The organism is Pararhizobium sp. LjRoot235 (genome assembly GCF_964254145.1).
Classification (GTDB): Bacteria; Pseudomonadota; Alphaproteobacteria; order Rhizobiales; family Rhizobiaceae; genus Pararhizobium.
The window spans coordinates 705001-817004 of record NZ_CAXUSP020000001.1; the positions used below are offsets into that span (position 1 = coordinate 705001).

At 61.3% G+C, this 112004-nt stretch carries 107 protein-coding genes, 1 tRNA gene, 2 rRNA genes and 1 pseudogene (2 of these 111 only partly in view); 71 read left to right on the plus strand and 40 right to left on the minus strand.

Annotated elements, in window-relative coordinates; translation table 11 throughout:
* From ACSQ2Z_RS03275 to ACSQ2Z_RS03285, 3 genes are all read left to right on the plus strand, one after another.
* Positions 1 to 1576 (plus strand): 23S ribosomal RNA (locus tag ACSQ2Z_RS03275); it begins 1221 nt to the left of the window's first position.
* 296 nt (positions 1577 to 1872) lie between these two features.
* Positions 1873 to 1987 (plus strand): 5S ribosomal RNA (rrf, locus tag ACSQ2Z_RS03280).
* Positions 1988 to 2283: 296 nt separating this feature from the next.
* A tRNA-Met gene (locus ACSQ2Z_RS03285) sits at positions 2284 to 2360 on the plus strand.
* Positions 2361 to 2445: 85 nt separating this feature from the next.
* On the opposite strand, the gene ACSQ2Z_RS03290 is transcribed toward ACSQ2Z_RS03285, so the two are convergent.
* On the minus strand, positions 2446 to 2955 hold the full coding sequence (locus ACSQ2Z_RS03290) for a prepilin peptidase (protein ID WP_436079892.1): 510 nt from the start codon (positions 2953 to 2955) through the stop codon (positions 2446 to 2448).
* Between the two features lie 321 nt (positions 2956 to 3276).
* Between ACSQ2Z_RS03290 and ACSQ2Z_RS03295 the strand changes: the two genes are divergently transcribed.
* The 14 genes from ACSQ2Z_RS03295 (at position 3277) to ACSQ2Z_RS03360 (ending at position 16356) form a co-directional block, all read left to right on the plus strand.
* Positions 3277 to 3465: a Flp family type IVb pilin gene (locus ACSQ2Z_RS03295; RefSeq protein WP_436079893.1), complete on the plus strand. Its 189-nt coding sequence runs from the start codon at positions 3277 to 3279 to the stop codon at positions 3463 to 3465.
* 92 nt (positions 3466 to 3557) lie between these two features.
* Entirely contained in the window at positions 3558 to 4547 is a 990-nt protein-coding gene (gene cpaB / locus ACSQ2Z_RS03300) for a Flp pilus assembly protein CpaB (protein ID WP_436079894.1), read from the plus strand.
* 59 nt (positions 4548 to 4606) lie between these two features.
* A complete protein-coding gene (locus tag ACSQ2Z_RS03305) occupies positions 4607 to 6097 on the plus strand; it encodes a type II and III secretion system protein family protein (RefSeq protein ID WP_436079895.1) in 1491 nt (496 codons plus the stop codon).
* A complete protein-coding gene (locus ACSQ2Z_RS03310; protein WP_436082960.1) occupies positions 6081 to 6380 on the plus strand; it encodes a pilus assembly protein in 300 nt (99 codons plus the stop codon). The genes ACSQ2Z_RS03305 and ACSQ2Z_RS03310 overlap by 17 nt, the downstream gene beginning before the upstream one ends.
* A gap of 117 nt (positions 6381 to 6497) precedes the next feature.
* Positions 6498 to 8096, plus strand: coding sequence for a TadE/TadG family type IV pilus assembly protein (locus ACSQ2Z_RS03315; protein WP_436079896.1), 1599 nt, complete (start codon positions 6498 to 6500; stop codon positions 8094 to 8096).
* The gene (locus tag ACSQ2Z_RS03320; protein WP_436079897.1) at positions 8093 to 8575 is read left to right on the plus strand and encodes a TadE/TadG family type IV pilus assembly protein; all 483 of its coding nucleotides are present in this window, start codon (positions 8093 to 8095) and stop codon (positions 8573 to 8575) included. The genes ACSQ2Z_RS03315 and ACSQ2Z_RS03320 overlap by 4 nt, the downstream gene beginning before the upstream one ends.
* Complete coding sequence (locus ACSQ2Z_RS03325) at positions 8569 to 9198, plus strand: TadE/TadG family type IV pilus assembly protein (protein ID WP_436079898.1); 630 nt, start codon at positions 8569 to 8571, stop codon at positions 9196 to 9198. The genes ACSQ2Z_RS03320 and ACSQ2Z_RS03325 overlap by 7 nt, the downstream gene beginning before the upstream one ends.
* Before the next feature lie 27 nt (positions 9199 to 9225).
* Entirely contained in the window at positions 9226 to 10368 is a 1143-nt protein-coding gene (locus tag ACSQ2Z_RS03330; protein ID WP_436079899.1) for a pilus assembly protein, read from the plus strand.
* 65 nt (positions 10369 to 10433) lie between these two features.
* Positions 10434 to 10973 (plus strand): L,D-transpeptidase, encoded by a 540-nt coding sequence (locus ACSQ2Z_RS03335; RefSeq protein WP_436079900.1) that lies wholly within the window; start codon positions 10434 to 10436, stop codon positions 10971 to 10973.
* Positions 10974 to 10992: 19 nt separating this feature from the next.
* Positions 10993 to 12435: a CpaF family protein gene (locus tag ACSQ2Z_RS03340; RefSeq protein ID WP_436079901.1), complete on the plus strand. Its 1443-nt coding sequence runs from the start codon at positions 10993 to 10995 to the stop codon at positions 12433 to 12435.
* A 5-nt stretch (positions 12436 to 12440) separates the two neighbouring features.
* Positions 12441 to 13394, plus strand: coding sequence for a type II secretion system F family protein (locus tag ACSQ2Z_RS03345; protein ID WP_436082961.1), 954 nt, complete (start codon positions 12441 to 12443; stop codon positions 13392 to 13394).
* Between the two features lie 7 nt (positions 13395 to 13401).
* Positions 13402 to 14349 carry a type II secretion system F family protein gene (locus tag ACSQ2Z_RS03350; RefSeq protein WP_436079902.1) on the plus strand — a complete coding sequence of 316 codons (948 nt, stop codon included), beginning with the start codon at positions 13402 to 13404 and terminating at the stop codon, positions 14347 to 14349.
* 16 nt (positions 14350 to 14365) lie between these two features.
* A complete protein-coding gene (locus tag ACSQ2Z_RS03355; RefSeq protein WP_436079903.1) occupies positions 14366 to 15670 on the plus strand; it encodes an AAA family ATPase in 1305 nt (434 codons plus the stop codon).
* 116 nt (positions 15671 to 15786) lie between these two features.
* Positions 15787 to 16356, plus strand: coding sequence for a hypothetical protein (locus tag ACSQ2Z_RS03360; RefSeq protein ID WP_436079904.1), 570 nt, complete (start codon positions 15787 to 15789; stop codon positions 16354 to 16356).
* Positions 16357 to 16542: 186 nt separating this feature from the next.
* Here the strand turns inward: ACSQ2Z_RS03360 and ACSQ2Z_RS03365 are convergent, their stop codons facing one another.
* Positions 16543 to 17064: a tetratricopeptide repeat protein gene (locus ACSQ2Z_RS03365; RefSeq protein ID WP_436079905.1), complete on the minus strand. Its 522-nt coding sequence runs from the start codon at positions 17062 to 17064 to the stop codon at positions 16543 to 16545.
* A gap of 338 nt (positions 17065 to 17402) precedes the next feature.
* Between ACSQ2Z_RS03365 and ACSQ2Z_RS03370 the strand changes: the two genes are divergently transcribed.
* On the plus strand, positions 17403 to 17903 hold the full coding sequence (locus ACSQ2Z_RS03370; protein WP_436079906.1) for a hypothetical protein: 501 nt from the start codon (positions 17403 to 17405) through the stop codon (positions 17901 to 17903).
* Between the two features lie 102 nt (positions 17904 to 18005).
* Here ACSQ2Z_RS03370 and ACSQ2Z_RS03375 read toward each other — a convergent pair whose 3' ends face one another.
* Positions 18006 to 18812 (minus strand): class I SAM-dependent methyltransferase, encoded by an 807-nt coding sequence (locus ACSQ2Z_RS03375; RefSeq protein ID WP_436079907.1) that lies wholly within the window; start codon positions 18810 to 18812, stop codon positions 18006 to 18008.
* Between the two features lie 125 nt (positions 18813 to 18937).
* Here ACSQ2Z_RS03375 and ACSQ2Z_RS03380 point away from each other — a divergent pair, with 125 nt between their 5' ends.
* From ACSQ2Z_RS03380 to ACSQ2Z_RS03395, 4 genes are all read left to right on the plus strand, one after another.
* Positions 18938 to 20074: an ABC transporter substrate-binding protein gene (locus ACSQ2Z_RS03380; RefSeq protein WP_436079908.1), complete on the plus strand. Its 1137-nt coding sequence runs from the start codon at positions 18938 to 18940 to the stop codon at positions 20072 to 20074.
* 78 nt (positions 20075 to 20152) lie between these two features.
* Positions 20153 to 21295 carry an ABC transporter substrate-binding protein gene (locus ACSQ2Z_RS03385; protein ID WP_436079909.1) on the plus strand — a complete coding sequence of 381 codons (1143 nt, stop codon included), beginning with the start codon at positions 20153 to 20155 and terminating at the stop codon, positions 21293 to 21295.
* Complete coding sequence (locus tag ACSQ2Z_RS03390) at positions 21295 to 22362, plus strand: FecCD family ABC transporter permease (protein WP_436079910.1); 1068 nt, start codon at positions 21295 to 21297, stop codon at positions 22360 to 22362. The genes ACSQ2Z_RS03385 and ACSQ2Z_RS03390 overlap by 1 nt, the downstream gene beginning before the upstream one ends.
* Positions 22356 to 23111, plus strand: a complete 756-nt coding sequence (locus tag ACSQ2Z_RS03395) for an ABC transporter ATP-binding protein (protein WP_436079911.1) — start codon at positions 22356 to 22358, stop codon at positions 23109 to 23111. The genes ACSQ2Z_RS03390 and ACSQ2Z_RS03395 overlap by 7 nt, the downstream gene beginning before the upstream one ends.
* Before the next feature lie 187 nt (positions 23112 to 23298).
* On the opposite strand, the gene ACSQ2Z_RS03400 is transcribed toward ACSQ2Z_RS03395, so the two are convergent.
* Positions 23299 to 26532: an efflux RND transporter permease subunit gene (locus ACSQ2Z_RS03400; RefSeq protein WP_436079912.1), complete on the minus strand. Its 3234-nt coding sequence runs from the start codon at positions 26530 to 26532 to the stop codon at positions 23299 to 23301.
* 37 nt (positions 26533 to 26569) lie between these two features.
* Positions 26570 to 27790 carry an efflux RND transporter periplasmic adaptor subunit gene (locus ACSQ2Z_RS03405; protein WP_436079913.1) on the minus strand — a complete coding sequence of 407 codons (1221 nt, stop codon included), beginning with the start codon at positions 27788 to 27790 and terminating at the stop codon, positions 26570 to 26572.
* 183 nt (positions 27791 to 27973) lie between these two features.
* Here ACSQ2Z_RS03405 and ACSQ2Z_RS03410 point away from each other — a divergent pair, with 183 nt between their 5' ends.
* Complete coding sequence (locus ACSQ2Z_RS03410; RefSeq protein ID WP_436079914.1) at positions 27974 to 28573, plus strand: TetR/AcrR family transcriptional regulator; 600 nt, start codon at positions 27974 to 27976, stop codon at positions 28571 to 28573.
* Positions 28574 to 28627: 54 nt separating this feature from the next.
* Here the strand turns inward: ACSQ2Z_RS03410 and hutC (ACSQ2Z_RS03415) are convergent, their stop codons facing one another.
* Entirely contained in the window at positions 28628 to 29395 is a 768-nt protein-coding gene (gene hutC / locus ACSQ2Z_RS03415; RefSeq protein WP_436079915.1) for a histidine utilization repressor, read from the minus strand.
* Between the two features lie 199 nt (positions 29396 to 29594).
* Here hutC (ACSQ2Z_RS03415) and ACSQ2Z_RS03420 point away from each other — a divergent pair, with 199 nt between their 5' ends.
* From ACSQ2Z_RS03420 to ACSQ2Z_RS03440, 5 genes are all read left to right on the plus strand, one after another.
* On the plus strand, positions 29595 to 30434 hold the full coding sequence (locus ACSQ2Z_RS03420) for a transporter substrate-binding domain-containing protein (protein WP_436079916.1): 840 nt from the start codon (positions 29595 to 29597) through the stop codon (positions 30432 to 30434).
* A gap of 143 nt (positions 30435 to 30577) precedes the next feature.
* Positions 30578 to 31300 carry an ABC transporter permease gene (locus tag ACSQ2Z_RS03425; protein WP_436079917.1) on the plus strand — a complete coding sequence of 241 codons (723 nt, stop codon included), beginning with the start codon at positions 30578 to 30580 and terminating at the stop codon, positions 31298 to 31300.
* A 15-nt stretch (positions 31301 to 31315) separates the two neighbouring features.
* The gene (locus ACSQ2Z_RS03430; protein WP_436079918.1) at positions 31316 to 32026 is read left to right on the plus strand and encodes an ABC transporter permease; all 711 of its coding nucleotides are present in this window, start codon (positions 31316 to 31318) and stop codon (positions 32024 to 32026) included.
* 32 nt (positions 32027 to 32058) lie between these two features.
* Complete coding sequence (locus ACSQ2Z_RS03435) at positions 32059 to 32829, plus strand: ABC transporter ATP-binding protein (protein ID WP_436082962.1); 771 nt, start codon at positions 32059 to 32061, stop codon at positions 32827 to 32829.
* Positions 32830 to 32831: 2 nt separating this feature from the next.
* The gene (locus ACSQ2Z_RS03440) at positions 32832 to 34328 is read left to right on the plus strand and encodes an HAL/PAL/TAL family ammonia-lyase (RefSeq protein WP_436079919.1); all 1497 of its coding nucleotides are present in this window, start codon (positions 32832 to 32834) and stop codon (positions 34326 to 34328) included.
* Positions 34329 to 34437: 109 nt separating this feature from the next.
* Here ACSQ2Z_RS03440 and ACSQ2Z_RS03445 read toward each other — a convergent pair whose 3' ends face one another.
* Complete coding sequence (locus tag ACSQ2Z_RS03445; RefSeq protein WP_436079920.1) at positions 34438 to 35040, minus strand: HutD/Ves family protein; 603 nt, start codon at positions 35038 to 35040, stop codon at positions 34438 to 34440.
* Positions 35041 to 35097: 57 nt separating this feature from the next.
* On the opposite strand from ACSQ2Z_RS03445, the gene ACSQ2Z_RS03450 reads away from it, so the two are divergent.
* Both ACSQ2Z_RS03450 and ACSQ2Z_RS03455 read left to right on the plus strand, forming a co-directional pair.
* Positions 35098 to 35355, plus strand: coding sequence for a type II toxin-antitoxin system Phd/YefM family antitoxin (locus tag ACSQ2Z_RS03450; RefSeq protein ID WP_436079921.1), 258 nt, complete (start codon positions 35098 to 35100; stop codon positions 35353 to 35355).
* The gene (locus tag ACSQ2Z_RS03455) at positions 35352 to 35816 is read left to right on the plus strand and encodes a type II toxin-antitoxin system VapC family toxin (RefSeq protein WP_436079922.1); all 465 of its coding nucleotides are present in this window, start codon (positions 35352 to 35354) and stop codon (positions 35814 to 35816) included. Before ACSQ2Z_RS03450 ends, ACSQ2Z_RS03455 begins: the two co-directional genes overlap by 4 nt.
* On the opposite strand, the gene hutU is transcribed toward ACSQ2Z_RS03455, so the two are convergent.
* The 4 genes from hutU to hutI are packed head-to-tail and all read right to left on the minus strand — an operon-like array spanning position 35750 to position 41074.
* Positions 35750 to 37423 carry a urocanate hydratase gene (gene hutU, locus ACSQ2Z_RS03460; RefSeq protein WP_436079923.1) on the minus strand — a complete coding sequence of 558 codons (1674 nt, stop codon included), beginning with the start codon at positions 37421 to 37423 and terminating at the stop codon, positions 35750 to 35752. The two genes, ACSQ2Z_RS03455 and hutU, sit on opposite strands and share 67 nt — an antisense overlap.
* The gene (gene hutG, locus ACSQ2Z_RS03465) at positions 37420 to 38238 is read right to left on the minus strand and encodes an N-formylglutamate deformylase (protein ID WP_436079924.1); all 819 of its coding nucleotides are present in this window, start codon (positions 38236 to 38238) and stop codon (positions 37420 to 37422) included. The genes hutU and hutG overlap by 4 nt, the downstream gene beginning before the upstream one ends.
* Before the next feature lie 2 nt (positions 38239 to 38240).
* The gene (gene hutH / locus ACSQ2Z_RS03470; RefSeq protein WP_436079925.1) at positions 38241 to 39776 is read right to left on the minus strand and encodes a histidine ammonia-lyase; all 1536 of its coding nucleotides are present in this window, start codon (positions 39774 to 39776) and stop codon (positions 38241 to 38243) included.
* Between the two features lie 47 nt (positions 39777 to 39823).
* On the minus strand, positions 39824 to 41074 hold the full coding sequence (gene hutI, locus ACSQ2Z_RS03475) for an imidazolonepropionase (protein ID WP_436079926.1): 1251 nt from the start codon (positions 41072 to 41074) through the stop codon (positions 39824 to 39826).
* Positions 41075 to 41173: 99 nt separating this feature from the next.
* Between hutI and ACSQ2Z_RS03480 the strand changes: the two genes are divergently transcribed.
* Positions 41174 to 42529, plus strand: coding sequence for a formimidoylglutamate deiminase (locus tag ACSQ2Z_RS03480; protein WP_436079927.1), 1356 nt, complete (start codon positions 41174 to 41176; stop codon positions 42527 to 42529).
* 112 nt (positions 42530 to 42641) lie between these two features.
* A complete protein-coding gene (hutC, locus tag ACSQ2Z_RS03485) occupies positions 42642 to 43388 on the plus strand; it encodes a histidine utilization repressor (RefSeq protein ID WP_436082963.1) in 747 nt (248 codons plus the stop codon).
* A 14-nt stretch (positions 43389 to 43402) separates the two neighbouring features.
* Here hutC (ACSQ2Z_RS03485) and ACSQ2Z_RS03490 read toward each other — a convergent pair whose 3' ends face one another.
* The 5 genes from ACSQ2Z_RS03490 to ACSQ2Z_RS03510 form a co-directional block, all read right to left on the minus strand.
* Positions 43403 to 43543, minus strand: coding sequence for a hypothetical protein (locus tag ACSQ2Z_RS03490; protein WP_436079928.1), 141 nt, complete (start codon positions 43541 to 43543; stop codon positions 43403 to 43405).
* A 152-nt stretch (positions 43544 to 43695) separates the two neighbouring features.
* On the minus strand, positions 43696 to 44268 hold the full coding sequence (locus ACSQ2Z_RS03495; RefSeq protein WP_436079929.1) for a sarcosine oxidase subunit gamma family protein: 573 nt from the start codon (positions 44266 to 44268) through the stop codon (positions 43696 to 43698).
* Positions 44261 to 47218 carry a sarcosine oxidase subunit alpha family protein gene (locus ACSQ2Z_RS03500; RefSeq protein ID WP_436079930.1) on the minus strand — a complete coding sequence of 986 codons (2958 nt, stop codon included), beginning with the start codon at positions 47216 to 47218 and terminating at the stop codon, positions 44261 to 44263. The genes ACSQ2Z_RS03495 and ACSQ2Z_RS03500 overlap by 8 nt, the downstream gene beginning before the upstream one ends.
* A complete protein-coding gene (locus ACSQ2Z_RS03505) occupies positions 47215 to 47487 on the minus strand; it encodes a sarcosine oxidase subunit delta (protein ID WP_436079931.1) in 273 nt (90 codons plus the stop codon). The genes ACSQ2Z_RS03500 and ACSQ2Z_RS03505 overlap by 4 nt, the downstream gene beginning before the upstream one ends.
* A gap of 9 nt (positions 47488 to 47496) precedes the next feature.
* Complete coding sequence (locus tag ACSQ2Z_RS03510) at positions 47497 to 48747, minus strand: sarcosine oxidase subunit beta family protein (protein ID WP_436079932.1); 1251 nt, start codon at positions 48745 to 48747, stop codon at positions 47497 to 47499.
* Between the two features lie 90 nt (positions 48748 to 48837).
* Here ACSQ2Z_RS03510 and ACSQ2Z_RS03515 point away from each other — a divergent pair, with 90 nt between their 5' ends.
* Positions 48838 to 49818: a GlxA family transcriptional regulator gene (locus tag ACSQ2Z_RS03515; RefSeq protein WP_436079933.1), complete on the plus strand. Its 981-nt coding sequence runs from the start codon at positions 48838 to 48840 to the stop codon at positions 49816 to 49818.
* Positions 49819 to 49892: 74 nt separating this feature from the next.
* Complete coding sequence (locus ACSQ2Z_RS03520; RefSeq protein WP_436079934.1) at positions 49893 to 50588, plus strand: helix-turn-helix domain-containing protein; 696 nt, start codon at positions 49893 to 49895, stop codon at positions 50586 to 50588.
* Between the two features lie 19 nt (positions 50589 to 50607).
* Here the strand turns inward: ACSQ2Z_RS03520 and ACSQ2Z_RS03525 are convergent, their stop codons facing one another.
* Both ACSQ2Z_RS03525 and ACSQ2Z_RS03530 read right to left on the minus strand, forming a co-directional pair.
* The gene (locus ACSQ2Z_RS03525) at positions 50608 to 51030 is read right to left on the minus strand and encodes a type II toxin-antitoxin system VapC family toxin (protein WP_436079935.1); all 423 of its coding nucleotides are present in this window, start codon (positions 51028 to 51030) and stop codon (positions 50608 to 50610) included.
* Between the two features lie 22 nt (positions 51031 to 51052).
* Positions 51053 to 51295, minus strand: coding sequence for a type II toxin-antitoxin system prevent-host-death family antitoxin (locus ACSQ2Z_RS03530; RefSeq protein WP_037121116.1), 243 nt, complete (start codon positions 51293 to 51295; stop codon positions 51053 to 51055).
* Between the two features lie 189 nt (positions 51296 to 51484).
* Here ACSQ2Z_RS03530 and ACSQ2Z_RS03535 point away from each other — a divergent pair, with 189 nt between their 5' ends.
* The 18 genes from ACSQ2Z_RS03535 to dhaK all read left to right on the plus strand — a co-directional run bounded on the left by ACSQ2Z_RS03535 (position 51485) and on the right by dhaK (position 69105).
* Positions 51485 to 52390 (plus strand): class II glutamine amidotransferase, encoded by a 906-nt coding sequence (locus ACSQ2Z_RS03535; protein WP_436079936.1) that lies wholly within the window; start codon positions 51485 to 51487, stop codon positions 52388 to 52390.
* A 38-nt stretch (positions 52391 to 52428) separates the two neighbouring features.
* Positions 52429 to 53115, plus strand: coding sequence for a protein GlxC (locus tag ACSQ2Z_RS03540; protein ID WP_436082964.1), 687 nt, complete (start codon positions 52429 to 52431; stop codon positions 53113 to 53115).
* Between the two features lie 15 nt (positions 53116 to 53130).
* Positions 53131 to 54459 (plus strand): FMN-binding glutamate synthase family protein, encoded by a 1329-nt coding sequence (locus tag ACSQ2Z_RS03545; RefSeq protein ID WP_436079937.1) that lies wholly within the window; start codon positions 53131 to 53133, stop codon positions 54457 to 54459.
* 109 nt (positions 54460 to 54568) lie between these two features.
* On the plus strand, positions 54569 to 55876 hold the full coding sequence (gene glnT / locus ACSQ2Z_RS03550) for a type III glutamate--ammonia ligase (RefSeq protein ID WP_436079938.1): 1308 nt from the start codon (positions 54569 to 54571) through the stop codon (positions 55874 to 55876).
* A gap of 160 nt (positions 55877 to 56036) precedes the next feature.
* Positions 56037 to 56921: a formyltetrahydrofolate deformylase gene (gene purU, locus ACSQ2Z_RS03555; RefSeq protein WP_436079939.1), complete on the plus strand. Its 885-nt coding sequence runs from the start codon at positions 56037 to 56039 to the stop codon at positions 56919 to 56921.
* Positions 56922 to 57308: 387 nt separating this feature from the next.
* Positions 57309 to 58634 (plus strand): ABC transporter substrate-binding protein, encoded by a 1326-nt coding sequence (locus tag ACSQ2Z_RS03560; protein WP_436079940.1) that lies wholly within the window; start codon positions 57309 to 57311, stop codon positions 58632 to 58634.
* A 122-nt stretch (positions 58635 to 58756) separates the two neighbouring features.
* Positions 58757 to 59680, plus strand: coding sequence for a carbohydrate ABC transporter permease (locus tag ACSQ2Z_RS03565; protein ID WP_436082965.1), 924 nt, complete (start codon positions 58757 to 58759; stop codon positions 59678 to 59680).
* Positions 59677 to 60630, plus strand: coding sequence for a carbohydrate ABC transporter permease (locus ACSQ2Z_RS03570; RefSeq protein ID WP_436079941.1), 954 nt, complete (start codon positions 59677 to 59679; stop codon positions 60628 to 60630). The genes ACSQ2Z_RS03565 and ACSQ2Z_RS03570 overlap by 4 nt, the downstream gene beginning before the upstream one ends.
* Complete coding sequence (locus ACSQ2Z_RS03575; RefSeq protein WP_436079942.1) at positions 60627 to 60830, plus strand: hypothetical protein; 204 nt, start codon at positions 60627 to 60629, stop codon at positions 60828 to 60830. Before ACSQ2Z_RS03570 ends, ACSQ2Z_RS03575 begins: the two co-directional genes overlap by 4 nt.
* A 3-nt stretch (positions 60831 to 60833) precedes the next feature.
* Positions 60834 to 61931: an ABC transporter ATP-binding protein gene (locus ACSQ2Z_RS03580; RefSeq protein WP_436079943.1), complete on the plus strand. Its 1098-nt coding sequence runs from the start codon at positions 60834 to 60836 to the stop codon at positions 61929 to 61931.
* Positions 61924 to 62934: an ABC transporter ATP-binding protein gene (locus ACSQ2Z_RS03585; RefSeq protein ID WP_436079944.1), complete on the plus strand. Its 1011-nt coding sequence runs from the start codon at positions 61924 to 61926 to the stop codon at positions 62932 to 62934. Before ACSQ2Z_RS03580 ends, ACSQ2Z_RS03585 begins: the two co-directional genes overlap by 8 nt.
* Positions 62935 to 63007: 73 nt before the next feature.
* Positions 63008 to 64654: a dihydroxyacetone kinase subunit DhaK gene (locus ACSQ2Z_RS03590; protein ID WP_436079945.1), complete on the plus strand. Its 1647-nt coding sequence runs from the start codon at positions 63008 to 63010 to the stop codon at positions 64652 to 64654.
* Positions 64651 to 65292, plus strand: coding sequence for a dihydroxyacetone kinase subunit DhaL (gene dhaL, locus ACSQ2Z_RS03595; RefSeq protein ID WP_436079946.1), 642 nt, complete (start codon positions 64651 to 64653; stop codon positions 65290 to 65292). The genes ACSQ2Z_RS03590 and dhaL overlap by 4 nt, the downstream gene beginning before the upstream one ends.
* Positions 65289 to 65690: a dihydroxyacetone kinase phosphoryl donor subunit DhaM gene (gene dhaM, locus ACSQ2Z_RS03600; protein WP_436079947.1), complete on the plus strand. Its 402-nt coding sequence runs from the start codon at positions 65289 to 65291 to the stop codon at positions 65688 to 65690. The genes dhaL and dhaM overlap by 4 nt, the downstream gene beginning before the upstream one ends.
* Positions 65690 to 66031 (plus strand): HPr family phosphocarrier protein, encoded by a 342-nt coding sequence (locus ACSQ2Z_RS03605; RefSeq protein WP_436082966.1) that lies wholly within the window; start codon positions 65690 to 65692, stop codon positions 66029 to 66031. The genes dhaM and ACSQ2Z_RS03605 overlap by 1 nt, the downstream gene beginning before the upstream one ends.
* A complete protein-coding gene (locus tag ACSQ2Z_RS03610; protein WP_436079948.1) occupies positions 66015 to 67604 on the plus strand; it encodes a putative PEP-binding protein in 1590 nt (529 codons plus the stop codon). The genes ACSQ2Z_RS03605 and ACSQ2Z_RS03610 overlap by 17 nt, the downstream gene beginning before the upstream one ends.
* A 1-nt stretch (position 67605) precedes the next feature.
* The gene (locus ACSQ2Z_RS03615; protein ID WP_436079949.1) at positions 67606 to 68016 is read left to right on the plus strand and encodes a hypothetical protein; all 411 of its coding nucleotides are present in this window, start codon (positions 67606 to 67608) and stop codon (positions 68014 to 68016) included.
* Between the two features lie 93 nt (positions 68017 to 68109).
* Complete coding sequence (dhaK, locus tag ACSQ2Z_RS03620) at positions 68110 to 69105, plus strand: dihydroxyacetone kinase subunit DhaK (RefSeq protein WP_436079950.1); 996 nt, start codon at positions 68110 to 68112, stop codon at positions 69103 to 69105.
* Here the strand turns inward: dhaK and ACSQ2Z_RS03625 are convergent, their stop codons facing one another.
* The gene (locus tag ACSQ2Z_RS03625) at positions 69106 to 70437 is read right to left on the minus strand and encodes an NAD(P)/FAD-dependent oxidoreductase (protein WP_436079951.1); all 1332 of its coding nucleotides are present in this window, start codon (positions 70435 to 70437) and stop codon (positions 69106 to 69108) included.
* 104 nt (positions 70438 to 70541) lie between these two features.
* A complete protein-coding gene (locus ACSQ2Z_RS03630) occupies positions 70542 to 71579 on the minus strand; it encodes a LacI family DNA-binding transcriptional regulator (RefSeq protein ID WP_436079952.1) in 1038 nt (345 codons plus the stop codon).
* A 138-nt stretch (positions 71580 to 71717) separates the two neighbouring features.
* Between ACSQ2Z_RS03630 and ACSQ2Z_RS03635 the strand changes: the two genes are divergently transcribed.
* From ACSQ2Z_RS03635 to ACSQ2Z_RS03670, 8 genes are all read left to right on the plus strand, one after another.
* Entirely contained in the window at positions 71718 to 72743 is a 1026-nt protein-coding gene (locus ACSQ2Z_RS03635; RefSeq protein WP_436082967.1) for a Gfo/Idh/MocA family protein, read from the plus strand.
* A gap of 13 nt (positions 72744 to 72756) precedes the next feature.
* On the plus strand, positions 72757 to 73659 hold the full coding sequence (locus ACSQ2Z_RS03640; RefSeq protein ID WP_436079953.1) for a sugar phosphate isomerase/epimerase family protein: 903 nt from the start codon (positions 72757 to 72759) through the stop codon (positions 73657 to 73659).
* Positions 73660 to 73722: 63 nt separating this feature from the next.
* Positions 73723 to 74955 (plus strand): ABC transporter substrate-binding protein, encoded by a 1233-nt coding sequence (locus ACSQ2Z_RS03645; protein ID WP_436079954.1) that lies wholly within the window; start codon positions 73723 to 73725, stop codon positions 74953 to 74955.
* Positions 74956 to 75240: 285 nt separating this feature from the next.
* On the plus strand, positions 75241 to 76143 hold the full coding sequence (locus tag ACSQ2Z_RS03650; protein WP_436079955.1) for a carbohydrate ABC transporter permease: 903 nt from the start codon (positions 75241 to 75243) through the stop codon (positions 76141 to 76143).
* Positions 76140 to 76967, plus strand: a complete 828-nt coding sequence (locus ACSQ2Z_RS03655) for a carbohydrate ABC transporter permease (protein WP_436079956.1) — start codon at positions 76140 to 76142, stop codon at positions 76965 to 76967. The genes ACSQ2Z_RS03650 and ACSQ2Z_RS03655 overlap by 4 nt, the downstream gene beginning before the upstream one ends.
* A complete protein-coding gene (locus ACSQ2Z_RS03660) occupies positions 76964 to 78031 on the plus strand; it encodes an ABC transporter ATP-binding protein (protein ID WP_436079957.1) in 1068 nt (355 codons plus the stop codon). Before ACSQ2Z_RS03655 ends, ACSQ2Z_RS03660 begins: the two co-directional genes overlap by 4 nt.
* Positions 78032 to 78154: 123 nt before the next feature.
* Complete coding sequence (locus ACSQ2Z_RS03665; protein ID WP_436079958.1) at positions 78155 to 78892, plus strand: SDR family oxidoreductase; 738 nt, start codon at positions 78155 to 78157, stop codon at positions 78890 to 78892.
* A gap of 198 nt (positions 78893 to 79090) precedes the next feature.
* Complete coding sequence (locus ACSQ2Z_RS03670; RefSeq protein WP_436079959.1) at positions 79091 to 79498, plus strand: winged helix-turn-helix domain-containing protein; 408 nt, start codon at positions 79091 to 79093, stop codon at positions 79496 to 79498.
* Here ACSQ2Z_RS03670 and modC read toward each other — a convergent pair.
* The 3 genes from modC to modA all read right to left on the minus strand — a co-directional run bounded on the left by modC (position 79473) and on the right by modA (position 82101).
* Complete coding sequence (gene modC / locus ACSQ2Z_RS03675; RefSeq protein WP_436079960.1) at positions 79473 to 80540, minus strand: molybdenum ABC transporter ATP-binding protein; 1068 nt, start codon at positions 80538 to 80540, stop codon at positions 79473 to 79475. The genes ACSQ2Z_RS03670 and modC overlap by 26 nt on opposite strands.
* Positions 80537 to 81238 carry a molybdate ABC transporter permease subunit gene (gene modB / locus ACSQ2Z_RS03680; protein WP_436079961.1) on the minus strand — a complete coding sequence of 234 codons (702 nt, stop codon included), beginning with the start codon at positions 81236 to 81238 and terminating at the stop codon, positions 80537 to 80539. Before modB ends, modC begins: the two co-directional genes overlap by 4 nt.
* A gap of 68 nt (positions 81239 to 81306) precedes the next feature.
* Positions 81307 to 82101, minus strand: a complete 795-nt coding sequence (modA, locus tag ACSQ2Z_RS03685; protein WP_436079962.1) for a molybdate ABC transporter substrate-binding protein — start codon at positions 82099 to 82101, stop codon at positions 81307 to 81309.
* Positions 82102 to 82282: 181 nt separating this feature from the next.
* Between modA and ung the strand changes: the two genes are divergently transcribed.
* Entirely contained in the window at positions 82283 to 82990 is a 708-nt protein-coding gene (ung, locus tag ACSQ2Z_RS03690; protein WP_436079963.1) for a uracil-DNA glycosylase, read from the plus strand.
* Here ung and ACSQ2Z_RS03695 read toward each other — a convergent pair.
* The 3 genes from ACSQ2Z_RS03695 to ACSQ2Z_RS03705 form a co-directional block, all read right to left on the minus strand.
* Positions 82975 to 83883 carry a DMT family transporter gene (locus tag ACSQ2Z_RS03695; RefSeq protein ID WP_436079964.1) on the minus strand — a complete coding sequence of 303 codons (909 nt, stop codon included), beginning with the start codon at positions 83881 to 83883 and terminating at the stop codon, positions 82975 to 82977. The two genes, ung and ACSQ2Z_RS03695, sit on opposite strands and share 16 nt — an antisense overlap.
* Before the next feature lie 125 nt (positions 83884 to 84008).
* Positions 84009 to 85307 carry an HlyD family type I secretion periplasmic adaptor subunit gene (locus tag ACSQ2Z_RS03700; protein ID WP_436082968.1) on the minus strand — a complete coding sequence of 433 codons (1299 nt, stop codon included), beginning with the start codon at positions 85305 to 85307 and terminating at the stop codon, positions 84009 to 84011.
* A 26-nt stretch (positions 85308 to 85333) separates the two neighbouring features.
* Positions 85334 to 87100 carry a type I secretion system permease/ATPase gene (locus tag ACSQ2Z_RS03705; protein ID WP_436079965.1) on the minus strand — a complete coding sequence of 589 codons (1767 nt, stop codon included), beginning with the start codon at positions 87098 to 87100 and terminating at the stop codon, positions 85334 to 85336.
* Positions 87101 to 87453: 353 nt separating this feature from the next.
* On the opposite strand from ACSQ2Z_RS03705, the gene cobF reads away from it, so the two are divergent.
* The 5 genes from cobF (at position 87454) to ACSQ2Z_RS03730 (ending at position 91875) form a co-directional block, all read left to right on the plus strand.
* On the plus strand, positions 87454 to 88224 hold the full coding sequence (gene cobF, locus ACSQ2Z_RS03710) for a precorrin-6A synthase (deacetylating) (protein ID WP_436079966.1): 771 nt from the start codon (positions 87454 to 87456) through the stop codon (positions 88222 to 88224).
* 150 nt (positions 88225 to 88374) lie between these two features.
* Positions 88375 to 89745, plus strand: coding sequence for a precorrin-3B synthase (gene cobG, locus ACSQ2Z_RS03715; protein WP_436082969.1), 1371 nt, complete (start codon positions 88375 to 88377; stop codon positions 89743 to 89745).
* 2 nt (positions 89746 to 89747) lie between these two features.
* A complete protein-coding gene (locus ACSQ2Z_RS03720; protein ID WP_113004303.1) occupies positions 89748 to 90380 on the plus strand; it encodes a precorrin-8X methylmutase in 633 nt (210 codons plus the stop codon).
* On the plus strand, positions 90377 to 91114 hold the full coding sequence (locus ACSQ2Z_RS03725; RefSeq protein ID WP_436079967.1) for a precorrin-2 C(20)-methyltransferase: 738 nt from the start codon (positions 90377 to 90379) through the stop codon (positions 91112 to 91114). The genes ACSQ2Z_RS03720 and ACSQ2Z_RS03725 overlap by 4 nt, the downstream gene beginning before the upstream one ends.
* The gene (locus tag ACSQ2Z_RS03730; RefSeq protein WP_436079968.1) at positions 91111 to 91875 is read left to right on the plus strand and encodes a precorrin-3B C(17)-methyltransferase; all 765 of its coding nucleotides are present in this window, start codon (positions 91111 to 91113) and stop codon (positions 91873 to 91875) included. The genes ACSQ2Z_RS03725 and ACSQ2Z_RS03730 overlap by 4 nt, the downstream gene beginning before the upstream one ends.
* Here ACSQ2Z_RS03730 and ACSQ2Z_RS03735 read toward each other — a convergent pair.
* Complete coding sequence (locus ACSQ2Z_RS03735; protein ID WP_436079969.1) at positions 91839 to 92609, minus strand: cobalt-precorrin-6A reductase; 771 nt, start codon at positions 92607 to 92609, stop codon at positions 91839 to 91841. The two genes, ACSQ2Z_RS03730 and ACSQ2Z_RS03735, sit on opposite strands and share 37 nt — an antisense overlap.
* On the opposite strand from ACSQ2Z_RS03735, the gene cbiE reads away from it, so the two are divergent.
* A complete protein-coding gene (cbiE, locus tag ACSQ2Z_RS03740) occupies positions 92608 to 93870 on the plus strand; it encodes a precorrin-6y C5,15-methyltransferase (decarboxylating) subunit CbiE (RefSeq protein ID WP_436079970.1) in 1263 nt (420 codons plus the stop codon). The two genes, ACSQ2Z_RS03735 and cbiE, sit on opposite strands and share 2 nt — an antisense overlap.
* Positions 93867 to 94625 carry a precorrin-4 C(11)-methyltransferase gene (gene cobM, locus ACSQ2Z_RS03745; protein ID WP_436079971.1) on the plus strand — a complete coding sequence of 253 codons (759 nt, stop codon included), beginning with the start codon at positions 93867 to 93869 and terminating at the stop codon, positions 94623 to 94625. The genes cbiE and cobM overlap by 4 nt, the downstream gene beginning before the upstream one ends.
* A 12-nt stretch (positions 94626 to 94637) precedes the next feature.
* Here the strand turns inward: cobM and mnhG are convergent, their stop codons facing one another.
* From mnhG to ACSQ2Z_RS03775, 6 genes are read right to left on the minus strand one after another with little or no spacing between them, the layout of a single operon-like run.
* On the minus strand, positions 94638 to 95018 hold the full coding sequence (gene mnhG / locus ACSQ2Z_RS03750) for a monovalent cation/H(+) antiporter subunit G (RefSeq protein ID WP_436079972.1): 381 nt from the start codon (positions 95016 to 95018) through the stop codon (positions 94638 to 94640).
* Positions 95015 to 95296 (minus strand): K+/H+ antiporter subunit F, encoded by a 282-nt coding sequence (locus ACSQ2Z_RS03755; protein ID WP_436079973.1) that lies wholly within the window; start codon positions 95294 to 95296, stop codon positions 95015 to 95017. The genes mnhG and ACSQ2Z_RS03755 overlap by 4 nt, the downstream gene beginning before the upstream one ends.
* Positions 95293 to 95781, minus strand: coding sequence for a Na+/H+ antiporter subunit E (locus tag ACSQ2Z_RS03760; RefSeq protein ID WP_436079974.1), 489 nt, complete (start codon positions 95779 to 95781; stop codon positions 95293 to 95295). The genes ACSQ2Z_RS03755 and ACSQ2Z_RS03760 overlap by 4 nt, the downstream gene beginning before the upstream one ends.
* 3 nt (positions 95782 to 95784) lie before the next feature.
* Positions 95785 to 97401 carry a monovalent cation/H+ antiporter subunit D gene (locus ACSQ2Z_RS03765; protein ID WP_436079975.1) on the minus strand — a complete coding sequence of 539 codons (1617 nt, stop codon included), beginning with the start codon at positions 97399 to 97401 and terminating at the stop codon, positions 95785 to 95787.
* A gap of 6 nt (positions 97402 to 97407) precedes the next feature.
* Positions 97408 to 97743 carry a Na+/H+ antiporter subunit C gene (locus ACSQ2Z_RS03770; RefSeq protein ID WP_436079976.1) on the minus strand — a complete coding sequence of 112 codons (336 nt, stop codon included), beginning with the start codon at positions 97741 to 97743 and terminating at the stop codon, positions 97408 to 97410.
* Positions 97743 to 100655, minus strand: coding sequence for a monovalent cation/H+ antiporter subunit A (locus ACSQ2Z_RS03775; RefSeq protein WP_436082970.1), 2913 nt, complete (start codon positions 100653 to 100655; stop codon positions 97743 to 97745). The genes ACSQ2Z_RS03770 and ACSQ2Z_RS03775 overlap by 1 nt, the downstream gene beginning before the upstream one ends.
* Positions 100656 to 100868: 213 nt before the next feature.
* Here ACSQ2Z_RS03775 and ACSQ2Z_RS03780 point away from each other — a divergent pair.
* Positions 100869 to 100997: pseudogene (locus ACSQ2Z_RS03780) on the plus strand (ATP-binding protein); the annotation flags it as partial.
* 178 nt (positions 100998 to 101175) lie between these two features.
* Here ACSQ2Z_RS03780 and ACSQ2Z_RS03785 read toward each other — a convergent pair.
* From ACSQ2Z_RS03785 to ACSQ2Z_RS03815, 7 genes are all read right to left on the minus strand, one after another.
* Positions 101176 to 102621: an efflux transporter outer membrane subunit gene (locus tag ACSQ2Z_RS03785; protein WP_436079977.1), complete on the minus strand. Its 1446-nt coding sequence runs from the start codon at positions 102619 to 102621 to the stop codon at positions 101176 to 101178.
* 519 nt (positions 102622 to 103140) lie between these two features.
* Positions 103141 to 105726 carry a bifunctional diguanylate cyclase/phosphodiesterase gene (locus tag ACSQ2Z_RS03790; RefSeq protein ID WP_436082971.1) on the minus strand — a complete coding sequence of 862 codons (2586 nt, stop codon included), beginning with the start codon at positions 105724 to 105726 and terminating at the stop codon, positions 103141 to 103143.
* A gap of 189 nt (positions 105727 to 105915) precedes the next feature.
* The gene (locus ACSQ2Z_RS03795; protein WP_436079978.1) at positions 105916 to 106104 is read right to left on the minus strand and encodes a DUF3008 family protein; all 189 of its coding nucleotides are present in this window, start codon (positions 106102 to 106104) and stop codon (positions 105916 to 105918) included.
* A 45-nt stretch (positions 106105 to 106149) separates the two neighbouring features.
* Entirely contained in the window at positions 106150 to 107799 is a 1650-nt protein-coding gene (locus tag ACSQ2Z_RS03800) for a cisplatin damage response ATP-dependent DNA ligase (RefSeq protein WP_436079979.1), read from the minus strand.
* A 3-nt stretch (positions 107800 to 107802) separates the two neighbouring features.
* Positions 107803 to 108813, minus strand: a complete 1011-nt coding sequence (locus tag ACSQ2Z_RS03805; RefSeq protein ID WP_436082972.1) for a ligase-associated DNA damage response exonuclease — start codon at positions 108811 to 108813, stop codon at positions 107803 to 107805.
* A gap of 60 nt (positions 108814 to 108873) precedes the next feature.
* Positions 108874 to 109833, minus strand: coding sequence for a nucleoside hydrolase (locus tag ACSQ2Z_RS03810; RefSeq protein ID WP_436079980.1), 960 nt, complete (start codon positions 109831 to 109833; stop codon positions 108874 to 108876).
* Between the two features lie 148 nt (positions 109834 to 109981).
* Positions 109982 to 111217 (minus strand): NAD(P)/FAD-dependent oxidoreductase, encoded by a 1236-nt coding sequence (locus tag ACSQ2Z_RS03815; protein WP_436079981.1) that lies wholly within the window; start codon positions 111215 to 111217, stop codon positions 109982 to 109984.
* A gap of 189 nt (positions 111218 to 111406) precedes the next feature.
* Here ACSQ2Z_RS03815 and ACSQ2Z_RS03820 point away from each other — a divergent pair, with 189 nt between their 5' ends.
* Together ACSQ2Z_RS03820 and ACSQ2Z_RS03825 are read left to right on the plus strand one after the other, a co-directional pair.
* A complete protein-coding gene (locus tag ACSQ2Z_RS03820; RefSeq protein WP_436079982.1) occupies positions 111407 to 111688 on the plus strand; it encodes a hypothetical protein in 282 nt (93 codons plus the stop codon).
* A gap of 180 nt (positions 111689 to 111868) precedes the next feature.
* Positions 111869 to 112004, plus strand: partial view of a hypothetical protein gene (locus ACSQ2Z_RS03825; RefSeq protein ID WP_436079983.1) — the 5' end (the start) only. It continues 701 nt past the right edge of the window; only the first 136 of its 837 coding nucleotides appear in the window; it begins with the start codon at positions 111869 to 111871; its stop codon lies off the right edge, out of view.

Below are 112004 nucleotides of genomic sequence, written 5' to 3' on the forward strand. Positions count from 1 at the left end.
GTGGTAGCGGAGCGTTCCGTAAGCCTGTGAAGGGAGACCCGTGAGGGCTCCTGGAGGTATCGGAAGTGCGAATGTTGACATGAGTAACGATAAAGGGAGTGAGAGACTCCCTCGCCGAAAGACCAAGGGTTCCTGCTTAAAGTTAATCTGAGCAGGGTTAGCCGGCCCCTAAGATGAGGCAGAAATGCGTAGTCGATGGGAACCACGTTAATATTCGTGGGCCTGGTGGTAGTGACGGATTGCACAAGTTGTTCTGGTTTATTGGATTATCAGGGCAGCGGAGCGGTTCCAGGAAATAGCTCCACCGTATAGACCGTACCCGAAACCGACACAGGTGGTCAGGTAGAGTATACCAAGGCGCTTGAGAGAACTATGCTGAAGGAACTCGGCAAATTGCACGCGTAACTTCGGAAGAAGCGTGACCCCACCGCACGCAAGTGTGTTGGGGTGGCACAGACCAGGGGGTAGCGACTGTTTATCAAAAACACAGGGCTCTGCGAAGTTGCAAAACGACGTATAGGGTCTGACGCCTGCCCGGTGCTGGAAGGTTAAGAGGAGAGGTGCAAGCTTTGAATCGAAGCCCCAGTAAACGGCGGCCGTAACTATAACGGTCCTAAGGTAGCGAAATTCCTTGTCGGGTAAGTTCCGACCTGCACGAATGGCGTAACGACTTCCCCGCTGTCTCCAGCATAGACTCAGTGAAATTGAATTCCCCGTGAAGATGCGGGGTTCCTGCGGTCAGACGGAAAGACCCCGTGCACCTTTACTATAGCTTTACACTGGCATTCGTGTCGGCATGTGTAGGATAGGTGGTAGGCTTTGAAGCGGGGACGCCAGTTCTCGTGGAGCCATCCTTGAAATACCACCCTTATCGTCATGGATGTCTAACCGCGGTCCGTTATCCGGATCCGGGACAGTGTATGGTGGGTAGTTTGACTGGGGCGGTCGCCTCCGAAAGAGTAACGGAGGCGCGCGATGGTGGGCTCAGACCGGTCGGAAATCGGTCGTCGAGTGCAATGGCATAAGCCCGCCTGACTGCGAGACTGACAAGTCGAGCAGAGACGAAAGTCGGTCATAGTGATCCGGTGGTCCCGTGTGGAAGGGCCATCGCTCAACGGATAAAAGGTACGCCGGGGATAACAGGCTGATGACCCCCAAGAGTCCATATCGACGGGGTTGTTTGGCACCTCGATGTCGGCTCATCGCATCCTGGGGCTGGAGCAGGTCCCAAGGGTTTGGCTGTTCGCCAATTAAAGCGGTACGTGAGCTGGGTTCAGAACGTCGTGAGACAGTTCGGTCCCTATCTGCCGTGGGTGTAGGAATATTGACAGGATCTGTCCCTAGTACGAGAGGACCGGGATGGACATATCTCTGGTGGACCTGTTGTGGCGCCAGCCGCATAGCAGGGTAGCTATATATGGAATGGATAACCGCTGAAGGCATCTAAGCGGGAAACCAACCTGAAAACGAGTATTCCCTTGAGAACCGTGGAAGACTACCACGTTGATAGGCCGGGTGTGGAAGCGCAGCAATGTGTGAAGCTTACCGGTACTAATCGTTCGATTGGCTTGATTGTTCTCATTGCTAGTGCTCATCGAAGCGCCTAAGGCGCTTCAATGATCCCAAGCAGTTTTGTTTTGTCCTGACGCTGTCGGCCCTGTAGGCCTGCGCTCCGGACGGGCCGGGCAACGTTGCCCGACGGCCCTTGGCCTTGCGGAGCTTTCGCTCCGGATGTGCCCAAAACAGTTCTGAAAAGACGTGTTCAAAAGATAAAAGAGGGTAACGCGATAAACCGCGAGCGGTTTACGCTGGCCTCGCCAGCTTCTCATTTGGTTTTGCGCTGTCGCCAGCGCAATTCTTGCCCTTAGTTGACCTGGTGGTTATTGCGGGGTGGCTGCACCCGTTCCCATGCCGAACACGGCCGTGAAACGCCCCAGCGCCGATGGTACTCCGTCTCAAGACGCGGGAGAGTAGGTCGCTGCCAGGTCTACTAAAGGCAAGAAAAAATACCAGATCATCCGCCGCAAGCGTCAAGGCTTCGCGGCAGGATCGACAAAACCTATCTTCTCGACACTGCTTCCGGCTCAGCCGAAACACGGGCCGCCCTCAAGCGGCCTTTTTGCTTCGCTAAAATACACGCCGGAAAAAAACACGGAAAGGCTGCCCTAACGCTCAAAGGGCAGCCCAAATTCGACATTTTGCCAACGCAAAATGCCAGGATGCGACAAATCCCTCCGGGATTTGCACAGATGCGACAAATCCCTCCGGGATTTGCACAGATAACGCGGGGTGGAGCAGCCCGGTAGCTCGTCAGGCTCATAACCTGAAGGCCGCAGGTTCAAATCCTGCCCCCGCAACCAAACCAATCAAAAAAACCCTTGTGCCCAAAGACACAAGGGTTTTTGCGTTTCGGCGCCGCGCAACACCAAGGCGCAAGCCACCGGATCAGTGCAGGGCGAGCACCGGGAGTGCTGCGATGACCATGATGACGCCGTAGGGAACCTTGCGCGTTGCGCGGATTTCCTCGATGCGCATGAAGATGGAAATGTGCGCCAGTTGCAACGGCATCGGCAATCGCAGTGCCAGCAAGGCGAGGACACCGCCAATCAGGAGAAAGATGGCGAAGGGCAGCATGCCGTGCCAGCCGATGAACAGACCGATCGGCAGGAAGAGCTTGGCATCGCCGGCGCCGAAGAGGCCGAACGCCCAAAGGGCCACGCCAAGCACGAAAAGGAGGAGGCCGGCGGCGACATCGCCGCCGATGCCGGTGGAGGAGAAGAGTGCCGCGCCGACATCATCAGTGGTCAGCAATGCCGCCACGGCACGCAGGCAATAGAGGGCGAGAAGGGCGAGAATGGCGCCATTCGGTATTTTCCAGCTGCGGAAATCGCTCCAGGCCGCATAGAGGAAAAGTAATACTGATGCGGCAGTAACAATGTTGATGGTTTGCGTCATATTTCCCCTCCGTCTGTTCAAAATGACAGATTTTCACGAAAAGCGAAGATACCGGATCGAGGCTAAGTCTTTAGAGGTAGATGAAAGCCGATAAATACTACCACTAGTCACGGTTGTACAGCATATTGACCGGTCCGGGCCACCTTTCTCTCCGAATGGAATTTAACTATAAATATAGGTGTCAAGGAATTAGGCATTTTAGCAGTTGACGATGTAATAATTAAGTGACTATTAATATTAACAGTCGGCGGGGTGGTCTCGACGACATGGCGGGCCGGAGGACATTTGCGGGCGCGCCGAATATCCTGGAGGTAATTCTCGATGAAAGCACTTTTGTCTGCAGTACGCGCTTTCGCGCGGGAAGAAGATGGCGTGGCGCTGACGGAATATCTGATTCTTCTTGCCTTGCTGGTCGGCGGCGTGATTGCGACTGTTGTTATCGCTGGCACCAACCTCAATGCCGCTTGGGTAACCTGGGCGGCATTCTTCACCGAGCTCGAACGCGCGTAGCGAAATGACGATGAGAGGGGTTTGTTAACCCCTCTCATCTAAATTTAAATTAAGAAACGGACGTATTTCTGTCCATGTTGCGAGTACCGGCGATGCGTTTTTCAACGATCTTCAGTCTTGTTGTTTCAATTTTACTTGCCGGCACTGCGGTGTTTGCGATGCGGAATTATCTCGCCGACCAGCAGGCGCGGCTTGCGGCCGAAGGCGATACGAAGGGGCAGGAGCAAATTCTCGTTGTCGCCGCCAAGGAGATGCGCTTCGGCGACGTGGTGCGCCCGGAAAGTCTAAAAGCCGTTCCCTGGCCCGCGGGGGAGCGGCCGGACGGCTCGTTCGACAGCATCGAGGCGGTGGTCGGCGACGCCGACAAGCCACGCTACGCCATGGCCGCGATCGATCCCGGCGAGCCGGTGCTTGCCTCGAAGATCACGGGTGCCGGCGAGCGGGCGACATTGTCGGCGGCGCTTGACCAGGGCATGAAGGCCGTGTCCATCCGCGTCAACGACGTTCTCGGTGTTGCCGGCTTCGTGCGCCCCTCGGACCGGGTCGATGTGCTGCTCACCCGTGTCATCCAGAATCGTGAGAACAACAGCGAGCAGACCTATGTCGATGTGCTTCTCCAGGGCGTGAAGGTGCTGGCGGTGGACCAGACCGCAGATGAGCGCAAGGACGAACCCTCCGTCGTCAAGACGGTGACGTTCGAGGTCACGACCGAGGAGGCGCAGCGCCTGACGCTCGGCGCCAATATCGGCACGCTGTCGCTTACCCTGCGCAATGTCGCGTCCGCTTCGGCCGAACAGACGCGACCGATCACCGTCGCGGATCTCGGCGGGGGGCCGATCGCGACCGAACTCAGCGAGGGGCTTTTGAAAAAGACGGACGACGGGCGATTCGACATCCTCGAGCGACTTGTGCGCAAGGTTGGGGACGACCTTGGCAAGATAAAGATGCCCGAGCGCGAAAAACAAGTACAGATTGTTGAACGTAAAGTGGAACCGGTCTTGCCGATTGAGCTAAAGTGGGCGACGGTAGGCGTCTGGAACACGACGAAGCGCGAGGAGCACCGAGTCGGCCTGATCCAATGACTTCGAAATGCGGCATGCCCGCATGCGCAGTAGCCAAGCGAGAGAGGGGCTTAAGCGGAATGACAAGGGGAAGCATGAAGGGGGTGGCGCGAGCCAAGACCCTTGCGGCGGTGACCGCGATAATTTTTGCCTATAGCTGCTGGGGCCCTGGCCTTGCCGGCCGGGCCGAGGCCCAGGAGAAATTCATCAGCCTGACCGGCTCCGTGCAGCAGGTGACGATCCCTCCGAACGACACGATGACGATCACGACCGGCAAACCCTTTGGCGATCTGGTGATCGGCAGCGCCGAGATGATCGATGTGGTGCCGCTGTCCGACAAGTCGCTGTTCATTCGCGGCAAGAAGAATGGCGCGACCAATATTTCGGTCTATGCCGATGACAAGTCGCTTCTCGGCGTCATCGATATCCGTGTCGCCAGCGATTTCACCGAAGTCGCTTCCGCCATCCGCTCCACCGCGCCGTCTTCGCAGGTCAGGGTGTTCAATTCCAACGACCGCATTCGCCTCACAGGCATGGTGCGCGATGCGGTCGAACTGCAGCGGGTGATGGAGATCGCCCAGTCCTATTCCGAACTGCCCGTGCTCAATCAGCTTCGGGTTGCCGATTCGCAGCAGGTCATGCTGGAGGTTCGGGTGATCGAGGCCTCGCGATCGACCGGCCGCGACCTCGGCATCGGTTGGTCCGGGCAGGGCAGGAACGGCATCGGCAAGGCGACGACGAGCCAGGGGATCGGGGTCGATGATGACGACAAGCTCGTGCGTACGCTCGGAGACGCCTCGGGTGTTGCAACAGGCCTGCAGCCCTTCGGCCAACTGATTGCCAAGGTGCTGGAAATTTCCGGCGGCCAAATCGACATCGTCATCAATGCGCTGGAACAGAAGGGGCTGGTGCGCCGACTGGCGCAGCCGAACCTGATTGCCATGAGCGGCGAAACCGCGAGTTTCCACGCCGGCGGCGAGGTGCCGATCCAGACGACGGTGGCCAATGGCGCAACGGTCGCAACACAGACCGATTATCGGCCCTATGGTGTGCGGCTCACCTTCACGCCGGTGGTCCTCGACGGCGGGCTGATCAACCTGAAGATCGAACCGGAAGTCTCCGAACTCGATACCTCGGTAGATGTCAACGGCAATCCTGGCTTCATTTCCCGCGCGGCAAAGACCACGGTCGCGCTGCGTGACGGCCAGAGCTTTGCCATGGCCGGTTTGCTGCAGTCGATCAACTCCAAGGACATCCAGCAATTGCCGGGACTGGGCAAGCTCCCGATTATCGGTGCGCTGTTCCGCTCGACCAGCTTCGCGAAAAGAGAATCCGATCTCGTCATCGTCGTCACGCCGCATATCGTGCGGCCTGCGGCACCGGGCGAAGATCTCTACAGCCCGCTCGACCAGACGCGTTCGTCGAACGATGTTGAACTCTTCGCCCTTGGCATGCTGGAGGTCGACAAGGACATGCTGCGCCGCTTTCGCAATGGCGAAGGCGTGAAAGGCCCCTATGGCCACCGTCTCGATCTCGAAGTGGGAGGCACCCTTGCTGTTGTCAAGAAATAAGCGCGTCCTGCTGGTCCTTGCTGCCGTGAGCCTTGTCTCGGGCTGTGCCGACTACATGAATCATCGTGATTCGATCACGTTTGGGTTGGGCAATGCGGTGGAGGCCAACAAGGGCATCCACATCCAGGATCCTTTCCCGCAGGTGGCTGAGAACACCCGCATCACCAGTGACGGCAAGACTATCTATAAGGTGATGCGCAACTATAACGGCGCCAGCCAGCCCGCCGCGACGCCGCAAACGGCGGCAACACCAGGGACGAACGGAGCGTCGTACGGGCAGTAACGGGGAGCCGGCGACGGGCGGAAATTGACGGGCGGAATGAAGAAGCAGCGGCGGAAAGGAATGCAGTAAACGCAACACGTCACGGCGAAAGAGGCGCCGCGATGGGGGGATATGCCAATGTTGTTGAGTACGGCTATCAGGCGATTCTGGAATGATCATCGTGGCTACGTCATCGCTTTGACGCTGATATCCATGCCGATGCTGCTGGGCTTTTCGCTGCTCGTGATCGATGTCGGGCGCAGCGGCAATCTTCACACCGACCTTCAAAACGCCGTCGACGCGATGGCATTGACCGGCGCCCGCGAGCTCGACGGGCGTGACGACGCGATCACGCGGGCCGAGGCGGCGATCGAGAAGCTCGCCAACACCGCTGCATTTGGCGGCGGCGGAGCGGGCATGTCGCTCGGCTCCAGCCTCACGGTGTCCTATGAGGCCGGTAACGACGCGGCAAGCACGGTCACGGTCACGTTTCTCAAGGCCATTCCGGATGATGATGACGATCCCATCCCCGGTTCCATGGTGACGACGGACCCAAATGAAGCATCCTACGCCTGGGTCGCTGCCAAGCCTCAGGCGATGCAAACGATCTTCCCGCTGCCGGTCGGCTTCACACGCAATACGATCAATGTTTCGGCCGATGCGGTCGCTGTCTATCACGCAAGTGCCTGTGACATCACGCCGATCTTCATCTGCAACCCTTACGAGCCGGCGGGCAATACGAGCGAGGCCGGCAACGAACAGGCTGCAGCGGACCTCCATACCAACTTTGCGGCAGGGAATCTCTACGGGCGGCAGATCGAGATGAACACCACGTCTTCGTCCAATCCCGGCCCTGGCAATTTCGGGTTCCTGAGAACCCCTCTTGGCAATGGCGCGAACGTGCTGGCAGAGGCCCTTGCAACCGGCAATCCGGGGGCCTGCTATACGCAGGATAGCCTGGATACCCAGACGGGTGCCGTCGCCGGGCCGGTCGAAGCGGGAGTGAACACACGCTTCGGTATTTATGTGGGTTCGTTCAAGAACGCGCGCAGTGACGGCCGTTATCGCCCGTCCCAGGACGTGCGCTCCGCACAATCGAAAACGGGAACTGATGCCTGCAAGGGCTACGAGCCCGTGAAGGTCGGCGAGACCGTTGGCGATGTCACCAAGGCGCTGCCCTTGGGCTACGGGGCAAACATGACCCCCCTCGGCGGCGGCAAGATCAGCAGCGGCAACGATTGGCAGTACGGAACCTATTGGGGCGTCGCGCAGGGAGGGGCAACTCCGTCGGTCAGCGCGATCCTCAGCAACCATTCCAGCTATCCGGCTACCGGAACACCGAGCCAGCCCTCCGCCTACGATGTCTATCGTTACGAGCTCAACGACGCGGCGCTGCTCGGCAATCCTTCGCTGAACGGGGAGATCGGCTCACCCGCGACGGGCGGCGCCCAGTGCTATTCCGGGCCTGACCTTTCGGATTACGCGGCAGACGAATACGGCGATCGCCGCGAGATATTCGCCGCGATCGTCAATTGCGGCTACGAGGCATCGGTTGATCATCTTAACGGCCACAAAACCACGCAGGCCGTTGCCTTTGCGCGCATGTTCATGACCAAACCGGCGCTCAAGGCCGGCAGCGAGCGGTATCTTTCGCTCGAAATAATCGACATCACGGGCAAGGGCGGCCGCGGTACGCTTGATGAATTCCTGCGGGAAGAAGCGGAGCTGGTCAGATGATGGCGCTGCGAACCTTCATTCTCCGCCGGCTCCGGTTCGGTTTCTGGCAAAGGCAAGAGGGGGCCGTGCTTGCCGAGGCGCTGCTGGCTGTGCCCTTCGTGACGCTGTTTGCCGCCGGCATCCTCGAGTTCGGCAATATCTTCTGGGAGCGAATGCAGATCGATGCGGGTCTGAGGGATGCCGGGCGCTACATGTCGCGCTGCAGGCCAACCTCGCCGACCTATACGTCAAGCTGTTCGACGGCGACCGCGAAACTGATCGCTTTCTATGGAACCCAGAGCCCGGCTGAGGGCGCTGCGCTGCGCGTGCGGGGCTGGGGACCCGATCTTGCCGATATCACCGTCATTCCGGTCGATGCCGATGGCACGATCACCGTGCAGACGGCACATCTCTATGAAACCTCTCCGCTGTTCGCCTGGCTCGGCGTCGACGAGATCACCATCAATTCCTCGCACGAAGAGAGGTACATGGGATGGTAGATCCTCGCGCAGCCTTTTCCTTCTGGCGGGACGATCGCGGCGTGTCCCTGACTGAGGGTCTGATCACGATCCCGATCGTGCTCCTGGTCTTCGCAGCCTTCATCGAGTTCGGTTATGCCATGTCGCAGTGGAACCAGACGGTGAAGGCGCTGCAATATGGTGCGCGTCTTGCGGCCGTATCCGATCCGCTGGTGCCGGCGGCGGACTTCGCCGATGCCTTCCCGAGCGATGCCGACGATCCGCTGAACAATGGCGACGCGACGCCGAACGATTCGACGATATCCCTGACTTGCGGGCCGGCGCTCGCCAACTGCGATGCCGCGGCGTTGAGCCGGATCGTGCAGGGAAGCGACGGCGCCTGCGCGGCGGGGGATCCGCGGCCAGGCATTTGCGACCTCAACTGGCGCATCCAGCCGGAGAACCTGGTGGTGACCTATCAGCGCTCGGGTCTTGGCTATTGGGGCCGGCCGGACGGGCCGGTGCTGACCATGCGGCTGGAAGTCCGCGATATTACATTTGATCTGCCCGTTCTTGGCGGACTGCTCGGGCTCAATGACGTCGTCATTCCTGCCCATCCGGTGACGATTAGCACCGAAGACCTGAAGACATGTTCTACCTGCTAAACCCTTAATATTGCGTGGTAAAGCGAGATGACAGCTCATATGAATTTTGTAGCATCCACTAAAATTCTTGTTCTTTCCGATGATGCGGCTGCGGCGAGCTTCATGCTCGATACGTTCGGTTCGCTTTCGCGTTACGACGTGCGTCATATGGCGCTCTCGGCACTCAGAGATGCAGGACGGGCCGACCTGGCGCAGTTCAATCTGATCGTGCTCGACGTCGACAACGGGGATATGTTGAGCCATCCGGAGCTGTTTACCTTCCGCAACAGCCATCGAAATACGCCGTTGGTGGTCGTCTCCGAAGAGCTGCCCGATGATATGTTGCGGCTGCTGTTCCGCTTGAACGGCAATGACTGGCTGAAGAAGCCGCTCGAACGCCGCTCGCTGATCGATATGATTTCGACCCACGCGCCGACCGAGGGGGCCAGCGAAAGCCGGGTTCATGCCATCGTCTCGGCTGTGGGCGGCGCGGGCGCCAGCGTGATTGCCTCCTCACTCGCGTATGTGCTGGCCCAGCCGACGAAAAACTCCACGCCGCGCGTCGATCTGTTCGACATGGATTTCTCCTCCGGGTCGCTTGGCTACTATCTCAACCTTGTCAACGACTACGATCTGAAGCCGATCATGGCCAATCCGTCGCGTGTCGATCTCGAATTCATCGATCTCGTGCGCAAGCGCCATCCGGGCGGATTTTCCCTGCTGTCGTTCAAGCAACCGTCGGTCCTTTTGACGCCCAAGGGTGCGGAACTCGTGTTGCGAATGCTGGATGTCGCGGCCTTCGAAAGTGATCACACGGTCCTCGATGTCCCCTATTACAACACGCCATGGAAAGAGGATGTGCTGGGATCTGCCAACAGCGTCTGCATTGTCACCGAGATGACGATCCCCGCCCTTCATGAGGCCAAGGATCTCTTTCTCAACCTGGTGCGGCAGCGTGGCACCTCGGACCAGATCTTTATCGTCGTCAATAAATACCGCACCAAGCTCTTCAGCCTTGGTGTGCGCCGGCAGCAAATCGACAAGATCTTCAAGGATGTCCGCGCGCAAGTCATTACCGATGATTGGGAAACCCTGAACGAGGCGGTGAACCGCGGCGTGTTGCCGTTCGAGGTCAATGCGCGTTCCCGTTTCTGCGGCTCGGTAAGCAAGCTCGGAGCGCTCGTTAAATGAACTCGCGCAACGGCAGCAACGAACGAGGGGCGAAGTGCAGCAAGGGAGCGGCATGCAGTCGGGCGATGCGGGGGATCCTGGTCGCGGCGTCCTTCTGGCTCGCAGCCTCATCGACGCAAACTTTGGCGAGCGGGCTGGTGCCGCGAAACCTGGGGCCAATGACGGGCGTCACGGTGACGACCGATGAGAACTATCCGGCCGGCACGATCGTGATCGTCAGCAAGAACCGGACGCTTGATCTTGTCGTCTCCGGCAGCCATGCGATCCGCTACAGGATCGGCGTCGGTCGCGACGGCTTTCGCTGGAGCGGTGTTGTCAAGGTCGGTCACAAGGCCGAATGGCCAGACTGGCGGCCACCGGCCGAGATGAAGGCGCGCGCACCGGACCTTCCCGAGCTTGTGCCTGCCGGCCCGCTCAATCCGCTCGGCGCGCGCGGGATCTACCTCTACCGGGGAAATGCCGACACGCTCTATCGCATTCATGGAACCAACGATCAGTCGACCGTCGGCGGATTCGCATCCTCGGGATGCTTCCGCATGAGCAATGCCGACGTCATTGATCTCTATAGCCGGGTGAAGGTCGGAGCCACGGTGATCGTGAAATAGCCGAACAGGGGGGAAGCTGATGACAAACGGGTTCATCGGACGTTTTTACAAGCAGCGGCAGACGGAAGGCGAGGAGCATTCGGAGGTTGCCGATCTTTCCACGAACGCAGCGGAGACGACGCCGCACTTGCAGGCTGTCGGCGGACCCGTCACGCCGGGACAGGAAACTGCGCTTGGCCGGGATATGGTGGCCGAGCGGGTCAACCTGCATCGTTATCTGTTGGACCGCATCAATCTCGGCATCCTTGACATGCTCGACAATGAGGAGATTGCCACCGAGATCCGGCCGTTGGTCAAGGATTATATCCGGCAGAACAATTTCCCGCTCAATGCCAAGGAAATCAATGATCTGATCCATGACATCACCGACGAGATGCTCGGGCTCGGGCCGATCGAGCCGCTGCTGACCGACGATACCATCGCCGATATTCTGATCAACGGTCACAACAGCGTCTATGTGGAGCGGTCAGGCAAGCTCGAGAGCACGGCTGTCCGCTTCAAGGACGAGGACCACTTGCTTCGCGTGATCAATAAGATCGTCTCCGCCGTCGGGCGTAGGGTCGATGAATCGACCCCCCTCGTCGATGCCCGCCTTAAGGATGGGTCGCGCGTCAACGTCGCCATCAGGCCGATCGCGGTTGACGGGCCACTCGTTTCGATCCGCAAATTCACGCGTTCACCCCTGACGCTGGAGCGTCTGGTCGACTATGGCGCCATGGCCAACGCGATGCGCATCCTGCTGAGCGCTGCGGTCAAAGGCAAGGTGTCGATGATCATCTCGGGCGGTACGGGTTCGGGCAAAACGACCTTGCTCAATGCCCTGTCGTCACAGATATCCCCGAAGGAGCGTTTGGTCACCATCGAAGACGCGGCCGAGCTGCAGCTACAGCAGCCGCATGTCGGGCGGCTGGAAACCCGGCCGCCGACGCTTGACGGTCGCAATGAGATTCGTCAGCGCGAACTCCTCAAGAACGCGCTGCGCATGCGCCCGGATCGCATCATCGTTGGCGAAGTGCGCGGCGAAGAGGCCTTCGACATGCTGCAGGCGATGAACACGGGTCACGAGGGATCGATGACGACCATTCATGCCAACACGCCGCGCGATGCCGTCGGCCGCCTCGAGCAGATGGTCGGCATGGCCGGCATGCCAATGTCCCAGCTCAGTGTCCGTTCACAGATCGCGTCGGCGATCTCGCTCATCGTCCAGGTTCAGCGTCTCAGCGACGGCACGCGCAAGATCGTCTCCGTTTCCGAAATCACCGGCATGGAGGGCGAAGTCGTCCAGATGCAGGAGATCATGAAATTCAAGAAAACCGGTACAGACGACAATGGCCGCATTCGCGGAGAATTCCGAGCTACCGGCCTTCGCCCCCGGTTCGTCGAAGAATTCGCGGAACTCGGCATTATTGTCCCCGCAGCGATTTTCGATCCCGGGACACCTTTGCAAACGGGGGCTAAATGATGTCTCTGACCCTGCTCCTCGTCTATGGCACTGTCTTTATCGCCGCGCTGATTTCCGCCGAAGCGCTGTTGCGCGGCTACTTCAGGAAATCCGAACGCCACAGGGCGGTAAACCATCGCTTGAGCCTGCTTGATGAAAGCGGCGATCATCGCAAGACCTACCGCGACATGCTGAAGGAGCGCGGTGCTGACGAAGACTGGCGATCGCTTCCGCTGATGCAGAGGCTCCAGCGGTTCTATACGCAGTCGGGGATCAAGTTCGATGTGAGTCGATTTGTGCTCTATGCGATAGCCGGCGCATTGGCCGTCTGGCTGGTCGTTCAGTTTCTGGTGCCGAGCAATCTGATCCGGATTCCGATCTTCGTGGCGGTCTGCTTTCTCACCCCCGTCCTCATCGTCTGGCGGGTTCGCGCGATCAGGATGCGCAAATTTACCCAAAAACTCCCCGAGGCGCTTGACGTTGCCGTTCGCAGCCTCGCGGCCGGGCATCCGCTGCCTGCGGCGATTTCTCTTGTGGCACGCGAAATGCCCGATCCCGTCGGCTCCGAATTCGGTCTGCTATCGGACGAACTGACCTATGGGGTGGCGCTTGAGGATGCCCTCGTCAACCTTGCGGATCGCGTCGGTGTGGAAGATCTGAACCTGCTGGCGATATCGCTGAGCGTGCAGGCCGGCACCGGCGGCAATCTCGTCGAAATCCTGCAGAATCTCTCGAAGACGCTGCGTGACCGGTTCATGTTGAGGGCGAAGGTCAAGGCGATCTCTTCGGAGGGGCGCATCACGGCGATCTTCATGTCGCTCTATCCGTTCCTTCTTTACGGAATGATCAAGGCGCTGTCCCCGACCTACTTCGACCCGGTCTGGGACAGCGGCTACGGACCGACCGTGGTGGCCGTGTTGCTGGCCATTATGACAGTCGGAAACATCATTCTCTACAAGATGGTTAACTTCGAATACTGAGGCTGCGATGTTCGGCGAATACGGAATATACCTCGTCGTGTTTTTTTCAGTGCTGATCTTTTCCGCCGCCGCTTCGGAGTTTGTTTTCCGGCGGCGCGAGGTCGGTGTCCGGCTATCGGAAACGGCGGCGCAGGCGGCGGGCGACGAATCCAATTTTAGCGATGCGTCCATTGCCGACCTTGGCGAGGCGGAAAATCGTCTGATTCGCCGCTATTTCGAGATCACCCGGCGCGACACGAATGTCAATTCCACTCAGAACCGCCTGATTCGCGCCGGATATTTCAGTGCCAGCGCAGTCACGACGTTTCAAATGATCCGCGCGCTCGCCTGCGTCGTGGTGCTGGTCGCAACCGTCTGGGCGGTCGACCATTTCTTTCCTGAGATGTCGCGGCTGTCGACCCTGCTGGTCGCGATGTTTGCCGCAGGCATCACCTTTATCTTGGTCAATATCCATATCGACCGGCGCGGCGCCGCCAAGGAGCGGGAGTACCGGCGTCTGTTTCCTGATTTCATGGATATGCTGATTGTCTGTCTGGACGCCGGCATGAGCGTCGAGGCGGCGGCAAACCGCGTCGCACGGGAATTCGTCAGCAAACGGCAGGATTTCGGCCTTCATCTTTCCATCATGATGCTGGAAGTCCGCGGCGGGCGCCGCCTGCGGGAGGCATTGGCCAATCTTGCGACACGATTGCGGATAGACGAGGCCCGGGCACTTTCCGTGCTGTTCCGCCAATCGGAGGAACTCGGAACGAGCGTTACGCAGACCTTGCGGGTCTACAGCAAGGAAATGCGCGATCTTCGCATCGTGCGGGCCGAAGAAAAGGCCAACGCGCTACCGATCAAGATGTTGCTGCCGCTTGGGGCCTTCCTGTTTCCTGTCAGCCTCATCATCGTGCTCGTGCCCGTTGTCGCCCGTGTCGTCAGTCTTCTCATCGGCTTGACGCCCGGTGGATAAAAACAGCGAGGTCAACATGCAGTATTCCCTGGATCAAGACCGTGAAGACGTCGCCCTGGCGCTCGATCGGCGCATGCCGCTGGCGCCGACAAGCCTCGAGGAGACCGGGCTTGAATTGTCGTTCATGCTGAGACTGGCGGCAAAATGCGCAGCCGAGCAGGATACGGTCACGCCATCGCATCTGGCGGGCCGGATGAAATTGCCGAAAGTGCTGATCAATATCCTGATCAAGGAACTGGTGAAGCTGGCCTTCCTGGAGGCGCGCGGGTTGGCGGGTGAGGACGTCAGGTCCGACATTCGCTACGCGCTTTCGACCAACGGTCTGGCATATGCGCATGAGGCGTCACGGCAGTCGCAGTATGTTGGGCCGGCCCCAGTGTCGCTGGAGGCCTTCTGCCGACAGATCCGATTGCAGTCCATCCATGATGAGCGCGTAACGTATGCACGGTTGACCGAGAGCCTCGAAGGGCTGGTATTGTCACAATCCTTGATCGAGAAACTTGGCCCGGCAATGAATTCGGGGCTCTCTATTCTGCTCTACGGCCCGCCCGGCAACGGCAAGACAAGCATTGCCGAACGAACGTCGCGCCTGTTTCTGCAGACGATCTGGGTGCCATACGCCATCGAAGTTGGCGGCCAGGTAATCAGCTTCTATGACGAGGCCGTGCATCAACCCTCTGTCGGAGCGACGGAAAGGCCCTATCCGAAGGCGGATCAGCGATGGATTGAATGCCGCCGTCCGGTCATCAAGACTGGTGGGGAACTCACTCTCGACCTGCTCGACTTGACCTTCAGCGAGGGCTCGACGGTCTATGAAGCACCAATGCATCTCAAGGCGTCTGGCGGCGTTTTCATCATCGACGATTTTGGCCGCCAGCAAGTCGCGCCACAGGCGCTCATCAACCGATGGATCGTGCCGCTCGAACGCGGATATGACTTCCTCACGCTGCATACGGGCAGGAAGTTCAAGGTCCCGTTCGACGAACTTGTCGTCTTCTCTACCAATATCGCCCCAAAGGATCTCTCCGACGAGGCGGGCCTGCGGCGTCTCAAGTACAAAATATATGTGAAAAACCCTTCGCGGGACGACTATATCCAGATCTTCCAGGCGTATGCGGGCAGCGTTTCGGTCGAAATAGTTCAGCGTGATTTGGAATTGTTTCATGATAGCAAGTACAATTGCAACTTTCCGGCGTCCTGCTATCATCCCAAGTACCTGTTGGATTTCATCAGGTCCTATTGCGAATTCAACGCAATGCCCAAGGTTGCATCGCTGGAGATGCTGGAACGGGCGTGGGATGGGGTGTTCACGTTGGACTAGGGAGGTGCCGATGGGACATGATCATCGCAACGCCATAGGCGGATATTAAGGAATTCCTGAGAAACTGGTGTAGCATGCGCGGAGGGTCAAGGTCCGATTCGCGGGGAGTAACGTCGATGACCAGCATTACAAATGTCGATGTCGAATCAGATGGCCCAAGGCCACGCGAGCAAACGGCTAAGGTGCCGCCTGGCTCGAAAGGCGCGCCGTTCATCGCAATCGCGCTGATGCTTCTGCCGTTGAATGCGGGTATTCTGCTCTACACCGCGAAGAATGCCGCCGACGTGCGAGAGAGCGGCGAGATGCTTGCCGCACTCAAGCTGTCGATAGATGGCCTGAAGGTGCAGATCGACAAGCAAGCGCATAACTTCACCAAGGGTGCAAAGGCCGACGACGTGGCGATCATTCGGCAGCGTGTGGACAGCCTGCTGAAAGAAGTGGCGGATCTGGACGGCCGAATGCGTACTGGCCTGTTTGCTTCCGGCGGTGCGCAGATTTTGAGCGCACCCGGCAAGGAGATGATGCAGCATATCGAACCTTCCTTTGGTGCGGTATCGGTTCCTCGCGGAATTCCGAATGACAGCCTGGCCTCGATCGACGCTCAGGGCGTTCCCGTTTCCGACCTGCCGCATTATGAACGATCGGTCTCGCCGGAAGGCAAACTGATTCTTCGGAAAGTGCAATAATCGTCGGATTTGCGGCACGACGCTGCGCGTCTTTTTCGGGCGCAAGAAGCGATTGCAGCGCCTTTGTTGGCCGATTTCTATCCCCGCATGATGTGAGAGTTCGCAATGCGCCTTCTACTGGCGCATTTTCGAGTCCACGGCGACGCGCTGCCCGTGTCTCAGTACATCGTCGAGCGTCAAGCGTTTCTATCGCTGCGCGACGTTCACGCTGTTCTTCATCAGTTCAAGGTTTCGGGCAGTCGTCTCGTTGGTGGGATCGAGTTCGTAGGCCTTGAGGAAATAACGCCGGGCCTTGGGCAACTCACCGCGCAAGAGGTGGGAGTATCCGATATTGTTGTAATAGACGGGCGTGTTGCCGATCATGCGCGAGAGCTGCAGATAAGCGCGGTCGGACGTGTCAAACCGGCCGATCATATCAGACGATGCCGCAAAGCCTAGCCATGCCGCCGGATCTTGGGGAAAGACTGCAACTGCACGCTTGTAAATTGCATATGACTTTCCGTAGTTCTTTTCCTGGAACTGGAGCTTCCCCGTGGTGATCAGCTCGTCGTTCTTGTAGAAGGCCACAGCCGAGTCATCTTCGACAGTCCTCGCGCTGTCGCCAAACGCGGACATGTCTTCGAGACTTGAAGACTGGCATCCGGCCAATGTCGCGAAACCAGCGAGCAACAGCGTAAGGCATCCGACCCTTGATCTGATCTGAAACATTACCATTCATTCCCCCGACTTTCAGATATCTTAGCGGTGCATAAGCATGGGCTCACGGAAAATTCTGATGAAAAAATGCTAACAAAGAAAGAATTGACCGAGTGAGTCGCATTAAAGAGACACATGACGTACTTGTATAGTGTCACTCTTGCAACATAGCTCAATGACACGGCGATCTCTCTAAGGTGAAACGTGATTTTTTGCGAGAACGTAGCAGGCTTGTGCGATACCTAGTCCTGCCCCAAGTGGGGCCGGTCTGGTAATCCATCGTCAAGCGTCATCTTATATATTGATTCGATCGGTACAGCTGCGGCTTGGGGCGAGAGGAAGCGAAGTAGATGCGAAACCCGGTTCTTGCACTCATCCGGCTGGGTCCATCAGCCGTCTATGCGTTGGCGGCGATGTTTCTCATCAGTATGATTCTGCTCACAAATTACCCCTCGGGCACATGGGCATGGTGGCTCCATATGACGATACTCCCGGTGATGCGAGAACCCATCTCTCTGCTCTTGGCCGCTCCCGGCGTCACGTTCTGGAGTGCCCTGACGATATTAACGCTTGCAGCGCTTCTGGGCATCAACCTTGCGATTCGCCCGGAGCGATACCCTAAGACGGGTTTCATTCACGCCCATGTCGCGCTCATCGTTACGGGGCTTGCTATGGTCCGGGTGACGAACGCGCAGGCCGGTCTTTCCAGTTTTTCGCTGCCACAGGTGCTGCGCGGTGACTGGTCGATGCTCCAGATAACGGATTCATTGCTCGGAATGGCGCTGCTCGTTCTCGCCTTCCTTGCTTGTCTTTGTTCTCACATCGCAATAATTCGGCGCATTTGCGCATAATCCGGGGCCGAATGCGGGCTTCAATGAAATTTGGCGTTGATACGCCTCCACTGCTTCCGTGCCGGATTGTGAAGTCTTTTCATTGCGCCCGGAACGTGTCGTTCAGCCTGCCTTGGTGGCCCTGATCGCGTAGCGGTGCTGAATGCCCCGAGCGAGGCCTTTGAAGAGATTCCAGTGTTTTGCCTGGGCGCGATGGATCCTCGCCAGATCGGTATCGATGATCACCGTGTCGAAGCCGCTCTGGCGAAGGAGATCGGCGACCGCCTCCGCGCGCGCGCCTTGCGAGAAATAGACGCGCGAAAGAATGCTGCGATGCGTATCCATCATTGCCGCCGATGCCTGCACCGCATCGCTCTTCAGGATGCGCAGCCGCTGGCCGAAAACGGCGAGCTTGGACAGCAGCCGCTCGAGCGGCGTCGAACTGACGAAATCGCCGTCGACGATCAGCAACGTTCCACCCGGTTTCAGGACACGCAGCCATTCGGCGAAAGCCGCCTTGGGATCGACCAGCGTCCAGACCAGATGCCGGTTGGTGATCACGTCATAGGCGTTGTCCGGCTCCATCGTGTTCTCGGCGTCTCCCAGGCGGAAGCTGATGCTGCGTTTGCGGATCTTTGCCTTGGCGTGGGCGCGCTCCATCATCGGCTCCGCCCAGTCCATGCCCGTCACCCGAAAGCCCAGATCATCCATCAGATGCGAAACGACACCGGTGCCGCTCGCAAGATCAAGCGCGGCGCGACCATTGCCCGGACCGAGGTGCCGCAGAAACAATTGGTGCCAGGCGGCGCGCTCCTTCTCTGAAAAGATCTCGTGGCCGGGCGATTGGTCGAAGGTGGCGGCCCGTTCCGACCAGTATGCCTTGATCTCGGCGCGCAGGTCGTAGTTCGTCAGTCTTTCGATATTGCTCATCGTCATGTCCCGGATTTGCGCGTGCCAGTTTCGTAACTTCCTGGAATCTTTCTAAAAGATAAAACTTGACTGTCAATATCATGAAATATTAAAAGCCCCGCAGTTTCCCCGATGGAGTGATGGCAATGAATGTGTTCGGTAGGGTGGCCTTGGCCGCTGTGGGTTTCTGCGCGCTTTTTTCCAGCACGTCCTTTGCCGGTGAGAAAGTCACCATCAAGGACGTGACCGGTCGCGACGTCGAAGTCAGCGTGCCCGTCGAGCACGTCATTCTCGGCGAAGGCCGGCAGATATATTTCGTTGCCGCTCTCGATACCGACGCGCCGTTCAGCCGCGTTGTTGGCTGGCGCGACGATTTCAAGAAGGCCGATCTCGACGGCTACAACGAATATCTCGCCAAGTTTCCGGAAATGGACAAGCTGCCGACCTTTGGCGGCATGAAGGACGGCACATTCGACATCGAGCAGGCCGTCGCCCTGAAGCCCGACATCATCATCATGAACATCGATGCCAAGACGGCGACCGAAGAGGCCGGCTATATCGAAAAGCTCGGCAAGGTCGGCATCCCGCTCGTCTATGTCGACTTCCGCGAGAAGCCGATGGAAAACACCGAGACCAGCATGCGTGTCATCGGCGCGCTGTTCGGCAAGCTGGATAAGGCCGAGGAATTCATCTCATTCCGCGCCGAGCAGATTGCCCGCGTCACTGACGTGCTCGCCAAGGCCGATGCGAAGAAACCGCTGGTTTTCATGGAGCGCGCGGGCGGCTATTCCGACGATTGCTGCATGTCATTCGGCAGTGAGAATTTCGGCAAGATGGTCGAGCTTGCCGGCGGCGTCAACATGGCCAAGGACATCATTCCGGGCACGTTCGGCACGGTCAATCCCGAGCAGATCATCGCCTCCAATCCGGACCAGATCATCGTCACCGGCGCCAACTGGGAACTCTATGTGCCCGGCGGCAACTGGGTCGGCGTCGGCCCGGGCGCGGATCCGAAGGAATCGGTTCACAAGCTTGCCAACCTGATGCAGCGCCCTGCGTTCACCGGCGTCAAGGCCGTCAAGGACAACAATGTCCACGCCATCTGGCACCAGTTCTACAACAACCCCTACCAGTTCGTCGCCGTGCAGCAGATCGCCAAGTGGCTGCATCCGGAGCTGTTCAAGGATCTTGATCCGGACGCCACCTTCAAGGAACTGCACGAGCGCTTCCTGCCCGTCGACTACAAGCCTGGGTACTTCGCCTCGCTCGCGGTTGCAGGCTGATCGGAAGGACAGACCGGCACGGGGCGGGCTTTCCGCCCCGGTGTCGTTTGGCCAAATTGCTTTTCGAAGGACCCGACAATGAAAACGCTCAAATTCGCGATCCTTGCCCTCACAGGTCTTTTTGCGCTTGTCGCCGGGCCGGCTGTGGCCGAAAAGACCGTCATTACCGACGTCACCGGCCGCAAGGTCGAGCTTGACCTGCCGGCGAAACGTGTCCTCCTGGGCGAAGCCCGGCAAGTTCATGTGATCGCGGCGCTGAAAGGCGACAAGACCTTTGAAACGATTGTCGGCTGGCGTGACGATCTCGTTAAGAAGGACGCGGACACCTATGTGAGCTATCGCGACCGCTTCCCCGACATCGAGAAACTGCCGCGCTTCGGTTATGTCGGCAACGGCACCTTCAATCTGGAAGCCGCAATCGCGCTCAAGCCGGATCTATTGACGCTCAATCTGGAATCGGTGAAGGCGGCCGAGGAGGCCTCTCTCGTCGAGAAGGCTGCAGCAGCCGGCATTGCCGTCGTCTATCTCGATTTCCGCGTCGATCCGGAGAAGAACACCGAAAACAGCATTGCCCTGCTCGGCGAGATTTTTGGCGCGGAGGAAAAAGCCAAGGCCCTGACCGACTATCGCCGGGCGCAGATTGCCCGGGTGACGGACCGGCTTGCCGCGGCCAAGCCCGCCTTTCCGAAGGTCTTCATCGAACGCTCGCCGGGCATTTCCGGCGATGTCGCCTGCTGCCGCACATTCGGCCCGGTCAATTTCGGCCGGATGGTCGAGCTTGGCGGCGGCCACAATATCGGTTCCGACGTGACTACCGGAACGTTCGGCGATCTCAATCCGGAACAGCTCGTTGTGGCGAACCCGGACCATGTCATCGTGACCGGCGCCAACTGGGCGGCGGAGTCCGATATCAAGCAGTTCGTCAATGTCGGACCGGGGGCCGATCCGGAGGCGGCGCGCCAGAAACTTGCCGATCTCATGCAGCGGCCCGCTTTCCCGGGCTTGAAGGCAGTCAAGCAGAACCAGGTCCACGCAGTCTGGCACCAGTTCTACGGCAATCCTTATGATTTCGTCGCGATCCAGCAATTCGCCAAATGGTTCCACCCTGAGCTTTTCGCCGATCTCGATCCGGAGGAAACATTCAGGGACTTCCATCAGAAGTTCCTGCCGGTCATCTATCGCACGGGCTATTTCGTCTCTGTTGAAGCGGGAGACATGTGATGACGCTGGCCCTGGCTGAATCCATTGAAGAAGCCGGCGGCGGGCGCTACCGCGCCCTTGCCTTTCGCCGCATGGTCTTGATCCTGTGTCTTGTTACGGCGCTGTTCCTCAGCGTCGCGGTGGATATGGCGCTCGGACCGGCAAATTACGCGCTTTCGGATGTTCTGAAGGCACTGTTTCAGCCGGCCTCGGTCGATGACCAGTTGCGTGTCGTTATCTGGGATATCCGTATGCCGATCGCGCTGATGGCGGTCACGGTCGGTGCTTCGCTTTCGGTCGCCGGCGCGCAGATGCAGACGATCCTCGCCAATCCCCTGGCGAGCCCTTTCACGCTCGGCATCTCGGCGGCTGCAAGTTTCGGTGCGGCGCTGGGGCTTGTCGGTGGAGTGGTGATCTTCCCGGTCGCCGTCCATTACATGGTACCGATCAACGCCTTCCTGATGGCTATGATCGCAGCGCTGTTCATCCATTTCGCCTCAACCATGCGCGGTGTCACTGTCGAGACCATCGTTCTTCTCGGTATCGCCCTTGTCTTCACCTTCAATGCGCTGCTCTCACTGCTGGAATATCTCGCCTCGGAGCAGGCACTGGCTGCCGTCGTCTTCTGGACCATGGGCAGTCTCACCAAGGCGACCTGGGTCAAGGTCTGGGTGACCGCTGCCATACTCGTCTTTGCCGTTCCGCTGTTTGCCCGTCGCGCCTGGGCGCTGACGGCGCTGCGGCTCGGCGACGACAAGGCAGCGAGCTTCGGCATCAACGTGCGCGGGCTTCGCCTCGAAACCATGATGCTGGTCAGTCTTCTCGCCGCGATCCCGGTCTCCTTCGTCGGCACCATCGGATTCATCGGCCTGGTCGGGCCGCATATTGCGCGCATGCTGGTCGGCGAGGATCAGCGTTTCTTTCTTCCGGCCTCGCTTGTCTGTGGTGCTCTGCTGTTGTCTGTGACCTCGGTCGTGTCGAAAACGATCATTCCCGGCGCCATTCTGCCGATCGGCGTCATCACCGCGCTTGTGGGGGTTCCCTTCTTCTTCGTACTCATTTTCAGCAACCGGAGGCGGTCATGGTAAGTCTCGCTCTGAAGGGGCTTGGCGCGAAGTACGGCAAGCATGTCGTCCTGTCCGGCGTCGATACCGACGTGCTCGCCGGTGGCGTCATCACCGCCGTGATCGGCCCCAACGCGGCCGGCAAATCCACGCTTTTCAAGCGTATCGCGGGCCTCACGTCCGGGCCGGGGACTGTGTATCTCAGCGATACCGACAAGGGGCCGGAAACGATCTGCTACATGCCGCAGGACACCGGTGCCAATGCGGTCCTGACGGTCTATGAATCGATTTTGCTGGCAGCCAAGCAGGGATCCGGCTGGAAGGTTCACGACCGGGATCTCACGGATATCGACCATGTCCTGCAGGCACTCCGGATCGACGATCTCGCCTTTCGCGGCCTCGGCGAGCTCTCCGGTGGCCAGCGCCAACTGGTGTCGATTGCCCAGGCACTCGTGCGCAAGCCGGAGATTCTGCTGATGGACGAGCCGACCTCGGCTCTCGATCTGTTTCGCCAGATTGAGGTGCTGGGTTTCATGAAGGCGCTGGCAGCCCGATCGGGCATGGCGGTGCTGATCGCGCTGCACGATCTCAACCATGCGCTTCGCTATTGCGACAACACGATCGTCATCGCCGACGGAAAGATGGCCGCAAGCGGGCTGACGGCCGATGTCATCACGGAAGGCATGCTGCGTGACATCTACCGGGTCGAGGCGCGGCTTGAAGCCTGCTCGCAAGGGAAACCTCTGGTGATCGTCGACAATTCCATCATCTGATCGCACCGGGAAGGCGGAAGTCGCGATCCTTGGTGACGTTCGGCGACCTTCGGCGGTTGTGCGGGCGTTCAAAGCCCTGACCTGTTTCCGGTCGATGTCGAAGGTTCGAGCTTACATGGCGACAAAAAGAAGCGGCGCCGCACGATGTCGGCGCCGTTTTTCATGATGGCGAGGTTTTTCTCCCGGCTTATTCCGCCGCTTCCAGCCCCGGCAACGTCGGCTGTGCGTGCAATTGCGTCACGGTGGCGGGCGTCTCGGCGGGAGCCACATGCGGCCCGGTCTTCTTCAGCGGCCTGTTGCCGGAAAGCGCGCGGACGATGACGTAGAACACCGGCGTCAGGAACAGGCCGAACAGCGTCACCCCGATCATGCCGGAGAACACTGCGACCCCCATGGCGTGGCGCATCTCCGCACCGGCGCCGGTGGAGGTCACCAGCGGCACGACGCCCATGATGAAAGCCATGGAGGTCATCAGGATCGGGCGCAGGCGAAGCCGGCTGGCCTTGATCACCGCATCGAAAGGCTTGGCTCCCTCGAACTCCAATTCACGCGCGAATTCGACGATCAGGATGGCGTTCTTCGCCGACAGTCCCACCAGCACGATCAGGCCGATCTGGGTGAAGACATTGTTGTCGCCCGCCGTCAGCCAGACGCCGGCAAGGGCGGCGAGCAGCGCCATCGGGATGATCATGATGATCGATAGTGGCAGCGACAGGCTTTCATATTGCGCTGCCAGCACAAGGAAGACGAGCAGGATCGACAGCGGGAAGATCAGCACGCCGGTATTGCCGGCAATGATCTCCTGATAGGTCAGTTCCGTCCATTCGAAGCTGACGCCTGCGGGCAGGGTCTCCGCCGCGATGCGTTCGACGGCGGCGCGGGCCTGCCCGGAGGAGTAGCCGGGTGCCGTGTTGCCGTTGATATCGGCAGAGAGGAAGCCGTTGTAACGCATGGCGCGTTCCGGCCCGGCACTGGAACTGACGTTCAACACTGCCGACAGCGGGATCATCTCACCGGAGTTCGAGCGGACCTGCAGCTTGCCGATGTCTTCGGCCTGGGCGCGGTAGGCGGCATCGGCCTGGACACGGACGGAATAGGTCCGGCCGAACTTGTTGAAGTCGTTGACGTAGACCGAGCCCAGATAGATCTGCAGCGTGTTGAAGATCTCCGTCAGCGGCACGTTCAGCTGCCGGGCCTTGGCGCGATCAACGTCGGCATAGAGCTGCGGAACGTTGACCTGGTAGCTCGAGAACATGCCAACCAGTTCGGGCGTGGTATAGGCCTTGGCCATGAAGCCCTTTACGGCTGTATCGAGAGCCTCGTATCCGAGCCCCGCCTTGTCCTCCAATTGCAGCTTGAAGCCGCCGATCGCGCCGAGACCCTGGACGGGCGGTGGCGGGAAGATGGCGCTGAAGGAATCCTGGATGACCGAGAGTTCCTGGTTCAGCCGCGCGGCAATTGCGCCGGCCGAAAGATCTGGAGTCGTGCGCTCTTCGAAGGGTTTCAGCGAAAGGAAGACGATGCCGGCATTGGACGAGTTGGTGAAGCCGTTGATCGACAGGCCGGGGAAGGCGATGGCGTCTTCGACGCCGGGCACCTTGAGCGCTATGTCGCTGATGCGGCGGATGACATCCTCCGTCCGGTCGAGCGAAGCGCCGTCCGGAAGCTGGGTGAAGCCGACGAGATACTGCTTGTCCTGCGGCGGCACGAAACCGCCCGGCACGGCCTTGAAGAAGAAGACGGTCGCGCCGATGAGGAGCAGATAGACACCCATCATCAGCGTCTTGCGCGAGATCACGCCCTTGACGCCGGCGCTATAGCCATTCGCACCGCGCGTGAAGACCGCATTAAAGCCGCGGAAGAACCAGCCGAACAGGAAATCCATGATCCGGGTCAGACGGTCTTTCGGCGCATCATGTCCACGCAGCAGAAGAGCGGCGAGGGCCGGCGACAGGGTGAGCGAGTTGAAGGCTGAGATAACCGTCGAAATGGCGATCGTCAGGGCGAACTGCTTGTAGAACTGGCCGGTGAGGCCGGAGATGAAGGCCAGCGGCACGAAGACGGCGACCAGAACCAGCGCGATCGCGATGATCGGGCCGGAGACTTCCGACATCGCCCGGTAGGTCGCTTCGCGCGGGGCAAGGCCGTTTTCGATGTTTCGCTCGACGTTCTCGACGACGACGATCGCGTCGTCGACGACGATACCGATGGCAAGCACCAGCCCAAACAGGCTGAGCGCGTTAATCGAGAACCCGAAGAGCTGCATCATCGCGAAGGTGCCGACGATCGATACGGGAACGGCGATCAGCGGGATGATCGAGGCACGCCATGTCTGCAGGAAGATGATGACGACGATGACGACGAGGGCGATGGCTTCGAGCAGCGTGTGAATGACCGCCTCGATCGAGGCGCGCACGAATTGCGTCGTGTCGTAGACGATCTCGTAATCGACATCCTGCGGCATTGTCGCCTTGATGTCTTTCATCACGGTGCGAACCTGGTCGGCGATCTCGATCGCGTTCGACCCAGGGGCCTGGAAAACGGGAACGGCAACGGCCTGCTTGTTGTTGAGCAGCGAGCGCAGCGAGTATTCGGCCGAGCCAAGCTCGATGCGGGCGACATCGCGCAATCGCGTGATCGCTCCCGTCGGGCTCGTCTTGATGATGATCTCGCCGAACTCTTCCTCGCTTTGCAGCCGCCCCTGCGCGTTGACGGACAATTGCAGGTCGACGCCCTCGAGATTGGGCGAGGAACCGATGACGCCGGCGGCGGCCTGGATGTTCTGGGCGCGGATTTCGTTGACGACGTCGGAAGCTGAAAGGCCGAGTTCGGCCATCTTCTGCGGGTCGAGCCAGATGCGCATCGAATAATCGCCGGAACCGAACAGTTGCACCTGTCCGACGCCGTCGATGCGGGCGAGCCTGTCCTTGACGTTGATCAGCGCGTAGTTGCGCAGATAGGTCATGTCGTAGCGGCCTTCGGGGGAGGTCAGGTGCACGACCATCATCAGGTCGGGCGAGCTCTTGACGGTGGTGACGCCAAGGCGGCGCACCTCTTCCGGCAGGCGCGGCTCGGCCTGGCTGACACGGTTCTGCACGAGCTGCTGTGCCTGGTCCGGATCGGTGCCGAGCTTGAAGGTGACGGTCAGCGTCATCAGGCCGTCCGTGGTCGCCTGGCTGCTCATATAGAGCATGTCCTGGACGCCGTTGATCGATTCCTCCAGCGGCGTTGCCACCGTTTCGGCGATCACCTTGGGGTTGGCGCCGGGATAATTGGCGCGCACCACGACGGACGGCGGCACGACATCGGGATATTCCGAGATCGGCAGGATCGTCATGGCGATCAGGCCGCCGAGGAAGATGAGGAAGGAGAGAACGCCCGCGAAGACCGGGCGATCGATGAAGAATCTGGAGATATTCATGGCGCGATCGCCCTTGTTCTTAAGTGCCGGTAACGGCTTACTGTGCGATGGAGGCCTGCAACGCTGTGTTCGCGCCGGCACTCATCGAGACCATTTCGGGTGCGACGAGCGAGCCGGGGCGAACGCGCTGCAGGCCGTTGACGACGATGCGTTCCTCAGCCTTCAGACCTGATGTCACCACCCGCAGGCCGTCGGATTTCGCGCCGACGGTGATTTCGCGGTATTCGGTGGTGTTGTCGGGCTTGACGACCATCACGTATTTCTTGTTCTGGTCGGTGCCGATCGCCCGTTCATGAACGAGTACGGCGTCTTCCGTCTTCGCCTGGCCCATGCTCAGCCGGGCAAATTGTCCCGGCATCAGAGCGCCATTGGCATTGTCGAACACCGCCCGCACCCGGATGGTGCCGCTTTGCGGATCGACGCTGTTGTCGACGAGCTGGAGCTTGCCCTTGATATCCGGGCGACCGGCGACATCCATGCGCACCGGAACGCGATCGAGGAAGTTGCGGGCATTCACGCCCTCCGGCAGTTCGGCAAGGATACCGGAGACGATCTGTTCATCTGCCTCGAAGCTCGCATAGATCGGGCTCAGCGACACCAGCCGCGTAAGGATCGGCGAGGACGGACCGGCGGCGATGAGGTTGCCGGCGGTGATCTCGATCTTGCCGACACGGCCGGCGATCGGGGCGCGGATTTCCGTATAGCTCAGATTGAGCTCGGCCGATTGCAGCACGGCGCGGGCGGCTTCCAGATCAGCCTCGGCACTTGCCTCACCATTCAGGCGCTGGTCGTAGTCGCTTTGCGATACGGCATTGGAGGCAAGCAGTTGCTTGCCACGCTTCAGTTCGGTGCGCGCCAGGGAAGCCCGGGCCTCGGCTGCGGTTACGCTTGCCTTGGCGCGGGCGACTTCTGCCTGATAGGGGGCCGGGTCGATGGTGACGAGCAGGTCGCCCTTCGCGACGATCGCGCCTTCCTGGAAATGAACGGACTGGATCGCGCCGGCGACGCGTGAACGCAATTCGACGTGATCGATCGCCTCCAGCCGGCCGGAGAATTCGCTCCATTGGGTCACGGGTTTTGCCTCAACGATGGCGACAGAGACAGGAACGGCGACCGGCGCGGAGGCCGTTGCGTCGGCCGCATTGCCGGTGCCGGACGGGCTGCCCTGCAGTTCGAAGACGATCGTCGGTGCAATGGTTGCTGCCGCAAGGACGAGGCCCGTTATAAAAAGTCTATTTCTAAAAGTTCCGAAAGACATGGCGCTATCCTGAATGTCTGGCCCTAGATGGGGGCTGCCGTCATCCTTCGTGGGAAGCGAGGGATTTGGGTGAGGGTTGCATTGACGTTCAATACCGGTCGGTATAGAAATATGTTTTAGAACCGGTCACTGTCAATGGAATAGCTTACCGATCGGTATAAAAAAATCGGGAGGGCCCGCCCCGTGGGACGGCCAAGAGAGTTCGACGTCGATGAAGCCCTTGAAACGGCGATGGAGTTGTTTTGGCGGAAGGGCTACGAAGGCACGTCTCTCGCCGATCTGACCGAGGGAATGGGCATCACCAAGCCGAGCCTCTACGGCGTCTTCGGCAATAAGGAGGGGCTATTCCTGAAGGCGCTTGAGCGCTACGAGCGCACAAAAATGGCCTTTTTTCACAGGGCGCTCGAGGACCCCCGGGCCCGCGTTGTCGCGGAAAAGATCTTGCATGGCTTTGCCGATGCGCAGACGGCGGAAAAGGACCCGAGCGGATGCATGGGCATCAACGGTGCGCTCGCCTGCAGCGAGGCTGCAGCCGAAATCCAGAAGTGCCTGATCGAGAACCGTCATCGCGGCGAGCGGGAATTGGCCAAGCGGTTCGAGCGCGCTGCAGCGGAAGGTGATCTGCCGCCCGGCCACGAGCCCCATGATCTTGCCCGCTATATCATGACGATCTCGCAAGGAACGGCCATTCAGGCTGCGTCGGGTGCGGATCGGCCGGCACTTTATCGGGTCATCGACATGGCGCTGGAATTCTGGCCGGGACCGGTCGCTCAAGACCGTTGATCACATCCGTCGATCGAGTTCCATATACAACGTCTTCAGTGTTTTGGCGATTAATCAGTCGTCGGTCGTTTTTCCGCTGCGCGATTCCAGCCGATACCGATTGCCGGGATAGACGAGCCGGGCAAAGGAGACGACGCGCTTGGACGACCAGGTGCGCCGGCGGATGAGCAGGCAGGGCTCGGTGCGCAGGATCACCAGAAGCTTGCATTCCCAGGGCTGCGGCATGGCTGCTTCAACGATGTGCTCTGAGCCGCTCAAGGGCGCCTCGGCGGTCAGGTAGGCGTTCGGCGTCTGTTTGGTGAAATCCTGGTCGAGGTAGCCGGGTGCGGCTTCGGGATTGACGAAACGGTCCTCGATCTGCACCGGAACGCCGTTTTCGCTGTGCACGATCAGCGAATGAAACACCGGTGCGCCGATCGACAGGCCGAGCGCGTCGGCTACGTCCGGTGCTGCTTTCTCCTGCGCCAAAACGATCACCGAAGCCTGATGCACATGGCCTCGCTCGTCGATCTCCTCGGCAATGTTGCGCACTTCGAATAGTTCTGAATAGCCCTTGCGTTCGGCAACAAAGGAGCCGACGCCCTGGATGCGCACCAGTTCGCCCTCGCTTGCCAGTTCGCGCAGCGCCCGGTTGGCGGTCATCTTGCTGACGCCCAGTTCGGCGACCAGCTCGTTCTCCGAGGGGACGCGGTGTTTGGGCGGCCATTCGCCACTCTGGATCCGGTCGAGGATCATTTGCTTGACGCCGGCATAAAGCGGTGCGCCGTCATTGTCGCCGCTGTCCCACTTCAGTTGAGCGGTCTGCTCGTTGCTGCGTTTCATATGCTCATTCCTTGGGCGAAACTAAATTTGCATCCAGATGCGGCGCCCTCTTGCATACCATAAAAATTTGCATATGGTACCATATACAACATGGATGTTCAGGGTCATTTTCCAAGGCTCACCATCCAACACTGCATTTGTAAAGCCGGCGCAAGATCGGCGGATGTTGTTTGAAGACAAACCTCAGAGGAACCTGAATATGAACCTATCCAAATTTCTGATGGCTAGCGCCATCGCATTCGCAGCGCTTGCCGCTCCGCTGGCTCAGGCCAAGGACTGGAAGACGGTCACCGTAACGCTCGAAGGCGCTTATGCGCCCTGGAACCTGACCAATCCCGACGGAACGCTCGGCGGCTTCGAGCCGGAGCTTGCCAAATATCTCTGCGATCACATGAAGGTCGAGTGCAATCTCGTCGCTTCCGACTGGGACGGCATGATCCCGGCGCTCAATGCCGGCAAGTTTGACGTGATCATGGACGCGCTGTCGATCACCGATGAGCGTAAGAAAATCATCGACTTCACCATTCCCTACGCTCATACCCACGCCGCCTTCGCGACGCTGAAGGATGGTCCGCTGGCAAATGCCGCCGGCACCGGCACCGTCGTCAAGCTCGATCCGGGCGCGACCGGCATCAAGGAAGTCGAGGCGATGAAGGCAGCCTTTGCCGGCAAAACGATCGGCATCCAAGCCGCGACCGTCTATTCCAAGTTCATCTATGACAATTTCGGCGATGTTGCCACCGTGCGCGAGTACAAGACCGGCGCCGAGCGCGACCTCGATCTCGAAACCGGCCGTATCGATCTCGTCTTCGACGACGCCGTCTATCTGATCTCCGCCTTCGAGAAGGCCAATGGCACGCTCGCCTTCACTGGTCCTGAACTCGGCGGCACGATCTTCGGCAGCGGCGAGGGCCTCGGCATCCGCCAGGCTGACACCGACCTGCGCGACATGTTCAACAAGGCCATCGAGGCAGCACTTGCCGACGGCACGGTCAAGACCTTGTCGATGAAGTGGTTCAAGACCGACGTTACCCCCTGATCCCAAGTTTGCCCGCCGCTTGCTATTTTGCTTGTGGCGGGCACACTTGCTGCGGCGGGCTGCCCTTGTCGAGGCGCGGCCTTCCAAATCCACCCTGACGATCGGGAAGCCGGCTTTGCCGGAAACGACGGGACGCCTGCGGCATGGCATTATTTCAATTGATCGGATTTGGCCCCACCGGCTGGGGCGGGTTGCTTCTGGTAGCAGCGTTGATGACGCTTTGCGTCACCGCCGTTGCGCTGTTGATCGGCGCCATCCTCGGCGCGCTGGTCGCCTGGGCCAAGCTGTCGGGCAGCAAGATATCGCGAACACTTGGCGGCACCTATACCACCGTTTTTCGCGGCGTTCCCGAGTTGCTGATCATCTATCTCGTCTATTTCGGCGGATCGAGTGCAGTGACCGCCATCGGTACAGCCATGGGCTTTGAGGGCTTTCTCGGCCTTCCGTCCTTTGCGGCCGGCGCGCTCGCCGTCGGCATCATCTCCGGCGCCTATCAGGCCGAGGTTTTCCGCGGTGCTTTTCTCGCCATCCCAAAGGGCGAGCTCGAGGCGGCGCAAGCCATTGGCATGAACCGGAGTTTGCGCTTCCGCCGCATTATCGGTCCGCAGGTGTTCCGTTTTGCCATTCCCGGCATCGGCAATGTCTGGCAGCTCAGCCTCAAGGATTCGGCGCTCGTCTCGGTGACCGGGCTTGCAGATCTCATGCGAACCAGCCAGGTCGCCGCCGGTTCGACGCGCCAGCACTTCCTGTTCTTCATCGTCGGCGGCTGTCTCTACCTGATCCTGACGAGCTTCTCGGACCGCCTCTTCACCAGCGCCGAAAAGCGCGCCAATCGCAGCATGCCGACCAGCCTCGGCCAGGCCTGATCAAGGAGACGCGCGATGGATATCGCCTTCATGTTCGAGACCATGCAAACGCTGCTGGCCGCGCTGCCGATGACGCTGGCGTTGTTTGTTCTCTCTGTCTTTTTCGGCGGTCTGCTGGCCCTCGTCATCGTCTGGATGCGGGTGAGCGGCAATGCGATCGCCCGCAAGTTTGCCAAGAGCTATATCTTTATCTTCCGCGGCTCGCCGCTGTTGATCCAGATGTTCCTGATCTTCTACGGCCTCGGGCAGTTCGGCTTCATCCGCTACAGCTTCCTCTGGCCGGCACTGCGCGAACCCTTCGTCTGCGCGGTGCTGTCCCTGGCGCTCTGCACGGCAGGGTATACGGCCGAAATCTTCCGCTTCGGCCTGCGCGCCATTCCGGCCAAGGAGATCGAGGCGGCCCGCTCGGTTGGCATGTCCGGCTTTCTGCTGACGCGCCGTATCCTGGCGCCGATCGCGTTTCGCCACGCGCTGCCGGCCTATTCGACGGAAGTGGTAATGATGGTGAAATCGACGGCGCTTGCGAGCCTCGTCACAGTCTGGGAAGTCACCGGTGTCGCCCAGCGGCTGATTTCGCAGACCTACCGCACGATGGAAGTGTTCCTCTGCGCCGCCGCCATCTATCTCATCCTGAATTTCCTGATCCTGCAGGCCATGGCGCTGCTCGAATACAAGCTGACCCCGCACCGCCGCGCGGCTCCGCTCTTTCCGGTGCCGCAGCGATGACCCCGACGACCCTCAACCAGACTGGAACGACCATGGCAGGCACGACCCGGCTTTCCGTCCGCAATATCCGCAAGAGCTTCGGCACGCATGAGGTGCTGCGCGGCATCTCGCTCGATGCCCGCGACGGCGACGTCATTTCGCTTCTCGGCGCCAGCGGCTCGGGCAAGTCGACCTTCCTGCGTTGCATCAACCTGCTGGAAATTGCCGATCACGGCGAGATCTCCGTCGATGGCGAACTGATCCAGATGGAGCAGCGCGGCGGCAAGAACGTGCCGGCCAACCGGCGTCAGGTGGATCGTATCCGCTCGGAGCTCGGCATGGTGTTCCAGTCGTTCAATCTCTGGTCCCACATGACCATTCTTGAAAACGTCATCGAGGGGCCGGTTCACGTGTTGAAACGGCCACGCGCCAAATGCATCGCCGAGGCGGAAGTCCTCCTGGAAAAGGTCGGCATCGCCGAGAAGCGCAATGCCTATCCCGCGCATCTGTCGGGCGGTCAGCAGCAGCGCGCGGCGATCGCCCGTTCGCTGGCGATGAAGCCGAAGGTGATGCTGTTCGACGAGCCGACCTCGGCGCTCGATCCGGAGCTGGTCGGCGAGGTGCTCCGCGTCATGCGCTCGCTTGCCGAAGAGGGCATGACCATGCTGGTCGTCACCCATGAAATGAGCTTCGCCCGCAACGTCTCTAACCGGGTGATCTTCATGAAGTCCGGCGAGATCGACAGTGATGGTGCGCCGGAGGAATTGTTCGGCTCCGGCGGTTCCCCCAACTTTCGCCAGTTCATCGGCAATTTCGGAGGCTGATCGTGCAGGATATCGTGCTCGAAACGGCACTCGACTGGCGTGCCGTGGCGGCGGTTGCCGATGGTGCGGCCCTTTCCCTGTCCGATAGTGCGCGCCAGCGGGTCGAGACCGCCAGCCGCATCGTTGCGGCGATCGTTGAAAGCGGCGTGCGCGCCTATGGTGTCAATACCGGCGTCGGCGCACTTGCCGACACCGTCGTCGATCGACCCTGCCAGAGCCGCCTGTCGCGCAACATCGTTCTCAGTCATGCCTGCGGCGTCGGTCCGCTATTGGAGCCACGCGAAGTGCGCGCCATCATCGCAGCTCAGATTGCCAATTTTTCCCATGGTCATTCTGGCGTTCGCCCAGTGATCGTAGAGACCTTGCAGGCTTTCCTTCGCAAAGACTGTATTCCCGATGTGCCGTCTAAAGGTTCCGCCGGTTATCTCACCCATAACGCCCATATCGCGCTGGTGCTGATCGGTGAGGGCGGGGCGCGGCTGAAGGGGATGTCCGTGACCGGAGCCGAGGCGCTGAAAGTTCTCGGCATCGCGCCGCTTGTATTGCAAGCCAAGGAGGGTTTGAGCCTCGTCAATGGCACGGCCTGTTCCACCGGGCTCGGAGCGGTGGCATTGGCGCGGGCCGAGCGGCTCCTTGAGTGGGCGGATGCCATCGCGGCGCTGACCATCGAAGCGCTCGGATGTCAGGCGGCAGCGTTCGAGGCGCCGGTGCTGGCGCTTCGCAAGTCGAAAGGAATCGACAAGGTTGGCAAGGTGCTGCGTGACCGCCTCGCGGGCAGCGGTCTGATCGAGGCTGCCAAAGGCGCGCGCACGCAGGATGCCCTGAGCCTTCGTTCCGTCCCGCATGCGCACGGCGCCGGCTGGGATGTATTTGATTTCGCCGGTTCTATCGTCAATCAGGAACTTGCCTCCGTCACGGACAATCCGGCTGTCTCCGGTACGCCGGAAGCGCCGATTGTCTCGTCCGAAGCCCACGCCGTTGCGCCCGCCCTCGGACAGGCTCTGGACAGTCTGGCGGTCGCCGTCGCCCAGATATCGGCGATGAGCGAGCGGCGGATCGACCGGCTGGTCAATCCGCTGGTGAGTGGTCTCCCCGCCTTCCTGGCTGATGATCCGGGTGCTGGATCCGGCTTCATGATCGCGCAATATTCAGCCGCGGCACTTGCTGCGGAAAACCGGCGCCTCGGCGCACCGGCTAGCCTCGATGGCGGAATTACCTCGGCGCTGCAGGAAGACTTTCTCGCGCATCCGACGGCTGCCGCCAACAAGCTGCTGGCGGTCATCGACAATGCCGAGCAAATCCTCGGCGTCGAATTCGCCGCCGCCGCGCAGGCCCAGGATTTCAAGGCCGGTGTTGCGCAGCGGGCAAGCGGCACGGACGTGCTCCATCGCCATATCCGCGCGGCCGTGCCACGCTATGCCGACGACCGGCCGCTCGGCCGGGATCTGGAAAAGGTACGCGATCTCCTGCGGGCATCGCCGCCGCCCGCCAGCGTTTAGACTCCGCCCATGTCAACGTTGCGGTTATAGGACGCGATGGAACTGTTTCGGGCTGCCGAGAGGCGCAACTGTGACGTCAACCGTAATTACCAGGCGGTTGCGCAAAGCCTCAGACGGGCGAGATGTGGATCAGATAGGCCTCCGTCGGCATGTCGGAGGTAATCAATACGATGCCTTCCAGGATGGCGCAGTCCAACCTGGCAAGTTCAACTGCGTGATCTCCGCAATCGATCCGTATATTGCCGAGCGACAGAAGCAGGGTGACGCCGCCCTCCGCATCCAGGTGATGCTGCCCCTCGACAATACGCTTTTCGACCTGATGCACCCATTGGCCTCGCCTGGTCATGACGTTGAGATCGATGATCGTATCTGAAACCAGCCGCGCGGATGTTGGTGCATCTGCCGGAAAGGCAAGCGGCTCGGATGCTTGCGTCAGAACGACCGGCGCCCTCCCGGCGATCCTGAGTTCCATGCCGTCTCCCTGGAGGATTGACAGGGTGCGGTCGATGCCGGGAAAGACGGAGAAGGGACCGTCGCTGCCGACAGTCGCCATGCTGACGCGCCAGCCGAAAGTGGCGAGATCGGCGTCCTGCGGGAACACGGCGATCTCCGTCGTTTCGCCGCCACCGTTCTTCCAGGGCATGCGCCGATAGGTGTCCGCCTTTAAAACCAGCGGGCGGTTGTGTTTGGGCTGTTGTTGCGCGATGGACATTGTGAACCTCTATGGAGTGGACCAAGTTTAATGGACTAAGTCCGCAGGAGGACGATGATGGAAACCGTCAATATACACGAAGCAAAGACACATCTCTCCCGTTTGATCGAAAAGGCCTCCAAAGGTGAGGCCTTCATTATAGGTAAAGCCGGAATGCCAATGGTGAAGGTGGTTCCGATCGACGAAGCTGATATGCCGAAAAAGCGCCGCATCGGGTTTATGAAGGGCGAAATCGTCGTCCCGGATGATTTCGATACAATGATGGCGGACGAGATTGAGGAGACGTTTTACGGCGGCAGCCTATTTCCCAAATGAGACTTCTCCTCGACACACATATTCTGATTTGGGCGGCTGGTGATATCGACCTTCTGCCCAAGAACATCAGATCTCTCATCGAGGAGACCGGCAACGAACTCCTCTTCAGCCCGGCCAGCATCTGGGAAACTGCAATAAAGCACGGGACCGGCCGTGGTGGCTTTCGGGCCGACCCCCTTGTCCTGCGCTACCGTCTCCTTGCAAACGGATATATCGAACTTCCGATAAACAGCGAACATGCGATTGCGATTGCGGGTCTGCCCCTCATTGGCAGGGACCCCTTCGATCGCATCCTGATTGCTCAGGCCATCATCGAAGGGGTCCCGCTTATCACTGTTGATCAGGCCGTCCTTCAGTATCCCGGCCCTCCCAAAAACATCCGCTGGTGTAAGCCTCAGTTCCCGAGAATTCCGGGCAACCGCAGGCCTTTTTCCTTGGCGCAGTCGAGGGCGATCTCGTAGCCGGCGTCGGCGTGGCGCATGACGCCGGTCGCCGGGTCGTTCCAGAGGACGCGTTCGATGCGGCGGGCGGCATCTTCCGAGCCGTCGCAGCAGATGACGACGCCCGAGTGCTGCGAGAAGCCCATGCCGACGCCGCCGCCGTGATGCAGCGATACCCAGGTAGCGCCTGATGCGGTGTTGAGAAGCGCGTTCAAGAGCGGCCAGTCGGACACGGCGTCGGAACCATCCTTCATCGCTTCGGTCTCGCGGTTCGGGGAGGCGACGGAACCGGAGTCGAGATGATCGCGGCCGATGACGACCGGGGCGCTCAGCTCACCAGTTTTGACCATTTCGTTGAAGGCAAGGCCGAGGCGGTGGCGGTCGCCGAGGCCGACCCAGCAAATGCGCGCCGGCAACCCTTGAAAGGGGATGCGATCGGCGGCCATGTCGAGCCAGTTGTGCAGGTGCTCGTTGTCGGGAAGTAGTTCCTTGACCTTGGCATCGGTCTTGCGAATATCCTCCGGATCACCCGACAGGGCAGCCCAGCGGAACGGACCGATGCCGCGGCAGAACAGCGGGCGGATATAAGCCGGCACGAAGCCCGGGAATGCGAATGCCTTTTCAAGGCCCTCTTCCTTTGCGACCTGGCGGATGTTGTTGCCGTAGTCGAAGGTCGGAATGCCCATGTCCTGGAACGCGATCATCGCTTCGACATGCTCGCGCATTGAAGCACGGGCGGCCTTTTCGACGGCCTTCGGGTCGCTTTCGCGCTTTTGCTTCCACTCAGCCATCGTCCAGCCCTTCGGCAGGTAGCCGTTGATCGGGTCGTGGGCGGAGGTCTGGTCTGTCACCATGTCCGGGCGGATACCGCGGCGGACCATTTCCGGCAGGATTTCGGCGGTGTTGCCAAGCAAGCCGACGGACTTCGCCTCGCCCGCGGCGGTCCAGCGTTTGATCATGTCTATGGCTTCGTCGAGAGTTTCCGCCTTGGCATCGACATAACGGGTGCGCAGGCGGAAATCGATCGAGTCGGGATTGCACTCGACGGCGAGGCACGAGGCGCCGGCCATGACGGCCGCGAGCGGCTGCGCGCCGCCCATGCCGCCAAGCCCGCCGGTCAGAACCCACTTGCCCGTGAGATCGCCGTTGTAATGCTGGCGACCGGCTTCGACGAAGGTTTCGTAGGTGCCCTGAACGATGCCCTGGCTGCCGATATAGATCCACGAGCCGGCGGTCATCTGGCCATACATGGCAAGACCCTTTTTATCCAGCTCGTTGAAATGGTCCCAGGTCGCCCAGTGCGGCACGAGGTTGGAATTGGCGATCAGCACACGCGGCGCATCCTTGTGGGTGCGGAAGACGCCGACCGGCTTGCCGGATTGCACCATCAGCGTCTCGTCTTCGTTGAGGTCGCGCAGCGTTTCGACGATCTTGTCGAAGTCGGCCCAGGTGCGGGCGGCGCGGCCGATGCCGCCATAGACCACCAGTTCGTGCGGGTTCTCGGCCACTTCCGGATCGAGATTGTTCATCAGCATGCGAAGCGGCGCTTCGGTCATCCAGGATTTTGCGGTGAGTTCAGTGCCGCGGGCTGCGCGGACGTCGCGGATGTTGTGACGAGGATTGGTCATTTGGTTCCCCTTGTTGTGTGTGCGAGTGTCAGCGCGGATGCTTCAATGCGCGCGAGAATGTCTTTGAGGTGAATGCGAAGTCTGGCCGCCTTGGCTTCGTCATAGGCGAAGGGCGGTGCTTCCGTGCTCAGATGCGTGGATTGCGCCAGTTCCATCTGGATCGCATGCACGCCGGTCCCAGGTTGACCGTAATGACGCGTCGTCCAGCCGCCCTTGAAGCGGCCGTTGAGGATGCTGTCGTAGCCCTCGGCCTTCGATGCCACATCGAACGTTGCCGCTTCGATGGCCGGATTGCATGTCCAGCCGCTGTCGGTGCCGATGTTGAAATCCGGCAGCTTGCCAGCGAACAGGAACGGGATGTGCGAGCGGATCGAGTGGCAATCATAAAGCACGGCTACGCCATGGATCGCCTTTACCCGCTCTATCTCTGCCGCCAACGCCGCGTGATAAGGTGCATGGAAATCGGCCAGCCGGGCGGCGATATCGGCGTCCGTCGGCTGTTCGCCGTCCTTCCAGATGGCAAGACTGTCGAAATCGGTTTCGGGCACGAGACCGGTCGTGTTCTGGCCGGGATAAAGGCTGACACCTTCCGGATCGCGATTGGCGTCGATGACGTAGCGATGGAACGTGGCGCGCACCGTCGTCACCTCCGGCAGCAAGCCGTCGTAGAGGCGATGGATATGCCAGTCGGTGTCGGCGAGGATGCGGCCATTGGCGTTCAGCCGCTCCCAGATGGCGGGCGGAACCTCGGTGCCGGTGTGCGGAAAGCCGAGGATGATCGGCGATGTGCCCTGACGGATTTCGAAGACGCTCATTCTCAGCCCTCCAGCACCGGCAGAATGCCGGCGGAAACTGCGGCGTTCAGGGCGCCGGAGCCGACGAGATCGCTCGCCGCCTTGAGGTCAGTCGCCATGTAGCGGTCGATCTCCAGCGTCGGGACAACGGAACGGATGGCGGCAATGGCGCTGGTCAGTTCCGGGCTGGTGGTGAGAGGTGCGCGGAAATCGATGCCCTGTGCCGCCGTCAGCGCCTCGATGCCGATGATGGCGAAGAGGTTGTCGGTCATCTGAAGCAGGCGGCGGGCGCCATGGCAGGCCATGGAGACATGGTCTTCCTGGTTGGCCGAGGTGGGGGTGGAATCGACCGAGGCCGGGTGCGACATCTGCTTGTTTTCCGACATCAGCGCGGCCGAGGTCACTTCGGCGATCATCAGGCCGGAGTTGAGGCCTGGCGTCTTGGCGAGAAATGCCGGCAGGCCGTAGGAGAGTGCCGGATCGACCAGAAGCGCGATACGGCGCTGCGAGATTGCGCCGATCTCGCAGATGGCAAGGGCGATCTGGTCGGCGGCGAAAGCGACGGGCTCGGCATGGAAGTTGCCGCCGGAGACGACGGAATTATCGGACAGCACAAGCGGATTGTCGGTAACGGCGTTGGCTTCGATCTCGAGCGTGCGGGCAACGGAGCGCATGAGATCGAGGCAGGCGCCGTCGACCTGTGGCTGGCAGCGAATGCAATAGGGGTCCTGAACACGCTCGTCACCTTCGATATGGCTTTCGCGAATGACCGAGCCCTTGAGCAGGCTGCGCAGAGCGGACGCCGCGTCGATCTGGCCCTTGTGGCCGCGCAGCGTATGAATGTCGGGATGGAACGGTGCGGAGGAGCCCATGGCTGCGTCGGTCGAAAGCGCACCGGTGATTAACGCTGACTGGGCGGCGCGGTGGGCGCGGAACAGGCCGGCAAGGGCCAGCGCGGTCGAAACCTGTGTGCCGTTGATCAACGCCAGGCCTTCCTTGGCCGCCAGCACGACCGGCGTCAGCCCGGCACGCTCGAGCGCCGTGCGGCCGGCAAGCTGCTCGCCACTGAAGAACGCTTCGCCCTCGCCCATCATGACGGCTGCCATATGAGCCAGTGGCGCGAGGTCGCCGGATGCACCGACGGAGCCCTTTTCCGGGATGACCGGGATAACGCCCTTTTCGAGCATGCCCTCCATCAGACGGACGAGTTCGAGCCGGACACCTGAAGCGCCGCGTCCGAGCGAGACGAGTTTCAGCGCCATGATCAGGCGGACGATGTTTTCGGCAAGCGGCTGGCCGACGCCGCAGCAGTGCGAGAGGATCAGGTTGCGCTGCAGGGTGGCGACATCGGCGGCATCGATCTTGATGCTCGCCAGTTTACCGAAACCGGTGTTGATGCCGTAAACCGGCGCATTGCCCGCAGCGATCTCGGCGATGCGGGCGGCGGCCTTCTCGATGCCCTTGTCGAAGAAGGGATCAAGCCGGGCTGCCTCGCCGGTCCAGTAGATGGTTTCGAGTGTCGAAAGCGGGACGGAGCCCGGCTGCAGAATAAGAGTCATCGCGAAGTCCTCACCAATGCGCAGAGCCAGGCTCACGCGTCTTCATTTCAATGTCCGTTGCGGACGCGCGCATGCAGCGGGTTGAAGCCCATGCGATAAACAAGCTCGGCCGGCCGCTCGATATTCCAGATGGCAAAGTCGGCCCATTTTCCGGGTTCCAGCGTCCCCACCTCGTCGACGAGGCCGAGCGCGCGCGCCGCCTCCCGCGTCACGCCGGCGATGCATTCAGTGACCGTCATGCCGAACAAGGTCGCCGCCATGTTCATGGTCAGAAGCAGCGAAGTGAGCGGCGAGGTGCCGGGATTGCTGTCGGTGGCGATTGCCATCGCAACGCCGGCCTTGCGGAACAGCTCGATCGGCGGCTTCTTGGTTTCCCGGATGAAGTAAAAGGCGCCGGGCAGGATGACGGCGATCGTGCCGCTCTTCGCCATGGCTTCGGCGCCGGCTTTGTCGGTATATTCGAGATGGTCGGCCGACAGAGCGCCATACTCGGCGGCAAGGGCGGCGCCGTGCAGATTGGAGAGCTGGTCGGCATGCAGCTTGACCGGCAGGCCATGCGCCTTGGCTGCGTCGAACACCAGTCGCATTTCGTCCGTCGAAAAGGCAATGCCTTCGCAGAAGCCGTCAACCGCGTCGGCGAGCCCTTGCGCTGCAATTGCGGGCAGCATCTCTTCGGCGACCTTGGCGATATAGCCGGCCTTGTCGCCCTTGAATTCCGGCGGTAGCGCATGCGCACCGAGGAAAGTGGTGCGGATGGCAACGTCGCGCTCGTCCCCAAGACGGCGCGCGGCGCGCAGGGTCTTCGCTTCGTTTTCGAGGTCAAGGCCGTAGCCGGACTTCACTTCGACGGTCGTCACGCCCTCGGCGATCAATGCGTCGAGGCGCGGGAGCGTCTGGCGGACGAGCTCGTCTTCGCTGGCTTCGCGCAGCGAGCGGACCGAAGAGACGATGCCGCCGCCGGCGCGCGCCACTTCTTCATAGGTCGCGCCAGCGAGCCGCATTTCGAATTCACTGGAACGATCGCCGGCATGAACCAGATGCGTGTGGCAATCGATCAGGCCAGGCGTGATCCAGCGGCCGCCGCAGTCGATGACTTCACCGGCGTCCTCGATGGTAAAAGGCAGGTCTGCTTCGCTGCCGGCATAAAGGATGCGCCCGTCGTCGACAGCGATGACGCCGTTCTCGACAAGGCCGAGACCCGGCAAGGCCGGGTTCAACGTCGCGAGCCGGGCATTCCGCCAAAGGCGATCGCAAGCGGCTGGTCGGGACCCGTCCTGTGTCGATTTTATGGAAGACATCGTTTTCCAGCCTTTCCTTTTCGTGCTATTATGTATAGACATAAAGAAAATCAGCGCAAGTGGTTTTTTTGACCATCGCAGTCAGGAAGGGATGAGGCCTTGACCAGCATTCATGTGAAATCGGCGCTGACGCCGGCGGGGTGGCAAAAGGACGTGCGGCTGGCGATCGAGGCCGGGCGGATCGCGTCCGTCGAAACGGGTGTTGCGGCTGAGGCAGGTGACGATCGTCATGACATTCTCGTTCCCGGCATGCCGAACCTGCACAGCCACGCATTCCAGCGGGGCATGGCGGGGCTTGCGGAAACGCGCGGGCCTGGTGCCGACAGTTTCTGGAGCTGGCGCAATGTGATGTACCGTTTCGCCCTGTCGATGACGCCGGACCATGTCGAGGCCGTCGCCAGCCAGCTCTATATGGAAATGCTGGAAGCCGGGCTTTCCCGCGTCGGCGAATTTCATTATCTCCACCACGATATCGACGGCAGCCCCTATGCCGATATTTCCGAGATGGCCCAGCGGATCGCCTCGGCGGCTTCCAAGACAGGCATCGGCCTGACGCTGCTCCCGGTCTTCTATGCGCATTCGACCTTCGGCGGCGCCGCGCCGACCGAGGGCCAGCGCCGGTTCATCAACACGATCGAGAGCTTCGAGCGGCTGCTCGACGGCTGCCATCGGGCGGTAAAGGGTCTGCCGGATGGACGCGTTGGCGTGGCGCCGCATAGCCTGCGGGCGGTGACGCCGGAAGAATTGGCGACCGTCGTTGCGATGGCAAAGGATGGGCCAATCCATATCCATGTGGCCGAGCAGGTCAAGGAAGTGGATGATTGCATCGCATGGTCTGGCGCACGACCGGTCGAATGGCTGCTCGATCATGCCGGGCTTGATGGCCGTTGGTGTCTGATCCATGCGACGCATATGACGGATGACGAGACTCGGCGCATGGCGCAGAGCAAGGCGATCGCCGGCCTTTGCCCGGTGACGGAGGCCAATCTCGGCGATGGCACGTTCAACGCGGTCGTCTTTGGTGAAGCGGGCGGGAAATTCGGCGTCGGTTCGGATTCCAATGTCCTGATCGGGCTTCCGGACGAGCTTCGGCAGCTTGAATATTCGCAGCGCCTGGCGCATCGCTCGCGCAACGTCCTTGCCGCTCCCGGCCAATCGACCGGCCGCGCCCTGTTCGATGCTGCGCTTGACGGCGGCAGCATCGCCTTGGGGTCAAAGGCCGGGGCATCGAAGACGGGGATTGCTGCCGGCAATCCGGCGGATTTTGTCAGCTTGGCGGTCCCGGACGGCGGTTTGAACGATGACGCGGTTCTCGACTCATGGCTCTTTGCCAATGGAACGAAACCGGACTGCGTCTGGGTCGCCGGCCGCAAGCAGGTCGAAGGCGGGCGGCATCATCGGCGAGATGAGATATCCTCCCGGTTCCGCAAGGTGATGACGGAGCTTTTGGCGTGATGGATTTGATTCGGCGTCCAGTCTTTTCAGGACACGCGGTGCTGAAGAATTCCTGCTAGGACCTAACGGATTTGAGGAAAGTGAGCGCGTGGTGAAATCGCAGCATGCAGATTTGGATGCGGACAGCGCGCTTCCCGGCGGGGCAAGCGACCTGTCGCTGCATCAGCGCATTCTCGGCGATATCGAGGACCGTATCCTTTCCGGCGAATGGCAGCCTGGCTTTCGCATCCCCTTCGAGGTCGATCTTGCCGAGCAGTACAAATGCTCGCGGATGACCGTGAACAAGGCGCTTACGCAACTGGCGAAAACGGGGCTGATCGAGCGGCGGCGCAAGTCCGGCAGCTACGTGACGCAGCCGCGCGCCCAGTCGGCGGTGCTCGAAATCCGCGACATCAAGCTGGAAGTCCAGTCATTGGGTCTCGCCTATGACTATAAGCTGTCGGCAAAGGCACGGCGGCGGAGCAATGCCGAAGACAGATCAAGGCTCGGCCTCGACGCGGCAGCACCCATCCTGGATGTGACCTGCACGCATTTTGCCGGCAATCGACCGTTTTGCGTCGAACAGCGCCTCATCAATCTGGCGGCTGTGCCGGACGCGGCGTCGGAGAGTTTCGAAGAGGTGGCGCCTGGCCCCTGGCTCCTGAACCGGGTGCCGTGGAGTGCGGCCGAACATACGATAAGGGCGGTGGCGGCGGCTGAACCGGTCGCCACGGCCCTTGGCATTGCAGTCGGAACCGCCTGCCTGACAGTGGAGCGGCGCACCTGGAGCAATGGCTCCTACATCACCCATGTGCGCCTGATCTATCCGGGCGAGCGGCATGCGTTGGTTGCCAATTTCACGCCGTCGCAGCCGAAGTGACGGCAAGCTGCCGATTACTTCTTCGGCTTGGCGCCGGATAGTTTGGGAACTTCCTTTTGGGTGGTCGCGCTGAAAGGGGTGGCTGCCTTGGCCGCAACCTTGTCCTTCTTCGGTTTCCTGACTTCCTTGTTGCTCTTTGCTTGTCCCTTGGCCATGGCGTGCCTTCCTCGTGCGAAAATGAAACGTCCACGCGCGTGATGCGATGCAAATCAGTGGCACCGAAGCGGCGGATATTCCGACCATGAACGATGCCGTGGTTCGAGACAATCGGAAAATTTGAAAGCGATTGCCGGGACGAAACAGGCAATCAATCTGCCGTCTTTGCGTCCAAGCCAAATTCGAGGCTCATCTGCACGAGTTCGTCCCATAGGCTTTCGGCGAAGCCGCGCAACACCATGACTTCGAAGCTATCTGCACCGGTTCGCGTGATCAGAGCCGAAATGTGGCCGATCAGCGTCATGGCCGAGTGGCCGATGGCGAAGTTCGCCCGATCGAGATCGACAGCCGTGCCCTTGGCGAGGACGGCTTCGACGGATGCACCGCTGATGCCGATCCGGACACGACCGTGGCTTTGATCGGCAATCGACGCCTTGCCTGCAAGGAGTACCGCCTTGCCGGAGATCTCCGTGGCAGAAAGAGGCGCATCGCCGACGACGAACCACTGTCCGGGGCCGTAAGGGCGCACGGCATGAGGGGCGCCATCGCCGACCTGCGGGATCAAGGTCTGCAGATCGCCACTTTCATGTGCGGCGAGCACCTGCAGTACATGGCCTTCCGGCAGGGCGTTGAGCGTTATCCTTGCCCTCGTCGAGGAGGCGCCGAAAGAACCGGACCTGGCGCCCGCCAGAGCGGAACGATGAAGGAGAGCGAAATCAACCATGGAGCTTTCCGTTTTCCGGATCGAAGAAGACAGGGCTGCCGAGCACGGCCTTGGTATATTCATTTTTCAGGTCGTTCCAGACCGTGACATGCTCGCCATGCCGCTTCGGACCGTGCTTGACGAGCGCCAGGCCGATGGTCGAGCCGAGGTTGGGCGAGTAGCAACTGGAGGTCACATAGCCCTGATCGTTTTCCAGCGACGGCGTGGCGCCATCGGAGAGAATGTGCGATCCGGTCCTGAACGTCGTCGCTGGATCGAGGGGTTTGACGCCAACCAGCGACAGCCGGTCGTCTGCCAGCATTCCTTCGCGCGCGAGCATCGCCTTGCCGATGAAGTCCAGCTTGGCCGTCGAAACCATTTTGGCGAGACCGAGGTCGGCGGGAATGACGGTGCCGTTGATCTCCGAATGGGTGACATGGCCCTTCTCGATGCGCATGACGCCGAGCGCCTCGACCCCATAGGGGCAGATGCCGTGCGGGCTGCCTGCTGCCATGATCGCATCCGCCACGGCTTCACCGTAGCCGGCTGGAACTGCCAGTTCGTAGGCAAGTTCGCCGGAGAACGAGATGCGAAACAGCCGACCGGTCAGCTTGCCGCCGAACAGCGAGACTTGCCTGGCGCCGAGGAAGGGGAAGGCCGCATCGGAAATATCCTCGTCGACCAGCGCCTGCAGGATCGTCCGCGACTTCGGTCCGGCGACGGCAATCTGCGCCCACTGGTCCGTCGAGGAGGCAAACTGCACATCGAGATCGGGCCAGAGCGCCTGGGCGCAGAATTCCAGATGATTCATCACGCCAGCCGCATAGGCCGTCGTCGTCGTCATGAAGAAGTGGTTTTCGCTGAGCCGGCTTGTCGTGCCGTCGTCAAAGATCATGCCGTCTTCGCGCAGCATCAGGCCATAGCGTGCCTTGCCGACCGGCAGTTTCAGGAAGGCGTTGCAGTAGATGCGGTTCAGGAATTCCGCGGCGCCCTTGCCGAAGATCTCGATCTTGCCGAGCGTCGAGACATCGCAGATGCCGGCGTTCTTGCGGACGTTCAGCACCTCGCGATCGACGCTTTCGCGCCACGTCGTTTCGCCCGATTTCGGGAACCAGGAGGAGCGATACCAGAGGCCGGTTTCGACGAAGACGGCGCCGTTCTTCCTTGCCCAGTCGTGTAGCGGCGATTTGCGCACCGGTTGGAAATGCTTGCCCTTGGAGGCGCCGGTCAGAGCGCCGAAGGAGAGCGGCGTGTAGAAGGGGCGGAAGGTCGTCGTGCCGACGTCGGCCGGCGAGATCTTGCGGGCCTCGGCGAGAATGCCTATGGCGTTGACGTTCGACAGCTTGCCCTGATCGGTCGCCATGCCGTTTGTGGTGTAGCGCTTGGCAAGTTCGACATGGCCGTAGCCTTCGCTGACGGCGAGGCCGAGGTCCTTCACATGCACGTCGTTCTGATAATCGATAAAGGCCTTGCCCTTTGCGCCGCGCACATACCAGAGCGGCTTGGCGACGGTAGCGGTGTCGGCCGCCTGCGCGAAGGCGGCGCGTGCATTGGAAAAGCCGAGGCTGCGCAGAACGTTTCCGGCTTTTTGGGCGCCGTCGGCTAGGCAGGCTTCGATGGCGCTCACGCCAGCCGCCGAACCGGCAATGGTCAGGCCGTCCTGCGTTTCGGGCGCAAGAAACGCGGCCTTGGCGTCCGACCAGACGGGCTTTGCGCCGCGGTGACAGGCGAGATGGATGATTGGGCTCCAGCCGCCCGACATGGCAAGGGCGTCTGCCTTGATCATTACCGGCGCGCCGTCCTTGAGGACGGTGACACTGGTGAGGGCTTTGCCGCCCTTGGCGTCCTGCACCACCGCGCCGGGGAAAACGGGTGCGCGCCCGCTCCAGGATGAAGCGGCGTTGGCACGAGCGTCGACGATGGCGGCGACCTCAAGCCCGGCTGCTTCGAGGTCGGTCGCGGTCCTGTAGCCGGATTCGTCGTTGGTGAAAATGACGGTACTCTTGCCGGGCGCGACGGCTTGCCGGTTGAGATAGGAGCGCATGGCGCCAGCCATCATCACGCCCGGAATATCATTGCCACCGAAGACGAGTGGGCGTTCTTCCGCGCCAGACGCGAGGATCGCGTGCTTGGCGGCAATGCGCCAGAGGCGCTCTACCGGCCGGTTGGGGTCGATGGCGGCGGTATTTTTCTGCACGCTTTCTACGGCGCCGAAGACATTGCCGTCATACCAGCCGAACGCGGTGGTGCGCGAAAAGATGCGCACATTGGGAAGGCTGGCCAGTTCGGCAAGTGTTTCCGCGAGAAGGCCCGCTGCGGCTTTCTCGCCCATTGCCGCGGTCTCGGCGAGAAGCGAGCCACCCGGCTCAAACCCTTCGTCTGCGAGGATTACTCGTGCACCGGCCCGACCGGCAGTCAGCGCTGCAGCAAGGCCGGCAGGGCCTGCGCCGATCACCAGCAGGTCGCAATGGGCCCAGCATTTCTCGTAGGAGTCCGGATCGGGCTCGTAGGTGGCGCGGCCGAGGCCTGCCGCCTTGCGGATGATCGGCTCGTAGACCTTTTCCCAGAAGGCGGCCGGCCACATGAAGGTCTTGTAGTAGAAGCCAGCGCCGAGAAAGGGCGAGAGCAGGCTATTGATGGCGCCGAGGTCGAAATCGACGGAAGGCCAGCGGTTCTGGCTCCTGGCGGTCAGGCCGCTGTAGAGTTCGACCAGCGTTGCGCGCGTATTCGCTTCGGTGCGGCCTCCTTCGCCGATGGTAACCAACGCGTTCGGCTCCGCCGCACCGGCCGTCAGGATGCCGCGGGGGCGATGGTATTTGAAGCTGCGGCCGACAAGCTGGCGGCCGTTTGCGAGCAGCGCCGAGGCCAGCGTGTCGCCGGCAAACCCTTGCATCGGCTTGCCGTCGAAGGTGAAATCGAGCGGCTTGGCGCGGTCGATGCGACCGCCCCTGGAGAGACGGAAGGAACTCATGCGGTCTCTCCCTGGGCGCTCGCATCCGATACGGCATAGACCGCATGGGTCATGGTATCACGCTCAACGACGAGCCAGCGGCGGCAGCCTGACGTGTGGTGCCAATATTCCTTGTGGCGACCGCGCGGGTTGCCGCGCAGATAGACGTAGGAATACCAGGCGTCCTCGCCGGCATCGGGTGCCGGGCGGGCGATTGCGGCGTCACCCCTAACGGTGAATTCTTCCTTGGGGCGCGGCCCGCAATGGGGGCAGACGATCAGGCTGGCCATGAAATGTCCTCAATGCAGATTGGGTTGTGAGCCGACGCCCTTTTCATCGATCATCCGGCCGCGCGCGAAGCGGTCGAGCCGGAAGGCTTTTGCCGTTTCGTGCGGCTGGTTCCTGGCGATCAGATGGGCGTAGCAGAAACCGGAAGCGGGCGTGGCCTTGAAGCCGCCGTAACACCAGCCAGCGTTCAGGTAGAGATTGTCGATATGGGTGCGGTCGATGATCGGCGAGCCGTCCATGCTCATGTCCATCACGCCGCCCCAGGAGCGCAGCACCCGAACGCGCGACAGCGCGGGGATCATCGCGACGCCGGCCTCGGCGACATGTTCGACGGTCGCGAGATTGCCGCGCTGGGCATAGGAATTATAGCCATCGATATCACCGCCGAAGACGAGGCCGCCCTTATCGGACTGGGAGACGTAGAAATGGCCGGCGCCGAAAGTGACGACATTGTCGATGAAGGGCTTCAACCCCTCCGAGACGAAGGCCTGTAGCACATGGCTTTCAATCGGCAGCTTCATGTCGACCATGTCGGCGACGACGGTGGAATTGCCCGCCGCTGCCAGCGCCAGCTTGCCACAGCCGATGAAACCCTGGCTGGTTTCGACACCCGTGACGCGACCGTTTTCGCGGCGAATGCCAGTGACCTCGCAATTCTGGATGATATCGACGCCGCGACTGTCGGCGCCACGGGCATAGCCCCAGGCAACCGCGTCATGCCGCACGGTGCCGCCGCGCTTCTGCATCAGCGCGCCCTGGATCGGGAAGCGGGCATTGTCGAAATCTAGGAAAGGCAGCATCTGGCGGACGGTGTTGCGATCGAGCAGGTCCGCATCGACGCCATGAAGGCGCATGGCATTGCCGCGCCGCGAATAGGCGTCGCGCTGGGCGTCGGAATGATAGAGGTTGAGCACGCCACGTTGCGAGACCATGGCGTTGAAGTTGAAGTCCTGCTCCAGCCCTTCCCAAAGCTTCATCGACAGTTCGTAGAAGGGGTTGTTGGCCTGCAGCAGATAGTTGGAGCGGATGATCGTCGTGTTGCGGCCGACATTACCGGAGCCGATATAGCCTTTCTCCAGCACCGCGACATTGGTGATGCCAAATTCCCTGGCAAGATAGTAGGCCGTCGAAAGGCCGTGTCCGCCACCGCCGACGATGACCACATCATAGTGGTTTTTCGGAACCGGACTGCGCCATGCGGGCTGCCAGCTTTTGTTGCCGCGCAGGGCATTCAGACAAACGGAAAAGGCAGAGTAGCGCATGATCGATTCACCGTGAGAACTGGCAGCGATCATGACAGGGTTGATTTTCGTTACTTGCAGAAAAGAGACGTATTGCGTCATAAATGGGACATGGCCACAGACGACCTCAAAAACGTGCAGAAGATCGGCTTTATCCTGGTCCCGGGGTTTGCGCTGATGTCCTATGCGTCGGCGATCGAGCCGCTGCGGGCCGCCAATCTTCTGGCTGGCAAAGAAATCTACAACCTGTCGGCTCACGCGCCGGATGGCGACATGGCGCTGTCATCGTCAGGAATTCCTGTTCCCTCGCAACCGCTTCCGAGGCGCGGTTCCGGCCTGCACACGGTCTTCGTCTGCGCCGGTGGGTCACCAGTTGAGTGGAACGTGCCTGCGGTTCTTGCCTGCCTGCGCCAGCTGACGCGTGATGGCGTTCGTATCGGTGGCATTTCCGGCGGCCCCTATCTGATGGCGGCCGCGGGCCTGCTGAGCGATCGTGATTTTACCATCCACTGGGAGCATGCGCCGGCCCTGATAGAGGCCTTCCCCGATCTTTTGCCGCGCCAGGCCCGTTATGTCCTCGACGGCAATCGCATCACCTGCGGTGGCGGCGTCGCTCCGCTCGATATGATGCACGCCCTGATCTCAGAACGCATGGGATCGGATTTCGCCCGCCGGGTCAGCGACTGGTATCTGCACACCCATGTGGAGGCTTCCAATGCGCCGCAGCGGGCGTCGATGGCCGAGCGCTACGGTGTCAACCACCCCGGCCTGCTCACCGTTCTCGAGAAGATGGAAGCGACGATCGAGGCGCCGCTCGACCGCCAGGCCATGGCCGCTTTGGCCGGAATGTCGCCGCGTCATCTGGACCGCCTGTTCTCAAGCCTCATGCAATCGTCTTTCCTGGCGGAATATCGCAAGCTCAGGCTCAACCATGCGCGGCGGCTGCTTCTGCAAAGCCCGCTTACGATTTCTGAAATCGCCTTCGCCACCGGCTTTTCCAGCGCTGGGCACTTTTCACGCAGCTATCGAGCGGCATTCGGAGAGGCGCCGCGGCGAGAACGGCAGGTCGTCCGTGGTACACCGGGGGACTAATTTCTTCGCGGTTGAGAAAATTTCACTCTCAGGATAGGCTTCTTTTCCAAAGGGCATAGTGAGGGCAAGCGAGCATGGCGAAAAAATCAGTTGAAATCGATATTGGCCGGACGACGGATGACGAACGGCCGGCGCTGAAAGCGGCTTTCTCGCAGGATCCGCATGCACTGCGCGAGCCGAAGGAAAACAACCTCGAAATCGCCATCGGCCATGAAGTCCGAGCCTTCCGCAAGAAGCTCGGCATTACCGTCACCGACCTTGCCGCCGCCACCGGTATTTCGCTCGGCATGCTGTCGAAGATCGAGAATGGCAACATCTCGCCGTCGTTGACAACGCTTCAGTCCTTGTCGCGGGCGCTGGGCGTCCCGGTGACCGCGTTTTTCCGGCGTTACGAGGAGGTGCGCAATGCCGTTTTTGTCAAAGCGGGCGAGGGCGTTGAACTGGAGCGGCGTGGCACACGCGCGGGGCATCAATATAATCTGCTCGGCCATATCGACAACAATACGGCCGGCGTCATCGTCGAGCCCTATCTGATCACGCTGACGGCTGATTCCGATACGTTCCCCGCCTTTCAGCACGAAGGCATGGAGTTTCTCTACATGCTGGAAGGCGAGGTCGTGTACCGCCACGGTGACCGGCTCTTCACCATGCAGCCCGGTGACAGCCTGTTTTTCGACGCTGATGCGCGCCATGGTCCGGAGGAGTTGGTCAAACTGCCGATCCGCTATCTTTCGATCATTTCCTATCCACAGATGCGGGGCGGAATGTAGGCAGGCAGGCCTGCGCTGCTTACAACAGCAAGGTTTCGGCGCCGAGTTCCGGCCCGGCCACAGCCAGTCGCTGATCAAGCGTGCATAGCGTGGCGCCATGTGCCATCGCTACAGCCAGATGCAGCGCGTCTCCCGCCCGCAGGTTCAACAAAAAATGATCGGCGAGCCGTGCAGCCGCACGAAAATGGAGAGTCGAGATGCTGAAAAGCACAAAGGATTCAGAGATGAGCCGATTAAGAGCAGTCAGCGACCGATTTCTCCCCTCGAGTTGCACTTGGCCTGTGCGCATTTTAAGCGAGAGCGCTGACGAAAACTCCGTAATCGTCCAGTCGCTGGTCGTTAGCTGATCGGCACTTTGCTCTGACAACCATTGTTGCATCCTCAGCGTCCTGGTCTCCTGCGTCAATGCGGCCACAAGAACTGAGGTGTCGACATAAAACATGAACTGACCTCGATCGGACGTCTTAGTACCGATCACTATCGCGCATCGCGCGTACGAAATCGCCGGCGCTTTCTTCTTGAAATGGCATCTTTTCCGTAACGGAAGCGAGCCATGCAAGATTGATAGGCTTTCTAGGGGAGGAAATCGCAGTCAACTGCGCGACTGGTTTGCCTCGCCGAAGAATCCGCACGGTTTCGCCCGCCTCCGCCTGGCTGACGAGTTCACTGAGATGGGATTTGGCATCGGCAAGATTGACGGTGTTCATTCCTTGTCTCCTGACCATTTAGTTGGTCATATAGCATTTGGCTCTACGTTATGCAATGAAACGGCTCGGGCAGCGCTGACATGCCGTGCATAAATCTTGCTTTAAAAGAAAAAAACTTTCTCCACAGTTGAAATTAGAAAAAGCAGCTGCTATCCATCTTTTCAGCAAACGAAATGAGGGATCGACTCCATGTGCGGAATTGTCGGATTGTTTTTGAAGGACAAGAGTCTGGAGCCGAAACTGGGCGCCATGCTGTCCGATATGCTGGTCATCATGACCGACCGCGGCCCTGATAGCGCCGGTATCGCAATCTACGGGGCTCCTTCCGATGGCCGCGCGAAAATCACCGTTCAATCCGCCAAGCCTGCCGTCGATTTCGCTGGCCTTGACGTTCTTCTGAAGTCCGTCGACGCTAGCGTCGCCGTGGAGCTGAAAAGCACGCATGCCGTGATCGAGGCGGATTCCACGCAGGCTGCGGCCGTGCGTTATCTGCTCGCCGAGGCGCGACCGGACGTGCGGGTCATGGGCTCGGGCGACAGCGTCGAGATCTATAAGGAAGTCGGCCTGCCGAAGGACGTGGTTGCCCGTTTCGGCATTCGCGCGATGGGCGGCACGCATGGCATCGGCCATACCCGCATGGCAACGGAGTCGGCCGTCACCACGCTCGGCGCCCATCCGTTCTCGACCGGCGCCGACCAGTGCCTGGTGCACAATGGTTCGCTCTCCAACCACAACAACCTGCGCCGCGAACTGGTTCGCGAAGGCATGACCTTCGAGACGCAGAACGATTCCGAAGTCGCCGCCGCCTATCTCACCGCCGAGATGGCCAAGGGCAAGGATCTGGGGCAGGCGCTGACCAGCGCGCTCGATGATCTCGACGGCTTCTTCACCTTCGTTGTCGGCACCAAATCGGGTTTCGGCGTGGTGCGTGATCCGATCGCCTGCAAGCCTGCGGTCATGGCCGAAACTGATCAATACATCGCCTTCGGCTCCGAATACCGCGCGCTCGTCAACCTGCCGGGCATCGAAGACGCGCGCGTCTGGGAGCCGGAGCCAGCCACCGTCTATTTCTGGGATCATGAGAAGGCAGCCTAATCGTGGATATCAGCGTAAACCGAGAAAGTCTGGAAGCGATGCGCGTGTTCGACCTTGCCACCACGCCGCTGCGTGAGTTGAACAGCGCGCTGCACGCGATCCCCCCCGGCACGAATGATACGCACTTCGAAGTCGTCAATCCGCGCGGCAGCCATGCCGTTGCCGTCGGGATAGACCAGCCCGTCAGCGTGGATGTGCGCGGCAGCGTCGGCTATTACTGCGCTGGCATGAATGACGGCGGCACGGTCACCGTTCACGGATCCGCCGGCCCCGGCGTCGGCGAGAATATGATGTCCGGAACGGTCGTCATCGAAGGCGATGCCAGCCAATATGCCGGCGCAACCGGCCGCGGCGGCCTGCTGGTCATCAAGGGCAATGCGGCCTCGCGCTGCGGCATCTCGATGAAGGGCATCGACATCGTTGTGCACGGTAATATCGGCCATATGTCGGCCTTCATGGGGCAGTCCGGCCATCTGGTCGTGCTCGGCGATGCCGGTGATGCGCTCGGGGATTCGCTTTACGAGGCCAAGCTTTTCGTGCGCGGCGAGGTCAGGAGCCTCGGCGCCGACTGCATCGAGAAGGAGCTGCGGCCCGAGCATCTGCAAAAACTTGCCGAATTGCTCGAAAAGGCCGGCGTCACAGATGTGAAGCCGACCGAGTTCAAGCGCTACGGTTCGGCCCGCAAGCTCTACAATTTCAACATCGACAACGCCGAAGCGTACTAAGGCAGGGACATAGAGATGAGCTATCACAACCCCTATACCCCGCCGCGCAAGTCCGCGACCTTCGACGATTATACGCTGGCCGAAATCCGCCGGGCGGCGGCGACCGGCATCTATGACATCCGTGGCGCCGGCACCAAGCGCAAGGTGCCGCATTTCGACGATCTGCTCTTCCTCGGCGCTTCGATCTCGCGTTATCCGCTCGAAGGCTATCGTGAAAAATGCGACACGACCGTCGTTCTCGGTTCTCGCTTCGCCAAGAAGCCGATCACGTTGAAAACGCCGATCACCATTGCCGGCATGAGTTTTGGCGCACTGTCGGGCAATGCCAAGGAAGCGCTCGGACGTGGTGCCACGATCGCCGGGACGTCGACGACCACCGGCGACGGCGGCATGACGGACGAGGAACGCAGCCACAGCCAGACGCTGGTCTATCAGTATCTTCCCTCGCGCTATGGCATGAACCCGAAGGACCTGCGCCGCGCCGATGCGATCGAAGTCGTGGTTGGCCAGGGTGCAAAGCCCGGCGGCGGCGGCATGCTGCTCGGCCAGAAGATTTCCGATCGCGTCGCCAATATGCGCAACCTGCCGAAGGGCATCGACCAGCGCTCGGCCTGCCGCCACCCCGACTGGACCGGCCCGGACGATCTGGAAATCAAGATCCTCGAACTGCGCGAAATCACCGATTGGGAAAAGCCGATCTATGTGAAAGTCGGCGGCGCGCGGCCTTATTACGACACGGCGCTTGCCGTCAAGGCCGGTGCCGATGTGGTGGTGCTCGACGGCATGCAGGGCGGGACGGCGGCAACGCAGGACGTCTTCATCGAGAATGTCGGCATGCCGACGCTCGCCTGCATTCGCCCTGCCGTTCAGGCGCTTCAGGATCTCGGCATGCACCGCAAGGTGCAACTGATCATCTCGGGCGGCGTGCGCTCGGGCGCCGATGTCGCCAAGGCGCTGGCGCTGGGCGCCGATGCGGTTGCCATCGGTACGGCGGCACTTGTTGCGATCGGTGACAACGATCCGCATTGGGAAGAGGAATACCAGAAACTCGGTACCACGGCCGGCGCCTATGACGACTGGCATGAAGGCAAGGATCCGGCCGGCATTACGACGCAGGACCCGGAACTGATGAAGCGCCTTGACCCCATCGCCGCCGGCCGCCGTCTGGCCAATTATCTCAAGGTTATGACGCTGGAAGCGCAGACCATCGCGCGTGCCTGCGGCAAGAACCATCTGCACAACCTGGAGCCGGAAGATCTCGTCGCGCTGACACTCGAGGCATCCGCCATGGCGCAGGTGCCGCTTGCCGGCACCAGCTGGATCCCGGGCAAGGGAGGGTTCTGACCCTCAATATCATTACGGGCGTCGTCTGATCTCCCAAGACTTGATGTTTCAAGCCAGGCGGCGGCCCTCTCCATGAAAAAGTGTCTGAAATAATCCAAAGGGGAACACAGTGACACTCGATCTTGCTAGCTTTGCCAAGGACCGCGGCATCAAATATTTCATGATCAGCTATACCGACCTGTTCGGCGGCCAGCGGGCCAAGCTGGTTCCGACGGAAGCGATTGCCGACATGCAGAAGGACGGTGCAGGCTTTGCCGGCTTCGCTACCTGGCTGGACCTAACCCCCGCCCATCCGGACCTCTTTGCGTTGCCGGATGCGTCCTCGGTCATCCAGCTGCCCTGGAAGAAGGACGTCGCCTGGGTGGCGGCCGATTGCGTCATGGAAGACCAGCCGGTCGAACAGGCGCCGCGCGTCGTCTTGAAAAGGCTGATCGCCGAAGCTGCCAAGGAAGGTTTGCGTGTCAAGACCGGCGTCGAACCGGAATTCTTCCTGATCTCGGCGGATGGGAGCAAGATTTCCGACGAGTTCGATACGGCCGAGAAACCCTGTTACGACCAGCAGGCCGTCATGCGCCGTTATGACGTGATCGCCGAGATCTGCGACTACATGCTCGAACTCGGATGGAAGCCCTATCAGAACGACCATGAGGATGCGAACGGCCAGTTCGAGATGAACTGGGAATATGACGATGCGCTGCAGACGGCCGACAAGCACTCCTTCTTCAAATTCATGGTGAAATCGGTCGCCGAGAAACACGGCCTTCGCGCCACCTTTATGCCGAAGCCCTTCAAGGGCCTGACCGGCAACGGCTGCCATGCCCATATTTCCGTCTGGGATCTGGAGGGCAAGACCAATGCATTTGCCGACAGGGAGATGGCGTTCGGTCTTTCGTCCAAGGGCAAGACCTTCCTCGGCGGCATCATGAAGCACGCTTCGGCGCTGGCCGCCATCACCAATCCGACGGTCAATTCCTACAAGCGCATCAACGCGCCGCGCACGATTTCCGGCGCGACCTGGGCACCGAATACGGTGACCTGGACCGGCAACAACCGCACGCACATGGTCCGCGTTCCCGGACCCGGGCGCTTCGAACTGCGTTTGCCGGATGGCGCGGTCAACCCCTATCTGCTGCAGGCGATCATCATCGCGGCCGGTCTCAACGGCATCAGGCACAATGCCGATCCGGGCCGTCACTACGATATCGACATGTACAAGGAAGGCCACACCGTCACCGATGCGCCGAAGCTGCCGCTGAACCTGCTCGATGCGCTCCGGGAATACGACAAGGACGAGGAGCTGAAAGCCACGCTCGGAAAGAGTTTCTCCAGCGCCTACCTGAAGCTCAAGCATCAGGAATGGAACACGTACACGTCCCACTTCACCGAATGGGAGCGGCAGACGACGCTCGACATCTAAGCGTCGGGCTTCTGCGAAGATCAGAAGAGACGGCATGGCCTGTTCCTGCTATCCGATGTCGCTAAACGGATGGACGGGCAGGCCAGTGCCGCGCTAGCTTCCGCTCCACAACGTTGGCCGGGAGGGCCAGCCAATACCTCGAGCCAAGAGACTGACACCGATGAAAAGCTATGTGCTGACTGTTTCCTGCAAATCCACCCGCGGCATCGTTGCGGCGATCACCGGCTATCTCGCGGAAGAAGGCTGTTACATCACCGACAGCTCGCAGTTCGACGACATGGAAACCGGCCTGTTCTTCATGCGGCTGACCTTCATCAGCCAGGAGGGGGCGTCGCTCGACAAGCTGACCGCAGGCTTCGAGGCGGTGAAGACGCGCTTCGGCATGGTCGCCGATATTCGTGACAGCGAGCACCGCATGAAGGTGCTTTTGATGGTGTCGCGCTTCGGCCACTGCCTGAACGACCTGCTCTACCGCTGGAAGATCGGCGCGCTGCCGATCGACATCGTCGGCGTCATCTCCAACCACTTCGACTACCAGAAGGTGGTCGTCAACCACGACATTCCCTTCCACCACATTCCGGTCACCAAGGCGAACAAGGCGCAGGCCGAGGCTCGCATCATGGACGTGGTCGAGCAGACCGGTACCGAACTGATCGTGCTTGCCCGCTATATGCAGATCCTGTCGGATGCGATGTGCCAGAAGATGTCGGGCCAGATCATCAACATCCACCACTCGTTCCTGCCGTCGTTCAAGGGCGCCAACCCCTACAAGCAGGCCTATGAGCGCGGTGTGAAGCTGATCGGTGCAACGGCGCACTATGTCACCGCCGATCTCGATGAAGGCCCGATCATCGAGCAGGATATCGCCCGCATCACCCATGCCCAGAGCGCGGAAGACTACGTCTCGATCGGCCGCGACGTCGAAAGTCAGGTGCTGGCCCGTGCGGTTCATGCGCATATCCACCACCGCACCTTCATCAACGGCAACCGCACCGTCGTCTTCCCGGCCAGCCCGGGTTCTTATGCTTCGGAGCGCATGGGCTGAGCCCGCACTCTTTTCGCTGATACTGCTGGAATTTCGAATCCCCGGTGGCGTGACGCCTCCGGGGATTTTTTGTTTTCGCGCGTAGCTCAACACTTTGTTCAGTCATGGCTATTGGCTTTCCTGGCGGGATTTGTCGCGGTCGTTGCATTGCAAAGCGTGCGGTGCAGCAACGATTGCCTCTTGTCATGTTTAGTAAATTGAGTATCACTAAACATATTGCTCAACACGGTTGGAGTGAGACCGGATGAGCGAAGGGCGGAGAGCCCGGTAAAACTCAAATTTGATGGCGCTGGCGCATCCTCCCACCGTGGGGACGGGCGACTGCGCAAAGGCAGTCGGAATTCCCGAAGGCGGCGTGGTGCCGGCTTCTGTATCTGGGAGGAATACATGCGGAAAATGACCAAGGCCCTGTTGGGGGCAACAACTGCGCTGACAATCTCCGCGGCTTTGCCGTCCGTCTCGCAGGCGGCGGAGCTGACCTTGTGCTGGGCGGCCTGGGATCCGGCCAATGCATTGGTGGAATTGTCCAAGGATTTCACGGCCAAGACGGGCACGGAAATGAAATTCGAGTTCGTGCCGTGGCCGAATTTCGCCGATCGCATTCTCAACGAGCTCAACTCCGGCGGCAAGCTCTGCGATCTCCTGATCGGCGACAGCCAGTGGCTCGGCGGTTCGGCCGAGAACGGATACTACGTCAAGCTCAATGATTTCTTCGACAAGGAAGGCATCAAGATGAGCGACTTCGCCGAGGCCGCCGTCAACGCCTATGCCACCTGGCCGAAGGCTACGCCGAATTACTGGGCGCTGCCGGCCATGGGCGACGCCAATGCCTGGTTCTATCGCAAGGACTGGTTCGCGAAGCCTGAATTGCAGGCGGAATTCAAGAAACAGACTGGGCGCGATCTGACGGTGCCGGCCACGTGGCCCGAACTGATCGAAACGGCGAAGTTCTTCAACGGCAAGGAGATCGACGGCAAGAAGGTCTACGGCGCGGCGATCTTCACCGAACGTGCGTCCGAAGGCATCACCATGGGTGTCACCCAGGCGCTTTATGCCAACGGCTTCAAATATGAAATGACGCCCGGCAAATACGACATGGAAGGTGCGGTCAATTCGCCGGACGCGGTCAAGGGGCTTGAGGAGTACAAGGAACTCTACAAGTGCTGCACGCCACCGGGCTACACCGACGCCTATATGGGCGAAACGCTGGACGCCTTCAAATCCGGCCAGGCGGCGATGGCGATGAACTGGTTCGCGTTCTTCCCCGGCCTCTACAAGGATGAGAACGTCGGTGGTGACAAGATCGGCTTCTTCGTCAATCCGAAGGGCACGACGGCGGCATCGACACTTGGCGGGCAGGGGATTTCGGTTGTTGCCAACACCGACAACATGGACGGCGCGCTTGCCTATATCAAATGGTTTGCACAGCCGGATGTGCAGAAGAAATGGTGGTCGCTCGGCGGTTACGCCGTGCACAACGCGGTGTTGAACGATCCTTCCTTCAAGGACAGCCAGCCGTTTGCCGCAGACTTCCTCGTCGCCATGAACCAGGTGCAGGACTTCTGGCAGGAGCCGTCCTATGCCATCCTGCTGCAGGCCATGCAGAAGCGCATGCATGACTATGTCGTGGCCGATCAGGGTACGGCGAAGGAGGCGCTCGACGGTCTGGTCAAGGACTGGACGGAAGTCTTCGAGGACGACGGGAAGCTTTGATTTCCTCCCGGTGGGGCCGTCCGGCGCGCGCCGGGCGGCCCAGTAAACGACAGCCATCCCGATCTCAGGTGAAGTCCGTGACCGACACCGATACCACCATACTGGACAAGGCGACCGAGCGCATGGTGCGCGCGACGCCGGTGCCGCTCGCTCACCGCGTGCGCGGCCTGTCAGACCGGGCGATCGCCTGGCTTTTCATCGCGCCCACCATCCTGTTGCTGCTCGCCATCAACATCTTTCCGCTGATCTGGGCGGTGCGGCTCTCCTTCACCAACTATCGTGCCAACCGGCCGACTGCGGTGGTTGAAGGCGTCGGCCTGACCAACTACCAGCGGGTTCTCAACGACCCCGACATCTGGATCGCCATGCAGACGACGGCCCATTTCGTGTTATGGACCATCCTGCTGCAGACCCTCATCGGTTTTTCGCTGGCCTATCTGATCGATCGAAAATTCAGGGGGCATGCCTTCTGGACGACTGTGATCCTGATCCCGATGATGCTGTCGCCGGCGGTGGTCGGCAATTTCTGGCGGTTCCTCTATCAGCCGCAGATCGGCCTCTTCAATTATGTCGTCTCCTACGCCACCGGCGTGCCGCCATCCTCATTCGAAATGCTCGGCTCGGTGTCGCTCGCCCCCTGGTCCATCATCGTCGTCGATACCTGGATGTGGACGCCCTATGTGATGCTGATCTGCCTGGCGGGCCTGAGATCGATCCCCGACTATATCTATGAGGCGGCCGAGGTCGATCGGGCATCCGGCTGGCGGCAATTCTGGTCGATCACCATTCCGATGGCGCTGCCCTTCATCATGCTCGCGGTGCTTTTCCGCGGCATCGAGAATTTCAAGATGTTCGACATGGTCATGCTTCTGACGGGGGGTGGGCCGGGATCAACGACAGAGGTGGCATCGATTACGCTGAAACGCGAGGCTTTCGAAAGCTGGCGGACGGGCCGCGCCTCTTCCTTTGCCATCATTCTCTTCGTCGCGGTCTTTGGCCTTGCCAATATCTACGTCAAAGCGCTGAACAGGGTAAAACAGAGATGAGCAACGCGACCTCCGCCCATTCCGTGGTCGAGCCGAGCATCACCACCAAGCGTATAGCCGGCGCCATCGTCATTCTCTACGCCGTCATCACCATGGTGCCGCTGGCCTGGATTTTCCTCACCAGCTTCAAGTCGCCGCCGGATTCCATCAGCTATCCGCCGAAAATCGTCTTCCAGCCGACGCTCGAGGGCTATTGCAACCTGTTCACGACCCGCACCCGGCAGACACCGGAATACATCCAGTCGCTCGGCCCGCCGACCTCGACTTGCGACGAGATCACCCGCAGCCGCAACATGGTGATCGCCGGTTCATCCAACTATTGGCCGCGCTTCACCAATTCGATGGTGATCGCCTTCGGCTCGACGTTCCTAGCGGTCTTTCTCGGGACGATCGCGGCCTATGGCTTTTCGCGCTTCCGGGTACCGCTGGCCGACGATCTTCTGTTCTTCATCCTCTCGACGCGGATGATGCCGCCGATCGCGGTCGCGATCCCGATCTATCTGATGTACCGCGAGCTCGGCCTGTCCGACACCGCGCTCGGCATGATCCTGCTCTATACGGCTGTCAACGTCTCGCTTTCCGTCTGGCTGCTCAAGGGCTTCATCGATGAAATCCCGCGGGAATACGAGGAGGCGGCGATGATCGATGGCTACACCCGTCTTCAGGCCTTCCGCAAGGTGGTACTGCCGCAGGCGACGACAGGCATTGCCGCCACCGCGATCTTCTGCCTGATCTTCGCCTGGAACGAATATGCCTTCGCGGTGCTTCTGACCTCGGGTTCGGCGCAGACCGCGCCGCCCTTCATCCCGACGATCATCGGCGAAGGAGGGATGGACTGGCCGGCCGTTGCCGCCGGAACGACGATCTTCCTCGTGCCGATCCTCGTCTTCACCATTCTTCTGCGCAAGCAACTGCTGCGCGGCATCACCTTCGGAGCGGTGCGGAAATGACCATTGACACGACACATCCCCGCAAGAAACGCCCCTTTTTCTTTCGGCGCGGCCCGATGGAAAATATCGCGACGGCGCTGATCGCCGTGGGCTTCCTGATGCTGTTCCAGCCATTCGCACTGGCGCTCTACACCTATTCGCTGGTGACGCTGCTCGCAGGCACCGTAATGTTCATGATCGTCTCGAAGTTTCCGGAGTGAACCATGGCAGAGATCCGGATCGAAAACCTGCGCAAGCAATTCGCCGATTTCGTCGCCGTGGAGGATTCGAGCTTCACCGTCGGTGACGGCGAATTCCTGGCGCTGCTCGGGCCATCGGGTTGCGGCAAGACGACGACGCTCAGAATGATCGCCGGCCTGGAACTGCCGACCAGCGGCAGGATCTTTCTTGACGGCGAAGACGTGACGTTCAACCGCGCAAGCGCCCGCGACATCGCCTTCGTCTTCCAGCTCTTTGCCCTTTATCCACATCTGAACGTACGCAAGAACATCGGCTTTCCGCTGCTGTCGCAGGGCGTTTCGAAGGCGGAGATCCGGTCGCGGGTGGAGGAGACTGCAAGGCTCCTGCAGATCAGCCATATCCTCGACCGCTCCGTTTCCGGACTTGCCGGTGGCGACCGGCAGCGTGTGGCGCTTGGGCGGGCGATCGTGCGCAGGCCGAAATGCTTCCTGATGGACGAGCCTCTCGGCACGCTTGACGCCGAATTTCGGGATGTGATGGTGCATGAGCTGCGCGAGCTGCACAACCGCATCCACGCCACCACCGTCTATGTCACCCATGATCAGCACGAGGCAATGGCGATGGCCGACAAGATTGCGGTGATGAATCACGGCATCATCGAACAGTTCGGAACGCCGCAGCAGATTTATAGCCGCCCCGCTTCAATGTATGTCGCTGATTTCATCGGATCGCCACCTATGAATTTTCTGAGGTTCACGTCCGGTTTGCAAAAGGGCAGCCGAACGGTTTCGCTGGATGGCGTCGAGATCGCGTTGCCAGAAGTGCATCAGGATATTGCCCCCGGCGAACTGGCGCTCGGCGTCCGGCCGGAGCACATCCGTTTCAGTGACAGTTCGCTTTTGCGAGGCTCGGTCTACGGTGCGGAATATCTCGGCACCAACCAGATCGTCGCCGTCGAAACCGGCAAGGGTCTCGTCAAGGCGCGCGTGCCGGCCGATAGGACGTTTCGGATCGGCGAGACCGTCGGCCTCGAACTCGACAGCGAAAAACTCTCGTTGTTCGAGTGCGCCACCGGCCGCGCCGTCAAATCATCGCTCTATGCGGAGGCCCGTCATGGCTGAGGTAACCCTCCAGAATATCGCCAAGTCGTTCGGCGAATCCAAGGCCGTGCATAACCTGACACTGACAATCCGCGACGGCGAATTCGTCGTGCTGCTCGGGCCGACCGGGGCCGGCAAGACGACGACGTTGCGGCTGATCGCGGGGCTCGAAAGGCCGGACAAGGGTCGCGTGACGATTGGCGGGCAGGATATGGCCGGTGCCGCCCCGGCTGGCCGCGACGTCGCCTTCGTCTTCCAGCAATATTCGCTTTATCCGCATCTGACGGTCTATGAAAACCTGGCATTCCCGCTGCGTTCGCCCGCCCGCCATCTTTCCACCGACGAGATCGACCGGCGCGTTCGCGACGTGGCCAAGATGGTGCGGATCGACCACAAGCTCGAAAACCGCTCGACGCGGCTGTCGGGCGGCGAGATGCAGCGGGTTGCCATCGGCCGGGCGCTGGTGCGCAAGCCGGCGATCTATTTGATGGACGAACCGCTATCGTCGCTGGATGCCAAGCTCAGGGCAGAGCTGAGGCTCGAGCTGAAACGCATCCAGAACGAGCTCGGATCGACGCTTCTCTACGTCACCCATGACCAGGTCGAGGCGATGACGATGGCCGACCGGATCGGCATCCTCAAGGACGGTGAACTCGTCCAGCTCGGCACGCCGCGCGAGATCTACAGCAATCCGGTCAACCTGCATGTGGCGGCGAGGCTCGGGCAGCCGCACATCAACCTCATTCCGGAAGGGCTTGTCCCCGGCGGGCAACCGCCGAGGGGAACGAAGACGATCGGCGCACGCACCGAGCATCTGGAAATCGGCGCGGCAAACGGCAATGCCAATGCGCAGATCGACTGGATCGAACATCTCGGCGACCAAAGCCACCTGCATATGCGCATCGGCGGCCACAAGCTGGTAACGCTCGCCAATCCTTACGTGCCGGTCAGCCCCGGCGACAAGATCATGCTGACGTTGAAGGATCCGCTCTATTTCGGTGCCGACGGACAACGGCTTGTATAAACAAAAACGGGAGGTTGCATCGCTTGCGCCATGGCGGAAGGATGCGCAACGAGAAACGGACTGGATGGCCCCCATGAAACATTTCTTCAACCGCAGAGAAACCATCGTCACGGAGGCTCTCGACGGTCTGTTGCGGACCGCGGCGCCGGGAACGCTGGCCCGTCTCGACAGCTACCCGGACATCAAGGTGGTCGTCCGCGCCGACTGGGACAGGTCCCGCGTCGCAGTGATTTCCGGCGGCGGGGCAGGGCACGAGCCGTCCCATGCGGGTTTCGTCGGCAGGGGCATGCTGACGGCTGCCGTCTCCGGCGAAATCTTCGCCTCTCCCAGCGTCGATGCCGTTTTGACTGCGATCCGGGCGGTGACCGGCAAATCGGGCTGCCTGCTGGTCGTCAAGAATTATACCGGCGACCGTTTGAATTTCGGCCTGGCGGCGGAAAAGGCCCGGGCGGAAGGTTTCGATGTCGAGATGGTCATCGTCGCTGACGATATCGCGCTGCCGGACATCAACCAGCCGCGTGGCGTCGCGGGCACGCTCTTCGTTCACAAGATCGCCGGTCATCTGGCCGAAAGCGGCGAGAGCCTCGCCTCGGTCGCCGCCACTGCCAAGGCTGCGGCTGCCGATATCGTTTCGCTCGGCGTGTCCTATTCCTCCTGCTCCATTCCCGGACGGCCTTATGAAGATCGCCTGAGAGAGAACCAGGGGGAGCTCGGCTTGGGCATCCACGGCGAGCCGGGGGTCGAAAAGATAGCCGTCCAGCAGGCCGACGGTCTCGTCTCGATCATGACGGAACGGCTATCGGCGGCGATGAAGCCGGCCGGGAAATATGCGCTTCTCATCAACAATCTCGGTGCCGTGCCGCCGCTGGAAATGTCGCTGATCGCCAATGCGGTGCTCTCGTCGCCGTTTGCTGACCGTGTCGCGCTGGCGATCGGGCCCGGACCGCTGATGACCGCCTTGAACATGAACGGCTTTTCCCTGTCGCTGATCGCGCTTGATCCCGTGCGCGAGACGGCGCTGCTGTCCAATGTCGCGCCGCGCGCGTGGCTGCCGGCGATCGCGCCGCTTAGTGTTGCCATCGTGCCGGCGCCGAGAGCCGAAAGTCTGGCAGAAACGGCTGTGGCGAGCCATGATGGAGGGGCCGAGCGTGTGCTTGCCGCCATCTGCGACCGGCTGATTTCTCTTGAGCCGGAGTTGAACCGGCTGGACGCCAAGGCGGGCGATGGTGACACCGGATCGACGGTCGCCACCGGTGCCCGCAGCATTCTGGCGCAGACGGGAGGCCTGCCCCTTGCCGACAGGGCAACGCTTTTCTCTGTCATCGGCGATACGCTTTCGACTGCGATGGGTGGTTCGAGTGGCGTCCTCCTGTCGATCTTCTTTACTGCGGCGGGCAGGGCGAGTGGGGACGGGGGGAGCCTTGTCGTGTCCCTGCTCGCCGGGCTCGAGCGGATGACCTTCTACGGCGGCGCCCATCCTGGCGATCGCACCATGGTCGATGCGCTGTCTCCGGCGCTTCACGCAATGGCAGTGGGCGGCGTCCGTGCCGCCGCCGATGCGGCGCGCAAGGGCGCCGAAGCGACCAAGGCGATGCGCAAGGCGAATGCCGGCCGATCCGCCTATATCGGCGAGAGCGATCTCGATGGGGTGATGGACCCCGGCGCGCATGCCGTGGCCGAGGCTTTTGCGGCCGTCGCCGGTATCCTGGAGCCCGCATGATCCTTGCGCGCGAGCCGAAGTCTGCCATCGATCAAGCGGCCCAGATTTGCCGCGTGATCGAGGCGTGCCGGAACGCGATCGCGGCACAGGAAGCCCATCTCTGCGGCCTCGATCGCGCGATCGGTGATGGCGATCATGGCACCAATATGCGGCGTGGGCTGGAAGCCTTGGCCGCCGAACGGCAGCAACTCGCCGCGATGCCGGTTCCCGAAGCGATGATCGCTGCCGGGACGATCCTGGTGATGAGCATCGGCGGCGCGGCCGGACCGCTCTATGGCACGCTGCTCTTGGAGATCGGCAAGGGCCTGGCCGCCGAGCCGGCGCAAGCGAAATTTCCAGATGTCTTTCAACAGGCCGTGGCCGCCGTCGCGCGCCGCGGAAAATCGCACCCGGGAGAGAAAACGCTGCTCGACGTTCTTTATCCTTTCAGCGAGGCTGTGATAAGCGACACGCCTCTCCAGCAGCTTGCCGAGAAAGCTCAGGGTTTCGCCGATATGACGATCGACATGAAGGCCATGCGCGGGCGCGCCTCGTTCCTCGGTGAGCGGTCGGTGGGGCATATGGACCCGGGTGCTGCCAGCTGCGCGCTTCTTTGTCAGGTCGTCTGCCATGAACTGGCGAAGGCAGGTGCAGCATGACAGGCAGGATCGAGAATGTCGGCATCGTGATCGTCTCCCATTCACCGCTTGTAGCAAAAGGCGCTGCCGACATGGTGCGCCAGATGGTCGGGGACAGCGTGCCGCTCGCCTGGTGCGGCGGCAATCCGGCCGGCGGGCTGGGCACCGATACGGGCGCGATCCTGAAGGCCATCGAGGAAGCCTGGTCGGAGGCCGGAGTGGCGATCTTCGTCGATCTCGGCGGCGCGGAAACCAACAGTGAAATGGCGATCGAAATGATCGGCAAGGGGCGGGCCGCACGCATCGTCATCTGCAACGCGCCGATCGTCGAAGGGGCCGTGATCGCCGCTGCAGAAGCCTCGGGCGGGGCATCGCTGGCAAAGGTGGTGGCAACAGCGCAGGAGCTTTCCCCGTCATGATGGACAAGCGCCACGGCAGCTACGGGGGAACGGGTTCGGCGGGTGGCCATGCCTCCGTCGAATTGCTGATCACCCATGGCGTCGGCTTGCACGCGCGACCCTCCGTAACCTTCACGCGGCTTGCCAGATCCTTTCCCTGCGTGATCGAGATCGAGGTCAATCGCTCCGGCCTCTGGCTCAATGCCAAAAGCATCGTCAAGGTCATGGGCGCGCGCATCCGCAAGGGATCGACACTCAGGATTAGGGCGCATGGCCTGAGGGCCGATGAGGCGATCTCGGTTCTCGAAGCGTTGTTTATCGACGATTTCGGTGAGGAAAGATCCAATGTCCGGGGCGCTTAGGCTGCAGGGCCAGGGCAATGGAAGCCAAGGGTATGCGATCGGTCCGGCGCACGTGCCTTCGGAACCCCGGAGCCCCATAGAGGGCGGCGCGTCGCCTTCGCTGGAATTCGACCTTCTCAGAAGTGCGATTGAGGAGGCGGTCAGCGCCCTCAAAGACCTGATGGTGCGAACTGATCCGCCAAGCTCGGACATCCTCGAGTTCCAGGTCGAAATGTTGCGCGATCCGGTGATCGGCGACATGGCCGCCGAGTATATCGGCGAGGGACAGAATGCGGCGCTCGCCTGGGTGACGGCTCTCGAGGAATATATCGCCGGGTTCGAGCTGTCGGAGGATGACGATATTCGGGCGCGGGCGGTCGATGTCATCGATATCCGCGATCGGGTTCTTCGTATCCTTGAAGGCAGGCCGCCCGCCAACTTTCCCAGGGGGGCGGTCTTCGCCGGCAGGGACATGGCGCCCAGTCTTTTTCTCGCCCATGACTGGAGCGGCGGCGGCGGTATTGCGCTTGCAGCCGGAAGCACCGCAAGCCATGTGGCGCTGCTTGCCCGCGCCAAAGGCGTGCCGATGGTCGTCGGTCTCGGCGGGCCTGCCATTGAGCCCGAGGCTCCGGTTCTGGTCGACGGCGGCACCGGTCTCGTCGTCGTTCATCCAAGCGGTGCCGATATCGCAATGGCGGCAATGGGAGAAAAACCGACGCCCGGGATACCCGCGCGATTTGAGCTTCCATCCGCCGATCGTCCAGCCGGCCGCTTGGAGATATTGGTCAATATCAGCGATATTGCCGAGATTCATAGCCTCGACTCGAATGTCTGCGACGGCATTGGGCTTTTGCGAACCGAGTTTCTCCTGTCGGCGGCCGCGGATCTGGCGAATGAGGAAAAGCAGTTCCAGCTCTACGTCGAAATGCTGGATTGGGCCGCTGGCAAGCCGGTCACCATCCGTCTTTTCGATCTTGGCGGTGACAAGCCGCTCGGTGGGTTTGGCGTCGAGGAGCGCAATCCGTTTCTCGGTCTGCGCGGTATCCGTCTGCTTCTGGCAATGCCGGCCATGCTGCGAATCCAGGTCCGGGCGCTTTTACGGGCTGCGGCATTGGGGCCGCTGAAGGTGCTGCTGCCGATGGTGACCTTCCCTGGCGAGGTTGATCAGACGCGGCGGATTTTCGAGGACGAAGCGGCCAGCCTTGTCCAGCGGCACATCGACGTCGGGGTTCCCGATATCGGCGTGATGGTCGAGGTTCCGGCCGCGGCGATCATGCTCGACACATTCGAATCGTCTGACTTCTTCTCGCTCGGCACCAATGACCTGGCGCAGTATCTGACGGCTTGCGCGCGTGACAACGCTTCCGTTGCCAACCTTTATGGTCAAGCAAACCCCGTCTTGTTGCGGCTGATCGCACAGACAGTAAGGATCGCGCATGACATGGACAAGCCGATCGGCATCTGTGGCGATCTGGCCGGCAACCCGGCATTGCTGCCGTCGCTGATCGCAAGCGGCATACGTCAGATTTCCGTTGCTCCATCGCAGTTGCCTGCCGTAAAGGCGGTGCTGGCGCAGGCAAGGATGGAAGGCTGAAATGGCACGCGACGTAAGCGAAGACGCCATCACGGTATACAAGACCATCCTCGCGGCCATCATCGATAATAGGCCTTCCGGTACCCGCCAGCGTCTCGCGGTGGCGCTGGGCAAACATCGCAGCTTCGTCACGCAGATCACCAGCCCGGGCTATACCACGCCGTTACCGGCCAGGCATCTGGCGACGATCTTCCAGGTCTGCCATGTCAGCAGGGCCGAACAGGACCGTTTTCTCGAAGCCTATCAACTGGCGCATCCGGGCAAACTGCCTGATCTCGGCACTGCCGGCGGGCTGCGGCAACTGACGCTGATGGTCGCCGATTTCGGCGATGAGCGGAAGAACCGCATGCTCGACGAGGCCATCCAGGATTTCATCCAGAAGATCGTCGTTCTTTCCGGCGAGGGAGACTGAGTTGCGCTCGCCTTCGTTCGACTGTGGCATCATACTCACAACGCCACTGGAAAATTCGTCCCGCTCGGATAGCATTGCTGCGGGGAGCAGGAGATGAAGAAATTCATGAACAGCGCCGGGACGCTGGCGCAGGACTGCCTGGAGGGTTTCGTTGCCGCGCATGGCGATATCGTTTTGTTCGGCGAGGGGAAAAAACACGTCCGCCGCCGGGTGCTGACGCCGGGCAAGGTCGCGATCATTTCTGGCGGCGGCGCCGGCCATGAACCGATGCACACCGGCTTTGTCGGTCATGGCATGCTGGACGCCGCCTGCACAGGCCATGTTTTCACGTCGCCAACGCCCGGCCAGATTTTGGCAGCGATCCACGAAACGGATGGTGGCGCAGGCGCGCTGCTGATCGTCAAGAATTACGATGGCGACGTGATGAATTTCGAAATGGCGGCCGAAATGGCGATGGCTGGCGGCGCACATCGCATCGAGACGGTCATCGTCAATGACGATATCGCCATCGAGCGATCGGTGCGGGGGACAGGCCGGCGCGGGGTCGCGGGCACGCTGGTTGTCGAGAAGATCGCCGGGGCGGCCGCACAGGCGGGTGCCAATCTGCGGGAGTTGAAAGAACTCGGCGATGCTGTCGTTGCCGCAACCCGCACGATGGGTGTGGCGCTGAAGGGCACGACGGTGCCGCAGACGACGCGCGAGACCTTCGTGCTCGGGCCGGACGAGATGGAAGTCGGCGTCGGCATCCATGGGGAGCCCGGCCGCTCGCGCGAGCAGATGACCGACGCGTCGGCGGTCGTCGAGCTGATCTGCAGGCGCATTCTTGAGGATTTCGGCTCGCGCGGCGAACAGTCGATCCTGCTCTTCGTCAATGGTCTTGGCGGAACGCCGCTATCGGAGCTCTACCTTGTCTTCGGTCTGGCGCGGTCATTTTTTGAAGGGCAGGGCGTGACCATCGTGCGCAGCCTTGTCGGGACCTATGTCACGTCACTCGACATGGCAGGCATATCGATCACTGTGACCATATTGGACGACCGCCTGAGCGGTCTTTGGGACGCCCCGGTTCTGACCGCATCGCTGCGCTGGTAGTCAGACTGGCGGCGCAATTTCGATTGGCGTGCCGTCGGAAAAGCGGGTGAAGCGAAAGGGTGCGGGATCAACGATCGGCATGTTACCGGTGACCAGGTCGGCAGCGAGGTGCCCGGCACCGGGGCCGATACCGAAGCCGTGGCCCGAAAATCCGGTCGCAATGACCAGTCCGGGAAGGCTGTCGAGCGTGGATATGACCGGGACTGCGTCCGGCGTCACGTCGATCAGGCCGGCCCAGATTTGCTCCACTTTCGCATCGCGCAGCACCGGCAGGCCTTCCGTGGCCGCCCGCAGCGCGTTCAATGCGCTTCTGCCATCCGGATTCGGATCGAGAATCCGGTGCCGTTCGAAAGCGCCGGGCCGGTCGAGGGGGACTGCGGAGATTTCGAACAGTTCCTGCCAGCTTCGAGCGCTAAGACCGAGCTGCACCGATCCGCCCTCGGCCTTCCTGGCAGGTTGGAATTCGCGGAAGAAGGCAAAACTGTCCGGCACCAGCGCATGCATGTTGATGCCGCCGTTGGCGATGGTATAGCCGCCGTCCAGCCGCTTCCGATAGGCATAGGTGGCGGTGGCACCTGCGCCATCCGGCCCTCGGTTCACCGCGCTGGTGCGCAGCACCGAGTTACGCACTTTCAGTTGCGGCAGCCGGATGCCGAGTCCCTTGCAGAACAGACGCGACCAGACGCCGCCGGCAAGGACGACGGCGGGAGTCTCGATGCGGCCCTTTTCGGTGATGACAGCGCTGACGCGGCCAGCGCTTTTTTCGAGGCCGCGCACGGCGCAGCCTGTCAGGATGCGGGCTCCTGCCCGGCGTGCGCCCGTCGCAATCGCCGGCACTGCCTTTTGCGGTTCGGCTTGGCCATCACTTGGCGTGTAAAGCGCGCCTTTGTATCGTCGCGCAGAGCCCAGCATCACGGCAGCCGTCTCGTCCGGGCCGATCTGCCGCGTGTCGAGCCCATGCGCCTGCGCGAGTTTCAGCCAGGCGTCGCGATTGGCGATGTCCGTCTCGTTCTCCGAGATATAGAGAATGCCGGATCGGCGAAACCCGGTCTTGCCGCCGACCCGCGTATCCAATCCATCCCAGATTTTCAGCGCTTCGATGGCCAGCGGAATTTCCCGCCGATCGCGACCCATGACCCGGACCCAGCCCCAGTTGCGGCTGGATTGCTCGCCACCGAGTATGCCCTTCTCGCACAGCACGACGTCGACGCCGTGTTCGGCAAGGAACAGCGCCGTGCTTGTCCCGATGATGCCGCCGCCGATGACGACGACACCGGCTTTCTTCGGCAGGATTTGATCGGTTTCAATCGGGTCGAGCACGGGGCCGGGCATGTGGGCTGGTTTCCAGTGTCAGAGGTGGGCCTGTCTGATTTGCACGGGATACTGCCGGTGTTCAAGTCGCGAAGAATGACCTGTTGCTGCGGCCTCGGTGCCGATCAACCATGGGGCAACATGAAGGCGTCGCTTTCGCCTTCAATCAGCTCTTCCCGCCAGATCGTCCGCAGTTCCGCATTCGGGTAAAAATGGCTGAACGGGGGCATTGTTGCCAGCAGCGCTTCCGCGAGCGCGATGCCGAGATCGCGCCGGGAGAGTTCGAAGCCGGTAAGGCTTGGCGACAGGAAATGCGTCTGGGGGCTGTGGCGGCCAATCACGGCGATATCGCGCCCCGGCTTCAGTCCGGCTTCGCTCAATCCCCGGTAAAATCCGATCGCAATGGTCTCGTTGACCAGGAGTATCGCCGTTGGCCGGTCCTTCTTCGACAAAAGGTCGTGTGCGATCTGGTACCCGCCCGCCTCGTTGGGTGTCGAGCGGAAGACAAGATCGGGGTCAAGGGAAAGGCCGTGGGCTGCAAGCGCGCTGGCGGCCTGATCGACGAAGATATAACCGAGGTTGACGTCATCATGCGGCCTTGTCACGGCGATCCGGCGGTGGCCCCTCGCAACGAGCCTGTCGATCGCAGTCTGTGCCATGCCTTCGAAATCAAGATCGAGCCAGGGCTGGCCGACGTCGGTGAGGCTGCGCCCGAGCGTGGCAAAGGGGATCTTGCGCTTGGCAAGGAACTCCAGGCGCGGATCGTGCCGTTGGGTTGCCGAGAGGATGAGCCCGTCGGCGAACCCGCGGGCGACGACGCGCCGGAGATAATCGTCCGGGTCCTCCTGAGACGAACAAAGGAGCGCGACGAGATCGAGATGGTGGCGGGCAAAGACGGTCTGCACACCATCGAAGACGCTCATGAAGAAGGTGTCGCCCTGACCGGTGATCTCCGCTCCGGTCTGCATCATGAAGCCGATGATATTGGTCGTGCCCTGCCGCAGGCTGCGGCCGGATTGGTTGGGCACGTAGCCGAGTTCGGCTGCGGCCTCGAGCACTCTTTTGCGCGTCTCCTCGTTGACATCCGGGCGGCCGTTCAGTGCGCGTGACACTGTCCCGATTGAAATGTCCAGATGTTGTGCAAGCCTGCGTATGCCCGTCATTCCAGCCGCTTTCAACGTGCGATTTCGGTATGCCCGATGTCCATCTATTGACACGTTTCAAAATTCGTTCATAGTACCGTAAACGTTTACGGTGATCGAAAAGGAGCGAAAACCGTAGATTTTGTGGAGGAGAATCCTATTTTGCGTGCAGTTTTGTGCGGATGCGGAGCTATGGCCAAAGGCTGGCTGAAAGCGATCGCGGAGACCCCTGAAATCAGAGCGGCGGTTGATGTCGTCGGCCTCGTTGACGTCAACCCGATGGCGGCAAAGGCGCTTGCCGAAGAGTTCGGTCTGGTCGATGCCGTCGTCGGTCGCGACCTCGGGACCGTACTGGCAGAAACCGCGGCCGACGTGGTTTTCGACGTCGTTATTCCGTCTGCCCGTCACGACGTTGTCGCAACGGCTCTGGCGCATGGATGCCACGTGCTGAGCGAGAAGCCGATGGCGTCCTCGATTGAGGCGGGGCGGTCGATGATCGCCCAGGCCGCCGCCGCCGGAAAAGTCCATGCCATCGTCCAGAACCGGCGCTTCATATCGGGCATTCGCCGCATCCGCCGGCTTGTCGAAAGCGGCGGGCTCGGCGAACTCACGGCCATTCATTGTGATTTCTTCATCGGTGCGCATTTTGGCGGTTTTCGCGAAGAGATGGACAATGTGCTTTTGCTCGACATGGCGATCCACACGTTCGACGCGGCCCGTTTCGTCGCCGACAAGGTGCCGGTTGCCGTCTATTGCCACGAAAGCAATCCGCGCGGCTCGTGGTATGCGCATGGTGCAGCGGCCAATGCGATCTTCGAGTTTTCCGACGACGTCACCTTTACCTATCGCGGCTCCTGGTGTGCCGAAGGCGCCAATACCAGCTGGGAAAGCCGGTGGCGGATCATCGGCACGAAGGGCACGCTGTTGTGGGATGGCGCCGAGGATTTTCAGGCGCACAGGGTATCAGGCACGGAGGGCTTCCTGCGGCCGGTCGACGCCATTCCGGTGCCTGAGCCCGCAAACGAGGCGGAGACCCATGGCCATGCCAGCGTCATCGCCGATTTCCTTGCTGCCATCAGAACCGGCCGCACGCCCGAAACGGTGAGCAACGACAATATCAACAGCCTTGCCATGGTGTTTGCAGCCATCGAAAGCGCCCGCACCCGGCAACGCGTGACCCTATGAACAGGACGATTTCATGAGCAATCCGGCAAAAGCTATTCGCATCGGCACCATGATCAGCGCATCCGGCGGCAAAGCCGCCGACCGCATCGGCCAGATTGCCGGCTTGGGGTTCGAGAGTTTCGAGCCCTTCTTCTGGCAGACCACCAACGGCCAGAATCTCGCCGATCTCGGCAAGCGCTGCATTGACGCGATTGGCGATCGCGATATCACTATCTCGACACTCGGCATGTTCGGCAATCCGCTGGAGATGACGGATATCGATCGCGACACGCTGCAGGGCTGGAAGGACTGCATCGACAACGCGCATCATTTCGGTGCTACCTGCGTCGCGGGCTTTACGGGGAGAATTCGCAACGCACCGCTGACCGACAGCCTGCCGCGATACAAGGAAATCTGGAGCGAACTTGCCCGGCGCGCCGCCGACAGGGGCATCAAGATCGCCTTTGAGAATTGCGCCATGGACGGCAACTGGGCGACGGGCGACTGGAACATCGCCCACAATCCGGATGCCTGGGAGCTTATGTTCAACGAAACGCCGGACGATCATATCGGCCTTGAATGGGAGCCTTGCCACCAGATGGTCTATCTGATCGAGCCCATCCCGCAGATCCGCAAATGGGCGAAAAAGATCTTTCATGTGCATGGCAAGGACGCGACGATCCGCTGGGACGTCATCCGTGAGCATGGCATTTTCGGCAAGGAAAAGTTCGTCTTCATGCGCACGCCGGGTTTCGGCGATACCAACTGGACAGACGTCATTTCCGAGCTGCGGCTTGCCGGCTGGTCCGGTTCCATCGACATCGAAGGCTGGCATGATCCGGTCTATCGAGATGCTTTGGAAATGACCGGCCAGGTTCACGGGCTCAACTATCTGAAAGCTTGCCGGGGCGGCGACTTCGTCGTCGATCCGGCCTGAAAGGACTGAAGAAGGCCGGCATGGAGGATGACGGCCGACAAGGATAACCAACAGGAGGAAACGATGGGTATCCGCAAATATGCAGTCATCGGCGCGCTGGCGCTTGCAAGCGTGTCGCTGTTTGGCCTGTCCGCCAAGGCGGAAGACGTGAAGATTACCGTCTGGTCTCTCGACCGCGATACTCAGCCGGCGCCAAATCTGGTGGCCGAGTTTAACAAGCTCAACAACGGCATCCAGATAGAGTACCGGCAGATCCAGTTCGATGACGTGGTCAGCGAGGCCATGCGTGCCTATTCGACGGGCCAAGCGCCGGACATCATTGCCATTGACAATCCGGAACATGCGCTGTTTTCGTCGCGCGGCGCCTTCCTCGATCTCACCGACATGATCTCGACATCGACGGTGATCAAGCCGGAAAACTATTTCCCCGGGCCGCTGAAATCGGTCGAGTGGGACGGCAAATACTACGGCGTGCCGAAGGCCACCAACACGATCGCCCTCTACTACAACAAGGACATGTTCAAGGCGAAAGGACTTGATCCGAGCAAGCCGCCGCAGACCTGGGACGCACTGGTCGATGCGGCGCGCAAGCTGACCGATCCCGCTGCCAACGTCTATGGCCTCGCCTTCTCGGCCAAGGCCAACGAGGAGGGTACCTTCCAGTTCCTGCCCTGGGCGCAGATGGGTGGCGGCAGCTATGAGAACATCAATACCGAGGGCGCGGTAAAAGCGCTCGAAATCTGGAAGACGATCATCGATGAGAAGCTCGCGTCACCCGACACGCTGACACGCGGCCAGTGGGATTCGACCGGTACCTTCAATTCCGGCAATGCCGCCATGGCGATCTCCGGCCCGTGGGAACTCGACCGCATGACACAGGAGGCGAAGTTCGATTGGGGCGTGACGCTGCTTCCGGTGCCGAAGGAAGGCGCCGAACGCTCCTCCGCCATGGGCGACTTCAACTGGGCTATCTTCGCGTCGTCCAAGCATCCGGCCGAAGCCTTCAAGGCGCTCGAATATTTCGCGTCGCAGGACGACAAGATGTTCAAGAACTATGGCCAGCTTCCGGCCCGTTCAGACATCTCGATCCCCGAAACCGGCCAGCCGCTCAAGGACGCAGCCCTCAAGGTCTTCCTCGAACAGCTGAAATATGCAAAGCCCCGCGGCCCGCATCCCGAATGGCCAAAGATCTCCAAGGCCATCCAGGATGCGATCCAGGCGGCGCTGACCGGCCAGGCGAGCCCCAAGGACGCGCTTGATCAGGCAGCCGAAAAGATCAAGGCTGTCCTGGGCTGATCTGACGGGCAATGAAACGGATCTTGCTGCTGCTCTTCTCCCCGGCGGGGAGAAGAGCCGAGAAAAGCGAGACGACGAGGGGATGTGAGCGTCGGGCGACGCGACTGCCCCGAGCACAAGCGAGGACAGCCTATGCCGCACCCCTCACCTGGCCCCACCGGCCACCTTCTCCCCGCCGGGGAGAGATTAAACCGAATGGCTTATCCGCCATCCAACATTTCCTCCCGGGAGGGGTTGTCATCTGCTCAAGCGCTTGGCAGCCCCGTTCGGGACGTCGGAGGCCCGATGAAGAGGCTCCTTTCCAGTGTCAGGGATGGCCGCGGTTTCGATATCGTGCTGGTCGCCTTCCCGCTCGGTTTTCTGTTCCTGATGGCAGGATTGCCGCTGCTGTACAACGTCCTGATGAGCTTTCAGGAGGTCGACATGTTCAGCCTCGGCACGCTGATGCGCCCCTTTGTCGGCTTGAAAAACTATCGCGACCTTTTCGCCCAGCCCGAAACGCTGCCGATCCTTGCCAATACGGCGATCTTTGTCACCGGCTCGATCGCCGGACAGTTTCTCCTCGGCTTTGGGCTCGCGCTGTTTTTCTGGGTCAATTTTCCGGGCGCCTCCTGGCTGCGTGGCCTGTTCCTCGTCTCCTGGGTGATGCCGGGTCTCGTCGTCGGCGCCATCTGGAACTGGATCCTGTCGGGGGATTTCGGTGTCCTCAACTTCATCCTGAGGGAAGGCGGTGTCATCTCCGGCAATATCTTCTGGCGCTCAGATCCGAACTATTCGCTTTATGCCGTCATCATCGCCAATATCTGGCTCGGCACCGCCTTCAACATGATCCTCCTCTCGGTCGGCCTCGCGGGTATCCCCGCCGATCTCTACGAGGCCGCCGAGCTCGATGGCGCCAATGCCTGGCAGCGCTTCTGGACGATCACCTTGCCGATGATGCGCTCCACTATCGGCGCCATCATCTCGCTTGGCCTGATCTTCACGCTGCAGCAGTTCGACCTCTTTGCCGCAATCACCTCCGGCGGGCCGAACAACTCGTCCAACGTGGCGCAATACTGGGCCTGGGAGCAGTCCTTCCGACAGTACGACTTTGCCAAGGGGGCGACGATTTCGGTCCTGATGATCATCTTCGTCATGATCGCCTCGGTCGTCTATGTCCGCTCGACACGTCACGAGGTGCGCGGATGAGCGAGACAAACCACAACCGTCTGATGTTCGTGATCGCCATCGTCATGGCGGCGATCTACCTCTTTCCGCTCTACTGGATGTACATCACCGCGCTTAAAAGTGGTTCCGAGATGTTCGCCACGCCGCCGACCTTCTGGCCGTCCGTGCCGCAATGGAGTACCTATGCTTATGTCTGGGAAAGCCGGGGCATGGAGCGCTATCTCTGGAACTCGCTGGTCATCGCCTCCGGAGCCGTGGTGCTGATCACCGTGCTCGGCGTCGGCTGCGCCTACGTGCTGGCGCGCTACCGCAATGTCTGGGTCGACATCGGTCTGTTCCTGATCCTGATGCTGCAGGTCCTGCCGGCCTCCTTGATGATCACGCCGATCTTCGTCGGCTTTTCGCAACTCGGCATGCTGGACTATCCCCGTCTTGCCGTGATCATCGCGATCGCCGCGAAAAGCATGCCGTTCTTCGTCGTGCTCGTGCGGGCCACCTTCATGGCCGTGCCGATGGAACTGGAGGAAGCGGCGCTGGTCGACGGCAACTCGCGTGTCGGCGCCTTCTTCCACATCGTGCTGCCGCTTGCCCGCAACGGCATCCTGATCAGCGCCATCCTGATCTTCATGCAGGCCTTCGGCGAGTTCGTCTATTCGAAGTCGATCATCCAGGCCATCGAGCTTCAGCCCGCCAGCGTCGGCCTTAACTCCTTCATGGGGCCGAACACCAATGAATGGAACAACATCATGGCCTACGCCACGATCTACGTGACCCCCATTCTCGCCATCTTCGTGCTGCTGCAGCGGCGCATCGTCTCCGGCCTTACCTCGGGAGCCATCAAATGACCAAGCAGATCGAACTCTCGGGCGTTAACAAATATTACGGTGCCTTCCACGCGCTGAAGAATATCGATCTCAGCATCGAGAAGGGCAGCTTTGTCGCGCTCGTCGGCCCCTCCGGTTGCGGCAAGTCCACGCTGCTGCGGTCGTTGGCCGGGCTTGAGAGCATTTCGACGGGCGATCTCAGGATCGCCGGCGAACTGATGAACAAGGTGCCGCCGCGCAAGCGCGACATCGCCATGGTATTCCAGTCCTATGCGCTCTACCCGCACATGACGGTGGAGCAGAACCTCACCTACAGCCTGCGCATTCGCGGGGTCGCCAGGGCCGAGGCCAAGAAGGCGGCAGAGGAGGTCGCGGCCACGACGGGGCTTTCGCATCTTCTCGGACGCTATCCGCGCGAACTCTCCGGCGGCCAGCGCCAGCGCGTCGCCATGAGCCGCGCCATCATCCGCCATCCCAAGGCCTTCCTGTTCGATGAACCGCTGTCCAATCTCGACGCGGCGCTGCGCGTCCATATGCGCAAGGAAATCCGCACTTTGCACGACCGGCTGCACGCCACGTCGGTCTATGTCACGCACGACCAGATCGAGGCGATGACGATGGCCGACCATGTGGTGGTGATGAAGGACGGCGTGATCGAACAGCAGGGGGCGCCGCTGGAGCTTTACGACCGACCGGCCAACAGGTTCGTCGCCGGCTTCATCGGTTCGCCGGCCATGAATTTCGTACCTGCGACGGTCGGCGAGGACGGCCGCTCGCTGGCGGTCGATATCGGCGAAAAGCAGACCATTCCGCTCGATCGCCAGCTCCAGCCGGGCCGCAAGGTGACCGCGGGACTGCGGCCGGAGCACCTGCATTTCGTCGAGCCGGGGCACGGCGTCTTCCGCCTTCCGGTCGGTATCGTCGAGACTACCGGTTCAGCGACCTACATCACTACGTCGACGGCCACCGAAGTGACGGTTGTCGACACGACCCGCAGGCCGGTCAGGGCTGGAGACGTCATCGATGTGTCCATCCGCCCGGCGGATGTGCACATCTTCGATGACGAAACAGGACTGAGGGTGTAGCCGGAGCTGCATTTGGTTTTTTCTGTATAAAAATACGTTTCCTGCCCTTGACAAGCGGGGACCCGGCGATATTCCCTGTCGGCAATCGGATGCGGGTCGTAGCCGCGACAAGGGAGGAATGACATGGGTGGACTTCTGGCCGGCAAACGCGCCGTGATCACGGCAGCGGCGCAGGGCATTGGCCGCGCCGCAGCCGAGGCGTTCCAGCGCGAAGGCGCAATCGTCACGGCTACGGACCTCAATGAGGAAAAACTCGCCGAACTTTCCGCCCTTGGCATGAAAGTCGCGAAACTCGATGTCATGAATGCGGATGCGATCTCGGCCTTTGCCGCAGAAACCGGAACCATCGACGTGCTGTTCAACTGCGCCGGGACGGTGCATGCCGGAACGATCCTCGAAGCCAGCGAGCGGGACTATGATTTCGCCTTCGATCTCAACGTCAAGTCGATGTTCCGGCTGATCCGCGCCTTCCTGCCAGGCATGATCGAAAACGGCGGCGGCTCGATCATCAACATGTCGTCGGTTGCGGGTGTCCCCATGGGTGTGCCGAACCGCTTCGTCTATTCCGCCAGCAAGGCGGCCGTTGTCGGCCTCACCAAGTCGATTGCCCTCGATTACATCAAGCAGGGCATCCGCTGCAATGCGATCGCGCCGGGCACGGTGCAATCGCCATCGCTCGAGGAGCGGATGAAGGCGCAGGGCAATTACGAGGAAGCCCGTGCTGCCTTCATCGCCCGCCAGCCGATGGGCCGCATCGGCCTGCCGGAGGAAATCGCGGCGCTCGCCGTCTATCTCGGCAGCGATGTTTCCAATTATACGACGGGTCAGGTGCACGTCATCGATGGCGGCATGAGCCTGTAGTTGCACGCTGCTTACTGCATAATTCCTAGATCCTATTCGATCTAAGGATAGAATTATGCAGCAATTCAAAGTGCTACAGCGACCTTTGCGCGTCTGATAAGACGCGCGGCGCTGTAGCGGGCCAGTGTTGCGGCCGCTATACATCGGCAGGCGCGCGTTATAGTCTCTGCCGATCCAGAGAAGGCGCGCAGCAATCGCATGACAGCAAAAGAAAACACCGGTCTCAAACCCGTCCTGAGGATCGATTTTCCTCATGCAGAGCGGCTGGGCCGGGGCAAGATTGCGCTGCTGGAACATATTCGCGAGACAGGCTCGATTTCGGCGGCGGGCCGCGCCATGGACATGTCCTATCGGCGGGCCTGGCTGCTGGTGAGCGCACTCAATAGCATGTTCAAGCAGGATGCGGTCTTGTCGCAGCGCGGCGGAAAACAGGGCGGCGGCGCAGTCGTCACACCCTTCGGAGAAGAACTGATCCGCTGTTTCCGGGCGATGGAGGAAAAGACCGAGGCGGCGCTTCCGGGAGAACTGGCCTGGCTGGAGAGCAATCGCAATCCCCATGCGATGCCGGCTGGCGTGCCGGTCACAGATCCAGCGCAACACTCTTGATGACGGCATGAACCGGCTTGCCGGCCTGCAGACCGAGCACGTCGCGCGAAAGCGTGGTTATCCGGGAAATGATCGTTACTCCGCCGCAATCGAGACGCACATCCACCATGCCCTGTACCGCCTCGCCGATCCCGACGATCGTGCCCGGAAGGATGTTGAGCGCGCTTAAGCCCTCCGGCCGGCTGGTGGCCAGCATGACATCGCGGGCCGCGATGTGAAGACGCACCGCCTTCCCGACTGGCACCTCCAGGTGCGGCACTTGAATCAGCACGGTGCCGGAGCGAACGATCGTGATCTGGTGCGAAACATCGCTGGTTTCAACGACACCTTCGATCAGCGCGCCCGCCTCGCGGCGGCTGATAGCCGAGGATGGCGCGCTCAAAATCGTCGCCGCATCTCCGGATGCGCTGATCCTGCCGTTTTCGAGCACGATGACCCTGTTGGCCAGCCGCGCGACTTCGGCGACGGAGTGGCTGACATAGACGATCGGAATTGCCGTTTCATCCCGCAATCGCTCCAGATAAGGCAGAATCTCTGCTTTCCGCTCCTCGTCGAGCGCGGCCAGAGGCTCGTCCATCAAAAGCAGGCGCGGGCTTGAGAGCAACGCCCGGCCGATGGCGACGCGCTGCTTTTCGCCGCCTGAAAGATTGGCCGGCGCGCGGTTGAGAAGCGCTCCGATGCCGAGCAGATCGACAATCCTGTCAAAGTCCGGTCCTTCGCCGGCGTACCGCGTGAACCAGCGGCCATAGTCGAGATTGCGCCGGACGCTCAGGTGCGGAAAAAGCCGAGCCTCCTGGAAGACATAACCGAAGCGGCGTTTGTGCGGCGGCACGAAAACGCGGGCCTCGCTATCGACGAGAACATCGCCGTTGAATGCAAGCTGCCCGTCCTCGGGGCGCAGCAACCCGGCAATGATGTTGACCAGCGACGTCTTGCCAGATCCGGAGCGGCCGAAGAGGGCGGTAACACCCTTGTCCGCAGAGAATGCCGCCGTGATGGAAAACGCGCCGAGACGATGGCGGATAGCGACCTTAAGGCTCATGCGGCGTCCATTTTCTTCACCGCGAGATTTGCCAGGACCTCCGAGACCATCAACGCTGCCATGGATATGACGATGGAAATGACGGTCAGGCGAAGCGCGCCTGCATCGCCGCCGGGCACCTGGGTGAAGGTATAGATCGCCGAGGAAAGCGTCTGGGTTTCGCCGGGGATATTGGAAACGAAGGTGATCGTCGCGCCGAATTCGCCCATCGCCTTGGCAAAAGCGAGGATCATGCCGGCGATGATGCCGGGCAGGACGAGGGGAAGCGTGACTGTCAGGAAAACCCAGACAGGCCCGGCGCCGAGCGTTGCCGCCGCCTGCTCGAGCCTGCGGTCGACCGCCTCGATCGACAGCCGGATGCTGCGTACCATCAGCGGAAAGGCCATGATGGCGCAGGCAAGTGCTGCCCCCGTCCAGCGGAAGGAAAAGACGAGGCCGGTGTATTCGGCGAGAAAGGCACCGATCGGCCCGCGTTTGCCAAACAGGATCAGCAGGAGAAAACCGGTGACGACCGGCGGCATGACCAGAGGAAGGTGAACGATGCCGTTGAGGACGGCTTTTCCCCAGAAGCGGCCGCGCGCCAGGATCAAGGCAATGCCGATCGCCAAGGGCAGGCTGGCAAGCATGGCGACAAACGATACACGCAGGCTGAGAAGGATCGCCGTCCACTCCGCGTCGTTCAAAACCAGCCAGTCCAAATGCTGCTCCCGTCTTTATGGCAGACGATAGGCGCTCCATCCGTTGGCGGCTGGAGCGCGTCTTTTCGTTAGTTCAGGATGATAAAGCCCTGCGCCTCAAACAGCGCTGCGGCCTTTGCCGATTTGACGAAATCCAGATAAGCGGCGGCGTCCGGATTGCTGCTCTCTGCCGTGAGCGCGATCGGATAAACGATCGGCGGGTGGCTGTCCCCCGGGAAGGTGCCGACAATTGCCACGCCTTCGTCTGCAGCGGCATCCGTCTTGTAGACGATGCCATAGGGTGCTTCGCCCTTGGAAACCAGGAGAAGTGCTGCGCGGACGTTTTCAGCGCCGGCCACGTTCTTTTCGACGGAAGACCAGACGTTGAGCTTTTCAAGCGCGGCCTTGCCATATTTGCCGGCAGGAACGGAATCGACGGCGCCCATCGCAAGTTTCTCATCGCCCAGCAGGCTCTTCAGGTCGAAGCCCTGCTTGATATCGACGGGGGCTGCATGCTCGCTGCCTGTCACCAGGACGATGCGGTTGCCGAGCAGGTTGGAGCGGGTGTCGTCCTTGATCAGTTTCTTTTCGGCGACATAGTCCATCCAGGCCAGATCGGCGGAGATAAAGACATCGGCCGGCGCGCCGGCTTCGATCTGCTTGGCGAGTGCCGAACTTGCGGCATAGGAGACGATCGTTTCCTTGCCGGTTTCCGTCTGCCACGCGGCGTTGACGGCATCGAGCGCGTTCTTCAGGCTGGCCGCGGCAAAGATTGTCACTTTTTCGGCGGCGGCTGCGGGCTGGGCAAACGGCATTCCACTCAGCCAGAGAGTGGCGGCAGCAGCGACGACAAATTTCAGCAAGGCTCGGCGTTCTCTGCGCATGCGGTTCCCCAAGGGTATATTTCTTTAGATATAACCCCAAAAAGCGAATGACCAGCGTTATGTTTCAATAAATATATTGAAACTCATTCGCCGTCCCGCCACGTTCACGCTTGCCATGGACCATTCCGGCATTACATTCGGCGGCGTCCGATGGACGGGAATGGAGAGGCCGGAAAACGCAATGGAATCGAATGTGACGCTCGAGAAAAGCTGGAAAGCGGTCTTGGCGCCGGAATTCTCCAGCCCATACATGGCCGAGCTGAAGGCATTCCTCCTTGAGGAACAACGCAACGGCAAACAGGTTTTCCCCGAGGGACCGGAGTACTTCCGTGCCTTGGAGCTGACGCCGCTCGAGAAGGTGCGGGTCGTCATTCTCGGGCAGGATCCCTATCATCGCGACGGGCAGGCGCACGGGCTTTCCTTCAGCGTCAAACCCGGTGTGCGGTTGCCGCCATCGCTGGTGAATATCTACAAGGAACTTGAGAGCGACCTCGGTATTGCCCCCGCCCGCCATGGTTTTCTCGAAAGCTGGGCGCGCCAGGGCGTGTTGTTGCTCAACAGCGTTTTGACGGTCGAGCGCGCAATGGCGGCGTCCCATCAGGGCAAGGGCTGGGAGCGATTCACCGATGCGATTATCCGGGCGATCAACGAGCAGCCCCATCCGGTCGTTTTCATCCTGTGGGGATCCCATGCACAGAAGAAGGCCGCCTTCGTCGATCAGTCGCGGCATCTCGTGATCCGCTCGCCGCACCCGTCGCCGCTGTCGGCGCATAACGGGTTCTTCGGCAGCAAGCCCTTTTCCAAGGCCAACGATTTCCTCGTCGCGAATGGGCGCGAGCCCATCGAATGGGCGCTGCCGGCCAATCCCGAGGTTCAACTCAGCGTCTGAGAGGACGGCGGCTGCGGCGATCTGGCCGTCCGCCGGGCAACGACGCTTTCGCGCCAGACGGTGAAAATCCCCGCGCAGACGACGATCACCGATCCGGCCATCACATTCAGCCCGATCGTTTCGCCGAAGATGACGACGCCGATGATCGAGGCGAAGACAAGCTGAAGGTAGGTGAGCGGCTGGACCTCGGCGGCATCGAGCAGTTCATAGGCCTTGATCAGGAAAAAGTGGCTGGTCGTTCCGGTGATGCAGAGCATCAGCATCCAGATCCAGTCCAGTGGTGCAAGTGTCGTCCAATAGAACGGACCTATGGCGGTGATCGCCACGGCACCGGCGACGCCCGTGTAGAAGAAGCTGGTCATCGCGGTATCGACGCGGCTGACCAGCCGCGTCGATATCACGTAGATCGCAAAGATCAGCGATGACGAGATCGGGATCAGAAGCTTGAGATCGACGCTGCCGCTACCCGGTTTCAGGATCAGCAGAACACCCAGCAAGCCGATGATGATCGCGGTCCAACGCCGCCAGCCGACACGCTCGCCGAGCAGCGGCATGGAGAGAAGGGCGACGAAAAGCGGCCCAGAGGAGAAGATCGCCTGCGAATGCGCAAGGCCGACCGTGGCAAACGAAAAGATGACGATGACGATCTGGAAAGCAAGCAGGACGCCACGGAAGATTTGCAGCGCCGGCCGCTTCGTTTTCACGGCCGCCGCGAGGCCGCCCCGTGACCTCGATGCCAGTGCGATCGCAAAGGCGGCGAAGGCCCAATAGCGGATCATCGTGATCAGGACGGGCGGATAGAGGCTGCCCAAATGCTTGGAAAGCGCATCCTGGATCGAGAAGATCGTGATCGCAAGCAGGACGAAGATGTAGCCGGTTCGCTTGGAAGTCATGAAAACGGTCTTACACTGGCGGCGCGGCGCCCGGCCACGTTATTTTTGCAGTGCAGCAAGGAATTTTCGGGCCGGCATTTCCGGCAACACGAGCAGCTTGGGCGCCGCTGGTGTTGCCGGGCAAATTATTCCTCGCGGAACGTGTGCTGCAGCTGTTCGGTCAGCGGTTTGGCGAGGTAGGATATCACGGTGCGGTCAGCGATCTTGATGAAGACCTCCGACGGCATGCCGGGATAGAGCGACAATCCCTTCAGCTTGGCGAGGCTGTCCGCCTTGGGCTTGATGCGCAGCGGGTAATAGGTGGCGCCGGTGCGCTGGTCGGTGACAACGTCCGGCGCGATGGTCACGACCTCCGCATTGACGATCGGCGTGGTACGCTGGTTGAAGGCGCTGAAGCGGATTTCAACCGGCTGCCCCAAGCGTATCTGGTCAATGTCGTGCGTGGCGATCTTGGCCTCGACCGTCAGACCGTCTGCGCCAGGCACGACGAGCATCAACACCTCACCGGGATTGATGACGCCGTTCACCGTATGCACGGCGAGCTGGTAGATCCGCCCGTCCAGCGGCGAGGTGATGTCGAGCCGCTTGAGCTGGTCCTGCGCGGCAATGCGGCGATCTTCATATTCGGCGATCTTGCCCTCGACGTCGGTCAATTCCTTGGCGTTTTCGGTGTGGCGGTCCTCGTCGAGCTGCAGAATCTGCAGGTCGATCTCACTGGATTTGCCGGCTGCTTGCGCCCGGGAGGCGATGCGCGCACCGCGGTCGCCTTCAAGTTGGGCGCGGTTGCGCTTGAGCTCGGTCAACCGCTGCATGGAGACCAGGCCCTGGCCATAGAGCTTGTCGAGACCTGATAGTTCCTCGCTGATCAGCTTCAGCGCATCCTCGATGGCAACCAGCTGAACCGTCAGCCCCTTGGTTTCATCGGCCAGCTGGCCCTTGCGCGATGCGAGCTGGCTTTTCATGCCGACAAGCGCGTTCTTGCGGCTGATGAAGAGCTTGCGCTCGCTTTCTTCGAGAAGGGCGGCAGGCGTGCTCGAGCCGGATGTGAGCGCGTTCAGGTCTTCCGGGATGGTGAATTCCTCGGCTCCGGTCTGTTCGGCCAGCAGGCGGGCGCGGCGGGCATAAAGCTGCGCCAGGGTGTTCTGCACGATCGACAGGTTGGCGCGAACGGTCGTGCCATCGAGCTTGATCAGGGGCTGCCCGGCCTTGACGCTATCGCCTTCCTTCACCAATACCTCGCCGACGATGCCGCCGGTCAGGTGCTGGATTTTCTTGACGTTGTTCTCGACCACGACGGTGCCGGAAGCCACGATCGCGCTCGACAGTTCGGTCGTTGCCGCCCATCCACCAACGCCGACGACGAGGGCAAGGGCGAGGATCGAGACGGCGGTCATGTGCCGGGCGAGCGAACGGCGGGAGTCCATCGGTTTTTTTTCCACGGAAATATCGGTCACGATGCGGACTCCTGTCCTTCACCCACGACTTTCAGCGTGGCGGGGCCGGCAATTTGCGGCTGGTGGTCTTGCCTGCGCAGGATCTGCGCAAGCACCTGGTCCTTCGGCCCGAAGGCCTGCATCCGTCCTTCGCTCATCATCAACACCATATCGGCGGCTGCAAGCGCGCTCGGCCGATGGGCGACGACGATGACGATGCCACCGCGGGCGCGCACGCTCATGATCGCCTGGGTGAGGGCCTGCTCGCCCTCGGCGTCGAGATTGGAGTTCGGTTCGTCGAGAACCACTAGGAAGGGGTCGCCGTAGAGCGCGCGTGCCAGCGCGATACGCTGGCGCTGGCCGGCGGAAAGCGCTGCGCCACTTTCGCCGATCTCGGTATCATAGCCGTTCGGCAGTTTCAGAATGAGATCGTGGATGCGCGCGGCGCGGGCGGCGGAAACGACGGCCCCGGGCGAAGCGTCGGCCGCAAACCGCGCAATGTTCTGTGCCACCGTGCCTGCGAACAGTTCGACATCCTGCGGCAGATAGCCGATATGGCGGCCAAGCCTGTCGGTATCCCACTGGTCGAGCGCTGCGCCGTCAAGCCGGACGGAGCCGCGATAGGATGGCCAGATACCGATCAGCGCGCGCGCGAGCGATGACTTGCCCGAAGCGCTTGGGCCGATGACGCCGAGCGCGCTGCCGGCCTTCACGCTGAAATTGACGTCGCCGAACGTCAGGCGCTGCGCCCCGGGCGGGCCGCCGGCAAGGTTTTCCGCGCTCAGTCGTTCCTTCGGCACCGGCAGTTCCAGCGGGGCGTCGCGTTCCGGCAGGGCGGTCAGCAGATCCTTCAGCCTTTGCCGGCTTTGCATTGCGGCAACGAAACTGCGCCAGTTGCCAATCGCCAGTTCGACCGGGGCAAGCGCGCGTGCCGTCAGGATTGAACCGGCGATGATGATGCCCGGAGAAGCCGAGCCCTCGATGACAAGAACGGCGCCGGTTGCCAGCACAGCGGACTGCAGCGCCATGCGGAACACCTTGGAGAGTGCGCCATAGCCATTGCCGACGTCAGAGGTTTCGCGGTTCTGTTCCCGGAAGCTGCTATTTCGAACGTCCCAGAGCTGCGACATGCGGCCTAGCATGCCCATGGCCTGCATGACCTCGGCATTACGCTGCGAGGACTGAGCGAAGGCGTTGCGCTGGTTGCCAGCCTCCGATGCTCTTTTGGAAGGCCCCTGGGTGCCGCGATTGGTGAGGAAGGTGAGCGTGATCAGGATAATCGAGCCGACGACTGCTACGATACCGATCCAGTAGTGGAACATGAAACAGATGGCGATATACAGCGGCAGCCAGGGCAGATCGAGGAAAGCGGCCGGGCCTGATCCCGAGAGGAACGAGCGGATCTGGTCGAAATCGCGCAATGCCTGCAGGCCGTCGCCTTGAGTGCGCAATTTCAACGGAGCCTGAACCATGGCACGATAGATGCGGCTGCTCATGGCTTCATCGAGCGCGCCGGCAATGCGCACGAACATGCGGCCCCGCACCATTTCGAATGCACCCTGGAAAGCATAGAGCAACAGAGCCAGCAAGCAGAGCGCGACGAGCGTCGGAACGCTCCTGCTCGGCAGGACCCGGTCATAGACCTCCAGCATGAAGAAGGAGCCCGTCAGGTAGAGAATATTGACGAGAGCACTTGCAACAAACACACCGGCGAAGGCCGTTTTGCAGTCGCGCAAGGCCAGGATCGGGTCTGCAATGCTCTGGATACTTTTCGAATGTTTCACCGTGGAAGTCCTCGCGAGACGCCTGCCGTCCCAATAGTTGCACCAATGTGCCATAATTTCTTTAAAGTCGCACGACCTGAGGTCTGTCGCTTGCGGAACATGCTTTTGCGCGGTCTTTTCCGGCTTTTTTGCGCTAAATATATGAATTTTTCGCGTTCTTTGTGGAGCTTGCTAGATATTGCCATAGTTTGCGCAGTGTTTCTCGAAAATATTTACTGTGTTTAAGCAGATACTTAAGCTGCAGTTCAGGTAGGTTCACGCGGCTGCTCGAATATTCCTGCCAGAAGCCGGGCCTTGCTTCAATCCGGCCAATCGGCCAAAGACGGGCACGCGGTAATGGCAAAGGCTTGGGCATGAAAAACGTTCTGATCGTGGGCATCGGCACCGGCAATCCGGAACATATGACCATTCAGGCGATCAACGCGCTGAACAGTGCCGACATTTTGTTCATCCCCACGAAGGGCGAAGCAAAGGCGCAGCTTGCCGATATTCGTCGCGATATCGTTTCGCGCTATGTCACGCGGCCGCAGATCCGCGTCGTCGAGTTCGCGGTCCCGGTCCGCCAGACGGCGGAGCGCTCCTACCACCAGAGTGTCGATCAGTGGCACGCAGCAATCGCCACGGCTTATGAACGGCTGCTGCTCGACGAACTGAAGGACGGAGAGACCGGCGCCTTTCTCGTCTGGGGCGATCCGATGCTCTATGACAGCACGATCCGCGTCATCGAGCGGGTGCGCGCCCTGGAAACCGTGACATTCGACTATTCGGTCATTCCAGGTATCACCAGCATCCAGGCGCTGGCCGCCAGCCACCGGATACCGCTCAATCTTGTCGGCAAGCCCGTGGAGATCACCACGGGACGCCGGCTTGCGGAGAGCTTTCCGGACAAAACCGGGACGGCAGTCGTCATGCTGGATGGCGAGCAGGCCTTTATGAAGATCGAGGATCCGGATGCGCAGATCTATTGGGGCGCCTATCTCGGCACGGCGCAGGAAATCGTCATCTCCGGCCGGCTCGACGAGGTACGGGACGATATTCTGAGAACCAGGGCCGAAGCCCGCGCACACAACGGCTGGATCATGGATATCTACCTCCTGCAAAAGGGCAAGGATTTCGAGGAATAGCGGCCGGTACGGTCGATCCCGCTATCCGCCGTGTCGCATGGCGACTGGTTTGCCCTCGTCGTAGAATGCTATATGGACGGATCGGAAGGCTCCCGGCGATCTGAAACAATGGGCCGCGCCTTCGAAATGGGAGAAGACCAGCCAACCGCGATGACGATCTGTGCTGCACCAGTTGAGAATCCGGCCGGACATCGATCCTCGATGCGCCGCGGCGCTTGCCCGTCGCTGATGACGCCGATGGTGACGGGCGACGGACTTCTCGTGCGCCTGCGCCCGGCAAAGCCTGGCTTTGCGCTGCGTGAGCTGCTCGCCTTGGCGGAGGCTGCCGAAGTCTGCGGAAACGGCATTCTGGAAGTCACGGCTCGCGGAAGCTTGCAGATCCGTGGGCTGAGAGCGGAGACAGTGTCGCTTCTTGCCGTGAAAATCGCCGAAGCCGGGATCGAAGTTGCCGAAGGCCTCGCGATCGAAACGCCGCCCCTCGCAGGGTTGGATATATCCGAAATCGTCAATCCGCTGCCTCTCGCTGCGCAATTGCGGACGACGGTTGCGGCATGTCAACCACGGCTTATCCTTGCGCCGAAATTGTCGATTACGGTTGACGGCGGCGGGCACCTGCATCTCGGTGGGGTAACCGCCGATATCCGCCTGCGCGCTGTCCGCGTCGATGGAAAAACGTCGTGGCTGCTGGCCCTTGCCGGAACGCTAGCGACATCAAGGCGGATCGCCTTGTTGGATGAGCCGGCTGTAGTCCCGGCTGTCATGGACATTCTGAAAGCGCTTGCCACGATCGGTGACAATGCCCGCGCGCGCGACATCGATGCCGCCATCCTGAAGGCCGGTTTAGTCTCGGTGGCGGATGTCGATGCCGTCGAGCCGGCGGAGCCCGCGCCCAATCCTGCGGGCATTCACGAGCTTGGCGCAGGCAGGAACGCCTTCGGTCTCGGTCTGGCATTCGGGCAAATCCGGTCGCAGGAGCTTCGAACATTCATCGAGGCGCTCGACGTTTTCGGTGCGACGGAAATTCGCCTGGCGCCCGATCACGCTTTGATGGTCTTGGGAATAGCCCCCGACCGGATTGCCGTCGCCCGGGCATTGGCAGTGGGCTATGGTCTCAAAGCGTTTCCGCTCGATCCGCGCAATCATATTGCCGCCTGCGCCGGTGCGGGCGCCTGTGCTTCCGCTTTGATCGATACGCGGGTTACGGCGCAAACGGTGATCGACGCTGCGCCGTCGCTTCTCGATGGCTCGCTGACCGTCCACGTCTCCGGCTGTACAAAAGGGTGCGCCAAACCGTCTGCGTCTGCGCTGACGATCACGGCTGCGCCAATAGGCTATGGCCTTGTCGTAAATGGTGCTGCCTCGACCGCGCCGAACGCCTACATCGAAGAGAAAACCATAAGATCCGCGATGGAACGCCTCGAGGCACTGGTGCGGCAGAGGAAACGGGCTGGCGAATCGGCACGGTCCTGCCTTACACGGCTCGGAGCGGAGGTCATCACCGCCGCGGTTCAACAGGGATAGAGATGCCTGAATACGATTACATCCGAGATGGCGACGCCATCTACGAGCGCTCCTTTGCCATTATCCGCAGCGAGGCCGATCTTTCCCGCTTTTCCGAAGAAGAGGCCGATCTCGCCGTTCGTATGGTGCATGCCTGCGGACTGGTGGAGGCCGCTCAATATTTCGAATTCGCCCCCGGTTTCGTGTCCGCTGCCCGCAATGCGCTCAAGAACGGCGCACCGGTCTTCTGCGACGCCTTCATGGTCGCCCACGGCATCACGCGCGCGCGCCTGCCGGCCGATAACGACGTGATCTGCACCCTTCGGGAGCCGCAGACCGCCGATATCGCCCGTGAGATCGGCAATACCCGCTCGGCGGCAGCCTTGAAGCTCTGGGTCGAGCGTCTGGCCGGCTCCGTCGTTGCCATCGGCAACGCGCCGACGGCCCTCTTCTATCTCCTGGAACTGTTGCGTGACGGCGCGCCGAAACCCGCGGCGATCATCGGCATGCCGGTCGGCTTCGTGGGTGCGGCGGAATCGAAGGATGCACTCGCTGAAAATTCCTATGGCGTTCCCTATGCCATCGTGCGCGGCCGCCTCGGCGGCAGCGCGATGACGGCGGCTGCCGTCAATTCGCTGGCGAGGCCCGGCCTGTGAGCGCGCTTTCTCCAGGCAGGCTGATCGGTGTCGGCACTGGTCCGGGCGATCCGGAGCTCCTCACCCTCAAGGCCGTCCGGGCGCTGGAAGCGGCCGATGTGCTCGCCTATTTCGCCAAGGAAGGGCGGCGTGGCAACGGCCGCGCAGTGGTCGAGGGGTTGCTGAAACCGGGTCTTACCGAACTGCCGCTCTATTATCCGGTGACGGTCGAGATCGACAAGGAACACGACGACTACAAGACCCAGATCACCGGCTTCTACGATGCCTCGGCCGCCGCTGTTGCCGAGCATCTGCAAGCCGGGCGCACCGTCGCGATCCTCAGCGAAGGCGATCCGATGTTCTATGGCTCCTACATGCACCTGCACGTGCGGCTGGCCGGGCGTTTTCCGGTGGAGGTCATTCCGGGCATCACCGCCATGTCCGGCTGCTGGTCGCTCGCCGGCCTGCCGATCGTACAGGGCGATGATGTCCTGTCCGTCCTTCCCGGTACCATGGCCGAGGCGCAGCTCGTTCGCCGTCTCGGCGATACGGAAGCCGCCGTGATCATGAAGGTCGGCCGCAACTTGCCGAAGATCCGCCGGGCACTCGCCGCAGCCGGCAAGCTCACCCAGGCGGTTTACGTCGAGCGCGGCACGATGGCCAATTCCGCCATGGTGCCGCTTGCCGAAAAGGCCGATGACGAGGCGCCCTATTTCTCGCTGGTGCTGGTGCCCGGCTGGAAGGATCGGCCATGAGCGGCACGCTTTATGTGATCGGCACCGGTCCCGGCGGCCCGCAGCAGATGACGCCGGAGGCGGTCGATGCCGTGTCGAAGTCGACGGATTTTTTCGGCTATGGCCCCTATCTCGACCGCCTGTCACTGCGACCGGATCAGAACCGCATCGCCTCTGACAATCGCGAGGAACTCGATCGCGCTCAGGCGGCACTTCGCCACGCGGCTGAAGGCGCCAATGTCTGCGTCGTCTCGGGCGGCGATCCCGGCGTCTTCGCCATGGCTGCGGCCATCTGCGAGGCGATCGACAAGGGGCCGGACGAATGGCGCGGCATCGATCTCGTCGTCACGCCCGGCGTCACCGCGATGCTCGCCGTCGCCGCCCGCATCGGTGCACCACTCGGCCATGATTTCTGCGCCATCTCGCTTTCCGACAATCTGAAACCGTGGGATGTTATCACGCGCCGGCTGAAGCTGGTGGCGGAGGCCGGTCTGGTGATCGCGCTCTACAATCCGATCAGCACGGCACGGCCCTGGCAGCTGGGCGAGGCCTTCGACATCCTGCGCACGGTGCTGCCCGCGGAAACGCCGGTGATCTTCGGACGGGCGGCCGGGCGCCCCGACGAGCGCATGCTGGTGATGCCGCTCGCAACCGCCGACGCGCAGAAGGCCGACATGGCGACCTGCGTCATCATCGGTTCGCCCGAAACGCGGATCATCCCGCGTCCGGACAAGCCGGATCTCGTCTACACGCCGCGGTTCATTTCCGGGGAGAAAAGGTGATCGACAAGGCCGAGCGCTTCCTCGACGGTACCCACGGTGCGGACATCGGCCGACTGCTGGCGCTCGACCATGATCACGTCGATGCCAAGCGCGCGCGCGGCCGCGATCTTGCCGTAGGTGGCCGAGCCGCCGCTATTCTTGGCGACGACAACCTCGATCTGGTTACCTATCAGAAGCTCTCGTTCTGCCTCTTCCTCGAACGGACCGGTCGAGAGCAGGTAGCTTGCGTGGGGAACGCGGAGCGATGGCGTGACGGGATCGACGCTGCGGATCAGGTAATGATGCTTGGGCGCGCTTTCGAAGTGGAAAGCCTCCTGCCGGCCGATGGCGAGGAAGACGCGTCTTGGCGGTTCGCCGAGCACCGCGGCTGCTTCGGCAACGGAGGCAACGCTGGTCCAGCGATCGCCGGCCTGCCGTTCCCAGTCGGGACGGCGCAGGGCGAAGATAGGAGTTCCGGTTTCCCTCGCTGCCATCGCCGCATTCTGCGAAATCCGCGCCGCGAAGGGATGCGTCGCGTCGATCAGGAGATCGAATTTTTCCGCGTTGAGAAATTCGCCAAGGCCGTCGCTGCCGCCAAACCCGCCGCTGCGCACGGGTACCGGCTGGGCCATGGGCTCCGCCGTTCGTCCGGCCAGAGAAAGCAGCAGATCGCAGTCCGCGCGATCCGCCAGGGCAGCCGCCAGTTGCCGCGCTTCCGTGGTGCCGCCGAGAATCAGGATGCGGTGTTTGCTCATGTCTGACGCTCAGTCCCTGTCTTCCGGAAAAAATGCGCCCTGGCTGACGATCATCGGCCTCGGCGAAGATGGTTTAGCGGGTCTCGGCGACGGGGCCAAGCGGTGGATCGCCAGCGCATCGGTCGTCTTCGGCGGGGCGCGTCACCTGGAACTGGCCGGGCCACTGGTGCATGGCGAGCGCCATGTGTGGCTGAGCCCGTTCGAACGTTCCATGGAGGCCGCCGTGGCGCTTCGGGGAACGCCGGTCGTGGTGCTCGCCTCCGGTGATCCGTTCTTCTTCGGCGTCGGCGTCACGCTCGCCCGGCATATCGATCCCACCGAGATGCGGGTGCTGCCGGCGCCATCCTCCTTCAGTCTCGCCGCCTCGCGCCTCGGCTGGGCGCTCCAGGACGCGGCGGCGGTTTCCCTGCATGGCCGGCCCGTCGATCTGATCCGGCCGTATCTGCAGCCCGGCGCCCATGTTCTTGCGCTGACCTCGGACGAGCAAGGCCCGGCAGCGCTGGCCGCGTTGCTCGCCGGCAGCGGTTTTGGCCGATCCAGATTGACCGTGCTCGAGGCCTTGGGTGGCGTGCATGAGCGGGTTACCTCGCAGATTGCTTCCGAATTTTCTTTGAGCGGCATCAACCCGCTGAACATCTGCGCCGTCGAGGTCGTGGCGGGTGAAGGCGCGCGTGTCCTGCCGCTGACGAAGGGGCTTGATGATGGCTTGTTCGAGCATGACGGCCAGATCACCAAACGCGAAATCCGCGCGTTGACCCTGTCGGCGCTGGCGCCGCGCCGTGGCGAATTGCTCTGGGACATCGGGGCCGGCTCCGGGTCGATCGGTATCGAGTGGATGCTCTCCGACCAGGTTATGAAGGCAATCGCGGTTGAAGGCTCGGCCGAACGTGCGGAACGCATCAAGCGAAATGCGGCAAGCTTTGGAGTGCCGGGCCTTATCGTCGTTCAGGGCACGGCTCCTGCGGCGTTGAAAGGATTGCCAGGTCCGGACGCGATCTTTATCGGCGGCGGGGGCAGCGAAGACGGTGTCATGGATGCGGCGCTCGCAGCCTTGAAGCCCGGCGGCCGCATGGTCGCAAATGCCGTCACGACACAGATGGAAGCCGTGCTTCTGGAACGCCACGCCCGGCTGGGCGGCTCGCTCATCCGCATCGATATCGCCCGCGCTTCGCCGGTGGGAGCGATGACAGGCTGGCGCCCGGCCATGCCGGTGACGCAATGGTCGTGGGTGAAGCCGGAATTTCAAGAGGAATCAGCATGACAGTTCATTTCATCGGCGCTGGCCCCGGTGCCGCAGACCTGATTACCGTTCGCGGTCGCGATCTGATCGCCCGTTGCCCGGTTTGCCTCTATGCCGGCTCGATCGTTTCGCCGGACTTGCTGCAATACTGCCCGAAGGACGCCCGTATCGTCGATACCGCGCCAATGTCGCTCGATGAGATCGAGGCCGAATACGTGAAGGCGGCCGAGGCCGGCCATGATGTTGCGCGCCTGCATTCCGGCGATCTCTCGGTCTGGAGCGCGGTTGCCGAGCAGATCCGGCGGCTGGAGAAACACGGGCTCGACTACACGATGACCCCCGGGGTTCCGGCGTTTGCGGCTGCGGCCGCCACCCTTGGCCGGGAGCTCACCATTCCCGCCGTTGCCCAGAGCCTTGTATTGACCCGTGTTTCCGGCCGCGCCTCGCCGATGCCGAACGCGGAGACGCTGGCCGGATTCGGTGCGACAGGTGCGACGCTGGCGATCCATCTGGCGATCCATGCGCTGCCGCAGGTGGTCGAGGAACTGACGCCGCTTTACGGCGCCGACTGCCCGGTTGCCATCGTCGTCAAGGCGTCCTGGCCGGACGAACGGGTGGTGCGGGGCACGCTTGGCAATATCGAAGCCAAGGTTGCCGCGGAGCCCATTGAGCGCACGGCCCTGATCTTTGTCGGCCGGACGCTGGAAGCCAGCGGCTTTCGCGAGAGTTCCCTCTATGATGCCGCCTACCAGCGCCGCTTCCGCGGCCGCGAATAGTCTTCTTTGCGATCAGATATCGATCGCGGACAGATCCGGCTCCGGACCCGTCTTCTTGCGCGGCACGTCTGTACTGCCCTCGATGCGATCGCGATAGAGCGCTGCCTGCCCGAGTAGCATCAGCGTCACCGGCGTCGTCAGGATGACGAAGATGACGATCAGGACCTCATGGAAAATCCAGCGGTTCTGCAGCACTGCAAAGGCGATCATCGAGGCGAGGCAGATCAGGATGGTGCCGGCGCTGGAGCCGAGCGTCGGCGCGTGCAGGCGGCCGTAGAAGGTCTTCAGCCTGATCAGTCCGATCGAGCCGGTCAGGGTGATCGCTGAACCAGCGAGAATCAGGAGGCAGACCGGGATCGCCGCCCAGACCGGAAGGTCGGTCAAATGGCTCATTCGATCACCTCGCCGCGCATCAGGAATTTGGCAAAGGCGATCGTGGAGACGAAGCCGAGCAGGGCGATGATCAGGGCCGCTTCGAAATAGATCGAATTGGCGGTGCGGATGCCGAATGTCAGCAGAAGCAGCATGGCGTTGATATAGAGCGCATCGAGACCGAGAATGCGATCCTGCGCGCGCGGACCGCGGACGATGCGATAAAGGCCGCAGCCCATCGCCAGGCCGAGCAATATCTGAGAGATGAGAATCGACCAGATGATGAAGAGTTCGTTCATTCGAAGATCTCCTTCAGCGGGGCTTCGTAGCGGCGTCTGATCAGCTCTGCCCAGCGCTCGCCGTTTTCGAGATCGAGGACGTGGATCATGAGAACGCCGGTCTGCCGGTCGAATTCCAGCCAAGCCGTCCCGGGCGTTGCCGTCAGGATGCAGCCGAGCAGTGCCAGCGCATTGTCGTCACGCAGGCTGAGGTCGATCGCCACGAAACCGGAATTCACCGGACGGTTTCCGCGGCGCAGGATTACTCCCATGACGGCCAGATTGGAGCGCAGCACGTCGATGGCGACGTGGTCGATGAGGACGGCAATGCGGCGAAATTTTCGCAGCCGGGTCTTGTCCGGTTGCAGGTTGACCATGATCCAGGCCCACGAAATGCCGAGCGTGCTGCCGAGCAGGATATGTCCGGTCGAAAGAGACTGGTTGATCAGAAGCCAGAGAGCGAGAAGCGACAGCGTGAGCAGCGGATAGGGGAACCAGTAGCGCATGGCTCATTCCCCTCCCTTTGGCCCGGCACGCGGCGCCGACATCACCCGGCCGATGTAGTTTTGCGGTTCGGACAACGCCTTGGCGGTGGCATCCATGTAGCGCATCGCCGAGCCGGCCTGCAGGCTCAGGAAGGTGCAGACCGCCAGAAGCATGAGGACAGGGGCGATCTCGATCAGGAAGACGCGCGGAATGGTGCCTTCGATCGAGGTCCAGAAGGTGCGGATACCGACGCGGTTCATCGCGATCATCGCCGCGAGACCGGAAAGGATGAGCAGCGCAGTATAGGTCCATTCCGCTCCAGAAACAGCGGCGTCACCGCCGAGGCTGCCGGGATTGAACACGCCATGCAGCATCGCGAACTTCGCAAGGAAACCGGAGAGCGGCGGCAGCCCCGAAAGCAGGACGGCGCAGGCGGAAAAGCAAAGGCCGAGGACAGCCATCGTGCCAGGCACGGCAACGCCGACCTCCTTTTCTTCCTCGTTCTCGTCGATGTCGCCATAGGCTTCCATGGTGACGGCCAGAACGTCGGCGCCGGCGTCACGGGCGCGCTCCACCAGTTCGATCAGGAGGAAAAAGGCGCAGATTGTCAGCGTCGAACTGACGAGATAGAACAGCGCGCCGCCGATGACGGCGCCATTGCCGAGCCCGATGGCCGCCATCAGCGTGCCGGAGGAAACCAGCACGCAATAACCCGCCAGCCTGCCCATCGCCTGCGAGGCAAGGACGCCGATCGCGCCGAAACCGATGGTCAGCAGGCCTCCGTAGAGCAGGATCGGTTGTCCGAAACCGGCGGAATTGCCGGCGTCGCTGCCGAACAGCAGCAGGGAAAGCCGCAGGAGGATATAGACGCCGATCTTGGTGAGGATCGCAAAGATCGCGGCGACCGGAGGCGTTGCCGCCGAATAGGCTGCGGGCAGCCAGAAGCCGAGCGGCCACATGCCGGCCTTGACGAGGAAGGCTATGCCGAGAAGGGCAGCCCCCGCCTCCATCAGTATCCGGTTTTCCTGTCCGATCGTTCCGATCCGCAGCGCAAGGTCGGCCATGTTGAGCGTGCCGGTCGCACCATAGATCATGCTGACGCCGATCAGGAACAGCGAAGAGGCGGCAAGGTTGACGGCGATGTAGTGCAGCCCGGCTTTGACGCGCATCGGCCCTGAGCCGTGCAGCAACAGGCCATAGGAGGCGGCCAACATCATTTCGAAGAAAACGAACAGGTTGAAAAGGTCGCCGGTGAGGAAGGCGCCGTTCAACCCCGCCAGCATGAGTTGGAACAGCGAATGGAAGTGGTGGCCCATCCGATGCCACTTCGCCATCGAGAACACCTGTGTCGCGAGCGCCAGAACCGATGTCAGCACCAGCATTAGCGCCGAGAGCCGGTCGAGCACGAGGACAATACCGAAGGGCGCCGGCCAGTTGCCGAGCAGGTAGACGCTTGCGCCGTCCTGGGAAGTGGCGGCGGCCCGCATGAGAACGACGCCGGCAAGAAAGATCAGCATGGTCGAGGCGAAGCCCAGGATACCCTTTGCCGTGCGATTGCGCTCGTCGACAGGGATCAAGATGGCTGCGGTCACCAGCGGCAAGAGGATCGGCAGGACGATCAGGTGGTGGAGCCAGTTCACGCCGCGCTACTCCCTGCCGTCCACATGGTCGGTCCCGGTGAAACCGCGCGAGGCGAGCAGCACCACGAGGAAGAGCGCCGTCATGGCAAAGCCGATGACGATGGCGGTCAGCACCAGCGCTTGTGGAATGGGGTCGGTGTGCGTCAAGAGCCCGCCGGTGCCGCCCGGCTCCAGCAACGGCGGCGCGTTCACCCTGAGACGTCCCATGCCGAAAATGAAGAGATTGACGGCATAGGACAGGAGCGAGAGGCCAATGATCACCTGATAGGTGCGTGGCCGGAACAACAGCCAGACGCCGGAAGCGGTCAGCACGCCGATGGCCGCGGAGAGCACGAGTTCCATCAGGTGCTCTCCTTCGCAGCGGCTCTCGCAGCCCTGATGAGCTGGGCGCGCGGTGCGCGTACCGACTGGTGGGCGAGCGCGATCAGGATCAGCACGGTGGCGCCGAGCACCAGCGAGAAGACGCCGAGATCGAACAAGATTGCGCTCGCCAGCGGGATCTTGCCGATGATCGGCAGCGATGCGTACTGGGCGTGCGAGGTGAGGAACGGATAGCCGAACAGCCATGAACCAAGACCTGTCGCCGTCGCAATGACAAGGCCGATCGCCATCCAGCGCAGCGGGTGGATGCGCAGCCGTTCCTCGACCCAGCGCGTGCCGCCGGCCATGTATTGCAGAATGAAGCCGATCGACATGGCGATGCCGGCCGCAAAACCGCCGCCCGGCAGATCATGGCCACGGAAGAACAGGAAGGCCGCAAGCATGCCGATGACGGGGAACATCCAGCGCATGATGACCGACGGCACGAGCAGATATTCGGCGATGCTGTCGCCCGACTTGCGGTGCGGATGCTCGTCGTCGAAGGCGTTCTGCACGCGCTGCTGTTCGGGCGTTTCCAGGCTCTCGGTCGCCGGGCGGAAGCGCAAAAGCAGCGCAAACACCGTCAGTGCGACGATGCACAGCACGGCGATCTCGCCGAGCGTGTCGAAGCCGCGGAAGTCGACAAGGATGACGTTGACGACATTGGTGCCGCCGCCTTCGCTATAGGCGCGCTCGAGGAAATAACTCGAAATCGTCTCCGGCATCTCGCGGCTCATCATCGTGTAGGAGACGACCATCATGCCGATGCCGGCAAACAGGGCGAAAGCCAGATCGCGCAGGCGGCGCAGGCGCACGGACATCGTCATCATTTCCGGATCGTCGGGGTCCTCGATCCGCTTCGGCAGCCAGCGCAGGCCGAGCAGGATCAGAACCGTGGTGACGATCTCGACGAGCAGCTGCGTCACCGCGAGATCAGGCGCCGAAAGCCAGACGAAGGTGATGCAGGTGACAAGCCCCGCGCCGCCAAGCAGCACGAGGGCCGCCAGCCGGTGGAATTTCGCCTGATAGGCAGCGCCGACGGCGCAGATGATGCCGATCACCCAGATCAGCGCAAAGCCCGGATCGATGCCGCGCAGAACGATCGCCGCTGGTTTGAAACCTTGCGTCAAAAGCGTGGTTGAGCCAGCGAGCAAAGCAACGGCAACGAGGATGCGCATCTGCGGCTGCAGGCGGCGCGTGCCTGCCCGCATCTCGATCGACCGCGCCCATTTCCACGACAGCGTGACGAGCACGCGCTCGAAAATGCGCTGGCCTTGGAGACGACGGAAGAAGGGTGGACCCTCGATGCTGGTGGCGAGGTAGGACTTCATGATCAGGAACAGGCCGACGCCGCCGACAAGCGCGATCACGCTCATAAGCAACGGCACGTTCCAGCCATGCCAGACCGCGAGGCTGTAGACCGGAGTTGCGTCACCGAGCACCGATTTGACGGCCGTATGCAGGAACGGGCCGATGGTCCAGGAGGGGATGATACCGACGACGAGGCAGGCGAGCACCAGAAATTCGATCGGCGCGCGCATCCAGCGCGGCGGTTCGTGCGGTATCTTCGGCAGGTCGTGCGGCGGCGGGCCGAAGAAGACGCCGTGGATGAAACGCAGCGAGTAAGTCACGGCAAACATGCTCGCCAATGTCGCGACATAGGGCGTCATCGTGTCGAGAAGGTTGTATTTGTGGGTTTCGATCGCTTCGGCGAAAAACATTTCCTTCGACAGGAAGCCATTGAGCAACGGCACGCCGGCCATCGCGGCACTGGCAACCATGGCGAGCGTCGCCGTAAACGGCATGTATCGGAACAGGCCGCTCAGCCGGCGCATGTCGCGCGTACCGGTTTCATGGTCGATGATCCCCGCCGCCATGAACAGCGAGGCCTTGAAGGTTGCGTGGTTCATCGTATGGAAGATCGCGGCAACCGCAGCCAAGGGGCTGCCGAGGCTGAGCAGCACGGTGATCAGGCCAAGATGGCTGATCGTCGAATAGGCGAGCAGGCCCTTCATGTCCTGCTGGAAGATCGCGAAATAGGCCCCGAGCAACAGCGTGCTCAGCCCTGCCAGACCGACGATCCAGAACCAGGCATCGGTGCCTGCCATGACCGGCCATAGCCGGGTGAGCAGGAAGATGCCGGCCTTCACCAGCGTTGCGGAGTGAAGATAGGCCGAGACTGGCGTTGGTGCGGCCATGGCATGCGGCAGCCAGAAATGGAACGGGAACTGCGCGCTCTTGGTCAGCACGCCGAGCAGGATGAGGATCAGCACGGTCGTGTAGAGCGGATCGGCGCGGATCACATCACCCGAGGAGAGGACGGCATCGAGATCGTAGCTGCCGGCAATATGGCCGATCAGCAGCAGCCCGACGAACATGCAAAGGCCGCCGGTGCCGGTGATGGTCAGCGCCATGCGGGCACCTTCGCGGGCATGGGCATTGTGGTGCCAGTAGCCGATCAGCAGGAAGGAGCCGATGCTGGTCAGCTCCCAGAAGATCGCCAGCAGAATGAGATTTCCGGAAAGGACGAGGCCGAGCATCGCACCCATGAAGGCGAGAAACAGCGAAAAGAAGCGCGGCACCGGATCGCTTGTCGACATGTAGTAGCGGGCGTAGACGACCACGAGCAGACCGATCGCCGTCACCAGGATGACGAACATCCAGGCAAAACCATCCATGCGCAGGGTGAAATTCAACCCGAGTTCCGGCAGCCAGTTCACGTCGTAGCGAAGGATCCTGCCGGACGCGACGATGGGATAGAGGCCGGCCGCCGTCGCAAGGCAAAGGAAGGCAACGCCTCCCGAAAGCCAGGCGGCGGGCGTACCCTTGTTGGCCGGAATGCAGATTGCAGCGAGGCTTCCCGCGAAAGGTGCGAGGACGAGGACCAGAAGCAGTGTTTCCGCGATCTCGATGTGCCCGTTTCCTTAACGTTTTCCAACTGGGAAGACCGCAAGGGGTCTGCGAAGGCCTTGGCATCTGGGCGCGAGAATTGCGCCCGAAGCGCACCGGGAAACGGCGCAAAGGCATTGTGTTTTTATGTCTGCTTTCCACCCTGATGCCAACCCGCCGCCGTGATAAAAATGGCAGAACCTGCTCGACCGCGTCTTCGTGTCGATCAGGCGCGCCGGCAGCTTGTGCCCGGTGCCGGCCTCGGCCTTGCCATCTCGCGCGAGATCATCGAAAACCACGGCGGCACGATCACCATAGTCAACCGTAGGGAAGGCGGCCTCCTGTAGACCGTTCGCTTGCCGCTGTGTACGCCTGGCAGGACTGAGGTACGTCGTGCCGACCACCCCTCGGCGTTTCCGATTGTTTCAAGTGCTGCGAGGACGGCGCTGCGGACCCATCGATGCTGCAAACGAAAAACGCGGCCGATCGAAATCAGCCGCGCTCGTCATTTTCATGTCTGCCCCGTCAGTAAGCTGCGGACGTTTTGGTCTCGCTGACCTTGCTGTCCGGCGGTTCGATCGCCGAGCCGCCGCCGATGGCGACGTTCAGGGAAACATAGCTGTTGGCCAGGTTGCGGATGCTGGCTGCGAGCGAGACACGCGACGCGGCGAGCGAGCGTTCCGCATCGAGTACGTCGAGCAGCGATGTTGCGCCGCCCTTGTAGCTCTCGCGTGCCAGTCCCAGCGCCCTCTCGGAGGAATCGACGACCTTGCGCAGTGCTGCAACGGTCTGGTAGCTATTGCGCAGCCCGACCAACGCGTTCTCGACCTCCTCGATACCGGTCAAGACCGTCTGCTTCCAGGCGAGATACTGCTGTTGAGCGGCGGATTTGGCGATATCGACATTGGCCCTCAGCCGGCCGCCGTTGAAGATCGGCAGGTTGAGGCTCGGACCGAAGGACCAACTGGTGAGACCGCCGCTGGCAGCGGAAGCAACGATGCGCGACCCATCGATTGAACCGCTCAACGTGAGGCTCGGATAGAGCTGGGCTTCCGCGACGCCGATCGATGCCGTGGCGGCCGCTAGCTGGCGTTCTGCCCGGCGGATGTCCGGCCGATTGCGAACCAGGTCGGCGGGAACGCCGATCTTGGTGTCATAGCGCGGCCAAGGTTGCGCCGAACCCTTGCGCAGGCCGGCGGTCACGGATGTCGCCGGCAGACCGAGCAGGGTGGCGATATGGTTTGCTGACTGATTGAAGCCCGTCTGATAGCCGGGCAGTTCGGCAAGTGTCGTGTTGACGAGACCTTCGGCCTGAACCACGTCCAGGCTTGACGCGGCACCCGCCGCCTTGATGTCTTCCGTGAGCTTCAGGGTCTCGCGCCGCGAAGTGAGGCTCTGCTGCTGCAGTGCGTAGGCTTCCTGGTTATAGCGCGCCTCGATGTAGGTGGTGGCCAGGTCGGACAGGTAGGCGAGGCGGGCCACATTGACGTCATCGTAGGCGGCGTCGAGCGAAGCATTCGCCGATTCCTTGGTGCGGCGATACTGGCCGAACAAATCGATCAGCCAGGAAGCATCAGCGCCGACGGAGAGCGTTTTGGTCTCGCTGTGATCATCTGAGCCACTGTTTCGGCGGAAAGAGCCATCCTGACCTTCGACGGTGCCGGATCCGCCTGCATTAATTTGCGGCAGACCGCCAGCGCCGGCAACGATGACGTTGGCACGGGATTCGACGATTCGTTCCAGCGACTGCTGGACATCGAGGTTTTCGCCCATGCCCTGGGCGACCAGGCTGTTCAGTTTCTTGTCGCGGAAGGCTTCCCACCAGGGGTTCAGCGTTACATCGGCTTGCTTGTGGCCGCCTTGCGAGAATTTTGCCGGAAGTGCCGCGTCAGGAGCTTTGTAATCGGGGCCGACGACGCAGCCGGAAAGAAGAAGAAGGCTCAAGGGAAAGAGCACTTTTACTGTTTTCATCTGGATCCCCATCCGGCCCGTCCCGAGCCGGTAACAAACGATTCACTTTGTCCGTCTTTAACATTTTCCGCGCCGCTGGCGAGGGAACAATTGCAAACATGGGGTGTAAAATGGCCATCCCCAGAGGCAGGTGTTTCCCAAGTGCCACGGCTTGGTCATTGCGCTTGGGATTTCAAGGGGTACGAAGAAAATTCCCCGGCAGGCGTTCCCAACCCGCGGTTTGGCCAGCGAGCTGCCCGAATCACCAGACACAGCGTGACCCACAAAGGTTACCCAAGTCTGAAATTTTTCGATGCGCTATTGCCCCGCCCGGTCGCGGTCGCGCACGCCTTGAGGCTGAGGTTGCATGAGCAGCCTGGGTCCGGCAATCATTGCCGATGACGGCTCAAGCTGCTCGCTCATGACATCGATCGTGGGCCGCGCCGTGCCTGCCCGATCAGGAGGAGATCAGACCCAGAGCTCGCCGCTGCCGAACTGCTCGCCGTCCTGGAAATTGGGTGCCGATGAGGGTGGCCGGAATCACGCCGCGAGCCACCGCCGTTCGCGCGCAAAACTTGCAAGGTCATTGGCGCTCATTGGCCGGGCAAAGGCATAGCCTTGCAGGCCATGACAGCCCAGATCCCTGAGGATGCGGGCATGCTCTATCGTTTCGACCCCTTCGGCGATGACCTCGATGCCGAGCGACGTGCCGATATCGATGATGGAGGCGACGAGCTGGCGCTGTTTCGCGGAGGTGAGGATCGGGATGACCAGCTGCCGGTCGATCTTCAGGCGGCGCGGAGTCAGCTTCAACAGGCTGACGATCGAGGCATAGCCGGTGCCGAAGTCGTCGATTTCGATGTCGATGCCGAGGTTTTTGATCTGCTCGATATTGGACAGAACCGTCATGTCGTTCTCGTCGAACGAAATCGATTCCAGCAATTCGAACGAGACTTTACCCTTTGGAATAGTCAGCTGGCTGAGGCGGTCGACCAGTTTTTCGTCATGCAGCCGGTGATAGGAGAGGTTGACTGATACCTTTGGAATATCGATGCCGCTCGCTTCCCAGCGGCGTGACTGGAAGAGGGCCTGTTCGAAAATCCTATGGTCGATCTCCGAGAGGACGTTGATGTTTTCCGCCGCCTTGAGAAAAGCGTGCGGCGCCAGCAGTCCCTTGGTCGGGTGGTCCCATCGCGCCAGCGCTTCGACGCCGATGATATTCAGGCCGACAGGACAGAACTGCGGTTGGAAGTAGGCGATGAACTCGTTTTGTTCGAGCCCCCGCAGGATTTCGTCCGCGGTCTGCTTGGTGGCGAAAACCGCCGTCTTCAGGGAATGGGTGAAAACTTCGTATCGGTTTCGGCCGCGGCGCTTTGCTTCGTAGAGCGCAATGTCGGCGTTGACCAGCACGTGGGTCAATGCCTCTTCCCGTCTCGCCTGGTAAGCGATGCCGATGCTCACACCGATGCGGCAGTCCTGCTCCTTGTATTTGACCGGCACGCTCATGGCATCGATGATGCGCTGCGCGAGAGCGAGGTGCTGGCCCTCGACACCGCCATTGCGGGAAATGATCACGAACTCGTCCCCGCCGATCCGGCCGACGAAATCGTCGTCGCCGGTGTTGTCACGCAGGATTTGCGCGGCGTGCCGCAGGATTTCATCGCCGGCCGCATGGCCGAGGGTGTCGTTGATTTCCTTGAAGCGATCGAGATCGATGTGAAAAATGCTGGCAAGGTCCCGCGTCGCGGTGCTGGAACGCCGATCGGCCAGAATCTCGTCGAGATAGCGCCGGTTCGGCAAGCCGGTCAGCGGATCGTGCAGGGCATTGAATTCCATGCGATGCCGGGCAGCTTCCAGTTCGGCGCTGTGTGCCTCGGCCTGTCCCTTGGCCGCTTCGAGCCGCTCGCTGTTCTCGACATCGGCCGTCACGTCCCAGTTGACGCCGACGATTTTTTCCCTGCCGCCGGCGCCGGTATAGATCGAGCCGACTGTGCGGATATGTCGTATCAGGTTACCGGGCAGGCGAATGCGGAACTGCGAGACATAGTTTTCACCATGGAGAAGCGCGTCGCTGAATTCCTTTTCGGCCCTCTGCAGGTCGTCCGGGTGCAGCGCATCGCGCCAATCCTCGTAGACCTCGCGCACGTTTTTGCCCAGGCCGTAGAGTTCCTTCATCCGGTCGTCCCACAGGAGTTTGCCGGAAGAAATGTCGAGTTCCCAAATGCCGATCTGCGAGGCGTCGAGCGCAATCTTCAGGCGGTGCGACAACTCCTGGAGCTGGTCCTTGTTGTGCTCCAGCACCCGGATGTTGCGCTGTCGCTCCTGCATCAGGCGACCGGTGACGAACATTGGCACGACGATGAAGAGACCACCGAGCACGACGAGGCTTCGGATCAGCCATGCGTTCGGCGGCGTGTCGACCCAGCCGCCCTTGGGCGCGGCGCTGATCACCCAGGAGCCGCCGGGCAGGAAGACGTTGACTTCGACCGGGTTGGCGTCTTTGACGGCGTTATTGCCATAAAACGACGCCCCCTCTTTCCCCAGCCCGTCGCGCCCCGAGATTGCGATGTCGAGGTCCAGCGCTTGCGAACGAAGGCCGCTGTCCTGGTAGAGCCGATCGACGTCGATGACCGCTGAGACGATGCCCCAAAAGCGGTTGGACGCGCCGCCCACGGAAAGGGAGACCGGGAAGCGGCCGATCAGGCCATTGCCGCCCTGGATAAGCTCGAGTGGGCCGGCCAGCACCATCTTGCCGGAGGATTGAACCCGCATCGCTGCGGCACGCTGGTTCTTGTTCTTGCGGTAGTCGAGCCCCAGGACCTTCTCGTTTCCCTTCATCGGATAGACGAGGGAGACGATGAGATTTGGCGCTGCCACGACGTTGCGCAGGCGCGAGCGCTCGTTGAAAAGGTTGCGTGCCAGCTCGGAGAACCGCTTCTGGTTCATCCCGGGCTCTGTTGCAATCGTCGCGATCAGGCCGCGGACGAGCTGGATATCGCCGTTGATGTTGGCTTCAAGCCGCGAGCGGATCGGGCTAAGTTGAGCAGCAACGGCAGCGCGGGCCCTGGCGGCGTGCACCGCGCGGTTTTGCTGCTCGGCAAATATCCCCGCTGTAACCACGATCATGAGAGCAATATAGGTCGGCAGATAGTTCGGTTTGAAAAACCGAACTATCTGCGATGTTCTGAACACAGTCGACATTCTCGAAAACACGCAAGCCCCAAAGCCGTTCGTTTCATCGCCAGCAATTGGGCCGCAGTGTCGCAAAGCCGTCTTAACAATATGTGCGCAAAGGCTGAATTTCAGACGGCGCGCTTACTTGGATTTTTTCTTCTCCGGCAGTTTCTTACGATCTGTTTCGGCCGGTTCCTTGAGTTCCTTTTCCGACATGGATTTTTCCATGCCCTTGGAAGCACCCTTGAGCTCGGATTTCTTCATGTCGCCGCGTTTGGCGGCGAGGGCTGCGCCGGCCGCCTTCTGCTGGGCTTGGGATTTTGCAGGCATCGTCCTTCTCCTTTGGTGAGATGCTGCCTCATTAACCATCGCCCTCTAAATTGGTTCCCTGATCTCCTCCAGATCGGTTCCCGGCTTGCCGATCATGGCGAGCAGCGTTTCGAGGCGGTCCGCCTCCCGCGGCAACTTATCCGTTCGAAGTCTGGAAATGCGCGGGAAGCGCATGGCGACACCGGATTTGTGCCGGGTGGAAAAGTTGATGCCCTCGAAGGCAACCTCGACCACGAAACCATGGTCCGGTTCGGCCCGGATCGAGCGAACCGGGCCGAACCTTTCTACGGTATTGTTACGCACATAGCGGTCGAGGACCTCCAGCTCCGCGTCGGTAAAGCCGAAATAGGCCTTGCCCACCGGCACCAACACATCCTTGCCGTCGCTTTCCGTCCAGACGCCGAAGGTGAAGTCGGAGTAGTAGCTCGACCGCTTACCGTGCCCTCGTTGCGCATACATCAGCACGGCATCGATATTATAAGGCTCGCGTTTCCATTTGAACCATGGCCCCTTCGACCGGCCGGAGGTGTAGGGGGAATCCAGGCGCTTCAGCATGATGCCTTCGATGACAGGATCAGGCGGATCGGCGCGCAGCTGGTCAAGTTCCTCCCAGCTCGAAAAAGGGACGAGCGGCGAGAGATCGAACCGGGAGGGTGCTGCCTTGTCGATGAGCGCGGAAAGCTCGGCCCGCCGCGTCAGGAAACTTTCCTGCCGGATATCGCGCCTGCCGGTAAACAAGAGGTCGTAGCCGCGGATGAAGGCGGGATATTCCTCGAGCATCTTGCGGCTCACGGTCTTTCTGTTCAGCCGTTGCTGCAGTTCGGAGAAGGTCCGGGTGGCGCGATTGGTGCGCATCGTGCCACCGACCAGCAGCTCGCCATCGATGATACCCTCGAAATCAGCCTCCTCCAGGATGTCCGGGAAAGCATGGGAAATATCGTCGCCGCTGCGCGAATAGAGCCGCCGCGTTCCAGCCAGGTTGGCAAGCTGCACACGGATGCCGTCCCATTTCCACTCGGCAGCGAAGTCCTTCGGATCGAGTGATGCAAGATCGCTGTCGCCAACCGGTGTTGCCAGCATGACGGCGTGGAAGACGGCCGGCATGTCGAGTTCCGGCTTGTCCGCCTTGCCGTCGAGCCAGCGAAACAGTGACGTATACGGCGGCGAGAGGCCATGCCACAGCGTCTCGATCTCGGTGATATCGACTTTGCCCATGTCGGCAAGTGCCTGCTTGACGAGCCGTGCCGAAACGCCGATCCGCAAGCCGCCGGTGATGAGCTTGAGGAGGGAGAAGCGGCTCGACCCGTCGAGTTGATCGAGCAGGGTGCGGACGACGCCGTGCACATTGGCGCGTCCGGCCATTTCAAGCTGATGCACGACGGCGCCGAGCGAAAGGTCCTGTGGCGCGGTCTCGCCGCCGGATTGTCTCTCCCAGACCAGCGAGATCGTTTCGGCGAGGTCGCCGATATAGTCATAGGAATAGCGGAACAGGACTTCATCCATACGCTCCAGCACCAGTTGCCTGAGGACGTTCGGCTTGACGGCCTTGAGTGTCAGAGTGCCGGCGATGGCGGCCAGCGCATAACCGCGATCGGGATCCGGGTTGTCACGAAAATAGTCCGCCATCAGCTTGATCTTGGCGTTGCGTTGCGGGGTGAGGACCAGGCGGTCGAGCAGGTCGGCGAAGGCGCGCATCGGCTATTCCCCCTCGTCGTCATAGCCGACGAGATGCAGCGGCCGGGCGGCGATGCCCTGCAATTCGCACCAGCGCACAAGGGCCTCCTCGCGGCCATGCGTCACCCAGACCTGGCCTGGATTGATCTCGCGAATGGTGCCGGTCAGTTCCGGCCAGTCGCAGTGATCCGAAATGATCATCGGCAGTTCGACGCCGCGCTGCTTGGCCCGCTGGCGCACCAGCATCCAGCCGGAGGCGAAGATTGCGACGGGATCGGGAAAGCGCCTCGCCCATCTGTCGGCAAAGGCGGCAGGCGGGCCGATGACGACCGCTCCGGCGAAGGATTGCTTGTCCTCTACGTCGAGGGTCGCCGGGCGAATGTCGCCGAGGTCTATGCCTCGTTCCTCGTAGTAATCGCAGAGCCTGGCCAGCGCGCCATGGATGAAGATCGGCTCGTCGTAGCCTGCTTCCCGCAGAAGGGCGATGATCCTTTGCGCCTTGCCGAGTGCATACGCGCCAACCAGATGGGCGCGCTCGGGGAACTGCCGCAGCGAAGTGATGAGCTTGGCGACCTCACCGCGGTCGTCGGGATGGTGGAAGACCGGCAGACCGAATGTCGCCTCGGTGATGAATACATCGCAGGGTACCGGCTCGAAGGCGAGACAGGTCGGGTCGCGCCGCCGCTTGTAGTCGCCGGAAACGACGATGCGGGTACCATTGGCTTCCACCGCGATCTGCGCCGAGCCGAGGACATGGCCGGCCGGGTGAAAGCTGGCCGTGACGTCGCCGATCATGGTCCGGGCGCCGAGCACGGCTTCCTCGGATTGGCTGCAGAAGGCATCGCCATAGCGGATGCGCATGATGTCCAGCGTTTCGCGTGTCGCCAGCACATGGGTATGACCGGCGCGGGCATGATCCGCATGGCCATGGGTGATCAGCGCCTTTTCGACGGGTTGGACGGGGTCGATATAGAAGCCGCCCTTCTCGCAATAGAGACCCTTGGGCGTCGGATAAAGCAGCGTTTCCGGTTTCATGGAAACGAAGATAGCTGGCAATCCATCGGCTGCCAGCCATCAACCTGGATTTTTGTGATGTTATGCTGCCGGGTTCAATGCCAGCGTCTCGGAGATCAGGTCCAGCACCGCATCCGCGTCGATCCCGACGCAGACGTTCTGGCTCGGCAGATTGTCCCAGGCGCTCGGCGGAAACAGATGGTCGTCGGCCTTCTGGATCGTCTGGCCATCGGCGATGCCGCCGCAGACAACACGGATCGCACCGCTGCGTAGCGTGAAGAGATGCGGGGCGACGACATAGACGCAGGCGCAGCTGTCATGGATCACCATGCCGTCCTCGACGTGCTGCTCGTAAAAATCGATGTAGAATTGCGAGATGTCGGATAGCAGCTTCGCCCGTTCGCCGCCGGTTGCGACGATCGCCGCGAGACGCGCGCGCGTCATCACCGTCTCCTCGGTGACGTCGAGCCCGACGACGACGACCGGCCAGGGAGCCGTCATCACCGCATCGGCGGCTTCCGGGTCGCCGTGAATATTGGCTTCGGCGGCAGGCGTGATGTTGCCGCGCATGTCGAAAGCGCCGCCCATGATGACGACTTCCTTGACGAGCACGGCAATGTCCGGATCGTCGCGCAGCGCCAATGCCAGATTGGTCATCCGGCCGACGGCGACGAGCGTCACTTCGCCGGGATTGGCGCGCACGGTCTCGATGATGAAGCGATGGGCCGGCAGGGGATGACAGGGAAGGTCGACGACATCCGGGGCGCCGATATTGCCAAGACCATCATGGCCGTGGATGCCGGTCGGCCAGTCGACATGCGGGCGCGACGGATTAAGTGTTTCGCCAAGGCCTCTGGCGACGGGGGCGGGGATGTGCCACTGCTGCTTCAGATACAGCGCGTTGCGCGTCGTCGTCTCGACCGAGGCATTGCCGAACACGGATGTGATGCCGATCAGGTCGATCTCGGGGTGATTGTGCAGGAAAAGCAGCGCCATCGCGTCGTCGACGCCGGGGTCCGTATCAAAAATTACCTTGTGCATGATGCTTTCTTTATCTTTGTCTTGAATGCTCTGGGCTGTCGCGACTGAAACCGGCATGGCCGTCAAAAGTCAACCGCGAGACGCCACGCTACTGCAATTCCTTAAAGCGTCCTTTGCGCGTCTGAATAGATGCGCGGCGCTGTAGGCGTCATTGGAAGCGCTGGATGCTGAAGGGGGTGAGGTCCGGCGTTTCTCCGGAGTTCAGGAGCTCGGCGATCTTCCGGCCGGTAATGGCCGAAAGCGTCAGGCCGAGATGGCCGTGGCCGAAGGCGAGCGCGATGCGCGGATCGTTCGGGCAAAGGCTGATGACGGGCACTGAATCCGGCGTCGAGGGCCGGCGGCCCATCCATTCCGTTCCACCGGTTTCCGGCAGGCTCGGAACGTAGCGCCGCATCTTCTGGCGCATGGCAGCAGCCCGGGCGAAATTGGCCGGCGCATCCGGCTTGGCCAGCTCCACCGCTCCGCCGACACGAAGCGCGTTTTGGAGGGGCGTGGCGACGAAACCGTGTTCGGCGAAAAATACGGGCAGGTCCAGCGTCACCTGCGGGTTGGTGAAGGTGGTGTTGTAGCCGCGCTCGGTCTCGAGCAGGACCCTCAGGCCAAGCCCGCGCACCAGCGTGCGCGACCAGACGCCGGCCGATATCACCACCTTGTCGAAGGTCGCGGGCGTTTGTCCCCTGGCGAAGAAGGTGACGCCGCCGGCCTCCTGCCGAACGCTCTCCACCTCCGCATCGACAAGCGTGGCGCGTTCGCGGACATAGGCCTGGAGATGCCTCAGCAGGGCGAGCGGATCGAGGAAAGTCTGGTAGCCGGCGGAAAAGACGCCGCCGGCGAAGTTGCCTTCCAGCGCCGCTACTCGGGCCCGGGCCTGTCTGGCATCGAGCTTCTCGACCGTGTGTCCAAGCAGCGCTGCGTTCTCGCGTCCGCGGCGAAAGGCATCGTCAACTGCCTTTTCGCTGTCGAAGATCGTTAGCGCGCCGGTCGGCTTGATGTGCCCGGACAGGCCGGTCACGCGCGCAAGGTCTTCGTGCGCGCCAAGAGCCTGACGCATCAGCCCCAGCAGGGCAGCGCGCGAGCGCTCCACCTTGGCCGGCGTAGCGGCCATGAGGAGATTGACCAGCCAGGGCGTCAGCGCCGGCAGGTCCTGCCAGCGCAGGGTGAGCGGCCCGAGTGGATCGAGCAGCCATTTTGGGGCCGAGAGGATCATGTCGGGACGCGCCAGCGGATCAATTTCCGGCACGGCGAGAATGCCGGCATTGCCGACCGAGGCGGGCAGGCCGTCGATGTCCTTTTCGAACACCGTGACGTCGTGGCCCCGTTCGATCAGGTGAACGGCGGTGGCGCATCCGATGATGCCTGCCCCTGCGATGCCAATGCGTGCCATGTTCTGCCCCGAGCCTACCTGCTGCCTCCGCCTGTCTTCGCCCGCCCTCTGGTTTCGATCAAGCCGTCTCCTCCAATTTTCACTGCAATTTCCCTGTTCCGCTAGGAACAGCGTGCAACCCTGGCTTTTGAGAGGATCGGTTTCAGAAGAGGGGATTGGCCTCTCTTGGACAATCGAAGGAGAAACGGCATGCGCAAGATTATACCTTTCGTCCTCATCCTGGCCACTGCCATGGGCTCGATCGCCGTTCAGGAAGCCGCGGCGAAGGGCGGCGACAATGGCCGGGGCGGGCGCGGCGGCGGCGAAAGCATGGGGTCACGCGAACACGTCTTCACGCACTATCAGAGCCCGAACAAGCGTCACCGGAAGGTTCTTTGCACCGTCAACGGAACCTCCGGGATGGTCTACGATCAGGACCTGCGCGGCTGGCGCCGCGTGCCGAGTTGCAGTGGCCGCTACTTTTTCGACTGACAGTCCGGTTCGATCACCTGTCTCCGCGGCGGCTGCCATGATGGCGGCCGCCGCGAAAACATCTTTATTCCGTTCGTGGCCGCCAAGGTCGGCAGCGTTTAAACTTCCGAAACGTCACCCGCGTAGACTGCCGTCTCGTTTCACAATGGTTGGAGTTGAGCGAATGACGGAGCGGCGCGCGTGAAGTCGGTCTTCAAGAAGATACGCCCCCCACGGAAGGTCATGTTCGTCATCGCCGGCGCGTTGGTCCTGTCCGGCGCATCGGGCGCGTTTGCCGTCTATTCCGGCAAGGACGCGCTCCTGGGTCTCGGCAAGG

Bases quoted from the DNA above. Each gene is read 5' to 3' on its own strand.
- ACSQ2Z_RS03650 (WP_436079955.1), top strand. From the start codon at position 75,241: ATGAAGAGGCTCCTTTCCAGTGTCAGGGATGGCCGCGGTTTCGATATC.
- ACSQ2Z_RS03530 (WP_037121116.1), bottom strand. From the start codon at position 51,295: ATGAACACCGTCAATCTTGCCGATGCCAAATCCCATCTCAGTGAACTC.
- ACSQ2Z_RS03800 (WP_436079979.1), bottom strand. From the start codon at position 107,799: ATGCGCGCCTTCGCCGACCTGCTCGACCGCCTGGTCCTCACCCCGCAA.
- ACSQ2Z_RS03435 (WP_436082962.1), top strand. From the start codon at position 32,059: ATGGCAGGCACGACCCGGCTTTCCGTCCGCAATATCCGCAAGAGCTTC.
- ACSQ2Z_RS03505 (WP_436079931.1), bottom strand. From the start codon at position 47,487: ATGGCCAGCCTGATCGTCTGCCCCCATTGCGGGCCGCGCCCCAAGGAA.
- ACSQ2Z_RS03375 (WP_436079907.1), bottom strand. From the start codon at position 18,812: ATGAGCAATATCGAAAGACTGACGAACTACGACCTGCGCGCCGAGATC.
- ACSQ2Z_RS03795 (WP_436079978.1), bottom strand. From the start codon at position 106,104: ATGCCTGCAAAATCCCAAGCCCAGCAGAAGGCGGCCGGCGCAGCCCTC.
- modA (WP_436079962.1), bottom strand. From the start codon at position 82,101: ATGCGCAGAGAACGCCGAGCCTTGCTGAAATTTGTCGTCGCTGCTGCC.
- ACSQ2Z_RS03695 (WP_436079964.1), bottom strand. From the start codon at position 83,883: ATGACTTCCAAGCGAACCGGCTACATCTTCGTCCTGCTTGCGATCACG.
- ACSQ2Z_RS03350 (WP_436079902.1), top strand. From the start codon at position 13,402: ATGTTCGGCGAATACGGAATATACCTCGTCGTGTTTTTTTCAGTGCTG.
- cobF (WP_436079966.1), top strand. From the start codon at position 87,454: ATGAAAAACGTTCTGATCGTGGGCATCGGCACCGGCAATCCGGAACAT.
- hutU (WP_436079923.1), bottom strand. From the start codon at position 37,423: ATGACCAATCCTCGTCACAACATCCGCGACGTCCGCGCAGCCCGCGGC.
- ACSQ2Z_RS03500 (WP_436079930.1), bottom strand. From the start codon at position 47,218: ATGAGTTCCTTCCGTCTCTCCAGGGGCGGTCGCATCGACCGCGCCAAG.
- ACSQ2Z_RS03640 (WP_436079953.1), top strand. From the start codon at position 72,757: ATGAGCAATCCGGCAAAAGCTATTCGCATCGGCACCATGATCAGCGCA.
- ACSQ2Z_RS03330 (WP_436079899.1), top strand. From the start codon at position 9,226: ATGACAGCTCATATGAATTTTGTAGCATCCACTAAAATTCTTGTTCTT.
- cobG (WP_436082969.1), top strand. From the start codon at position 88,375: ATGACGATCTGTGCTGCACCAGTTGAGAATCCGGCCGGACATCGATCC.
- modC (WP_436079960.1), bottom strand. From the start codon at position 80,540: ATGAGCCTTAAGGTCGCTATCCGCCATCGTCTCGGCGCGTTTTCCATC.
- ACSQ2Z_RS03625 (WP_436079951.1), bottom strand. From the start codon at position 70,437: ATGCCCGGCCCCGTGCTCGACCCGATTGAAACCGATCAAATCCTGCCG.
- ACSQ2Z_RS03290 (WP_436079892.1), bottom strand. From the start codon at position 2,955: ATGACGCAAACCATCAACATTGTTACTGCCGCATCAGTATTACTTTTC.
- ACSQ2Z_RS03360 (WP_436079904.1), top strand. From the start codon at position 15,787: ATGACCAGCATTACAAATGTCGATGTCGAATCAGATGGCCCAAGGCCA.
- ACSQ2Z_RS03590 (WP_436079945.1), top strand. From the start codon at position 63,008: ATGAAACATTTCTTCAACCGCAGAGAAACCATCGTCACGGAGGCTCTC.
- ACSQ2Z_RS03535 (WP_436079936.1), top strand. From the start codon at position 51,485: ATGTGCGGAATTGTCGGATTGTTTTTGAAGGACAAGAGTCTGGAGCCG.
- ACSQ2Z_RS03570 (WP_436079941.1), top strand. From the start codon at position 59,677: ATGAGCAACGCGACCTCCGCCCATTCCGTGGTCGAGCCGAGCATCACC.
- ACSQ2Z_RS03655 (WP_436079956.1), top strand. From the start codon at position 76,140: ATGAGCGAGACAAACCACAACCGTCTGATGTTCGTGATCGCCATCGTC.
- ACSQ2Z_RS03730 (WP_436079968.1), top strand. From the start codon at position 91,111: ATGAGCGGCACGCTTTATGTGATCGGCACCGGTCCCGGCGGCCCGCAG.
- ACSQ2Z_RS03735 (WP_436079969.1), bottom strand. From the start codon at position 92,609: ATGAGCAAACACCGCATCCTGATTCTCGGCGGCACCACGGAAGCGCGG.
- ACSQ2Z_RS03420 (WP_436079916.1), top strand. From the start codon at position 29,595: ATGAACCTATCCAAATTTCTGATGGCTAGCGCCATCGCATTCGCAGCG.
- dhaM (WP_436079947.1), top strand. From the start codon at position 65,289: ATGACAGGCAGGATCGAGAATGTCGGCATCGTGATCGTCTCCCATTCA.
- cbiE (WP_436079970.1), top strand. From the start codon at position 92,608: ATGTCTGACGCTCAGTCCCTGTCTTCCGGAAAAAATGCGCCCTGGCTG.
- ACSQ2Z_RS03355 (WP_436079903.1), top strand. From the start codon at position 14,366: ATGCAGTATTCCCTGGATCAAGACCGTGAAGACGTCGCCCTGGCGCTC.
- ACSQ2Z_RS03340 (WP_436079901.1), top strand. From the start codon at position 10,993: ATGACAAACGGGTTCATCGGACGTTTTTACAAGCAGCGGCAGACGGAA.
- ACSQ2Z_RS03790 (WP_436082971.1), bottom strand. From the start codon at position 105,726: ATGATCGTGGTTACAGCGGGGATATTTGCCGAGCAGCAAAACCGCGCG.
- ACSQ2Z_RS03540 (WP_436082964.1), top strand. From the start codon at position 52,429: ATGCGCGTGTTCGACCTTGCCACCACGCCGCTGCGTGAGTTGAACAGC.
- ACSQ2Z_RS03365 (WP_436079905.1), bottom strand. From the start codon at position 17,064: ATGTTTCAGATCAGATCAAGGGTCGGATGCCTTACGCTGTTGCTCGCT.
- ACSQ2Z_RS03645 (WP_436079954.1), top strand. From the start codon at position 73,723: ATGGGTATCCGCAAATATGCAGTCATCGGCGCGCTGGCGCTTGCAAGC.
- ACSQ2Z_RS03700 (WP_436082968.1), bottom strand. From the start codon at position 85,307: ATGGACTCCCGCCGTTCGCTCGCCCGGCACATGACCGCCGTCTCGATC.
- ACSQ2Z_RS03390 (WP_436079910.1), top strand. From the start codon at position 21,295: ATGACGCTGGCCCTGGCTGAATCCATTGAAGAAGCCGGCGGCGGGCGC.
- dhaK (WP_436079950.1), top strand. From the start codon at position 68,110: ATGAAGAAATTCATGAACAGCGCCGGGACGCTGGCGCAGGACTGCCTG.
- ACSQ2Z_RS03335 (WP_436079900.1), top strand. From the start codon at position 10,434: ATGCGGGGGATCCTGGTCGCGGCGTCCTTCTGGCTCGCAGCCTCATCG.
- ACSQ2Z_RS03305 (WP_436079895.1), top strand. From the start codon at position 4,607: ATGACAAGGGGAAGCATGAAGGGGGTGGCGCGAGCCAAGACCCTTGCG.
- ung (WP_436079963.1), top strand. From the start codon at position 82,283: ATGGAATCGAATGTGACGCTCGAGAAAAGCTGGAAAGCGGTCTTGGCG.
- dhaL (WP_436079946.1), top strand. From the start codon at position 64,651: ATGATCCTTGCGCGCGAGCCGAAGTCTGCCATCGATCAAGCGGCCCAG.
- ACSQ2Z_RS03580 (WP_436079943.1), top strand. From the start codon at position 60,834: ATGGCAGAGATCCGGATCGAAAACCTGCGCAAGCAATTCGCCGATTTC.
- ACSQ2Z_RS03575 (WP_436079942.1), top strand. From the start codon at position 60,627: ATGACCATTGACACGACACATCCCCGCAAGAAACGCCCCTTTTTCTTT.
- ACSQ2Z_RS03820 (WP_436079982.1), top strand. From the start codon at position 111,407: ATGCGCAAGATTATACCTTTCGTCCTCATCCTGGCCACTGCCATGGGC.
- ACSQ2Z_RS03400 (WP_436079912.1), bottom strand. From the start codon at position 26,532: ATGAATATCTCCAGATTCTTCATCGATCGCCCGGTCTTCGCGGGCGTT.
- ACSQ2Z_RS03815 (WP_436079981.1), bottom strand. From the start codon at position 111,217: ATGGCACGCATTGGCATCGCAGGGGCAGGCATCATCGGATGCGCCACC.
- hutI (WP_436079926.1), bottom strand. From the start codon at position 41,074: ATGTCTTCCATAAAATCGACACAGGACGGGTCCCGACCAGCCGCTTGC.
- ACSQ2Z_RS03585 (WP_436079944.1), top strand. From the start codon at position 61,924: ATGGCTGAGGTAACCCTCCAGAATATCGCCAAGTCGTTCGGCGAATCC.
- ACSQ2Z_RS03495 (WP_436079929.1), bottom strand. From the start codon at position 44,268: ATGGTTGATTTCGCTCTCCTTCATCGTTCCGCTCTGGCGGGCGCCAGG.
- ACSQ2Z_RS03525 (WP_436079935.1), bottom strand. From the start codon at position 51,030: ATGTTTTATGTCGACACCTCAGTTCTTGTGGCCGCATTGACGCAGGAG.
- hutG (WP_436079924.1), bottom strand. From the start codon at position 38,238: ATGAGCGTCTTCGAAATCCGTCAGGGCACATCGCCGATCATCCTCGGC.
- ACSQ2Z_RS03320 (WP_436079897.1), top strand. From the start codon at position 8,093: ATGATGGCGCTGCGAACCTTCATTCTCCGCCGGCTCCGGTTCGGTTTC.
- ACSQ2Z_RS03455 (WP_436079922.1), top strand. From the start codon at position 35,352: ATGAGACTTCTCCTCGACACACATATTCTGATTTGGGCGGCTGGTGAT.
- ACSQ2Z_RS03450 (WP_436079921.1), top strand. From the start codon at position 35,098: ATGGAAACCGTCAATATACACGAAGCAAAGACACATCTCTCCCGTTTG.
- ACSQ2Z_RS03380 (WP_436079908.1), top strand. From the start codon at position 18,938: ATGAATGTGTTCGGTAGGGTGGCCTTGGCCGCTGTGGGTTTCTGCGCG.
- ACSQ2Z_RS03510 (WP_436079932.1), bottom strand. From the start codon at position 48,747: ATGCGCTACTCTGCCTTTTCCGTTTGTCTGAATGCCCTGCGCGGCAAC.
- ACSQ2Z_RS03560 (WP_436079940.1), top strand. From the start codon at position 57,309: ATGCGGAAAATGACCAAGGCCCTGTTGGGGGCAACAACTGCGCTGACA.
- ACSQ2Z_RS03430 (WP_436079918.1), top strand. From the start codon at position 31,316: ATGGATATCGCCTTCATGTTCGAGACCATGCAAACGCTGCTGGCCGCG.
- ACSQ2Z_RS03810 (WP_436079980.1), bottom strand. From the start codon at position 109,833: ATGCACAAGGTAATTTTTGATACGGACCCCGGCGTCGACGACGCGATG.
- ACSQ2Z_RS03770 (WP_436079976.1), bottom strand. From the start codon at position 97,743: ATGGAACTCGTGCTCTCCGCGGCCATCGGCGTGCTGACCGCTTCCGGC.
- ACSQ2Z_RS03490 (WP_436079928.1), bottom strand. From the start codon at position 43,543: ATGGCCAAGGGACAAGCAAAGAGCAACAAGGAAGTCAGGAAACCGAAG.
- ACSQ2Z_RS03610 (WP_436079948.1), top strand. From the start codon at position 66,015: ATGTCCGGGGCGCTTAGGCTGCAGGGCCAGGGCAATGGAAGCCAAGGG.
- ACSQ2Z_RS03315 (WP_436079896.1), top strand. From the start codon at position 6,498: ATGTTGTTGAGTACGGCTATCAGGCGATTCTGGAATGATCATCGTGGC.
- ACSQ2Z_RS03520 (WP_436079934.1), top strand. From the start codon at position 49,893: ATGGCGAAAAAATCAGTTGAAATCGATATTGGCCGGACGACGGATGAC.
- ACSQ2Z_RS03660 (WP_436079957.1), top strand. From the start codon at position 76,964: ATGACCAAGCAGATCGAACTCTCGGGCGTTAACAAATATTACGGTGCC.
- ACSQ2Z_RS03805 (WP_436082972.1), bottom strand. From the start codon at position 108,813: ATGAAACCGGAAACGCTGCTTTATCCGACGCCCAAGGGTCTCTATTGC.
- ACSQ2Z_RS03385 (WP_436079909.1), top strand. From the start codon at position 20,153: ATGAAAACGCTCAAATTCGCGATCCTTGCCCTCACAGGTCTTTTTGCG.
- ACSQ2Z_RS03395 (WP_436079911.1), top strand. From the start codon at position 22,356: ATGGTAAGTCTCGCTCTGAAGGGGCTTGGCGCGAAGTACGGCAAGCAT.
- cobM (WP_436079971.1), top strand. From the start codon at position 93,867: ATGACAGTTCATTTCATCGGCGCTGGCCCCGGTGCCGCAGACCTGATT.
- ACSQ2Z_RS03665 (WP_436079958.1), top strand. From the start codon at position 78,155: ATGGGTGGACTTCTGGCCGGCAAACGCGCCGTGATCACGGCAGCGGCG.
- hutC (WP_436079915.1), bottom strand. From the start codon at position 29,395: ATGAAACGCAGCAACGAGCAGACCGCTCAACTGAAGTGGGACAGCGGC.
- ACSQ2Z_RS03605 (WP_436082966.1), top strand. From the start codon at position 65,690: ATGGACAAGCGCCACGGCAGCTACGGGGGAACGGGTTCGGCGGGTGGC.
- ACSQ2Z_RS03295 (WP_436079893.1), top strand. From the start codon at position 3,277: ATGAAAGCACTTTTGTCTGCAGTACGCGCTTTCGCGCGGGAAGAAGAT.
- ACSQ2Z_RS03615 (WP_436079949.1), top strand. From the start codon at position 67,606: ATGGCACGCGACGTAAGCGAAGACGCCATCACGGTATACAAGACCATC.
- ACSQ2Z_RS03565 (WP_436082965.1), top strand. From the start codon at position 58,757: ATGGTGCGCGCGACGCCGGTGCCGCTCGCTCACCGCGTGCGCGGCCTG.
- ACSQ2Z_RS03755 (WP_436079973.1), bottom strand. From the start codon at position 95,296: ATGAACGAACTCTTCATCATCTGGTCGATTCTCATCTCTCAGATATTG.
- cpaB (WP_436079894.1), top strand. From the start codon at position 3,558: ATGCGTTTTTCAACGATCTTCAGTCTTGTTGTTTCAATTTTACTTGCC.
- ACSQ2Z_RS03760 (WP_436079974.1), bottom strand. From the start codon at position 95,781: ATGCGCTACTGGTTCCCCTATCCGCTGCTCACGCTGTCGCTTCTCGCT.
- ACSQ2Z_RS03445 (WP_436079920.1), bottom strand. From the start codon at position 35,040: ATGTCCATCGCGCAACAACAGCCCAAACACAACCGCCCGCTGGTTTTA.
- ACSQ2Z_RS03545 (WP_436079937.1), top strand. From the start codon at position 53,131: ATGAGCTATCACAACCCCTATACCCCGCCGCGCAAGTCCGCGACCTTC.
- ACSQ2Z_RS03405 (WP_436079913.1), bottom strand. From the start codon at position 27,790: ATGTCTTTCGGAACTTTTAGAAATAGACTTTTTATAACGGGCCTCGTC.
- ACSQ2Z_RS03370 (WP_436079906.1), top strand. From the start codon at position 17,403: ATGCGAAACCCGGTTCTTGCACTCATCCGGCTGGGTCCATCAGCCGTC.
- hutH (WP_436079925.1), bottom strand. From the start codon at position 39,776: ATGACTCTTATTCTGCAGCCGGGCTCCGTCCCGCTTTCGACACTCGAA.
- ACSQ2Z_RS03515 (WP_436079933.1), top strand. From the start codon at position 48,838: ATGGCCACAGACGACCTCAAAAACGTGCAGAAGATCGGCTTTATCCTG.
- purU (WP_436079939.1), top strand. From the start codon at position 56,037: ATGAAAAGCTATGTGCTGACTGTTTCCTGCAAATCCACCCGCGGCATC.
- ACSQ2Z_RS03670 (WP_436079959.1), top strand. From the start codon at position 79,091: ATGACAGCAAAAGAAAACACCGGTCTCAAACCCGTCCTGAGGATCGAT.
- mnhG (WP_436079972.1), bottom strand. From the start codon at position 95,018: ATGAGCCATTTGACCGACCTTCCGGTCTGGGCGGCGATCCCGGTCTGC.
- ACSQ2Z_RS03785 (WP_436079977.1), bottom strand. From the start codon at position 102,621: ATGAAAACAGTAAAAGTGCTCTTTCCCTTGAGCCTTCTTCTTCTTTCC.
- ACSQ2Z_RS03630 (WP_436079952.1), bottom strand. From the start codon at position 71,579: ATGACGGGCATACGCAGGCTTGCACAACATCTGGACATTTCAATCGGG.
- ACSQ2Z_RS03720 (WP_113004303.1), top strand. From the start codon at position 89,748: ATGCCTGAATACGATTACATCCGAGATGGCGACGCCATCTACGAGCGC.
- ACSQ2Z_RS03325 (WP_436079898.1), top strand. From the start codon at position 8,569: ATGGTAGATCCTCGCGCAGCCTTTTCCTTCTGGCGGGACGATCGCGGC.
- ACSQ2Z_RS03425 (WP_436079917.1), top strand. From the start codon at position 30,578: ATGGCATTATTTCAATTGATCGGATTTGGCCCCACCGGCTGGGGCGGG.